The sequence below is a fragment of the Erwinia sp. STN24 genome, assembly GCF_041320675.1.
Taxonomy (GTDB): Bacteria; Pseudomonadota; Gammaproteobacteria; order Enterobacterales; family Enterobacteriaceae; genus Erwinia; species Erwinia aeris.
On record NZ_JBGGPM010000005.1, the window covers coordinates 115,343 to 230,685 of the forward strand.

Annotated in this window: 92 protein-coding genes and 2 pseudogenes (2 of these 94 running past the window's edge); 52 read left to right on the forward strand and 42 right to left on the reverse strand. The window is 58.0% G+C overall.

The genetic code is table 11. The features are described 5' to 3' along the window. The 4 genes from ACA373_RS17125 to ACA373_RS17140 form a co-directional block, all read right to left on the reverse strand. Window positions 1-169, reverse strand: the start of a protein-coding gene (locus ACA373_RS17125) for an MltR family transcriptional regulator (protein ID WP_253456667.1). It extends 371 nt beyond the left edge of the window; only the first 169 of its 540 coding nucleotides appear in the window; it begins with the start codon at window positions 167-169; its stop codon lies off the left edge, out of view. Between the two features lie 65 nt (window positions 170-234). Continuing rightward, window positions 235-1,383: a mannitol-1-phosphate 5-dehydrogenase gene (gene mtlD, locus ACA373_RS17130; RefSeq protein ID WP_370734866.1), complete on the reverse strand. Its 1,149-nt coding sequence runs from the start codon at window positions 1,381-1,383 to the stop codon at window positions 235-237. 87 nt (window positions 1,384-1,470) lie between these two features. Continuing rightward, the gene (locus ACA373_RS17135) at window positions 1,471-3,402 is read right to left on the reverse strand and encodes a PTS mannitol transporter subunit IICBA (protein WP_253456662.1); all 1,932 of its coding nucleotides are present in this window, start codon (window positions 3,400-3,402) and stop codon (window positions 1,471-1,473) included. A 473-nt stretch (window positions 3,403-3,875) separates the two neighbouring features. Continuing rightward, entirely contained in the window at window positions 3,876-4,586 is a 711-nt protein-coding gene (locus tag ACA373_RS17140; RefSeq protein ID WP_253456659.1) for a DUF3053 domain-containing protein, read from the reverse strand. A 647-nt stretch (window positions 4,587-5,233) separates the two neighbouring features. On the opposite strand from ACA373_RS17140, the gene ACA373_RS17145 reads away from it, so the two are divergent. After that, complete coding sequence (locus ACA373_RS17145; RefSeq protein WP_370734867.1) at window positions 5,234-6,022, forward strand: DUF4225 domain-containing protein; 789 nt, start codon at window positions 5,234-5,236, stop codon at window positions 6,020-6,022. A 3-nt stretch (window positions 6,023-6,025) separates the two neighbouring features. Here the strand turns inward: ACA373_RS17145 and ACA373_RS17150 are convergent, their stop codons facing one another. The 9 genes from ACA373_RS17150 to ACA373_RS17190 form a co-directional block, all read right to left on the reverse strand. Next, the gene (locus tag ACA373_RS17150; protein WP_253456654.1) at window positions 6,026-6,319 is read right to left on the reverse strand and encodes a hypothetical protein; all 294 of its coding nucleotides are present in this window, start codon (window positions 6,317-6,319) and stop codon (window positions 6,026-6,028) included. A gap of 370 nt (window positions 6,320-6,689) precedes the next feature. Continuing rightward, on the reverse strand, window positions 6,690-8,291 hold the full coding sequence (locus ACA373_RS17155; protein ID WP_370734868.1) for a gamma-glutamyltransferase family protein: 1,602 nt from the start codon (window positions 8,289-8,291) through the stop codon (window positions 6,690-6,692). A gap of 15 nt (window positions 8,292-8,306) precedes the next feature. Continuing rightward, the gene (locus tag ACA373_RS17160; RefSeq protein WP_370734869.1) at window positions 8,307-9,182 is read right to left on the reverse strand and encodes an ABC transporter permease; all 876 of its coding nucleotides are present in this window, start codon (window positions 9,180-9,182) and stop codon (window positions 8,307-8,309) included. A 2-nt stretch (window positions 9,183-9,184) separates the two neighbouring features. Further along, a complete protein-coding gene (locus ACA373_RS17165; protein WP_301730585.1) occupies window positions 9,185-10,126 on the reverse strand; it encodes an ABC transporter permease in 942 nt (313 codons plus the stop codon). Between the two features lie 15 nt (window positions 10,127-10,141). Continuing rightward, window positions 10,142-11,656, reverse strand: a complete 1,515-nt coding sequence (locus ACA373_RS17170) for an ABC transporter substrate-binding protein (RefSeq protein ID WP_370734870.1) — start codon at window positions 11,654-11,656, stop codon at window positions 10,142-10,144. Beyond that, window positions 11,653-12,744, reverse strand: a complete 1,092-nt coding sequence (locus ACA373_RS17175; protein ID WP_253456639.1) for an ABC transporter ATP-binding protein — start codon at window positions 12,742-12,744, stop codon at window positions 11,653-11,655. The genes ACA373_RS17170 and ACA373_RS17175 overlap by 4 nt, the downstream gene beginning before the upstream one ends. Next, complete coding sequence (locus tag ACA373_RS17180) at window positions 12,741-13,739, reverse strand: ABC transporter ATP-binding protein (protein WP_253456636.1); 999 nt, start codon at window positions 13,737-13,739, stop codon at window positions 12,741-12,743. Before ACA373_RS17180 ends, ACA373_RS17175 begins: the two co-directional genes overlap by 4 nt. Further along, window positions 13,736-14,452, reverse strand: a complete 717-nt coding sequence (locus ACA373_RS17185) for a FadR/GntR family transcriptional regulator (RefSeq protein ID WP_253456634.1) — start codon at window positions 14,450-14,452, stop codon at window positions 13,736-13,738. Before ACA373_RS17185 ends, ACA373_RS17180 begins: the two co-directional genes overlap by 4 nt. A gap of 567 nt (window positions 14,453-15,019) precedes the next feature. Further along, complete coding sequence (locus ACA373_RS17190; protein ID WP_301251539.1) at window positions 15,020-15,256, reverse strand: hypothetical protein; 237 nt, start codon at window positions 15,254-15,256, stop codon at window positions 15,020-15,022. Window positions 15,257-15,387: 131 nt separating this feature from the next. Here ACA373_RS17190 and ACA373_RS17195 point away from each other — a divergent pair, with 131 nt between their 5' ends. Both ACA373_RS17195 and ACA373_RS17200 read left to right on the forward strand, forming a co-directional pair. Then, entirely contained in the window at window positions 15,388-15,681 is a 294-nt protein-coding gene (locus tag ACA373_RS17195; RefSeq protein ID WP_125289253.1) for an HTH-type transcriptional regulator, read from the forward strand. A 166-nt stretch (window positions 15,682-15,847) separates the two neighbouring features. Beyond that, a complete protein-coding gene (locus ACA373_RS17200) occupies window positions 15,848-16,894 on the forward strand; it encodes an NAD(P)-dependent alcohol dehydrogenase (protein ID WP_369895357.1) in 1,047 nt (348 codons plus the stop codon). A gap of 70 nt (window positions 16,895-16,964) precedes the next feature. Here ACA373_RS17200 and glyS read toward each other — a convergent pair whose 3' ends face one another. The 4 genes from glyS to ACA373_RS17220 form a co-directional block, all read right to left on the reverse strand. Further along, window positions 16,965-19,034: a glycine--tRNA ligase subunit beta gene (gene glyS, locus ACA373_RS17205; RefSeq protein ID WP_253456621.1), complete on the reverse strand. Its 2,070-nt coding sequence runs from the start codon at window positions 19,032-19,034 to the stop codon at window positions 16,965-16,967. Window positions 19,035-19,043: 9 nt separating this feature from the next. Next, on the reverse strand, window positions 19,044-19,952 hold the full coding sequence (gene glyQ, locus ACA373_RS17210; protein WP_253456618.1) for a glycine--tRNA ligase subunit alpha: 909 nt from the start codon (window positions 19,950-19,952) through the stop codon (window positions 19,044-19,046). A 154-nt stretch (window positions 19,953-20,106) separates the two neighbouring features. Beyond that, window positions 20,107-20,406, reverse strand: a complete 300-nt coding sequence (locus ACA373_RS17215; RefSeq protein ID WP_253456616.1) for a helix-turn-helix domain-containing protein — start codon at window positions 20,404-20,406, stop codon at window positions 20,107-20,109. Beyond that, window positions 20,406-20,753 carry a type II toxin-antitoxin system RelE/ParE family toxin gene (locus ACA373_RS17220; protein WP_253456614.1) on the reverse strand — a complete coding sequence of 116 codons (348 nt, stop codon included), beginning with the start codon at window positions 20,751-20,753 and terminating at the stop codon, window positions 20,406-20,408. Before ACA373_RS17220 ends, ACA373_RS17215 begins: the two co-directional genes overlap by 1 nt. Window positions 20,754-20,999: 246 nt before the next feature. On the opposite strand from ACA373_RS17220, the gene ACA373_RS17225 reads away from it, so the two are divergent. Next, entirely contained in the window at window positions 21,000-21,995 is a 996-nt protein-coding gene (locus ACA373_RS17225; protein ID WP_370734871.1) for an acyltransferase, read from the forward strand. Here the strand turns inward: ACA373_RS17225 and malT are convergent. Then, window positions 21,992-24,742 carry an HTH-type transcriptional regulator MalT gene (malT, locus tag ACA373_RS17230; protein WP_370734872.1) on the reverse strand — a complete coding sequence of 917 codons (2,751 nt, stop codon included), beginning with the start codon at window positions 24,740-24,742 and terminating at the stop codon, window positions 21,992-21,994. The genes ACA373_RS17225 and malT overlap by 4 nt on opposite strands. Window positions 24,743-25,040: 298 nt before the next feature. Between malT and malP the strand changes: the two genes are divergently transcribed. Next, window positions 25,041-27,431, forward strand: coding sequence for a maltodextrin phosphorylase (gene malP / locus ACA373_RS17235; RefSeq protein WP_370734873.1), 2,391 nt, complete (start codon window positions 25,041-25,043; stop codon window positions 27,429-27,431). Between the two features lie 9 nt (window positions 27,432-27,440). Beyond that, on the forward strand, window positions 27,441-29,516 hold the full coding sequence (gene malQ, locus ACA373_RS17240; RefSeq protein WP_370734874.1) for a 4-alpha-glucanotransferase: 2,076 nt from the start codon (window positions 27,441-27,443) through the stop codon (window positions 29,514-29,516). A 64-nt stretch (window positions 29,517-29,580) separates the two neighbouring features. On the opposite strand, the gene ACA373_RS17245 is transcribed toward malQ, so the two are convergent. From ACA373_RS17245 to malE, 5 genes are all read right to left on the reverse strand, one after another. Then, on the reverse strand, window positions 29,581-29,994 hold the full coding sequence (locus ACA373_RS17245) for a type II toxin-antitoxin system HigA family antitoxin (protein ID WP_253456603.1): 414 nt from the start codon (window positions 29,992-29,994) through the stop codon (window positions 29,581-29,583). After that, entirely contained in the window at window positions 29,991-30,302 is a 312-nt protein-coding gene (locus ACA373_RS17250; protein ID WP_301251611.1) for a type II toxin-antitoxin system HigB family toxin, read from the reverse strand. Before ACA373_RS17250 ends, ACA373_RS17245 begins: the two co-directional genes overlap by 4 nt. A 261-nt stretch (window positions 30,303-30,563) precedes the next feature. After that, window positions 30,564-31,454, reverse strand: coding sequence for a maltose ABC transporter permease MalG (gene malG, locus ACA373_RS17255; RefSeq protein ID WP_253456600.1), 891 nt, complete (start codon window positions 31,452-31,454; stop codon window positions 30,564-30,566). A 9-nt stretch (window positions 31,455-31,463) separates the two neighbouring features. Next, window positions 31,464-33,008 carry a maltose ABC transporter permease MalF gene (malF, locus tag ACA373_RS17260; protein WP_370734875.1) on the reverse strand — a complete coding sequence of 515 codons (1,545 nt, stop codon included), beginning with the start codon at window positions 33,006-33,008 and terminating at the stop codon, window positions 31,464-31,466. Window positions 33,009-33,063: 55 nt separating this feature from the next. Next, window positions 33,064-34,260, reverse strand: a complete 1,197-nt coding sequence (gene malE / locus ACA373_RS17265; RefSeq protein ID WP_253456596.1) for a maltose/maltodextrin ABC transporter substrate-binding protein MalE — start codon at window positions 34,258-34,260, stop codon at window positions 33,064-33,066. Between the two features lie 365 nt (window positions 34,261-34,625). Here malE and malK point away from each other — a divergent pair, with 365 nt between their 5' ends. From malK to malM, 3 genes are read left to right on the forward strand one after another with little or no spacing between them, the layout of a single operon-like run. Then, window positions 34,626-35,735, forward strand: coding sequence for a maltose/maltodextrin ABC transporter ATP-binding protein MalK (gene malK / locus ACA373_RS17270; RefSeq protein ID WP_253456594.1), 1,110 nt, complete (start codon window positions 34,626-34,628; stop codon window positions 35,733-35,735). A gap of 23 nt (window positions 35,736-35,758) precedes the next feature. Continuing rightward, complete coding sequence (locus ACA373_RS17275) at window positions 35,759-37,054, forward strand: maltoporin (protein WP_370734876.1); 1,296 nt, start codon at window positions 35,759-35,761, stop codon at window positions 37,052-37,054. 19 nt (window positions 37,055-37,073) lie between these two features. Then, window positions 37,074-37,955, forward strand: a complete 882-nt coding sequence (malM, locus tag ACA373_RS17280; protein WP_370734877.1) for a maltose operon protein MalM — start codon at window positions 37,074-37,076, stop codon at window positions 37,953-37,955. Window positions 37,956-37,995: 40 nt separating this feature from the next. On the opposite strand, the gene ACA373_RS17285 is transcribed toward malM, so the two are convergent. Together ACA373_RS17285 and ACA373_RS17290 are read right to left on the reverse strand one after the other, a co-directional pair. After that, entirely contained in the window at window positions 37,996-38,916 is a 921-nt protein-coding gene (locus tag ACA373_RS17285; protein WP_370734878.1) for a GlxA family transcriptional regulator, read from the reverse strand. Window positions 38,917-38,942: 26 nt separating this feature from the next. Further along, the gene (locus ACA373_RS17290) at window positions 38,943-39,485 is read right to left on the reverse strand and encodes an isochorismatase family protein (RefSeq protein WP_370734879.1); all 543 of its coding nucleotides are present in this window, start codon (window positions 39,483-39,485) and stop codon (window positions 38,943-38,945) included. A 241-nt stretch (window positions 39,486-39,726) separates the two neighbouring features. Between ACA373_RS17290 and ACA373_RS17295 the strand changes: the two genes are divergently transcribed. Next, on the forward strand, window positions 39,727-39,969 hold the full coding sequence (locus tag ACA373_RS17295) for a type II toxin-antitoxin system Phd/YefM family antitoxin (protein ID WP_253456587.1): 243 nt from the start codon (window positions 39,727-39,729) through the stop codon (window positions 39,967-39,969). 5 nt (window positions 39,970-39,974) lie between these two features. Then, on the forward strand, window positions 39,975-40,262 hold the full coding sequence (locus tag ACA373_RS17300) for a type II toxin-antitoxin system RelE/ParE family toxin (RefSeq protein WP_369895367.1): 288 nt from the start codon (window positions 39,975-39,977) through the stop codon (window positions 40,260-40,262). A 102-nt stretch (window positions 40,263-40,364) separates the two neighbouring features. Here the strand turns inward: ACA373_RS17300 and ACA373_RS17305 are convergent, their stop codons facing one another. The 3 genes from ACA373_RS17305 to ACA373_RS17315 all read right to left on the reverse strand — a co-directional run bounded on the left by ACA373_RS17305 (window position 40,365) and on the right by ACA373_RS17315 (window position 43,615). Beyond that, window positions 40,365-41,354, reverse strand: coding sequence for an aldo/keto reductase (locus ACA373_RS17305; protein ID WP_253456583.1), 990 nt, complete (start codon window positions 41,352-41,354; stop codon window positions 40,365-40,367). A gap of 47 nt (window positions 41,355-41,401) precedes the next feature. Further along, entirely contained in the window at window positions 41,402-42,253 is an 852-nt protein-coding gene (locus ACA373_RS17310) for an aldo/keto reductase (protein ID WP_301730592.1), read from the reverse strand. Window positions 42,254-42,412: 159 nt separating this feature from the next. Then, the gene (locus ACA373_RS17315; RefSeq protein WP_301730593.1) at window positions 42,413-43,615 is read right to left on the reverse strand and encodes a multidrug effflux MFS transporter; all 1,203 of its coding nucleotides are present in this window, start codon (window positions 43,613-43,615) and stop codon (window positions 42,413-42,415) included. A 165-nt stretch (window positions 43,616-43,780) separates the two neighbouring features. On the opposite strand from ACA373_RS17315, the pseudogene ACA373_RS17320 reads away from it, so the two are divergent. From ACA373_RS17320 to ACA373_RS17350, 7 genes and pseudogenes are all read left to right on the forward strand, one after another. After that, window positions 43,781-43,942, forward strand: a pseudogene (locus ACA373_RS17320) (LysR family transcriptional regulator); the annotation flags it as partial. A 680-nt stretch (window positions 43,943-44,622) separates the two neighbouring features. After that, complete coding sequence (locus tag ACA373_RS17325) at window positions 44,623-44,904, forward strand: hypothetical protein (RefSeq protein ID WP_253456568.1); 282 nt, start codon at window positions 44,623-44,625, stop codon at window positions 44,902-44,904. Window positions 44,905-45,108: 204 nt separating this feature from the next. After that, window positions 45,109-52,818 (forward strand): BapA/Bap/LapF family large adhesin, encoded by a 7,710-nt coding sequence (locus tag ACA373_RS17330; protein WP_370734880.1) that lies wholly within the window; start codon window positions 45,109-45,111, stop codon window positions 52,816-52,818. Between the two features lie 59 nt (window positions 52,819-52,877). Further along, window positions 52,878-54,320 carry a TolC family outer membrane protein gene (locus ACA373_RS17335; RefSeq protein ID WP_370734881.1) on the forward strand — a complete coding sequence of 481 codons (1,443 nt, stop codon included), beginning with the start codon at window positions 52,878-52,880 and terminating at the stop codon, window positions 54,318-54,320. Beyond that, entirely contained in the window at window positions 54,298-56,472 is a 2,175-nt protein-coding gene (locus ACA373_RS17340) for a type I secretion system permease/ATPase (protein WP_370734882.1), read from the forward strand. The genes ACA373_RS17335 and ACA373_RS17340 overlap by 23 nt, the downstream gene beginning before the upstream one ends. Beyond that, entirely contained in the window at window positions 56,469-57,635 is a 1,167-nt protein-coding gene (locus ACA373_RS17345) for an HlyD family efflux transporter periplasmic adaptor subunit (protein WP_253456558.1), read from the forward strand. The genes ACA373_RS17340 and ACA373_RS17345 overlap by 4 nt, the downstream gene beginning before the upstream one ends. 135 nt (window positions 57,636-57,770) lie before the next feature. Beyond that, a complete protein-coding gene (locus tag ACA373_RS17350) occupies window positions 57,771-58,289 on the forward strand; it encodes an RcnB family protein (RefSeq protein WP_369895374.1) in 519 nt (172 codons plus the stop codon). A gap of 60 nt (window positions 58,290-58,349) precedes the next feature. Here the strand turns inward: ACA373_RS17350 and ACA373_RS17355 are convergent, their stop codons facing one another. Continuing rightward, the gene (locus ACA373_RS17355) at window positions 58,350-58,964 is read right to left on the reverse strand and encodes a hypothetical protein (protein ID WP_253456554.1); all 615 of its coding nucleotides are present in this window, start codon (window positions 58,962-58,964) and stop codon (window positions 58,350-58,352) included. Window positions 58,965-59,099: 135 nt separating this feature from the next. Beyond that, window positions 59,100-59,690, reverse strand: a complete 591-nt coding sequence (locus tag ACA373_RS17360; RefSeq protein WP_253456552.1) for an HD domain-containing protein — start codon at window positions 59,688-59,690, stop codon at window positions 59,100-59,102. Between the two features lie 66 nt (window positions 59,691-59,756). On the opposite strand from ACA373_RS17360, the gene ACA373_RS17365 reads away from it, so the two are divergent. The 20 genes from ACA373_RS17365 to ACA373_RS17460 all read left to right on the forward strand — a co-directional run bounded on the left by ACA373_RS17365 (window position 59,757) and on the right by ACA373_RS17460 (window position 85,637). Beyond that, window positions 59,757-60,215, forward strand: coding sequence for a MarR family winged helix-turn-helix transcriptional regulator (locus ACA373_RS17365; RefSeq protein WP_301251517.1), 459 nt, complete (start codon window positions 59,757-59,759; stop codon window positions 60,213-60,215). 101 nt (window positions 60,216-60,316) lie between these two features. Further along, a complete protein-coding gene (locus ACA373_RS17370) occupies window positions 60,317-60,745 on the forward strand; it encodes an organic hydroperoxide resistance protein (protein ID WP_125289275.1) in 429 nt (142 codons plus the stop codon). A gap of 267 nt (window positions 60,746-61,012) precedes the next feature. Then, window positions 61,013-62,710 (forward strand): kdo(2)-lipid A phosphoethanolamine 7''-transferase, encoded by a 1,698-nt coding sequence (gene eptB / locus ACA373_RS17375; protein WP_253456550.1) that lies wholly within the window; start codon window positions 61,013-61,015, stop codon window positions 62,708-62,710. A 199-nt stretch (window positions 62,711-62,909) separates the two neighbouring features. Beyond that, on the forward strand, window positions 62,910-63,239 hold the full coding sequence (locus ACA373_RS17380; protein ID WP_301251515.1) for an SMR family transporter: 330 nt from the start codon (window positions 62,910-62,912) through the stop codon (window positions 63,237-63,239). 613 nt (window positions 63,240-63,852) lie between these two features. Further along, window positions 63,853-65,463 carry a dipeptide ABC transporter periplasmic-binding protein DppA gene (dppA, locus tag ACA373_RS17385; protein ID WP_301730598.1) on the forward strand — a complete coding sequence of 537 codons (1,611 nt, stop codon included), beginning with the start codon at window positions 63,853-63,855 and terminating at the stop codon, window positions 65,461-65,463. 189 nt (window positions 65,464-65,652) lie between these two features. Beyond that, the gene (gene dppB / locus ACA373_RS17390) at window positions 65,653-66,672 is read left to right on the forward strand and encodes a dipeptide ABC transporter permease DppB (protein ID WP_253456545.1); all 1,020 of its coding nucleotides are present in this window, start codon (window positions 65,653-65,655) and stop codon (window positions 66,670-66,672) included. Window positions 66,673-66,682: 10 nt separating this feature from the next. Continuing rightward, window positions 66,683-67,585, forward strand: a complete 903-nt coding sequence (gene dppC, locus ACA373_RS17395; protein WP_253456542.1) for a dipeptide ABC transporter permease DppC — start codon at window positions 66,683-66,685, stop codon at window positions 67,583-67,585. 9 nt (window positions 67,586-67,594) lie between these two features. Further along, the gene (gene dppD, locus ACA373_RS17400) at window positions 67,595-68,584 is read left to right on the forward strand and encodes a dipeptide ABC transporter ATP-binding protein (protein WP_125289282.1); all 990 of its coding nucleotides are present in this window, start codon (window positions 67,595-67,597) and stop codon (window positions 68,582-68,584) included. Beyond that, entirely contained in the window at window positions 68,571-69,596 is a 1,026-nt protein-coding gene (gene dppF / locus ACA373_RS17405; RefSeq protein WP_253456536.1) for a dipeptide ABC transporter ATP-binding subunit DppF, read from the forward strand. The genes dppD and dppF overlap by 14 nt, the downstream gene beginning before the upstream one ends. A gap of 551 nt (window positions 69,597-70,147) precedes the next feature. Continuing rightward, window positions 70,148-70,408 (forward strand): hypothetical protein, encoded by a 261-nt coding sequence (locus tag ACA373_RS17410; protein ID WP_253456533.1) that lies wholly within the window; start codon window positions 70,148-70,150, stop codon window positions 70,406-70,408. Between the two features lie 384 nt (window positions 70,409-70,792). After that, window positions 70,793-71,635, forward strand: coding sequence for an RNase A-like domain-containing protein (locus tag ACA373_RS17415; RefSeq protein ID WP_253456530.1), 843 nt, complete (start codon window positions 70,793-70,795; stop codon window positions 71,633-71,635). 3 nt (window positions 71,636-71,638) lie between these two features. Continuing rightward, entirely contained in the window at window positions 71,639-71,923 is a 285-nt protein-coding gene (locus tag ACA373_RS17420; protein WP_253456527.1) for a contact-dependent growth inhibition system immunity protein, read from the forward strand. 718 nt (window positions 71,924-72,641) lie between these two features. Then, complete coding sequence (bcsO, locus tag ACA373_RS17425) at window positions 72,642-73,364, forward strand: cellulose biosynthesis protein BcsO (protein WP_370734883.1); 723 nt, start codon at window positions 72,642-72,644, stop codon at window positions 73,362-73,364. After that, window positions 73,355-74,152, forward strand: a complete 798-nt coding sequence (bcsQ, locus tag ACA373_RS17430) for a cellulose biosynthesis protein BcsQ (RefSeq protein WP_253456521.1) — start codon at window positions 73,355-73,357, stop codon at window positions 74,150-74,152. The genes bcsO and bcsQ (ACA373_RS17430) overlap by 10 nt, the downstream gene beginning before the upstream one ends. Before the next feature lie 76 nt (window positions 74,153-74,228). Then, entirely contained in the window at window positions 74,229-76,325 is a 2,097-nt protein-coding gene (gene bcsA / locus ACA373_RS17435) for a UDP-forming cellulose synthase catalytic subunit (protein WP_370734884.1), read from the forward strand. After that, window positions 76,322-78,664, forward strand: coding sequence for a cellulose biosynthesis cyclic di-GMP-binding regulatory protein BcsB (bcsB, locus tag ACA373_RS17440; protein ID WP_370734885.1), 2,343 nt, complete (start codon window positions 76,322-76,324; stop codon window positions 78,662-78,664). Before bcsA (ACA373_RS17435) ends, bcsB (ACA373_RS17440) begins: the two co-directional genes overlap by 4 nt. A gap of 2 nt (window positions 78,665-78,666) precedes the next feature. After that, the gene (locus tag ACA373_RS17445) at window positions 78,667-82,416 is read left to right on the forward strand and encodes a cellulose synthase subunit BcsC-related outer membrane protein (RefSeq protein WP_370734922.1); all 3,750 of its coding nucleotides are present in this window, start codon (window positions 78,667-78,669) and stop codon (window positions 82,414-82,416) included. After that, the gene (gene bcsD, locus ACA373_RS17450) at window positions 82,416-82,880 is read left to right on the forward strand and encodes a cellulose biosynthesis protein BcsD (RefSeq protein ID WP_253456512.1); all 465 of its coding nucleotides are present in this window, start codon (window positions 82,416-82,418) and stop codon (window positions 82,878-82,880) included. Before ACA373_RS17445 ends, bcsD begins: the two co-directional genes overlap by 1 nt. Window positions 82,881-82,891: 11 nt before the next feature. Beyond that, the gene (locus ACA373_RS17455) at window positions 82,892-83,890 is read left to right on the forward strand and encodes a glycosyl hydrolase family 8 (RefSeq protein ID WP_301251504.1); all 999 of its coding nucleotides are present in this window, start codon (window positions 82,892-82,894) and stop codon (window positions 83,888-83,890) included. 244 nt (window positions 83,891-84,134) lie between these two features. Further along, complete coding sequence (locus ACA373_RS17460; protein ID WP_370734886.1) at window positions 84,135-85,637, forward strand: DUF2235 domain-containing protein; 1,503 nt, start codon at window positions 84,135-84,137, stop codon at window positions 85,635-85,637. Window positions 85,638-85,669: 32 nt separating this feature from the next. Here the strand turns inward: ACA373_RS17460 and bcsG are convergent, their stop codons facing one another. Genes bcsG through bcsE form a run of 3 tightly spaced genes read right to left on the reverse strand, consistent with a single transcriptional unit; the run spans window position 85,670 to window position 89,033 of the window. Next, the gene (bcsG, locus tag ACA373_RS17465) at window positions 85,670-87,322 is read right to left on the reverse strand and encodes a cellulose biosynthesis protein BcsG (RefSeq protein ID WP_253456503.1); all 1,653 of its coding nucleotides are present in this window, start codon (window positions 87,320-87,322) and stop codon (window positions 85,670-85,672) included. After that, the gene (gene bcsF / locus ACA373_RS17470; RefSeq protein WP_253456500.1) at window positions 87,319-87,504 is read right to left on the reverse strand and encodes a cellulose biosynthesis protein BcsF; all 186 of its coding nucleotides are present in this window, start codon (window positions 87,502-87,504) and stop codon (window positions 87,319-87,321) included. The genes bcsG and bcsF overlap by 4 nt, the downstream gene beginning before the upstream one ends. Continuing rightward, window positions 87,501-89,033 (reverse strand): cellulose biosynthesis protein BcsE, encoded by a 1,533-nt coding sequence (bcsE, locus tag ACA373_RS17475; protein WP_370734887.1) that lies wholly within the window; start codon window positions 89,031-89,033, stop codon window positions 87,501-87,503. Before bcsE ends, bcsF begins: the two co-directional genes overlap by 4 nt. A gap of 176 nt (window positions 89,034-89,209) precedes the next feature. Here bcsE and bcsR point away from each other — a divergent pair, with 176 nt between their 5' ends. The 8 genes from bcsR to ACA373_RS17515 all read left to right on the forward strand — a co-directional run bounded on the left by bcsR (window position 89,210) and on the right by ACA373_RS17515 (window position 101,481). After that, window positions 89,210-89,404, forward strand: a complete 195-nt coding sequence (bcsR, locus tag ACA373_RS17480; protein ID WP_370734888.1) for a cellulose biosynthesis protein BcsR — start codon at window positions 89,210-89,212, stop codon at window positions 89,402-89,404. Then, window positions 89,404-90,132 carry a cellulose biosynthesis protein BcsQ gene (gene bcsQ / locus ACA373_RS17485; protein ID WP_253456491.1) on the forward strand — a complete coding sequence of 243 codons (729 nt, stop codon included), beginning with the start codon at window positions 89,404-89,406 and terminating at the stop codon, window positions 90,130-90,132. The genes bcsR and bcsQ (ACA373_RS17485) overlap by 1 nt, the downstream gene beginning before the upstream one ends. Further along, a complete protein-coding gene (gene bcsA, locus ACA373_RS17490; protein WP_370734889.1) occupies window positions 90,129-92,723 on the forward strand; it encodes a UDP-forming cellulose synthase catalytic subunit in 2,595 nt (864 codons plus the stop codon). Before bcsQ (ACA373_RS17485) ends, bcsA (ACA373_RS17490) begins: the two co-directional genes overlap by 4 nt. Window positions 92,724-92,744: 21 nt before the next feature. Further along, entirely contained in the window at window positions 92,745-95,057 is a 2,313-nt protein-coding gene (gene bcsB, locus ACA373_RS17495; protein ID WP_370734890.1) for a cellulose biosynthesis cyclic di-GMP-binding regulatory protein BcsB, read from the forward strand. Further along, window positions 95,057-98,521: a cellulose synthase complex outer membrane protein BcsC gene (gene bcsC / locus ACA373_RS17500; protein ID WP_301251497.1), complete on the forward strand. Its 3,465-nt coding sequence runs from the start codon at window positions 95,057-95,059 to the stop codon at window positions 98,519-98,521. Before bcsB (ACA373_RS17495) ends, bcsC begins: the two co-directional genes overlap by 1 nt. 153 nt (window positions 98,522-98,674) lie before the next feature. Beyond that, entirely contained in the window at window positions 98,675-100,660 is a 1,986-nt protein-coding gene (gene hmsP, locus ACA373_RS17505; RefSeq protein WP_253456478.1) for a biofilm formation regulator HmsP, read from the forward strand. Between the two features lie 141 nt (window positions 100,661-100,801). Then, window positions 100,802-101,056: a type II toxin-antitoxin system prevent-host-death family antitoxin gene (locus ACA373_RS17510; RefSeq protein ID WP_253456475.1), complete on the forward strand. Its 255-nt coding sequence runs from the start codon at window positions 100,802-100,804 to the stop codon at window positions 101,054-101,056. After that, on the forward strand, window positions 101,053-101,481 hold the full coding sequence (locus tag ACA373_RS17515; protein WP_301730610.1) for a type II toxin-antitoxin system VapC family toxin: 429 nt from the start codon (window positions 101,053-101,055) through the stop codon (window positions 101,479-101,481). Before ACA373_RS17510 ends, ACA373_RS17515 begins: the two co-directional genes overlap by 4 nt. 155 nt (window positions 101,482-101,636) lie before the next feature. On the opposite strand, the gene ACA373_RS17520 is transcribed toward ACA373_RS17515, so the two are convergent. Both ACA373_RS17520 and ACA373_RS17525 read right to left on the reverse strand, forming a co-directional pair. Then, a complete protein-coding gene (locus tag ACA373_RS17520) occupies window positions 101,637-101,951 on the reverse strand; it encodes an addiction module antidote protein (protein WP_253461162.1) in 315 nt (104 codons plus the stop codon). Further along, window positions 101,944-102,291, reverse strand: a complete 348-nt coding sequence (locus ACA373_RS17525; RefSeq protein WP_301251494.1) for a type II toxin-antitoxin system RelE/ParE family toxin — start codon at window positions 102,289-102,291, stop codon at window positions 101,944-101,946. The genes ACA373_RS17520 and ACA373_RS17525 overlap by 8 nt, the downstream gene beginning before the upstream one ends. 370 nt (window positions 102,292-102,661) lie before the next feature. On the opposite strand from ACA373_RS17525, the gene ACA373_RS17530 reads away from it, so the two are divergent. Together ACA373_RS17530 and ACA373_RS17535 are read left to right on the forward strand one after the other, a co-directional pair. After that, a complete protein-coding gene (locus tag ACA373_RS17530) occupies window positions 102,662-103,948 on the forward strand; it encodes a dicarboxylate/amino acid:cation symporter (RefSeq protein WP_253456466.1) in 1,287 nt (428 codons plus the stop codon). Window positions 103,949-104,175: 227 nt separating this feature from the next. Further along, window positions 104,176-105,675: a pitrilysin family protein gene (locus ACA373_RS17535; protein ID WP_253456463.1), complete on the forward strand. Its 1,500-nt coding sequence runs from the start codon at window positions 104,176-104,178 to the stop codon at window positions 105,673-105,675. 243 nt (window positions 105,676-105,918) lie between these two features. Here the strand turns inward: ACA373_RS17535 and ACA373_RS17540 are convergent, their stop codons facing one another. The 5 genes and pseudogenes from ACA373_RS17540 to ACA373_RS17560 form a co-directional block, all read right to left on the reverse strand. Beyond that, entirely contained in the window at window positions 105,919-106,794 is an 876-nt protein-coding gene (locus ACA373_RS17540) for an alpha/beta hydrolase (RefSeq protein WP_253456460.1), read from the reverse strand. Window positions 106,795-107,457: 663 nt separating this feature from the next. Further along, window positions 107,458-107,739, reverse strand: coding sequence for a hypothetical protein (locus ACA373_RS17545; RefSeq protein ID WP_370734891.1), 282 nt, complete (start codon window positions 107,737-107,739; stop codon window positions 107,458-107,460). Window positions 107,740-107,891: 152 nt separating this feature from the next. Further along, a pseudogene (locus tag ACA373_RS17550) lies at window positions 107,892-108,143 on the reverse strand (DUF2778 domain-containing protein); the annotation flags it as partial. 61 nt (window positions 108,144-108,204) lie between these two features. Beyond that, window positions 108,205-109,140 carry a sugar kinase gene (locus ACA373_RS17555; protein WP_370734892.1) on the reverse strand — a complete coding sequence of 312 codons (936 nt, stop codon included), beginning with the start codon at window positions 109,138-109,140 and terminating at the stop codon, window positions 108,205-108,207. Beyond that, on the reverse strand, window positions 109,137-109,370 hold the full coding sequence (locus ACA373_RS17560) for a hypothetical protein (protein ID WP_301730614.1): 234 nt from the start codon (window positions 109,368-109,370) through the stop codon (window positions 109,137-109,139). Before ACA373_RS17560 ends, ACA373_RS17555 begins: the two co-directional genes overlap by 4 nt. Here ACA373_RS17560 and pdeH point away from each other — a divergent pair. Together pdeH and ACA373_RS17570 are read left to right on the forward strand one after the other, a co-directional pair. Next, the gene (pdeH, locus tag ACA373_RS17565; RefSeq protein WP_125289307.1) at window positions 109,347-110,120 is read left to right on the forward strand and encodes a cyclic-guanylate-specific phosphodiesterase; all 774 of its coding nucleotides are present in this window, start codon (window positions 109,347-109,349) and stop codon (window positions 110,118-110,120) included. The genes ACA373_RS17560 and pdeH overlap by 24 nt on opposite strands. 60 nt (window positions 110,121-110,180) lie before the next feature. Beyond that, complete coding sequence (locus tag ACA373_RS17570; protein WP_370734893.1) at window positions 110,181-112,244, forward strand: AsmA family protein; 2,064 nt, start codon at window positions 110,181-110,183, stop codon at window positions 112,242-112,244. Between the two features lie 72 nt (window positions 112,245-112,316). Here ACA373_RS17570 and ACA373_RS17575 read toward each other — a convergent pair whose 3' ends face one another. Both ACA373_RS17575 and ACA373_RS17580 read right to left on the reverse strand, forming a co-directional pair. Then, entirely contained in the window at window positions 112,317-113,645 is a 1,329-nt protein-coding gene (locus tag ACA373_RS17575) for an MFS transporter (protein WP_370734894.1), read from the reverse strand. A 57-nt stretch (window positions 113,646-113,702) separates the two neighbouring features. Further along, the gene (locus ACA373_RS17580; protein WP_301730615.1) at window positions 113,703-113,906 is read right to left on the reverse strand and encodes a hypothetical protein; all 204 of its coding nucleotides are present in this window, start codon (window positions 113,904-113,906) and stop codon (window positions 113,703-113,705) included. Window positions 113,907-114,087: 181 nt separating this feature from the next. On the opposite strand from ACA373_RS17580, the gene ACA373_RS17585 reads away from it, so the two are divergent. Further along, window positions 114,088-115,188: an efflux RND transporter periplasmic adaptor subunit gene (locus ACA373_RS17585; protein WP_370734895.1), complete on the forward strand. Its 1,101-nt coding sequence runs from the start codon at window positions 114,088-114,090 to the stop codon at window positions 115,186-115,188. An 8-nt stretch (window positions 115,189-115,196) separates the two neighbouring features. After that, a protein-coding gene (locus ACA373_RS17590) for an efflux RND transporter permease subunit (RefSeq protein WP_370734896.1) crosses the window boundary here: on the forward strand, window positions 115,197-115,343 show its 5' end (the start). It continues 2,961 nt past the right edge of the window; only the first 147 of its 3,108 coding nucleotides appear in the window; the start codon lies at window positions 115,197-115,199; the stop codon falls past the right edge of the window.

A 115,343-nucleotide genomic window follows, 5' to 3' on the forward strand; every position in this document is an offset into this window, starting at 1 on the left:
TTACGGCATAGTCATCCTTGCGGAACACCTGTACCACCAACAGATCGATCGCTTCGCCCAGCAGCTCGACGGCCGCCGCGAAAAAGCTTTTGACCGTGCGGCCGGCGTTCAGGCGTTCCAGCACCCGATTTTCAAAAGCCTGGGGTTTTTCCATCAGAGCCTGCATCATTTTATCCGTAAAACCGTACTCAACGTGGCGGGAAAAGCCGGGCCGCCTACTGGCCCGGCCTGCCGTTACGCCATCTCGTTCCAGGCCGCGACCGCCGCCTTCACCACTTCGCTTTCGGCCTCCAGGCCGGAAACCTGCGCCAGCGTGGCCTGCACGCCCTGACGGTTAATCAGCTCGGCCAGCTCCTGCGCCTGCGGATCCTGATCGCTGCGGTAGTGCAGGGCGGCGGCGATACCTTTCACCAGATTGTCGTGCGGCAGCTGATACTCCAGCGTGCCCAGCGTCGGCTTGATCAGGCGATCGCCCGCGCTCAGCTTGCGCAGCGGCTGACGTCCCACTCGCTCCACATCATCCTGCAAATAAGGATTCTCGAAACGGCCTAAAATTTTCTGGATATAGGCGGCATGTTTCGCCGCTTCAAAGCCGTAGCGCTTAATCAGTACCGCGCCGCTCTCTTCCATCGCGCCCTGAACGATGGCGCGCACCTTCTTGTCCAGAATGGCATCGCGAATGGTTGCGTGGCCTGCCAGCTGGCCCAGATAGGCGGTAATCGCATGGCCGGTATTCAGCGTGAAAAGCTTACGCTCGACAAATGCCATCAGGTTATCGGTCAGCTCCATGCCTGCAATGGCAGGCGGTTCGCCTTTAAACTGGGTTTTATCGACGATCCATTCGCTGAAGGTTTCTACCGTGACTTCCAGCGGATCGGTGGTGCCGGCGGCGGACGGTGGGACGATACGATCCACGGCCGAGTCGACAAAGCCGACGTTCGCTTCCACCCAGGCGTGATGCTGTTCCGGCAGCGCTTTCAGCACGTGGTCTTTCAGCTGGCTGGTGCCGCGCACCATATTTTCACAGGCGATAATATTCAGCGGGCGCGCGTTGCCGCTTTCATGACGCTGCACCAGCCCTTTGGCGACGCCGCCCGCGATGCGTTCCAGAATTTGCGGGCCGACCGCCGTGGTCAGCAGATCCACTTCCGCAATCAGCGGAATAATCTCGTCGCTGGCGCTGTTGACCGCGTTGACGCCCTTAACGATTTCTACCTGCGCCTGCTCGCCTACCACGTGCACCGGGTATTCGTGACGGGCGTTCAGCGCATCCAGCACCACCTGGTTAACGTCGGCAAAAGTGAGCTGTACGCCCGCGTCTGCCAGCAGCTTGCCGATAAAACCACGACCGATATTACCGGCGCCAAAATGAAGAGCTTTCATAATTTTTCCCATATTAATGAAAGGCCGGACAGGCCCGACCCGAAAAAGAGCCGGGCATGCCCGGCCCTGGGGTAATATCCGGTGCGCTTACGCTGACGGCTTGCCTGACAGCAGATCCAGCACTTCCTGCACGTCATTGGTCGTCGCCAGGCGGGCGATGACGCTGTCGTCATCCAGCGCGTTGGTCAGGCTGGTAATCACCTGAATATGCTCATTATTACGGGCCGCGATGCCGATAACCAGCTTAGCGATATCCTCTTCGTCCTCGCCGAAGCGCACGCCCTGCGGATACTGGCAGAACACGATGCCCGTTTTCAGCACGCGATCTTTCGCTTCGATGGTGCCGTGCGGCACGGCGATGGATTCGCCCAGATAGGTTGGCGTGAGCTTCTCGCGATCCAGCATCGCATCGACATATTCCGGCTCCACGTAGCCGCCCTTCACCAGCTGCTCGCCCGCAAAGCGGATCGCCTGCTCTTTATCGGTAGCGTGATTGCCGAGGAAGATGTTGCCTGCGCCCAATTTGAAAAGATGCTGCTCGCCGTCGTCGTAGCTGTCGCTCAGCGCGGCGGTCACTTTTTCACGGTGGCCCTCGCTGCGGTTTGCCTGCACCAGACGCGAAGTCAGGTCGGTATACAGGCCGCTGTCCAGGAAGTTGGTCAGCGAGATATGCTGCGCGTGCGGTGCCTGACGTATCGCGCGCTCGGTCAGATCGCGGTGGGTAATCACCAGATCCACATCGCCCGGCAGGTTGTTGATAGCGGTATTGGTCACGGAAATATTGCTCAGTCCGGCATCGTTAACCTTTTTACGCAGCACGCCTGCGCCCATGGCGCTGGAGCCCATACCGGCATCGCAGGCAACAATGATTTTACGCACGTGGCTCAGGTCGCCGTTCATGGCATCGGTGGCCGTGGCGGTGGACACGGTCTGGCCTTTGGACTGCGCCTTCATTTCAGTGACGCGACGCGCTGCCGCTTCAATATCATCCTCTTCCTTCACCTTGCTGGTTTTCAGCAGGATAGCGGAAACCACGAAAGAGACGGCAAAAGCCGCTACGATCGCAGCAATGTTCGCAAAGTACGCGCCTTTTGGCGTCATCGCCAGCACCGCCAGGATAGAACCCGGAGAGGCCGGAGAAACCAGGCCGCCGTTCAGCAGCGTCAGCGTAAAGACGCCGGTCATGCCGCCCAGGATTACGGCGATAATCAGGCGCGGGTTCATCAGCACATAAGGGAAGTAGATTTCGTGGATACCGCCCAGGAAGTGGATGATAGCCGCGCCGCCAGCGGACTGTTTAGCATTGCCGCGACCGAAGAACATATAGGCCATCAGCACGCCCATGCCGGGGCCTGGGTTAGCTTCAATCAGGAAGAAGATAGATTTGCCGGCTTCGCTGGCCTGCTGAATGCCCAGCGGCGAGAAGATGCCGTGGTTGATAGCATTGTTCAGGAACAGGATTTTCGCTGGTTCAACAAAGATGGAAGTCAGCGGCAGCAGGTTATTCTGCACCATCAGATTCACGCCAGCGGCGAGAATATGCGACAGGCCTTGCACCAGCGGGCCGATAGCCAGGAAGGCCAGGATCGCCAGCAGCATCCCGATAATACCGGCAGAGAAGTTGTTGACCAGCATCTCGAAGCCGCTTTTGATTTTGCCGTCAACGATGCGGTCGAACTTCTTGATCGCCCAGCCGCCCAGCGGCCCGGCAATCATGGAGCCGAGGAACATCGGCATATCCGCGCCGACGATCACGCCCATGGTGGTGATGGCACCTACTACGCCGCCGCGATCGCCGCCGACCAGGCGTCCGCCCGTGTAGCCAATCAGCAGCGGCAGCAGGTAAGTGATCATTGGGCCAACCAGCTTGGCCATGGTTTCGTTTGGCAGCCAGCCGGTTGGAATAAACAGCGCCGTGATAATACCCCAGGCGATAAAGGCGCCGATGTTTGGCATTACCATATTGCTCAGAAAGCGACCAAAGTTCTGCACTTTAATCTTGATATCTGATGAGGACATACAAGCACACCCCTTATTGGTACGCGCCGACAAGAGAGCGCGCTGATTTTTGTTTAAAACGTTGCCCTGTGCAGGCGGACTCTAGCACGCGTCCGCAGCGCTGCGTAGCCACCGGGTAAAGTGTGATCTCTATCACCACATAGCACGGTGAACAGGGGGTTTTTACGTGAAGCCGATCACATAAAGGACAAAAAACAGGCTGATGCTGTTTATTAAATGGGCTTGCCTGGGAGTGTTATGTGATTGATATCACACTTTGTTTTCGGGACTTTATGCCTGATACGTGATGTGGTTCACAATTTATTTACAGCGGCTGGGCAACCGCTAATATTGTCTGTGGCTGAAAAGATTTGATGAGCCGAAATGGTCTGTGGCTGATACGGGCTGTTGAGCCGAAATGGTCTGTGGCTGAGAAGGGCTGTTGAGCGGAAGAAGAGGCGGGCCGTTTAAAGCGAGCGGCCCGCAGCAAAATGTTACTGGCCCTGCAGCGCGATTTGCGCCTGACCAAGCGCATGCGCATTGGCAGAAATATTGCTCATCAGCGTGTTGTACTGGGTCGCCTGTTGCTGGGTCGGGAACTGTATGGTCTGACCGTTAAAGGTCACCTGCGAACCCTGCTGCTGCAGGAAATCGCCCGTCTGCACCGCGTCCTGGCTTAGCTTCTGTAATGCAGGCAGCAGCGGCAGCAGCGTATCGGCTGGCTGCGTGACGACCTTGTTATAAAGGTTGTCATACACCGTTTTCAGCTCCGCTGGCTGTTTCAGCCCGGCTTTGCTGCTGTCGGCCTGCGTTTTCGCCGTCTGGATCTGTTGTGCCAGCACCTCCAGCGAACCGCTGGCCTGACGCAGAGAATCGCGACGGGTCAGGTAGTCCTGCGGCGCACGGATAGCAGACAATTCATCCACTACCGGCTTCAGACCGTTATCCACCGCGCGGTTAACCTGCTGGGAGAAGCCATAAACAATAGCGTAGTCGCTGGCGTAATTACCGACACGCTGTTTCTGATCTTCACTAAGGGCGGGCAAATGTTCGCCGCTGCGCATCGCCGTATTTTGCAGAAAATCGATAAAGGCTTTGCGCTGATCCGCTTCTTTATCGCCACAACCCGTTAGCTGAAACACCAGCATCAGCGCCATAAAAGGCGCCAGCAGACGCGTCCAGCCGCGAATGGTTCCTGTCGTCATCGGAAGTAACTCCTGTAATAGAAATGCTACAAGCAAAAGGCGACCTGTGTCGCCTCTGAAGAATAGTTCAACTCGACTGACGAGGATACGGAAATCGGTTGCTTATACGTGAAGAAAATTTAATTTTCGGTTGGAAAGCACTCAGATTTCTGCCTGTGCGGTCGCTTTTCCACAGGTTGTGTAGCCTTGTCGCTTATGTCTTCTTACATGCGGGAAGGCCAGCCTGATTTTGCCTGACTTCATGAAGAGGACGGGCTGCCTTTTTCACAAATTTTGTGGGGTTCGCGCCAGCAATGTTGGGCCTGGATTACGGCATCCGAATAAATCCATAGCCTGTGTATCTCTCTTTTCTCTGCTCGAGCTGCCGGGCGTTTCTGGGCCCCGAAAAAATAATCCTGTGATCCTGTATAGCCTTTCATATGCCAAATATAACGCTCCCAGCAGCGTTATTCCTCCTATACCGGTTTGTTGATCTTTCCTGTAATCGCTAATTTGTAAACGGCATAGGCACAGAAATCCTACCTGCCAGCGGGAATAGACCCGTTTTATGCAGAAGCAAATTTTCAGCTTCTGGTTAAGCGCCGTAGCTTTGTGCCTGACATTACCGCTGTGGTATACATTTCTGGCACTGATAACAAGGAATCGTTATGGATAACTATCTGGATAAGAATCGCTTTAAAAAAGTTTACCGCATACAGGCAATGGGTAAGGCGGATGCGCTCAGAGACATGGCCAGACAGGCTGGAATACGGCATATCAAAAGCCTGATATTGCGCGAAAATTTTAATCGTGAAATGGGCAGTTTTATAGAAGAACAGCTGAAATCGATTAACAGAGCCAGTAGTGAACGAGAATGCAAGTTCTTCCTGGATAATCTGCATCAGGAAAAAGCGTTTATTAGTGAGCAGAGCCTTTCTCTTAATATTAAAAAGGCCAGGGTTGTGGTGTCAGCAGAGCTGACCAATACTCTCGGAATATGGGGGTATTTTATTAACGGTGTGGGTGTGATTATAGGGACCGGACAAATAGTGGCCGGAGCAGGTATAGTGGTGACTTCTATACTCACCGGTAATGTAATAGGTGTTATTGCAGGAGCAACTATAGTTTTGCATGGAGCAAATAATGTATACGAAAGTTTTCAAAATATAAAAATTAATCAGAATGATACACAAGGATTCTTGCGTAGTGGTTATGTGAAAACTGCCAAATTCCTCGGTTTCAGCGCGACTACAGGCCGTGTAGCATATAGTGTGGCTGACATATCTCTTTCAGGATATGGTTTAGCAAGAATGATTCTTAAACCAGATTCCTGGCGACTTTACCGTTATCTGCCATCAGATTTTATCAGAAATGTAAAAGTTGTTGGAGCGCCTTCATTAGCTTTGGAGGCGCTGGGAGATAACATTACTCTTAAAAGCATTTACGACCAACGCTAAGAATTATATTAACTTATAATAAATTATCTTGGCTCCCAATTTTACGGGGGCCATAAAATAAAAAACCACAAGGACAATAAAGTAAACAAAAAGGTAAGAGTAAAAGCTACCATTATCAGACCTGATAAACTCAACAACACCAATAGCTGTAATAATAAAGACCATGAGTAAGACAACTTTAAAAACTCTGAGCAGGCGCCTTAAGGTTTCATGTATTGTCCAGCCCTCACCTTCTGACATACGTTCAACGTAAATCCTTTCCTTTTCGCTAAGTTTGCTTAAATCCACATTATCCATCGCACCTTTCCTTTATTTGCAAATCCATTATGAGCAATTTTAACCCGAATCTATTATGCAATATAGTATTTTGTGGGCTGGAAAACCTTCGGGAGGCATATTATAGCCACCCGAAAGATTTTAAGAGAAAAGCAGAATTATGAACGGGCCGCTTTCTGAAAAAGGTGATCTACATGGCCTTTGCTTTTTCGCATTTAGCTACCAGCTTTTCGAAAAAAGGCGGCCAGTTCCGGCACCAGGATGACTGGATCATTTCTGGCACTGATATATCCCGCCTGTACGCCGATCTGCTGCTTGCCCATCTGCCGGCCATGCCGGTTGCAGTACGGGCAATCCGAAACTGTGGCTGCTCAAAGGCAGAGCATAAGCCTCAAAATACCAGCGCCTGGCCGTCCTTGCGGCTTTCGGTGGCGGCTATCCAGAATCCCTGCGGATCGCGAACTATCGCCTGCGCGCCGCCGAAGCTGTAGGTCTGCAGCGGATCTTCCACCACGATGTGATGGCCCATCGCTCGTAAGGCGGCAATGACGTTGCGATCTAACGCCGGTTCGACAATCACTTCCCGGCCCGTCACCACGCGCCAGCGCGGCGCGTCAATGGCCGCCTGAGGATTCTGCTTATGCAGCATAATGCGCAGCGCCATTTGTAAATGCCCCTGCGCCTGCATCGGGCCGCCCATTACGCCAAACGACATCAGCGGCTGGCCGTCGCCGTCAAGCGCGAAGGCAGGGATGATGGTATGGAAAGCGCGCTTGCCGGCCGCCACCACGTTGGGATGCGTTTCCTCCAGCACAAAGCCTGCGCCGCGATTTTGCAGGCTGATGCCGGTATCGGGCACCACGACACCGGAGCCGAAGCCCATATAATTTGACTGAATAAACGACACCATCATGCCGTTAGCATCGGCGGTAGAAAGGTAAACCGTTCCGCTCTGCTTCGGCGCGCCAAAGGTAAAATCGCCGGCCTGATGGGGATCGATCAGCGCGGCGCGTTCCCGCAGATAGTCGTCGCTCAGCAGCAGTTCAGCAGGAAACTCCATATGCTCTTCGTCGGCGATATAACGTTCCAGATCCACCAGCGCCAGCTTCATCGCTTCAATAGAGAGATGCAGCCACTGCGCCGAATCCGGCTCGTAACGCTCAATATCCCACTGTTCCAGAATGCCCAACGCCATCAGCGTGGCGATGCCCTGACCGTTCGGTGGCAGCTCCTGCACCGAACCGCCGGCAAAAGGGCGGGAAAGCATCGTCACCCAGTCGGCGCGGTGGTTGTGCAAATCTTCCAGCGTCAGCGCCGCGCCGTGCTCTTTGGCGAAAGCGGCGATTTTTTCCGCCAGCTCGCCGCGGTAGAAAGCTTCGCCGTTGGTGGCGGCGATTTTCTCCAGGGTTTCCGCCTGGCGAGGATTGCGGAACAGCTCGCCGACGCGCGGCGGACGGCCTTCGGGCGCAAAGCAGGCGCTAAAGCCTGGCTGATCGCGCAGCTTCTGGTAGCCGCGTTCCCACAGGTGCCCTATCAGCGGCGACACCGGAAAGCCGTTACGCGCATAGTCGATGGCCGGCTGGGCCAGCGTGGTTAACGGCAGCGTACCGAAACGCTCCGCCAGCTCAACCCAGGCGGACACCGCGCCCGGCACGGTTACCGAATCCCAGCCAATCTCCGGCATCGCCTGCAAATGGGCGAAGGTTTCGCGTGACCAGGCGGCGGGTGCGCGGCCTGAAGCATTCAGCGCATGAAGTTGGTTGCCGTCCCAGACGATAGCAAAGGCATCGCTGCCAATGCCGTTGCCGGTCGGCTCCACCACGGTCAGGGCGATAGCTGTCGCAATCGCCGCGTCCACCGCATTACCGCCCAGCTGGAGCATTTTGATCCCGGCCTGTGCCGCCAGCGGCTGCGAGGCGGCGACGGCGTTGCGGCCCATCATCGGCACGCGATAAGACGGATAGCCCACGTTAAAATCACTGATTCCACTCATAGCGGTTCCTTAAAGTTAATCGTTGCGCGGATCGAGCGCGTCGCGCAGTCCGTCGCCCAGCAGATTAAAACCCTGCACAATCAGAAAAATGGCAAGGCCGGGAAAAATCGACATCCACGGTGCCTGTTCAAGAAAGCCTTTGGCGGTGTTGAGCATCGCGCCCCAGGAAGGATTGGGCGGCTGCTGGCCCAGGCCCAGAAACGACAGGCTCGCCTCGGTAATAATGGCGGAAGCGACGGCCAGCGTAGCCTGCACCAGGATCGGCGACAGCACGTTGGGCAGCACATAGCGCAGCACGATCCAGCGATCGGGCAGGCCGATAGCGCGCGCGCCGTCGATATACTCTTCGTTACGGATAGCAATCACCTGGCCACGCGTCAGGCGGGCGAAGATGGGCATGGCCGACAGGCCGATAGCGATCATCGCATTACCCAGGCTGGGGCCAAGAAAAGCGCCCAGCGCAATCGCCAGGATCAGGAAAGGACAGGCCAGCAGCGCTTCGATAAAGCGTGAAATCACGCCGTCCCACAGGCCCTGTCGGTAACCGGCAATCAGCCCCAGCGGGACGCCAATCAGAATGGCGATCGCCACGGAAATACAGCCTGCCAGCAGCGAAGTGCGCGCTCCCCAAATCATCCGCGACAGAATATCGCGCCCCAGTTCATCGGTGCCGAGCCAGTGCATAGCGGAAGGCGCTTTGCGCACGGCCAGGAAATCGGCTTTGATCGGATCGAAAGGGGCCAGCCAGGGCGCGAGAAGCGCCATCGCCACAAACAGCGCCACAATCACCGCGCCGATCATCGCGCTTTTATTGCCGAGAAATTTTTTCAGCACCCGATTAGTGGGCTTGCGCAGGGTCGCCGCGCCGCCAGCCGTCAGAACTTCACTCATGGTCAGCCTCGCATTTTCGGGTTAATCAGCACGTAAAGCACATCGGCCAGCAGGTTCAGCAGCAGAAAGCCAATAGCCACCACCAGCACCACGCCCTGCACCACGGCATAATCGCGGTTAAACACCGCATCGACGATCATCTTGCCGAAGCCGGGCAGGGTAAAAACCTGTTCGGTCAGCACCGCGCCGCCCAGCAGTTCGCCAAACAACAGGGTGGTCAGCGTGATCACCGGCACCAGCGCGTTGCGGAAAGCGTGCTTCAGGATCACCTTTTTCGGCAGCAGCCCTTTGGCTCTGGCGGTGCGGATATAATCCGCCTTCAGCACGGCAATCATCGAGGCGCGCGTATGGCGCATCAGCGTCGCGGCCAGGCCCGTTCCCAGCACCAGCGCGGGCAGCAGCAGCGTTTTCACATTTTGCGACACGCTCTCGCTCAGGCTGACGTAGCCGGAAGCGGGCAGCCACTGAAGATGCACGGAAAAGAGCAGGATCAGCAGAATGCCCAGCCAGAAATGCGGCACGGAGATACCGGAAAGCGCCACGAAATTGGTGGCGTGATCGACCCAGCTGTTTTTCCGCACCGCCGCGACGATGCCCATGCTGATGCCAACCAGCAGCGCCACTAGCATCGCCAGCAGCGACAGTTCCAGCGTCACCGGCAGCTTGCTGCTAATCAGCGCGGTCACCGGTTCCTGAGTACGAATAGAAGTGCCGAGATCGCCCTTCAGCGCGTTGCCCAGCCAGTAAAAGTACTGCGAAGGCAGTGGATCGTTCAGGTGATAATGCTCTCTTAGCTGCGCAATTACCGCCGGGTCACGCTCTTCGCCCGCCATCGCGAGGATCGGATCGCCCGGCAGCAGCTTTTGCAGCGAAAAGACCATTATGCTCACCAGAAACAGCGTCGGGATCGCCAGCAGCACGCGTTTACAGATCAGTTCCAGCATGGTCGCTCCTGCGCCTTACGGCGTCATCGTTACGCCAGCCAGGCGCACCAGCCCGTCCGGCCAGGCCTTAAAGCCCTGGAGTTTTTTGGTCATGCCAAAAATACGCGGTTCAAAATAGAGGTAAGCGATCGGCATATCGCTTTGTAGCTGCTGCACCACCTTGTTATACAACGCCTGACGGGCGGCTATATCGTTGGTCTGGCGGGCTTCGGTCAGCCAGCTATCCACCTGTGGATTGCCGTAGCGGCCATCGTTCAGGGTGCCTTTGCTGTTGATAAACGCGAAGATGCTGCCGTCAGGATCGGGACGGCCTGACCAGCCGGAAAGGCTGAGCTGAAAGTCGCCGCGCTGCTGGCGATCCAGCAAGGTAGCAAACTCGCTCATTTGCAGGTTCACGTTAAAGCCCGCCTCGCTGACCATCGCCTGGATCACCTGGCCTACCTGCTGCGAGGTGGGATTGTTGGTGACCAGCAGCGTTACGTTGAGCGGCGTTTTCACGCCGGCGGCGGCAAGCAGCGCTTTGGCTTTTTCCACGTCGCGCGCGGGAACGGGCAGCTTAACGTGGTAAGGGCTGACGGGGGAGAAAGCCTGATTAGCCGGCGTGTACTGGCCTTCAAACGCCACCTGATTCAGCGCGTCGCGATCGATAGCCAGCGAAAAAGCCTCACGCACGCGGGCATCTTTTGCAAACGGGCTGTCCGGCGCGGTTTTGCCATTAGCGATATTAAACGTGATGCCCTGATAGCCCAGTCCGGTGACTTTGACCAGGCTCAGGCGGCTGTCGGCGGTAACGGTTTTGACATCGCTGGCGGCAATGCCTTCGGTCAGATCGAGATCGCCGGAACGCAGATTAGCCAGGCGCACCGAGGCATCGGGAATGGGCAAAAAAACCACCTTATCAAAATGATAGGCCGACTTATTCCAGTAGTGGTCAAAGCGTTTCAGGACGATGCGATCCTGCTGCACCCGGCTGGCAAACTGATAAGGGCCGGAACAGACCGGATGCATGGCAAAATCAGGCTTTACGGCGGCTTTCGGCGCCAGCATTGTGCCAGCGCGATCGGTCAGCTGGCTGAGCAGCGCCGCGTCGGCATTTTTCAGATGCAGAATAACCTGAGAAGGCGAAGCCACCTCCACCGACTCAACGGAAGAAAGCTCGCTTTTACGCAGCGAGCCGGGCAGCGTCATGGCACGATCGAGATTGAATTTTACCGCAGCAGCATCAAACTTTTCGCCGTCCTGAAAAGTCACGTCCTGGCGCAGGTTCATGGTTAACGTTTTGCCGTCCTCGCTCCATTTCCAGTCGGTCGCGAGGCCCGGTACCACCTGTAGCTTTTCATCAATATCCACCAGACGATCGCAGAGCGCGGCAAAGACAAAGCGGCCATAGTAGGTGCGGGCAAGGTGCGGGTCGAGCATATCCGGATCGGCGCCCAGGCCGATCCGCAGCGTGCTTTCCGCCTGCGCCGGTAAACTGCCCAGCAGCAGCAGGCCACTAAGGGCGGCGAGTGAAGTATGGCGTAGATTCATGGCGTTATCTCTCCCAAAGAGGTTAAAGCGCGGTGTTTTACCGCCCGATCGAATAGCGCGCGACGGCGCAGAAAAGCGTCTGAAGGCGGCGTAACGGTAATCACGCTGCGGTCACGATTGATCTCCTGCCAGCGGTGGCAGGCCACCTGGCGGCCACCGGCAATGACCTGCTGAATGGGTTCCAGCACGCGGCATTCGTCGCTGACGTAAGGGCAGCGCGTATGAAAACGACAGCCCTTTGGCGGCGCGGCGGGATTGGGCAAGTCGCCCTGCAAAACGGGAATTTGGCGAGCGGCGCCCGGCTGCAACCGGGGAGCCGAAGCGATCAGCGCCTGGGTATAGGGATGCAGCGGCGCATCGAAAATTTCCTCTACCGTCGCCAGCTCTACAATCTGTCCCAGATACATCACCGCGACGCGATCGCTCATATGGCGGATCACGCCCAGCCCGTGCGCCACCACGATCATGGTCAGGCCAAACTGTTGCTTCAGGCTTTCCAGCAGATTCACTACCTGTGCCTGTACCGACACGTCCAGCGCGGAAACCGGCTCATCGCCCAGCAGCAGCTTCGGGCCGGAAGCCAGCGCGCGGGCAATACCGATACGCTGGCGCTGGCCGCCGGAAAACTCATGCGGATAGCGCCGTGCCCAGACGGCGGGAAGGCCAACCGTTTGCAGCAGTTCGGCGACTTTTTCCTGCCGTTGGCTGCCGGATAGCGACTCGTGCAGCCATAAGGGTTCGCCGACGATATGTTCCACGGTCATGCGCGGGTTAAGCGAGGCGAAGGGATCCTGAAAAATAATCTGTAGTTCACGACGCAGCTGATTCAGACGTGCGCCGCTGGCTTTGGTGATCTCTTCGCCCTGATAAAAAACCTGCCCCTGAGAAGGGGCCAGCAGCCGCAGCAGCAGCCGACCCAGCGTCGATTTGCCACTGCCTGATTCCCCGACAATAGCCAGCGTTTCGCCCGGCATCACCTGCAACGAAATGCGATCGACAGCCGTGACGTGAGGGTTGCGCTTAAATAGCCGCGTCGGGCCAGGAAAGGTTTTTGTTAAATCGCTACATTCAAGGATGGGTAAGGTCATGCGCATTCTCCAGACGTCACGTGCTCTTCCAGCGGGGCGCGAAAACAGGCGACCTGATGGCGGACGCCGATAGCTTGCAGGGCGGGTTTATGCTGGTGGCAGCGTTTTTCGGCAAACGGACAGCGGGTGGCGAAGCGGCAGCCCTGGGGCATCTGTTCCGGCAGCGGCACGGCGCCAGGAATGGTGGCCAGCGTAGTGGTGCGGGTAGCGGCGCCGGGAATGGAACCCATCAGGCCAATCGTGTAGGGATGCTGCGGATCGCGGAAAATTTCCGCGACGTCGCCGGTTTCGACCACCTGTCCGGCATACATCACCGCCACGCGCTGCGCCACTTCGGCAACCACGCCCAGGTCATGCGTAATCATCAGCACCGCCGTGCCGGTTTCCTTCTGCAAGCTGTTAAGCAGCGCCAGGATCTGCGCCTGGATGGTAACGTCCAGCGCGGTGGTAGGCTCGTCGGCAATCAACAGCTTTGGCCGGTTGATGAGCGCCATCGCGATCATCACGCGCTGGCGCATCCCGCCGGAAAGCTGGTGTGGATAGGCTTTCAGCCGCATTTCCGCCGCCGGGATCTGCACCTTTTCTAATATTGCCAGCGCTACGGCCATCGCTTCACGGCGGTTTACCGCATGATGACGCATCACGGCTTCGCTCAGCTGATCGCCCAGCGTGAAAGCGGGATTGAGCGAGGTCATCGGCTCCTGAAAAATCATCGCCAGCTCGTTGCCGCGCAGATCGGCATAGTCGCGTGCGTTCAGGGTTTGTAGCGGCCGATTGAGAAAAGTGATTTCGCCCTGAACGATCTCCGCGCTGTCGGGCAGCAGGCCCATCAGCGCCAGCGAGGTGATGCTTTTACCGCAGCCGGATTCGCCGACCAGCGCCAGCGTTTCGCCAGCTTCGACCTGAAGCGAAATATCGTCCAGCACGCTGACGGGACTGCCTTTAAAACGAACGTTGAGCTGGCGCAGAGCCAGCACCGGCGTTGTGGCCTTCATGGCAGCTCCTCTTTATCACCGCTGAGCGCTTCGATGAGCGCCTGTTGCAGCGCCAGTAAATGTTCACGCATGGCCGCGGCGGCCTCCTGCGGCTGCCGCTCCGCGATATGTTGCACCAGCCGCTGATGATGGTCGTCGTAGCTGTGCAGCCGATCCGTCGTTCGCGCCAGCACGCGCAGGTGTTGCCAGCCCGGATCCCGGCGAACCGCGTCGACCGCGTCGAACAACCCCAGCATCAGACGGTTGCCTGCGGCTTCGGCGATAGCCCGGTGAAACGCGCTGTCCCACAGTTCGTGCCGATCGCTGTCGTCCGGGGCGATGCTCTGCATCCTCTCCATCAGCCGCTGCATCAGCGCAACCTGCTCGCCGCTGGCCCGCAGGGCGGCCAGACGAGCCAGCCCCGGCTCCAGCTGAATACGGGCCTCCATCACTTCCAGCAGATTTGAGCGCTGCGGCAAATCGTGCAGCGCCAGCGGCTGAACCGGCGCGGCCGGGCCGACAAACGTGCCTTTGCCCTGCTTGCGCCAGATGCGGCCTTCTTCTTCCAGCACGTCCAGCGCCCGGCGGATCTCACGACGGCCCACGCAAAACCGTTCGGCCAGCTCCCGTTCAGTAGGTAGCGGGTTAGCCGGTTGGGCTTCCTGCTGCTGGATCAGCTGGCGCAGCTTTTCCAGCGCGGAATGGGAACTGGTGGAATTTGTTGTATCAGTCATGATTGGTTCGCTTCTTCAGCCCCTGAAATAGTGCGACGGCAGCGGTAATCGAACGGCCAGCCACGGAGATAACAGAGGCAAAAAGCGAACCAATATTGAATTGGTACGGCAGAGCGGCGCGGTTATTTACGTAAGCGTTTGAATTTAAATATTATAAATTTTACCTGTTCAGCCGGGTGGGAAACGGCAGGCAATAAGATGCCGCTTTTTGGTGCAGATGTGGGCAGACATAAAGCGCCACCGGCGTGCAGATTAATGGCGGGGCATAGCAAATTGACCAGATAGCTTTTTCCGTAGCGGTAAAGGAGAGGCGCCAAATAATCAATCTGCCGGATTGTTAGTAATGGCATTTTTAATAATTAATCGGCCAGATTGTTATTAACAGGATTTTTAGCGCCGCCGAATAATCCATCTGTCGGATTGTTATTAATAGAATTTTTAGCGGCGCGGAATACTCACTCTGCCAGATTGTGAATAATCAAACGCTTAACCGGGCCGAATGTGGCGCAGAAACGCTCTGTTCTACGCCAGCGGCAAAGAGCAAAACCGCCACGCTGACGGCTACGCTTAATCTGCCCTAATGCGCCGCTTTATTTTTTCTGTCAGCAGCAAAGTTATCCATGTGTTAGGAATTTTCTGATAACTACCGTTCTGCTTACTCTCTGTCCAGTTTCCTGTAATCGTTACCACCTCAGGCCCCGTATGGCGTAGCCTGAAGCCGTCTGTCGGGATGTAAAGATTTTTGGCGTTCAGGTTTAAAAAATAGTCAAAAATTTGAGCGCAAAAGTTTGAGTTTGCGCCCATACTAAAAATCCTGGCGTTAACCTGCGCTGTCTCGATGAGCTCCTCAGGCTGTTGTTCGCCAGCATTCGGGATCTGGGCCTCAGATCCTCCCTCTGGTTGTTCACATTCGTGATTTTTATGAGGAGTGCTCTATGGAAGTTAAAGACCCAATGGGTGAGTTGTTGTCCAGCCTTGAGCACATTGTGCTTACGCGTGAAGTTATCCAGGCCGCTCCCGCATTAAAGGGTGAAGTGTTAATGCCCGAACCAAAACGCATACGGGAAATTACCGGCATGGAAGTTGATGAGTTTGCCCTGGCAATGGGCGTTAGTGTTTCCTCGGTTAAGAGCTGGGAAGCGAAGCGCAGTAAACCTTCGCGCAGTGCTCAAAAATTAATGCTGTTGATCCAATCAAATCCTTGTCTCAGCCGTGAGCTGCTGGGATAGTAAAAAACGGTCTTTTGCTGTGCCAGTAATTGAAAAACCCGCCCGCTGGCGGGTTTTGTGTTTTAAGCGAGGCGTCCGGCGCTCATATTCTCTTTTACAATTCCGGCTTGCCCCGGCCCGCGCATTTCTCTACTCTACGCGGCTTTGCCCAACAGGGGACAGCCACATGCAGGTTAAAGGCCTGGCAGCAAAATCTGCCACTACTTCTCTTGAACCATTCGAATTTCAACGCCGCGAACTGCAAGCCGGCGATGTGCATATTGATATCCACTACTGCGGCGTTTGCCACTCCGATCTGCATATGGCGCGCAACGAATGGGGCGTCAGCACGTTTCCGCTGGTGCCCGGCCATGAAATTGTAGGCCGCGTGATTGCTACCGGCAGCGACGTTAGCACCTTCAAAGCGGGCGACCTGGTCGGTGTCGGCGTGATGGTCGACTCCTGCGGCCACTGCTCGCAGTGCAGTCAGGGCGAAGAGCAATATTGCGAAGCGGGCTTTACCGCTACCTATAACGGCGAAGAGAAAACGATCGGTGGTAAAACCTTCGGCGGCTATTCCGACAGCATCGTCGTAGACAGCAAGTTCGTGGTTAACGTGCCGGAAAACCTGACGCTGAGCGCGGTCGCGCCGCTGCTGTGCGCGGGCGTAACCACCTGGTCGCCGCTTAAACACTGGAATATTCAGCCCGGCCAGCGCGTGGGCGTTATTGGCCTGGGCGGTTTAGGGCATATGGCCGTCAAGCTGGCCAGCGCGCTGGGCGCGGAAGTGGTGCTGTTTACCACTTCGCCGGCCAAAGGCGAAGATGCGCTGCGCCTGGGTGCCAGCAGCGTGGTGGTGTCTAAAGATGCAGAGCAGATTGCGGCGCAGGCCAACAGCCTCGACTTTATTCTGGACTGCGTGGCCGCACCGCACGATCTCGATCCTTATCTCAACGCGCTGAAAACCAACGGTCATCTGGTGCTGGTCGGCATCCCGGATGCGCCGCACAAGTCGCCAAACGTGACGCCGGTCGTCTTTAAGCGTCTGAGCATTTCCGGCACCTCTATCGGCAGCATTGCGGAAACGCAGCAGATGCTGGATTTCTGCGGCGAGCACAACATTGTGTCAGACGTGGAAGTTATCCGTCTGGAAGACGTAGAAATGGCGTTTGAGCGGATGCTGAAAGGCGACGTGAAGTACCGCTTTGTGATTGATATGAAAGCGAAAGGCTAAAAAAAACCCGCCGTTATGGCGGGTTTGTTACCGTCAGCTTTAAACCCCTTCCCTCAGGTGGGAGGAGGATTTACTGCAGCAGAGAAATATCCGCAACTTCCAGGAACAGCTGGCGGAGTTTGGTCAGCAGGGTTAAACGGTTGATGCGCACTTCACGATCTTCCGCGTTCACCATGACTTTCTCAAAGAAGTTATCCACGGCGGCGCGCAGCTGCGCCAGCTCGATCAGCGCATCCTGATAGCGGCCTTCCGCGAAGTAAGGCGCCAGCTTGCTGCTTAAGGCAGACACGTAGGTCGCCAGCTGGATCTCTTCGTTCTCTTTCAGCAGCGAGGCCTGCACGCTGTCGTTCAGCGTTTCGCTGGATTTCGCCAGAATGTTGGAGACACGCTTGTTAGCCGCCGCCAGCGCAGCCGCCTCTTCCAGGGTGCGGAAGTGGGACACGGCTTTCATACGCGCGTTGAAATCCGCCGGACGAGTAGGGCGACGAGCCAGCACGGCCTGGATGGTGTCGATGCTGTGGCCTTCTTCCTGATACCAGGTGCGGAAGCGACCCAGCATAAAGTCGATCACGTCATCGACCACTTTCGCGTTGCTCAGCTTGCTGCCATACAGGCGCACCGCTTCTTCGGTCAGCGTTTGCAGATCCAGCGGCAGATTCTTCTCGACGATAATACGCAGCACGCCCAGCGCGGCACGACGCAGCGCGAACGGATCTTTATCGCCTTTTGGATGCTGGCCGATGCCGAAAATACCCGCCAGCGTGTCCATCTTGTCGGCAATCGCCAGCGCGCAGGCGACCGGGTTGGACGGCAGTTCATCACCGGCAAAGCGCGGCTGATACTGCTCGTTCAGCGCCACGGCAACGTCTTCCGCTTCGCCATCATGACGGGCGTAGTGCATGCCCATCACGCCCTGCGTGTCGGTGAACTCGAACACCATATTGGTCATCAGGTCGCATTTGGACAGCAGACCGGCGCGGGTCGCATGATTGACGTCAGCGCCAGTCTGTGCGGCAATCCAGCCAGCCAGCGCCTGAATGCGGTCGGTTTTATCGCGCAGCGTGCCCAGCTCTTTCTGGAACAGAACGGTTTCCAGACGCGGCAGATTGTCTTCCAGACGCTGTTTGCGATCGGTATTAAAGAAGAATTCCGCATCGGCCAGACGAGGACGCACCACTTTTTCATTACCGGCGATAATCTGCGACGGATCTTTCGACTCGATGTTGGTCACAAAGATAAAGTGCGGCAGCAGCTTGCCCGCATCGTCGTAAACCGGGAAATACTTCTGGTCGCCTTTCATGGTGTAAACCAGCGCTTCGGCCGGCACCGCGAGGAACTTCTCTTCGAATTTTGCCGTCAGCACTACCGGCCACTCTACCAGCGAGGCGACCTCTTCCAGCAGGCTGTCGCTCAGATCGGCATGGCCGCCAATCTCTTTCGCTGCGGCTTCGGCATCGGCTTTGATCTGCGCTTTACGCGCCTCGAAGTCGGCCTGCACCTTGCCGCGCTCCAGCAGGATCTGCGGGTATTGATCGGCATTATCGAGAGTGAATTCCGGCTCGCCCATAAAGCGGTGGCCGCGAATAGTGCGGGCGGAGTCGATACCCAGAATGGTGGCCGGAATGCTCTCTTCGCCCAGCAGCAGCGTCACGGTGTGTACCGGACGCACAAACTGCACGTCGGAATCGCCCCAGCGCATCAGTTTAGGAATAGGCAGCTTCGCCAGCGAGGTGGCAACCATCGCAGGCAGCAGCGACTGCGCGCTTTCGCCTTTCATATGGGCGCGATACAGCAGCCATTCGCCTTTGTCGGTGCTCAGACGCTCGGCCTGATCGACGGTGATACCGCAGCCGCGCGCCCAGCCTTCCGCCGCTTTGGTGGCGACGCCGTTGGCATCAAAAGCCGCGGCGATGGCCGGGCCGCGCTTTTCCACTTCGCGATCGGGCTGCGCAGCGCTTAAGTCTGCGACCTTCAGCGCCAGACGACGAGGCGCGGCATACCAGTTTACTTCGCCGTGCGTCAGGCCGGCGGCATCCAGTTCGGCGGTAAAATTCGCGGCAAAGGCTTCGGCAAGATTGCGCAGCGCCTTCGGTGGCAGCTCTTCGGTGCCGATCTCCACCAGAAATGTTTTTTCAGTCATGGCTGCCTCTTATTTTTTATTGCACATCGGGAAGCCCAGCGCCTCGCGAGACGCATAGTAAGCTTCAGCCACGGCTTTGGTCAGGGTGCGGATGCGCAGAATATAGCGCTGGCGCTCGGTCACGGAGATAGCTTTACGCGCGTCCAGCAGGTTAAAGGTATGACCTGCCTTCAGGATGCGTTCGTAGGCCGGCAGCGGTAGCGGTTTTTCCAGCTCCAGCAGGCTTTTTGCTTCTTTTTCGTACTGCTCGAAGCAGGTAAAGAGGAAGTCGACGTCGGCATACTCAAAGTTATAGGTAGACTGCTCCACCTCGTTCTGATGGAACACGTCGCCGTAGGTGGTTTTCCCCAGCGGGCCGTCGCTCCAGACCAGATCGTAAACGCTGTCCACGCCCTGGATATACATCGCCAGACGCTCCAGGCCATAGGTGATTTCGCCGGTCACCGGCTTGCACTCCAGGCCGCCGACCTGCTGGAAGTAGGTGAACTGCGTCACTTCCATGCCGTTCAGCCAGACTTCCCAGCCCAGGCCCCACGCGCCCAGCGTTGGGTTTTCCCAGTTATCTTCCACGAAGCGGATATCGTGGACAGTCGGATCCATACCCAGCTCTTTCAGCGAGCCGAGGTAGAGTTCCTGAATATTGTCCGGTGACGGCTTGATGATCACCTGGAACTGATAATAGTGCTGTAAGCGGTTCGGGTTTTCGCCGTAGCGGCCGTCGGTAGGACGGCGGGAAGGCTGCACGTAGGCCGCGGCAATCGGCTCCGGCCCCAGCGCGCGCAGACAGGTCATCGGGTGAGAGGTGCCCGCGCCGACTTCCATATCCAGCGGCTGCACGATGGTGCAACCCTGGCGTGCCCAGTAATCCTGTAAGGTCAGGATCAGACCCTGAAATGTCTTGGTATCAAACTTTTGCATGTTGTTTTCGCACGCGAGACGGTTTTAAAAGTGGGCGTCAGTATACCCTTTGACCGTCGGTTAGTCAGCCCGATGTTGGCCGAAGAGGCGCGGATGCCGCCGCAAAGCCTCTTTGGCTGTTCTCTGTTCCGTCTGCGTGCCTGCCTGAAAACACTTATAGCGGGTAAGCAACTCGCTTACCCGACGGGAGTTTGACATCAATAGAAAGTTCTCCGCCCAGCGCGGCCACGTAGCGTTTAAGCGTGGACAGGCGCGGATCGTTATCAACACGCTCCATACGGGCGACGGCGGGTTGTTTAACGCCAAGCGTTGCGGCGAGTTCAGTTTGTGAAATTTGCAGCTCTTCACGCATCTGCGCCAGCGTGATTTCGCGCACCATTTCTTCGGCCCGCTCCTCGATTTTAGCGCGGCGTGCGGGGCTTACTTCGTTCATCAGTTCGTCTAACGTTGCCATTACCGGGCCTCCAGTTTCGCCAGATGAGCTTTGTACTCAGCCTCAGCGAGAGTGATATATTTTTTATAGAACCTACGGTCGCCTGTTTTGTCGCCAGCACAAAGGAAAATAGCCTGACGAACAGGATCAAAAGCAAATAACGCCCTTATCGGCCTGGCTTTGAATGACAGACGTAGCTCCTTCATATTCGGATAGATTGAGTCATTCAGGGTATCGACCAATGGCCGTCCAGTATGGGGGCCTTCTTTTCTCAACACGAGAAACGCCGCTAAGATTTCGTCCTGCAAATCTTCGGGTTGCGCAAAAAACCAGGCATCAAACCGTTTTGTTGTTATGATTTTCCACATGATCGTCCCTGATCTGTAATTATAACGTTTAAGTTATAATCAAATTTATAATGAATTCATTATAATTTCAAGAGAGGTAAAGGTTGCAGGACGACGGGCTGGTGTTAAAAAAGCTAACCAATTAAAAAAACATCATGGCGTGGAAAGATGCAGGCCTGCTCCTGTCTGATATTCCCCTGGCGCAGGTTGTTGAAAACTTGCCGCCTGGCTACCCTCTGATACGCATTGGTGCCAGCAGAGGAAAACATGAAGGACAAGATAGCCTGGATAGATAACCTGCGGGCGGTGGCCTGCCTGATGGTGATTATGATCCACACCACCACCTGGTACGTGACCAACGCGCCAAAAGTAGGCGAACATACGTGGGATCTCTCCAATCTGCTGAACTCCGCTTCCAGAGTCTGCGTGCCGCTCTTTTTTATGATTTCCGGCTTTCTGTTCTTTGGCGAGCGCAGCGCGCAGGGCCGTCATTTTCTGCGCATCGTGCTCTGCCTGGCGTTTTACAGCGCGGTGGCGCTGGCCTATATCACGTGGCTGACGCCTATCAGCCAGGGGATTTCCATCCAGCTGCTTTTGCAGAAGCCGGTGTTCTATCACCTGTGGTTTTTCTTCGCGATTATCGCTATCTACCTGCTTTCGCCCCTTATTCAGGTCAAAAACGTGCGGGCGGGCTATCTGGCGGCGGTGACGCTGGTGCTGGCGGTGCTGGCGAATCCCAACACGGTGGATCAGTCGGTCGGGCATTTTCACTGGCTGCCGCTTAATCTTTATATCAACGGCGACAGCTTCTACTACGTGCTCTACGCGCTGTTTGGCCGCGCTATCGGCACGATGAATACCGGCGGACGCGCCGTCAGCTGGCTGGCCGGCACGGTTTTTATCGCCTGCGTGGCGGTTATCGCGCTGGGCACTAAAAAGCAGATGGCGATTAACGGCGCCTTTGCCGATACCTGGTATCTCTACTGCGGCCCGGCGGTCTTTATCGCGGCGGTCAGCCTGCTGGTGCTGTTTAAAAACGTGCTGAACGCGCGAATTTTACCGATCTTAGGCGTTATTTCCCGTAATTCCCTGCCAATTTATGGTTTCCACGCGCTGTTTATCCACTTTATGCGGACGCATCATCTTGATCATACCGATCGGCCGCTGCTGGATATCCCGCTGGTGTTTACGCTGACGCTGCTGGGCAGTTTGCTGCTGGCGCTGGCGCTGAGAAAACTGGATAAGCGGCATTTTGTCAGTTAAGGCTGACAGGTCACCGCCGTATCCGGGGTGCCGTAGCCCATCACTTCCAGCAGCTGTCGGGCGTGCTGTACCGCATCCTGACGGTGCGCAATGCCCATCTTCTGATAAAGATTGCGGATATGAGTTTTGATAGTCGTCGCCGCGACGTCCAGCTCTCCCGCGATCTGCTCGTTGCTGTAGCCCGAATAGATCAGCCCCAGCACCTGCCATTCCCGCTGGGTTAACGGGCTGGTGCGGATCAGCTCCGGCACTTGCGGATGGCTCAGCAGTTTACTGACAAAGCTTTCGTCAAAATGGGCAAACTTATGCCGATGGTGCTGATTAAGTTCACGCAGGATCTGCTGCGCCCTGCGTTGTTCCAGCTCCGGCAGCAGGTTCAGCTGCAGCAGCTGCCGGAGCTGCTGCGCCATCATTTCGCCTTCAATCACGAAATGGCTGATAAAACCGGTGCGGTTTGCCAGGCTCAGCGCTTCGATCAGCACGCGCTGCGCGTCGCTTTTCCTGCCCGTTCGCCAGTATAAGAGGTTGCTTAACAGTAGGTTACGGTTTAAATCGCTGGTGAGGCGCAGCTGGCGCGCGTTGCTGTTCAGCTCGTCCAGCACCACCTCCGCCTCGCTGAACTGCTCCAGCAGGATCTGTACGCGCGCAATCGAGCGCCACTGGCCCTGCTGAAAATGATTATCCGCGCCGCCCGGTTTACCGGCCTGCTGGAGCCAGCGCTGCGCGGCGGTTTTATTGCCGGTCAGCTGCCAGTAAATCACCCGGCTTTTATCGGTATTGGTCACCCAGTCGCTATGATACTGGCCGGTTTTGATCAGGTTCTCGCAGCGCTGCAAATAGTGCTGCGCGTTATCAAGCTGACCACGAGCCAGCGCGCATTTCGCCAGCATCGCCAGACACTGAAGCTGCTGCGGCTGGAAATTGCTTAATACTTCCAGTCCCTGGCGAGCAGCCTGTTCGGCGTCGTCCAGCCTTGACCACGACCACAGCACCTGAGAGCGCAGGCGCAGCAGGAATTCGTGCATCGGCAGCTGTTCAAGGTGCTGTTCATGCACCAGCTCAAAGGCGCGATCCTGCATCTCGAAGGCGGCCTGTAAAAATCCCTGCGCAATTAAAATTTCACTTTGCTGGAGCAAGGCCCAAAGCGCGTAATGGTACACCTGAAAGCGTCTGGCTATCTGTTCGGTCTGCTGCATCAGCGGCAGCGCGCGCGCCAGATCGCCTTTGCAGTGCTGGATTTCGCCGGTGACCGAGGTCGCCACTATGCGGCTGTAATAGCTGTTATGCGGCAAAAAGCGCAGCGCTTCCGTCGCCAGCCGGGCGGCTTCTTCCTCACGACCATCGTTGATCGCCACCTGAGCGCGTAGGGCGTTAAATTCAGCGGCAAGCTCCTGCGTCATGGAGATATTCCTGCGCTGCATCTCGCTTTCCGCACGGGAAAGCAGCGCGTCGACTTCAACATAGCGGTGCTGGCTTTGGATCAGCCAGGCCTGGAGCAGCACCAGCTTAGGATTGACGATCAGCTGGTCATAGCGCAGGGCGTTCAGGCACTCTTCCAGCAGGGCCAGCTCGCTTTGGTTAAACAGCGCCCACGCGTGCTGTAGCAGGATATCGCGCAGCAGCCCGGTATCTTCCGCGCTCAGCGCGTGATGGATAGCTTCGGCCGGAAAACCCTGCGCCAGCCAGCCTTGTGCAGCGGCGCGATGGATTTCCGGCAGCTCTGCGGCCAGCTCCCACTGGCAGCGCTGCCGCAAAAAAGAGGCGAACAGCGGATGGAAGTTAAACCACTCGCCGGTGCCGTCCATGCGGTGAAGAAACAGACCCTGGCTTTCCAGATTTTCCAGCCGCTGCTGCCCGTTATCGCTGCCGGTCAGACGGACGATCAGCGCGTCGTTCATCGAGCGCAACAAAGAGCAGCGCAGCAGAAAATCGCGGGTGGGCGTATCGACCCGATCCAACACCTCCTCGACCAGATATTGCGATAAATGGCTGGCGTTCAGGCCGGTCAGCTTGCGCGCGGAATGCTGGGTAGACTGTAAAGCCGGCGTAGAGGACTGGCTGGCCGACAGCGCAATCAGCTGTAGCGCCGTGGCCCAACCGGCAACGTTGTCGCAAAAGCGATTGCTGTCCGCCTGTTCAATGGGCTCTTTCAGGCGGCAGTCAAAAAACTGCTGGGTTTCGCTGTGGGTAAAGGCCAGTTCGGAGACGATAAGCTCCAGCAGCTGGCCGCGCACGCGTAAATTGGCGATGCCCAGCGGCGGCAAGGTGCGCGACAGGATCACCAGCGAGAAATTATCGGGCTGATGGCGCAGAAAAAAGCGCATCCCTTCATGAATATCCGCATTGGTAATCAGATGATAGTCATCGATTACCAGCATCACCGGCTGCTGCCAGTCGGCAAGCTCGACGAACAGCTGGGCGAACAGCGCGTTCAGGCTGGCGTACTGGTGCTTTTGACTTAAGGCTTCGCTCTTCACGCAGTGGCCGCCGGTGGCCTGCTGCACCGCCGCAATCAAATAACTGGCAAAACGTTCCGACTTATTGTCGCTTTCATCCAGCGAATACCAGCCCAGCGCGTTTTTTCCTGCCGCCCAGTGCGCCATCAGCGTTGTTTTGCCGTAGCCGGCCGGGCTGGTAACCAGCGTCAGACGATAGTCCGGGACGACAGCCAGCCGGGCCAGTAAACGTTCGCGTACCACCGTATCTTGCAGCCGCATCGGGCGGCTCAGTTTTGAAGGGATAAGCATAATTTTGGATTCTTATAGGAAGCGTCAGCGGGGCGGCTAATTATTTCAAAGCCCGTAATTAATCATTTTTTCTAAAGTCCGCCTCCAATCCGTTGATTGCAAGCAGGATAAGCTTTTATGTTGCATTTAGTCGTACTTCGTCACATTTTTTTAATCACGCTTTTCGCTGTGCTATTCGCCTTAGTCGCGCCTTCCCCTACGCCCTGCTGCTCCTCCCTTTCTAATCGCCGTTGGGAGGATGATCCGCACGCTGCAAATCGGCAGCATGAGGGAAATTCAGGGATTATGAGGACAGGTCATGCAGGCAACATTCAGTAAAACCACGTTTATGGCGGCGCTGACGCGCCAGTGCGCGCCGTATCAGCCGCAGGCGATGACGCAGCACCAGTGGTGGCAGGCGGTCAGCGCCGCGCTGGCCGAACAGCTGCTCGCCAGCCCGCCAACGCCGCCGTCAGGGCAGCAGCGGCACGTTAACTATATCTCGATGGAATTTTTGATCGGCCGCCTGACCGCCAATAATCTGATCAATCTTGGCTGGCTGGATGATGTCAGCGAAGTGCTGAAAAAACAGGGCGTTAACCTGACCGACGTGCTGGAGCAGGAAGTCGATCCGGCGCTGGGCAACGGCGGACTGGGGCGCCTGGCGGCCTGCTTTCTGGACTCGATGGCAACCGTGGGCCAGCCTGCGGTGGGCTATGGTCTTAATTATCAGTACGGGCTGTTCCGGCAGTCCTTTTACGACGGCGCACAGCAGGAAGCGCCGGACAGCTGGCACCGCGAAACCTACCCCTGGTTTCGGCGCAACGGCTCGCTTGCCGTGAGCGTCGGCTTCGGCGGCAAGCTCAGCAAAGACGCGCAGGGCCGGGAGCAGTGGCAGCCCGCTTTTTCGCTGATGGGCGAGGCGAGCGATCTGCCGGTGGTCGGCTATCAAAACGGCATCACCCAGCCGCTGCGCCTGTGGCAGGCCGTCGCGATGCAGCCTTTCGATCTGGGCCTGTTTAACGACGGCAAATATCTGGAGGCGGAGCGGCAGGGCGTAGAGGCGGAAAAGCTGACGAAAGTCCTCTATCCGAACGATAACCACCAGGCGGGCAAGCGGCTGCGTCTGATGCAGCAATATTTTCAGTGCGCCTGTTCGGTAGCGGATATCCTGCGTCGTCACCATGTGGCGGGTCGAAAAATCGCAGATCTGCCGCAGTACGAGGTGATCCAGCTGAACGATACTCATCCGACCATCGCCATCCCGGAGCTGCTGCGCATTTTGCTGGATGAGCACCAGCTCGACTGGGATGCGGCCTGGTCCATCGTCAGCCGCACCTTTGCCTATACCAACCACACGCTGATGCCGGAAGCGCTGGAATGCTGGGATGAAAGGCTGGTGCGCAGCCTGCTGCCGCGTCATTTTTCGCTGATTAAGCAGATCAATGCGCGCTTTAAAACGCTGGTGCAGCAGCGCTGGCCGGACGATGCCGACGTCTGGGACCGGGTGGCTATCCACCATAACCGCCAGGTGCGGATGGCGAACCTTTGCGTGGTCAGCGGCTTTGCGGTCAACGGCGTCGCCGCGCTGCATTCCGAGCTGGTGGTCAAAGATCTGTTTCCGCATTATCACCAGCTGTGGCCGGAGAAATTTCATAACGTCACCAACGGCATCACGCCGCGTCGCTGGCTCAGGCAGTGTAATCCTGCGCTCTCCGCGCTGATCGACAGCAAACTGAACGCCGAATGGGTGACGGATCTGGATGCGTTAAAAGGGCTGGAGGCTTTTGCCGACGACCAAAACTTCCACCAGCGCTATCGGCAAATCAAGCAGGAAAACAAACACAGGCTGGCGGCCTGGGTGCAGCATACGATGGGGATTACGCTCAACCCGGCGGCGATCTTCGATGTGCAGATCAAGCGCCTGCACGAGTACAAGCGCCAGCACCTGAATTTGCTGCATATCCTCTCGCTTTACCGCCAGCTGCGTGATAATCCGCAGCTGGACATGGTGCCGCGCGTGTTCCTGTTCGGTGCCAAGGCCGCGCCGGGCTACTATCTGGCCAAAAATATTATCTACGCCATCAACAAGGTAGCGGAAAAAATCAACAACGATCCGCTGGTCGGCGATCGCCTGAAAGTCGTGTTTATTCCTGACTATAAAGTGTCGGTGGCGGAGCTGATGATCCCGGCGGCCGATGTGTCAGAGCAAATCTCCACCGCCGGCAAAGAGGCCTCCGGCACCGGCAATATGAAGCTGGCGCTGAACGGCGCTATCACCGTCGGCACGCTTGATGGTGCCAATGTGGAAATTGCTGAACAGGTCGGCAGCGGGCATATCTTTATTTTCGGTCATACCGTCGATGAGGTAAAAGCGCTGCTGCGCAAAGGCTATAACCCGCTGAGCGTGCGTAAAAAGGATAAGCATCTTAATAAGCTGCTGACCGAACTGGAAAACGGCTTCTTCAGCGACGGTGACAAAGAGGCGTTCAGGCCAATGCTGGATAGCCTGCTTGCAGGCGGCGATCCTTATTTAGTGCTGGCGGATTTCGCGGAATACTGCGCCGCACAGCGGCAGGTTGAAGCGCTGTACCGCGACACGCAGCAGTGGACGCGCAGCACCATCCTGAACACCGCCAGAGTCGGCATGTTCAGTTCGGATCGCGCCATCCGTGACTATCAGCAGCGCATTTGGCAGGCGAAACGCTAAGGAGCGCAGATGGAAAAGAAGATGCTGGAGCAGGCGGCGACGGAGGCGGGTATCGCTTCCGGTTTTATTAACGCCCACGGGAAAACCCAGACCATCTCGGCAGCAACCCGGCGCGAGCTGCTGCAGGCGATGGGCTGGCGCGCGGGACGGCAGCTGCCGCTAAGACCGGTGCCAACGGTAAAGGTTTTTACCAGCGGCGAACGCTTTGCGCTTTCCGTAGAGGGCGAAGGCGAATACCACTGGCACTTTTGCCCGGAAGAGGGCGCGAGCCTGACGGGCAGAGTCCACGGCAGCATGACGCTGGCCCTGCCGGAAAACCTTGCCACGGGCTATCACCTGCTGACGCTGAGCCGTCCCGGCCAGCGCTGGGAATGCCGGATCATCGTGGCGCCCAGGCGCTGCCACGAGCCGGAGGCGCTGCTGGCCGGTAAAAAGCTGTGGGGCGCCTGCGTGCAGCTTTACACCTTGCGTTCTGAGCGCAACTGGGGCATCGGCGATTTTGGCGACCTGGCCGTGATGATCGATAACATTGCTGCGCGGGGCGGTGCCTTTGTGGGTCTGAACCCTATCCACGCGCTTTTTCCCGGCAACCCGGAAGCGGCCAGCCCTTACAGCCCTTCGTCCCGCCGCTGGCTGAACGTTATCTATATCGACGTCAGCGCGGTGGCTGACTTTCGCCTGAGCGAAGCCGCACAGCGCTGGTGGCATTCTGCGGCTACGCAGCAGGCGTTACAGGCGGCGCGGGCTGCGGAGTGGGTGGATTACGCGCAGGTTATGGCGCTGAAGCTGGCGGGACTGCGGCTGGCCTGGCAGCATTTTCTCGGCCGTGACCCGCAGGAAGCTGAACGGCAGGCCTTTACCCGCTTTACCGAACAGGGCGGAGAAAGCCTCTGGTTTCAGGCCGCCTTTGATGCGTTATATCAACACTTTCAGGCGGAAAGCGGCGAGGCGCGGGGCTGGGATCGCTGGCCGGAAGCGTACCGCAACGCGCGGGGGCCAGAGGTCAGAGCCTTTTGCCAACAGCATGCGCAGGAGGTGGCGTTTTACCTCTGGCTGCAATGGCTGGCCGAAACGCAGCTGGCGCAGTGCTATCAAACCAGCCGGAAAATGCCGACGGGGTTATATCGCGATCTGGCAGTCGGCGTGGTGGCCGACGGCGCGGAAACCTGGAGCGATGGCGATCTCTACTGCCTGAAGGCTTCCGTAGGCGCGCCGCCGGATATTCTGGGGCCAAAAGGACAGAACTGGGATTTACGACCGATGGATCCCCGCACGATGATCGACCGTGCCTACCAGCCTTTTATCGACCTGTTGCGATCGAACATGATCCACTGCGGCGCTTTGCGGATCGATCATGTCATGGCGCTGCTGCGCCTGTGGTGGATCCCGGCAGGCGAAACGGCGGATAAAGGCGCCTATGTCCACTATCCGGTTGACGATTTGCTGGCGGTGCTGGCGCTGGAAAGCCAGCGGCATCGCTGCATGGTGATCGGCGAGGATTTGGGAACGGTGCCGGTAGAAATCGTCACTAAGCTGCGGGAAAGAGGCGTTTATTCCTACAAGGTGCTGTGGTTTGAGCGGGATGCGCAGAACGGCTTTCGCGCGCCGCAGTCCTGGCCGCTCCAGGCGATGGCTACCCTGACGACGCACGATTTACCGACGCTGCGCGGCTACTGGCAAAGCGACGATCTGACGCTGGGCGAAAAGCTGGGCCTCTACCCGGATAAAATGGTGCTACAGGGGCTTTGTGCCGATCGGCAAAGGGCGCGCCAGAGCCTGCTCGCCAGCCTGGAGCATTATGGCTGTCTTCCGCAGGGAAGCGTCAGCGCGGGCGCCACGCTGACGCCTGCCATCCGCCGGGGCCTGCAACGCTATGTGGCCGACAGCGCCAGCGCGCTGCTGGGTCTGCAGCCGGAAGACTGGCTGGATATGGCGACGCCGGTCAATATTCCCGGCACCAGCAGCGAATATCCCAACTGGCGGCGCAAGCTCAGCCATACGCTGGAGGCGATGTTTGCCGACCCGGAGGTGAATGCGTTAATCAGGGATGTCGATCGGCGGCGGCGTAAGGTATCGGTGGATTAAAAAAGCGGCCTGAGGGCCGCTTTGCCGTGTCATCATGGCCGCAGAAACTGTTTTACTGTCGGATTTATTCATTAAAAGCTTCAAACGGTAATTTAAACCGCGCCGCCAGACGCGCCTTGTGCTTATCGGTGAGCGCGCGCTCACCGCGCAGAATACGACTCACGTAAGAGCGTTGGCCGATTTCTTCCACAAAGGAGGATTGCGTCAGCTTGTGCTGATCCATCAACACCCGCAGTAAGGCAACGCCGCGAGGCAGCCTTGCAATGCGTGCATTGAACTCAGCGAATTCAGGCGCGTTATCTTCATAGCGGGCGACTTTATCAGCCAGCATATCCACTAATGGGCTATCAGGATCGTGTTCGATAAGATACTCCACCAGTTCAAGCGCCTGCTCGTAATCTTTTTTGCTGGTGCTGCCGCCTAAAAAAGGGACAATTTTAACCAGGTCATTGGTTGCCTGAATGGCTTCGGTAATCATTCTTTACTCTCCCGATACTTCTTAACCAGCTTGTCGTAGTCAGCATGGGTAACGATATGCTTGATAAAAATCTTGCCCCGCTCAAAGTCTGCAAAAAACAGCATCCTCAGGTTATTGCCGCCGACATCAATCACCCACCATTTGTTCCTGTATTTCATTCGGTCGAGGCTGGGAAACTGTGCCTTTAACGCATCCGGATTGGCAAAAACACCGCTTTTTAAAACCAGCCAGGTCGCATCCAATGCGGCTGCATCGTTTGGGAATTTTTCTGCCGCTTCCCTGAACGGCTCCCTTGAAATAACGTGCATGCTTCCCTCAGCCACGTTCCAACGTGGAAACATGATAGCGCAACCTTGTGATGTTTCCAATATGGAAACATCACAAGGTTGTGGTGGATAAAGCAGGTCCTTACACAACGGCAGAAGGCGCAGCGGTAATAAACATCGGCAAAAATGAGGAAAGGTATATTGAGCAATAACGGTACAGGTACCGCTATTTTCAGTGCTAATCCTGTAGCAGCGTGCAATAACGCATAACTTCCGGGCAGCCTGGCGCTACCCGGAACTGCCTTATCCTTTCACCCCGCCAGCGGTCAGGCCGCCCACCAGCCAGCGCTGAGCAATCAGGAACACGGCGGTGATAGGGATAGCGGAAAGAATGGCCGCCGCCGCAAAATCGCCCCACAGATAGTTTTGCGGGTTCAGATATTGCTGCATTCCCACCGCCAGCGTATAGCTGTTGACGTCACGCAGCAGCAGGGAAGCCACCGGCACCTCGGTAATAGCGGCAATAAACGACAGGATAAACACCACCGCCAGGATCGGCACCGAAAGCGGCAGCAGCACCAGCCGGAACGCCTGCCACGGCGTGGCGCCATCCAGCGCCGCCGCCTCTTCCAGAGAGTTATCGATAGACTCGAAATAGCCTTTGATCGTCCAGACATGCAGCGCGATGCCGCCCATATAGGCGAAGATCACCCCGCCGTGCGTATTCAGCCCCAGAAAGGGAATATAGAGGCCCAGACGATCGAACAGGGCGTAGAGCGCCACCAGCGACAGCACGGCCGGAAACATCTGGAAAATCAGCATCCCTTTCAGCAGCGGGCTTTTGCCGCGAAACTTCATGCGCGCAAAGGCATAGGCGCAGGTCGTGGAGAGCGCGACGATGCCGACGGCGGTAATCAGGGCGATTTTCACAGAGTTCCACAGCCACAGCATCACCGGAAACGGCGGCGGCGTCACCGTGCCGTTCTCGTTGGTGACCGCTATCCCCAGCGCCAGCTTCCAGTGGTCCCACGAAATGGTGTCGGGGATCAGGCTGCCGGTCGCAAAATTGCCGGGCCGCAGCGAAATGGCGAACACCATCAGCAGCGGGAACAGGATCAGGGCGATAAAGCCCAGCAGGAAAAGGTGCGTCGCCAGCAGCCTGAGGCGCTGCGACTTCGGTTTTACCATCGCCATAATGCTTCCTTAATCAAATTTCATGCGGGAGGCTTTCAGGTTGATCACCGCCAGCACGCCCACCAGCAGGAAAATCAGCGTAGCGATGGCGGCGGCCAGGCCAAAATCCTGTCCGCCGCCGCCCTCAAAGGCGATACGCCAGGTGTAGCTGACCAGCAAATCGGTGTGCCCGGCCGGCGTGGTGGTGCCAATCCGGTCGGGGCCGCCGTTGGTCAGCAGCTGAACCAGCACAAAGTTATTAAAATTAAAGGCAAAGCTGGCGATCATCAGCGGTGTCAGCGGGTTGATCAGCAGAGGCAGCGTAATCAGGAAAAAGTTCTGGATCGGCGAAGCGCCATCCATTGCCGAGGCCTCATAAAGATCATCAGGAATGGCCTTCAGCAGCCCCATGCATAAAATCATCATATAGGGATAGCCGAGCCAGGTATTAACGATAATCAGCATGGTTTTGGCGGTCAGGGGATCGCTGAACCACGCGGGCTTGATGCCGAACAGATTGCCCAGCAGCAGGTTGATTTCGCCAAAGCTTTGATTGAATAACCCTTTGAAAATCAAAATAGAAATAAAAGCGGGTACCGCGTAAGGCAGGATCAGCAGCATGCGATAAACCGCCTTGCCTTTCAGCTGATCCCACTGCACCACGCACGCCAGCACCATGCCGACCGCCGTGGTCAGCAGCACCGTCAGCAGCGAGAACAGCACCGTCCAGAGAAAGATCGACAGAAAGGGCTTCTGGATACCGGCATCCTGAAACACGCGCAGGAAGTTTTTCCAGCCGATGCCGACGGTAAAGCCCGGACTGAGGACGTCCGCATCCGCCGACTGGTAAAAGCCCGTGCTCATATCAGGAGAGTAAACTTTCCCGTTCTGGATATTGGTCAGCTGTTTGCCGTCCTCTCCCAGCTGATAAAGCGGCCGGGTGCCGGAAAACTGCCGTAGCGAACTCATCCGCAGCAGCGTGCCGTCGGGCAGTCTGGCGGCCAGCTGGCCCAGCGCCTGACGATTTTGCGTAATGACCCGCAGCCCGGCTTTGTTGCCGGTCGGTGCGGCCTGCGGGGTCATCGTCAGCGTTTGCGGCGCGGAAGGCGTAAAGGCAAAGGGCGCAGAAACCAGCACGTCGCCGTTATCGGGCGAGGTCAGCGTCAGCCGCCATTTGTCGTCCACCGGCCAGAGAGCGAAATCCCAGGCTTTATCGGCGCGGAACTGCTGTTGCAGCAGCACGCCCTGCGCGCGCTCAAAGGTAAGCTGATGCAGGCTGCTGTAGTTGGTAAAAGCGATGGTAATGGTGCATGCCAGTGGGAACAGCACGAACAGCGCCATTCCGGCCAGGCCGGGATAAATATAACGCCAGCTGTAAGCGCGGCGGTTGCCGTAGATAAACAGCCCCAGGCCGGAAAGCACCAGCGTCAGCATGGCAAAAAGGTATTCTCCCCGTGCGTACATCAGCACGATCAAATAGCCTGCCAGCAGGGCAAAGAAGATAAGGGTAAACCAGCCGGGCACGCGGCTTAGCGGCGATCTTCTGTCAGAGCGGCGAATGTGAGCCAGAGACATGGAGCTATCCTTTTCGACGCGGGGCCGCCAGCGGCCGCCCCTTGTTCAGCAGTGGCTATCGGGTGATGCGGGTTTCAACGTCTTTCAGCGCCTGCGGCACGGTCTGACGGCCGTTGACGGCGTTAATAATCGCGCTGCGTTCGGCGTACCAGAAGCCGCTCATTTGCGGGATGTTCGGCATGATTTCGCCGTTTTTCGCGTTAGCCATGGTGGCGGCGATACGCGGATCCTGCTCCAGCTTCGCCTGGTAGGATTTCAGCGCGACGGCGCCCAGCGGCTTATCTTTGTTGACCATCGCCAGGCCGTCATCGGTGATCAGGTAGTTTTCCAGAAACTCTTTCGCCAGCTCTTTGTTCGGGCTGGCGGCGTTGATGCCGGCGGTCAGCACGCCGACAAACGGTCGGGAAGGCTTGCCGTGGAAGGTCGGTAGCGGGGCGACGCCGTAGTTGATTTTGCTTTTATCCAGGTTGGCCCAGGCCCAGGGGCCGTCGATGGTCAGCGCCGTCTGGCCCTTGTTAAAGGCCGCTTCGGCAATCGAATAGTCGGTATCCGGGCTGATATGCTTGTTTTTGACTAAATCGACGATGAACTGCAGGCCGGCCTGCGAGCCGGTATTGTTCACGCCGGTGTTTTTGATGTCGTATTTGCCGTCGACATATTTATAGGCGTAGCCGCCGTCGGCCGCGATAACCGGCCAGGTGAAATAGGGTTCCTGAAGGTTCCACATAATGGCGCTTTTGCCTTTGGCGCGCAGGGTCTTATCCAGCGCCGGGATCTCTTCCCAGGTTTTGGGCGCTTCCTTCACCAAATCTTTGTTATAAATCAGCGATAGCGACTCTACCGCGATAGGGTAGCCGATCTGCTTGCCGTTAAAGGTCACGGCATCCCAGGTAAACGGAAACAGCTTATCCTTAAAAGCCTGGTCCGGGCTGACTTCCGCCACCAGACCGGACTGCGCGTAGCCGCCGAAACGGTCGTGCGCCCAAAAAATAATGTCGGGGCCGTCGCCCGTCGCGGCCACCTGCGGATACTTCTCTTCCAGCTTGTCAGGATGCTCAACCGTCACCTTGATGCCCGTATCCTGTTCAAACTTTTTCCCCACTTCCGCCAGGCCGTTGTAGCCCTTGTCGCCGTTGATCCAGATCACCAGCTTTCCCTCTTCGATTTTGGCGAAGGCGGCGGAAGAGAGCGCCAGCGTAGCCAGCGCTGACAGGGCGGCGGTGTGCTTAACAATGTTCTTGATACTGAGCATGATCGAGTCCTTATAGCGGTAAGCCCCAGGTTTCTTCACGTTGCAGACAGCGAAGAGCGTACCGGTCAGTGTGCAATCAAGCGGTAGCGGCTTCATCCTCCCCCGCTCTACGCCCCCACCGCCCAAACTGTGACTCCGCCTGCACGGCTGTCGTTAATGAGGCCTTATGCCGCCCATCAGAGGTTGTTTTTTGCAATGCAGATCACGTATTTCCCCTTTCGCCACCGGCGCTGAGCGTGGGTCTTCGCTTTTTATCCTCCTGGCCTCTCCGCCAGCAAAAACCGCGCGACGGCTGATTACTCCTGCCAGGCGGCGCGTCATGCTGCGGCGTAATCGGTTTACTGACGGATGAAGAGGAAGAGAGGATGGCGAACGTTTCCCTTAGCGGCGTATATAAAGTCTTTGGCGAAACCGCAATTTCCAGCGATATCAATCTGGAGATTGAACAGGGCGAGTTTGTGGTGTTCGTCGGGCCATCCGGCTGCGGGAAATCGACTCTGCTGCGCATGATTGCCGGGCTGGAGGAAATTACGTCCGGCGAGCTAAAAATCGGTGGGAAGCGGATGAACGAGGTGCCGCCCGCCGAGCGCGGCATCGGCATGGTGTTTCAGTCCTACGCCCTCTATCCGCATCTGACGGTGGCCGAAAATATGTCGTTTGGCCTGAAGCTGGCACGAACGAAAAAAGAGGAAACCGAGCGGCGGGTTAATCAGGTGTCGGAAATCCTCCAGCTCGCGCCGTTGCTGGATCGTCGTCCCAAAGCGCTCTCCGGCGGGCAGCGGCAGCGCGTCGCGATTGGCCGCACGCTGGTGGCGGAACCCACGGTGTTCCTGCTGGATGAACCGCTTTCCAATCTGGACGCCGCGCTGCGCGTGCAGATGCGCATTGAAATCTCCCGCCTGCACAAGCGGCTGAAGCGCACGATGATTTACGTCACTCACGATCAGGTTGAAGCGATGACGCTGGCCGACAAAATCGTGGTGCTGAACGCCGGACGCATTGTGCAGGTCGGCCGTCCGCTGGCGCTCTATCACTATCCCGCCAACCGTTTCGTCGCCGGTTTTATCGGCTCGCCCAGGATGAACTTTCTGCCGGTGAAAATCCTTGCCGCCGAGCCGGAACGCGTGCAGGTCGAACTGCCCAACGGGCAGGCGGTCTGGCTGGAAGTCGAAGGCAACGGCGTCGTGCCGGGCAGCAACCTGTCGCTTGGCATCCGGCCCGAGCATCTTCTGCCGGGTGAGAACGCAGAGGTAAAGCTCACGGGCGAAGTGCAGGTCGTCGAGCAGCTGGGCAATGAAACGCAGATCCATATTCAGATCCCGGCCATCCGTCAGAACCTGGTCTCCCGCCAGAATGACGTAGTGCTGGTAGAAGAAGGTACCACTTTCGCCATTGGTTTGCCGCCGCACCGCTGTCATCTGTTCCGTGAAGACGGGACGGCCTGCCGTCGGTTACATCCCGAGCCTGGCGTTTAAGCAACAGTCCCCTACAGGAGAAGATGATGATAACAATACGTAATTCCTCTCTGGCGCTGGCCGTGGCCGGCGCGCTTTCCACCCAGGCGATGGCGGTAGATTTTACCGGCTATGCCCGTTCCGGCATTGGCTGGTCCGGCAGCGGCGGCGAGCAGCAGTGTTTTAAGGCCACCGGCGCGGAAAGCAAATATCGCCTCGGCAACGAATGCGAAACCTACGCGGAGCTGAAACTGGGTCAGGAAGTGTGGAAAGAAGGGGATAAAAATTTCTATTTTGATACTAACGTCGCCTATTCCGTATCGCAGCAGAACGACTGGGAATCGACCGATCCGGCCTTCCGCGAAGCCAACGTTAAGGGCAAAAACCTGATTGAATGGCTGCCTGGCGCCACGATGTGGGCCGGTAAGCGCTTCTACCAGCGCCACGACGTGCATATGATCGACTTCTACTACTGGGATATCTCCGGGCCGGGTGCCGGTCTGGAAGATATCGACGTCGGCTTCGGCAAGCTCTCTTTTGCCGCCACGCGCAACACCGAAAGCGGCGGCTCCTTTGGCTATATCGCCGATCAACGCGACGAACTGCCTACCTCGAATGACGTCTTCGACGTGCGCCTGGCCGGGCTGCAAACCAACCCCGGCGGCGTGTTAGAACTGGGCGTGGATTACGGCCGCGCCAACGCGCGCGACGGCTATTCGCTGGCCGATGACGCCACCAAAGACGGCTGGCTGCTGACGGCGGAACATACGCAGAGCATCTATAACGGCTACAACAAGCTGGTGCTGCAATACGCCGCCGACGCCATGACGGCGGAAAGTACCGGCACGGCTAACGGCCATTCGACCGGCGCCGCCATCAACAATAACGGCAGCATGGTGCGCGTACTCGACCACGGCGCGCTGGATTTCAACGACAAATGGGGTCTGATGTACGTAGCGATGTATCAGGATACCGATCGCGATAACAATAACGGCACGACCTGGTATACCGTGGGCGTGCGGCCAATGTATAAATGGACGCCGATCATGAGCACGCTGCTGGAAGCGGGCTATGACAACGTGAAATCCCAGCGTACCGGCGACCGCAACGGCCAGTACAAAGTAACGCTGGCGCAGCAGTGGCAGGCTGGCGACAGCATCTGGTCACGTCCGGCCATCCGCGTCTTTGCCACCTACGCCAACTGGGATGAAAAATGGGGCTACGACACCGACAGCGGCGTCGATAACGGCCTGGCGATGAACGACACCACCGCGCGCACCTTCAGCCGTGGCAACGACGACGAAGTGACTTTCGGTGCGCAGATGGAAGTCTGGTGGTAATGCAAACAAGGAAACTCTGATGAAAAAGACGCTGCTCTCTCTTTGTCTGTCGCTCAGCCTGATCGCTGGCGCGCAGGCGGCTCAGCAGGATGCCTCCGCCGCCCCGAAAATTTCTGCCCAAACCTTGCGTAGCCTCGCCTGGAAGCCGCTGGTGCCGCCCGTCACGCAGGATGTGACGCTCGGCAGCACCGCAACGAAGATTAATCAGGGCGAAATTCAGGGCGCCGCTGCGGCCTTCTCACTGCCTGCCGATCGCGGCTCGCTGGAGATCGTTTTGACCAGCCTGGTGACGGGCAAAACGGTATATGCGCCAAACGTGCTGGTGCTTGACGAACAGATGCGGCCAGCAGCGTTTTATCCTGCCAGCTATTTTCCTTATCAAAAGCCGGGCCTGGTCTCCAGCGACAGGCTGGAGGGCACGCTGAAGCTGACCCCGGCGCTGGGCCAGAAACAGATTTACCTGCTGGTTTACACCACGCAACAAAATCTTCAGTCGACCACGCAAATGGTCAATCCTGCCAAAGCCTATGCGGCGGGCGTGGGCAATGCGGTGCCGGATATCCCCGATCCCATCGCCACGCACACTCCAACGGGCAAGATCAGCCTGAAGGTCACCGCCGAGCAGAAAGCCGGTAACGTTATGATCGGCCAGCTGTTCCCATCTTCCGAGCCTGCGCCTGCCGCGCCGGCGGTTATCGGTCATTCTGCACGGGCGGAGCCTGCTCCGGCAGCGAAACCGGCGGAACCGATGCTGGCCGAGTCGGATCGCTACTTTAACGAGGCGATTAAAAAGGCCGTGAAGGCCGGAGACGTGGATAAAGCGTTGAAACTGTTGAACGAGGCCGAACGGCTGGGTTCCACAACGGCCCGCCAGACCTTTATCGACAGCGTAAAGCATTAAAAACAGCGCGTCGGCACAGGATTATCGCCGACGCTCTTTTTTATTCCTGCCAGCGCTGAAGCGCCCGCCTGAGCTGCCGTGAAGAAGAAAATCCTGCCGCCAGCGCCGCTTTTTCCGTGCCTTCGCCCTGCTGTAATCGCTGTCGGGCCAGCGCCAGCCTCAGCTGTTCATGATAATCCCGTACGCTAATCCCCAAATGCTGCCTGAACAGGCGCGTCAGATGACGGGCGCTGACGTGCACGCGCCCGGCGATCTCCTCCAGCGACCAGTCCCGCTCCGGCCGGGCAATCAGCAAATCCTGCGTACGATGAATGGCCGGATTGAGATGGTTGCGATAGCGCAGCCAGGGTGAAAGCTGCGGATCGTCACCCGAACGGCGGAACCAAATCACCATTTCCCGCGCCACCGCCAGCGCCGTCTGCGGGCCGCACAGGCGATGGATAAGATGCAGCGCCAGATCGATACCTGCGGTGATGCCTGCGCTGGTGCAAATGCCGCGATCTTCCACAAAAATGCGGTTTTCTTTGATGATAGCGGTAGGTTCAGCGCTTTTCAGCCGATGGATGACTTCGTGATGGGTCGTGCAATGTATGCCGCGCAACAGGCCGCTGCGCGCCGCCAGAATGGCGCCGGAACAGATACAAACCAGCGTAATTTGCCTGGCATGAATGGCTGGTTGCAGGCGCATCAGCCAGTGCTGCGCGGCAATAGCCTGCGGCGTATCGAAAGCGACGCTGGAATCCGCCACGCCCGGCACCACCAGCAGGCTGCCGACAGGCAGGCTTTCCGGCAGCGGTGCCAGCTGGCCTATGGTCATGCCGGTCGAGGTCGGCACGCTCTCCTGCGGGCCGATATAGCGCAGGCTAAAGGCATCGCCGGCCAGCTGCAGCGTCTCCGCCGGGCCGGTGATATCCAGCGTCATCACGCCGGGCAGCGTTAAAAACCAGACCGGGACCGCCATACTTTTTCTCCAGTGCAGCTGACGCGTTACGCCAGCGCCCGCAAACATTCTTCCACGGTAGCGACAGCGGCAAAACGGTTGATCAGCACGCTTTCGGTGCGGTGCCGCAGATCCGCGATGCTGAGCGTAATGCCCTGATGCGTAATCGGGAAAGTCAGGGTCGCCTCGGTAACGAAGGTAACTTTATAGCCCAAATCGGATGCGACGCGGGCAGTGGTTTCGCAGCACTGCTCGGTACGCAGGCCGCTGATAATTAAATGTTTAACCTGATGTTGACGCAGCCAGTCTGCCAGCCCGGAATCGGTCAGCGCGTTATGCACTGCTTTCTGCACGGTAGCGACGGCGTGATGCTGCAAAAAAGGCAGGCGCTTCACCAGGCCGGACGCCAGCGAAAACGGGCCGTCTGGCTCAACGTGGAACACATCCACCACCGGGATTTCCCTGGCCTGGCAGCCTGCAATCAGCTCGCCGAGCTTTTGCTCAAAGGCGGGCGTTTCCGGCGTTTCGCGGTAGCCACGATGATAGAAAGATTCCTGCGCGTCAATCACTAACAGTACGGTAGCGGTCATTTTGGGACTCCGTTGAGTAGGGCTGAGACGTCAATAATGACGAGGAATGACGCCGCGCAGAAGGCCATAAACGGACAGGATCGCGTGGGGGAAGGACAACACTATATCGGCTCAACGCAAAACGAAAAAAGTTTGCCTGAGACTGCCTCCTGCAAGCGCAACATGATGATAAAAAGACTTGTTAACAGGTCTTAAGTCGCTCTACAATAAGACTGCTTAACAGGTCTTTCAGGAAGGTAATATGGCTAGCATTATTCTCAGTGATACAAGCGCAAGCGTCAGCGAACTGAAAAAGAACCCTATGGCTACGGTAGAAGCCGGTGCCGGCCTTCCGGTAGCCATTCTTAACCGTAATCAGCCGGCGTTCTATTGTATTCCGGCGCAGCTTTACGAACAGATGCTTGAAATTATTGACGATCGGGAACTGGCCGCCCTGGTTAAGGCAAGGGAAAGCCAACCTTTACTCGATCTGGATTTGGACTGACCGCCATGAGCTATACGGTAAAAATCAGGGAAGAGGCGCTGAAGGAATGGAATGGGCTGGACAGCAGCGTGCGTGAGCAATTTAAAAACAAGCTCAAAAAGCTGCGCGAAAACCCACACATACCTTCAGCAAAATTATCCGGAATGCCAGACTGCTATAAAATTCAACTCAGGGGCTCCGGTTTTCGCCTTGTTTACCAGGTGCTGGATAATGTACTCATTATTGCCGTGGTAGCAGTAGGTAAACGAGAACGCAGCCAGGCCTATAAACTGGCGAGCGAAAGATTGCGTTAATCAACGGAGAATGGCTTAGCCTGCTCCTTAACGGCGGGAAGCCCGCAGGGCAGGAAAATCGCCGAAAAGAAAAGGCTTACGGTGCCCCGCAAGCCTTGACCGTTAGCGCCCGACGCGCGCCTGTAGCGCAGCCGGATAACGTTCGCCGACGATTTTTATCGTCTCCAGCGCCTGATTGATTTTATGCAGATCGCTTTGATCGAGCTGGATCGCGACCGAGGCCAGGTTTTCCTCCAGACGATGTAGCTTAGTGGTGCCGGGAATCGGTGCTATCCACGGTTTTTGCGCCAGGAGCCAGGCCAGAGCAATTTGCGCGGAAGTGGCATTTTTCTCTGCGGCCAGCTGCGCCAGTAAAGTAACCAGCTTTTCATTGGCTTCCAGCGCCTCGGCGGCAAAACGCGGCACCTTGCTGCGGAAGTCATCTTCGCCGAAAGCGGTGCCCGCTTTGATCGCGCCCGTAAGGAACCCTTTGCCTAACGGGCTGAAGGGCACAAAGCCGATGCCCAGCTCTTCCAGCACCGGTAGAATTTCCTGCTCCGGCTCGCGCCACCACATCGAATATTCACTTTGCAACGCGGCTACCGGCTGGATCGCGTGTGCACGACGAACGGTTTTTGCGCCCGCTTCAGACAGGCCAAAGTGTTTTACTTTGCCTTCGGCAATCAGATCCTTCACCGTTCCCGCCACATCTTCAATCGGCACCTCAGGATCGACGCGGTGCTGATAAAGCAGATCGATCACGTCGGTTTTCAGGCGGCGCAGCGATCCTTCAACTGCCTCGCGAATATGCTCCGGGCGGCTGTTTAAGATCTGCTGCTTATTGTCTTCACCAAAGGTAAAACCGAACTTAGTGGCAATGACCACGCGATCGCGGAAAGGCTTCAGCGCTTCTCCCACCACTTCTTCATTTAAATAAGGCCCGTAGACTTCGGCCGTATCAAAAAAAGTCACGCCGCGCTCGACGGCGGCGCGGATTAATTCCACGGCCTGTTTCGTCCCGGTTGCCGGGCCATAACCGAAGCTTAACCCCATACAGCCCAGTCCCAGCGCCGACACTTCCAGCCCGGATTGACCAAGAATACGTTTTTGCATTGTTGAACCCCTTGCGATTGAACAGAGAGCCTGATTAGCGAACGGCATCAGACGTCGAGTTTGCGTTTAGTGAGCCACTCCACCATGGCCGGATCGCGATGCGAGAAGAAGGCGCTGGTGGCCGTATCCAGCGCGGCGATTTGCATCATTTCCGCGTCGGTCAGCGTAAAGTCGAGAATATTGATGTTTTCTGCCATCCGCTCTTTACGGACGGATTTCGCCAGCGACACGATGCCGCGTTGGAAAAGCCAGCGTAAAACCACCTGGCCCACGCTTTTGCCCTGTTTTTCACCGATAGCGCTCAGAACCGGATGCTGGAACAGGCCGTTCCTGCCTTCGGCAAAAGGCGCCCAGGCTTCCGGCTGGATGCCACGGCTCTGCATCCACGGTGCCGCGTGCAGCTGTTGGTTAAACGGATTCACCTCCACCTGATTCACGGCAGGCGGCACAGTGTTGAAAGCCATCAGATCGGCCAGCCGATCCGGCTGGAAATTACTGACGCCAATCGCGCGGATTTTGCCAGACTGATGCAGCTCTTCCATCGCGCGCCACGCGCCGTGTACGTCGCCATAGGGCTGGTGGATCAGGTAGAGATCGACATAGTCCAGCTGTAGGCGGTTCAGCGAGCGCTCGAACTGCGCTTTTGCCCCCTCGTAGCTGGCGTCCTGTAACCATAATTTAGTGGTGATAAACAGCTCGTCGCGCGCAATGCCGCTCTGCTTCAGCGCGTTACCGACCTGGGTTTCATTCTGATAAGACGCGGCGGTGTCTATTAAGCGGTAGCCGGTTGCCAGAGCATCGATAACCGCGCGTTCGCATTCTGCCGCATCCGTCATCTGAAAAACGCCAAAGCCCAGCAGGGGCATGGCAATTCCGTTGTTTAGCGTGACTGTTTGCATGACGTTGCCTTTTGTTTACGAGTCCAAAAAGCATACGGCAGAAAGATTTATTCGATTAGAGGGGATAATGCGCAAGAGCTTATTAGCCATGCTCATAACTGAAGCCAGCGGCGGCAGGCTTGTAGCGAGTGCTGACCTATCCTGTCGGCAGCTGACCGGCTAATTCCCCGGCCGCGTGGTCAGCGCTATCATCGCGCTGGCGACCGTAAAGAGCGCGATAATCCAGGCCATGGTCCAGGGCGTGCCGTCACTGAACCCTGCCAGCAACAGGGAAGAGACGATGCCGCTGCCGTACTGTAGCGAACCAACCAATGCCGAGGCGGAACCGGCCATATGCGGCACGCTATCCAGCGCGGCGGCCGTCGACGTGGCGGCGACAATGCCGTTCATGGCGAAAAAAATAAAAATCGGCAGCGCAATCAGTACGGCACCGCCGATAGCCAGTTTTGCAGCCAGCGCCAGCACCAGGGTGGCGACGGCCGCAACGACCACGGCGAATTTCAGCAGGGTTTCAAGCGGATAGCGATGCACCAGGCGCCGGTTAACCAGGCTGACGCTCATCACGCCAACAATATTCAGCGCAAACAGCCAGCCGTAATACTGCGGGTCGATGCCGAAATAAGTAATGTAGACAAAAGGCGAGCCGGTAATAAACGCGTAGGCGGCCACGTAATAGAAGGTTACGCAGAGCGTATAGCGCATAAACTGGCTGTTTTTCAGCAGCAGAGCATAGTTATGAAAGGCGCTGGTTAAAGACGCCCTGACGCGTTTCTCTGCGGGCAGCGTTTCCGGCAGCCAGGCTAACAGTATCAGCATTAGCACGCCAATCACGGCCAGCAGCCAGAAAATAGCATGCCAGGAGGCGACCTTAATCATTTGTCCGCCCAGCAGCGGGCCGATAATCGGCGCAATCGCCATAATAACCATCAGCGTAGAGAGCATCTGTGCTGCGCGGGTACGGCTGTACAGATCGCGGATCATCGCGCGCGCCAGCATCGGGCCGGTACAGGCACCCAAAGCCTGAAATACGCGCCAGAAAACAATCTGCGTCAGGGTCGTGGAAAGCGCGCAGCCCGCCGAGCCGATAATAAACAGCGCCATGCCGATAAACAGCGGTAGCCGACGGCCAAAATGGTCGCTCAACGGCCCCCAAATCAGCTGGGCCAGGCAAAAGCCAATCAAAAAACCGGTAATGGTTAATTCCACATTGCCCTGTAATTCTTTTGCCATTATGGGCATGGCGGGCAGATAGATATCGGTGGATAACGAGGTAAAGGCCATTAATGCGCTAAGAATAGCGACAAAAAGAAAGCCGGAGGTTTTGCGAGTCGCCATCAGCGCGCCAGCCTGAGAAGGAGTCATAAATGATTATCTGAAGGAAAGGTCTTCCTATCTTACTGAAATAACCGCGACTGATAATGGCTTATCGAAAAACGACAATATGAGCGGTGCTCATTAATGTTTATCTGCTAAGAAACAAAGCGCTACCGGTTTGTCTGATAAAGGAGGAGAAAGCCGCCATGAGAGCCGCATATCCAGGCCGGCAGATTGACGGAAGTCCTGACCGATTACGCCACCGTCACTAAACCCGTATCCATTCTGTACCCCGATCGGCGTTACCTTTCACCTAAAGTCCGGGTATTTATAGACTGGTTCGCCGAAGTCTTTGCAAAGCAATACCCGCTTTAAAAAGAATATAAGTTATTAATAATTAATACGATTTTAAATGGATGTAGGGGGAGGGAACCTGTCATACCGGTTCCGCGCCCGACACACTGGCTGGACAACAGGCTGACGCCCGGACAATCGTGACGGTCAGCAAGGATTTACAGCAGTATTTATCCTCCTTATTGTTGTTTATTGACCTACAGACAGCAAAATCTTTACGCACCAGGATAAACCCAATTTTATAGGTAACCCTTTGATTTAGTTTATATAAAAATAACTCAGGTTCGTTCCTGATTGTTTTTATCAGAATTAAATTCTGAATTTGTCAGGAAGTTAAAATAATCCGTTAAGTAAAAAACGGCGTCACGACAGGGAGAATTCTGGGATGTTGTTATACAGATGTTATTATTAACGGCTTGTGAACAAACTGATTAGGCTTTTATGCTGCTTTTATTTTATTGTATAGATGTATCTGTTTATCTTTATCATTCTTAACAAAGCGCTTAAATTATTAATTTAAACATGTAATATTAATGCAATAAGATTTCCGTAAGCGTCTTATATCGGAGGCACCGTTGGGGAAAATTATTGCAGGCTACTACATTGGACAATACGTCCAGTTTGATCTGAGCCATCGTAGAATTTCCAATTTCGATAAGAGAAACCACAGCGCTATCAAAGAATATCGGCTGCGGGAGACCATGCTGCGTCTGCTTCTTTTCCTGTTACAGAACGCCAACGACAATGCCGTACTGTTCAAAGATATTCTCTATCACGTTTGGGATCGTCATGGACTGCAATCTTCCAATCAACGGCTGTGGCAGGTGATGCAGCTGTTGCAGTTTCGTCTGCTTTCACTGCATGTACCTCATGATTTTATTACCTTTTGCCAGATGACGGGCGGTAAAGGCGTTTACCTTAAAGGCGATATGATCAGGCCGTATTATTTTCAGAAAAAAACAAGCGCAGCCGACGCTGTTTAATGCACGGTCGTGATAACAAAAAATGATTAAATACGGCAGAATATTATTGATTCTGATTTAATTTTTTAAGATTACTTTTGACGCTTATCTTTTTAATAAAAAGACGCCTGTCCCTGAACAGGCCGTAATGATTTGTTTTTTCCAACCGGGGTAGTGATTTTCGGAAAGCTATTCATATATTTTAAATATATTATCGGTGAAAAAATGAACCTACAATTAATCATCAAAGATGTCAGCGGTAAAGTCATTGCCAGACACAACTTAATTCCACAACAGCCTCTTTCTCTGACGCCGCCTGCAAACGCCTCTACTTTTGAAGTGCACAGTAATGATGGCAACCTTCCCGCGCAAATTAAAGCCACCAAAAGCAATAGCGGTCTTAAGCTGACATGGGCAGACGAAGCCACCGGCGAAAATTATGAGGTATTGCTGGATAATTACGCGCCGGACGTGCCGCCAGCCGTGACCGCCTCCGATCCGGACGGCGTCGTGTATGCCTTTGACTATGACCCGGCTTCTGCCGTGTATGAGCTCACCGATACTTCCGCTGAACTTCTGACCGTGGGGGACAATAGCGTCATGCTGGCTGCGGGAGGGGGGATTGGTGCAGCTGCGCTGCTGATCGGCATCGGCGTCTCGAATCATTCCAGCGGCGGCGGCTCTTCATCCGACGATGATGCCGCGTCCACGGTCAGCCCATCCATCGTTTTAACCGACGCCAGCGGCAATATCCTCAACAGCGGCGATACCATCAGCGACAGCACGCTTACGTTAAGCGGAGAAGGCATGGCGCCGGGATCCACCGTCGTAATCAGCGATGGAGGAGCCGTCATTGGCGAAACCACCGTGGATGAAAACGGGCGCTGGAGCTTTACGCCGAACGAGGCGCTGGCGGATGGCGGTCACACTATCGTTGTGGATGGCACAGATATAAACGGCAACGGCGTCAGCGACAGCGTGGACGTAGTGGTGGACGCTCAGAGCAATACCGAAACCGAAAACGGTGGCGAAGATGGCTTAATCGATCCGGAAAATATCCTGGACGAGGATATCCCCGCGCCTGAAGGCATAGTGCCTGTCGTAGTGATTGCTGATGACAGCGGCAACATTATCAACAGCGGCGAGGCGACCCGCGACAGCACGCCGATGTTCAGCGGCAGCAATTATCAGCCGGGCGGCACGGTGACGATCGCTAACGGTGATGCGCTGCTGGGCGAAACGGTAGTCGAGGCAAACGGCAGCTGGACGTTTACGCCGGAAGCGTTACCGGAAGGTGCCTACACTATCACGGTTATTGGCCCCGATATAAACGGCGTCAGCAGTAGCAACAGTGTTGATTTGGTGATTGATGTCACTGCGCCGGAAGGGGTGGATACTGCCGGCGTAGTGATTACGGATGAAGCGGGCAACGCCATCGATCCGGGCAGCGCGTCCTCAGATCCTACGCCAACCTTCAGCGGCGACGGCGCGGAGCCGGGCGCGACCGTCATCATCAGCGACGGTGATGTGGCGCTCGGCGAAACCACGGTAAACGAAGACGGCAGCTGGTCGTACACGCCGGACGAGCCGCTGGCGGAGGGCGATCACGATATTTCCTTCGAAATAATCGACGAGGCGGGCAACGGCAGCGGCCCTTCTGACTCTGTCGACTATACCGTTGATACCACCGCGCCGGACGTGCCGGACGCCTCAGCCGTTGTTATCACCGATCCCGACGGCACCGCCATCGATCCGTCCGGCGCCACATCCGCCACCACGCCGACCTTCAGCGGCGACGGCGCGGAGCCGGGCAGCACGGTGGTGGTCAGCGACGGTGGCGAGGTCGTTGGCGAAACCACGGTAAACGAAGACGGCAGCTGGTCGTACACGCCGGACGAGCCGCTGGCGGAGGGCGATCACGATATCTCCTTCGAAATAATCGACGAGGCGGGCAACGGCAGCGGCCCTTCTGACTCTGTCGGCTACACCGTTGATACCACCGCGCCGGACGTTCCGGATGCCTCAGCCGTTGTTATCACCGATCCCGACGGCAACGCCATCGATCCGTCCGGCGCCACATCCGCCACCACGCCGACCTTCAGCGGCAGCGCCGAACCGGGCGCGACCGTGGTGGTCAGCGACGGTGATGTGGCGCTCGGCGAAACCACGGTAAACGAAGACGGCAGCTGGTCGTACACGCCGGACGAGCCGCTGGCGGAGGGCGACCACAGCTTCTCGTTTGAAGCGGTGGACGAGGCGGGCAATACCAGCGGCGCGTCAGCGCCGATTGACTACATCGTCGATATTACTGCGCCGGAAAGCATTGATACCTCGCTCATTATCATCACCAATCCCGCCGGCATCGCCATCGATCCGTCCGGCGCTACCAGCGTCACCACGCCGACCTTCAGCGGCGACGGCGCGGAGCCGGGTGCGACCGTGGTGGTCAGCGATGGCGACGAGATCATTGGCGAGACGGTTGTGGAGGAAGACGGCAGCTGGTCGTACACGCCGGACGAGCCGCTGGCGGAGGGCGAACACAGCTTCTCGTTTGAAGCGGTGGACGAGGCGGGCAATACCAGCGGCGCGTCAGCGCCGATTGACTACATCGTCGATATTACTGCGCCGGAAAGCATTGATACCTCGCTCGTTATCATTACCAATCCCGCCGGCATCGCCATCGATCCGTCCGGCGCTACCAGCGTCACCACGCCGACCTTCAACGGCGACATTGCGGAGCCGGGCTGCACGGTGGTGGTCAGCGACGGTGGCGAGGTCGTTGGCAAAACCACGGTAAACGAAGATGGCAGCTGGTCACTCACGCCGGACCAGCCGCTGGCGGAGGGCGATCACAGCTTCTCATTTGAAGTGGTGGACGGGGCGGGCAATACCAGCGGCGCGTCAGCGCCGATTGACTACACCGTCGATACCACCGCGCCGGAAGGTATTGAAACACCGGCCGTCATCATCACCAATCCCGACGGTACAGCCATCGATTCGGCCAGCGCCACATCCGCCACCACGCCAACCTTCAGCGGCAACGCCGAACCGGGCGCGACCGTAATAATCAGCGACGGCGATACGGCGCTCGGTGAAACCACGGTAAGCGAAGGCGGCAGCTGGTCGTTCACGCCGGACCAACCGCTGGCGGAAGGCGATCACGATATTTCCTTTGAGGTAATCGACGAGGCGGGCAATACCAGCGGCGCATCAGCGGCGATTGACTACACCGTCGACACCATCGCGCCGGAAGGCATCGATCCCGCCTCCATCGTGATTACGGATGAAGCCGGTATCGTCGTAGACCGCACAGAGACGCTGACCGACAGCAAAGCCACCTTCAGCGGCAGCGCGGAGCCGGGCGCAACCGTCACGCTTTACGACAAAGGTGAAAAAGTGGGAGAGGCGACCGTAGCCGAAGACGGCAGCTGGCAGTTTACCGATGAAGACGGATTATACGATGGCAGCCACGAGCTGACGTTTACGGTGACGGATGAAGCGGGCAACAGCAGCGCGCCGTCCGCCACGCTCAACCTGGATGTGCAGGCCGTTATCCTGACGGCGATGGATAATATCAGCACCAACGCAGCGGTTGGCTTTACCTATCCGGTCAGCGTAGAGGACGATCTGGGCACCTTAATCAGCGACAGCGGCCTGATTGCGATTAATAACACCATTGTCAGCGATGCGATCGTGGTGGCGGACGGCACCTTTATCGATCTTAACGTAACGGCTACCTCGTCCGCCTTCCTGAACGTTGCCAGCAACTCCACGCTGATCCTGCAAAAGTACCACTCTGCCACCGGCGAATGGGTAGATGTTTCGCAGGGAGGCAGCAGCAATCTGTTCGGCCTGTTTGGCTCAGGAGCCAATACTGCCACGCTGACGCTGTCCGGTCTGACCGCCGGAACCTATCAGCTGGTTTATACCACGGCGGGCATTAACATTGGCGCCAGCTTCGATCTCGAAGCGCGGGAGACGGTTTATACCCTGGCCGAAGAGGCCACCACCACCGATTACACCACGGCGGCAGGCAACGTAATGAGCGATGCGGACGGGATCTACGGCCCAGACACGATCCCGCACGGCGCCTCGACCCTGGTTTCTTCCGTCAGCGTTACCAATAGCGATGGCAACGTGACTAAAGTGACGCTGGGCGCCATCACCAAAACTACGCTGGTCGGCCAGTACGGCATGCTGATGATCGGCGGCGACGGCAGCTATGAATATATCCCTGCCGTCTCGATGAACAGTATCGGCAAGGTCGAAGTCTTTACCTATACCCTGACCGACTCCGCCACCGGCAAGACCTCTTCAGCGCAGCTCTATATCCAGATCGGCAGCACCAACGATGCGCTGACGCTCAGCTGGGATGCTACCGATCCCAGCGCCGACGCCGTCACGGATATTGCTTCCGCCAATGCTGCCGACGCCAGCGTAGCCGTAAGCTGGCGCACCACCGAAGCCAGCGATACGGATGTGGTGCTGACAACGGGCGGCACGGTGAACTATACCAGCGCCTTTACGCTGGTCTCCGCCGACGATCGGGTGTCCGGCACGCTGACGCTGAAAACCGAGCAGGGGCTGTTCGGCAACGATTTTGCCACCGAGAAAAACATCGCTTATGAACTTCAGCAGCTGGGCAGCGACGGCAGCTGGACAACGGTAACGACCGATAATCTTGTGGTGCCGGCGGGCGATCACAACGGCGAGGTGCTGCTGACGCTGGATATATCGACGCTGGTTGAGGAGGCCGGTACCTGGCGCCTCGCCATCGTCACCACGGGCGCGGACAACGACGTGATACTGGATATGGCTGTCTCCGTAACCAGCACCACGGACTATGAGATCACCGCCAGCCAGGCCGCTTCAGGCAACCTGCTGACCGACGAGGGCATCGACGGCGCCATCGACAAGCTCAGCTCCATTTATACCCGGCTTTACGCCAAAGCGGGCGACGGCAGTGCCGATACCGACGTCGACAGCAGCTACGTTGCCGTAACCGAAAGCGGCATCACCCTGGTCGGCGAATATGGCACGCTGCTGCTCTATAGCGACGGCACCTATCTCTATACGCCGGATGCCACCACGCTGCCGTCAGGCTCTCAGGATATCTTTACCTACGCGCTGCAAGGGGTGAACGGCAAGGTGGTTACGGCCACGCTTACCGTCAACCTGGGCGTGGAGGTTGACGGCAGCAATGGCGGCGCGCTGGTATTCCAGGGCACGGAGGCGAATGACGTTTTCGCGGTTTACGATACGGATTTTGCGCAGATGGACGGCGCGGACGGCAGCGATACCCTGGCCTGGTACGGCAAGGCCGAACTGGTGCTGAGCGATGTCGCCGCCAGAGTCAGCAATATCGAAACCCTGGCGCTCGCGGCAGAAAGCAGCGGCAGCGTGGTGGTCACTGCTCAGGACGTGGTCGATATCACCAACGACGTGAATACGCTCACCGTTACCGGCGCAGCGGGCGACACCGTTACGCTGGTGGGAAGCTGGATCAACAGCGGCACCACGGTGATAAACAGCGTTTTGTACACGCATTACACAGGCACGACCGGGGCGGGCGTCGCTGTCGATCTCAACGTGCAGCAGTCGGTTGCGCTTTCGGCGGCGAGCTACCAGGACAGCTCGTCAGGCAGTGAATATGACGTGGTCGCCGCAGAAGCGATTACGGGCACGGACGGCAACGATCTTTTTAACGTTGACGGCAGCGACTTCGCCAGTATCGATGGCGGCGCCGGGCTGGATACGCTGGTCTGGCGCGCCAGCACGCTGACGGTCAGTGAGATCGCGGACAAAGTCAGCAATATTGAAGAGATCGAGCTGGCCGCCGACGCGGGCAATTTGCTGATTTCCGCGCAAAACGTGGCGGATATTACCGATGACGACAACACGCTTTACGTGAAAGGCGAGGCTGGCGATACGCTGACGCTGGGCGGCAGCTGGCAGTGGATCGGCAGCGAGGTGCTTAACAACGCCAGCTACGACCGCTACGTCAGCACCGCGGCCGACGGGCAAAGCGTTACCCTGCTGGTCGACAGCGAAATAGCCTTCAGCGCTACGGAAACCGCAGCGGAAAACAATGCCGCCGACGTCACCGGCCAGGTGACACTGCTCAGCGACAGCGTGGCGCAGACGGTTACCGTGGAGGAGGAAAGCAACAGTTTTATCAGCGACAGCTTCGTCATCGCCAGCAGTAGCGACCAACAGGCGATCGGCTTCAGCGTCTCCGGCGCCTCGATCGATGCCGATAACAGCGTGTCGGCCACGTGGTCATTGCAGCGCTACAACGGGCAGACCTTCGCCTGGGAAACCGTCACCGGCGGCTCACAGGCGCTGACCAGCAGCAGCGCGCTGAACGTGACGCTTTCTGACCAGCCGGTCGGCACTTATCGTCTGACCATCGACACCACGCAGAGCGGCCACACCAGCCTGCTGTTGCTCACGGTTTATGACGAACTGGCGATCGAGGTGGCGGTCAATATCGTCAGCACCACCGACTATCAGGTTACCGCCGATGCCAGCAGCGCCGGATCCGTCTTTACCAGCGATAACGGCCTGATAGTGAAATCTATTGCGGCAGGCATCGTCACCGGCGCGGCCAGCTACACGCTGGTAGCGGCGGCGGGTACGACGATCGTTGGCGAATATGGCTCGCTGACCATTCACAGCGACGGCAGCTACACCTATACGCTGGCCAGCGGCTCGACGATCCCGCTTGCCAGCAGCGAAGATGCCTTTACGTATCTGCTGAGCGACGGCACCACGCAAACGCTGACGGTGACGCCGGGCGTGGCGGTGGATGGCCTGGGCGGCGGCGCGCTGACCTTCGCGGGCACGGTCGGCGACGACAGCTTTGCGATTTACGACACGCAGCTGACCGTGCTGGACGGCAAGGCCGGTCACGATACGCTGGTCTGGCGCGGCGAGGGCGAGCTGCGGCTGAGCGATCTTGCCGGTAAGGTCAGCAATATCGAGGCGATAGATCTTCAGGATAACGGTGCGGCGGCGGTGCTGACGCTGAACGTTGATGATATCGCCAGCGTCACCGGCGACGGCAACGCGCTTTACGTACGCGGCGGCAGCGAGGATTCGCTTTCTCTGGCGGGCGAGTGGCTGGTCAGCGGCGTGGAAACGCTGAATAACATCGTTTATACGCTTTACACCAGCGCCACGCTCAATGGCACGGCTATTAAGCTTTACGTACAGGAAGGCATAACCTTTAACGAAGTAACCGCCGGGATTGAAGGCTCGTTGAGCGCCGAAGAAATGCAGGATCTGACGCTCGTCTCCGTCAGCCAGAATGGCGAAACCGCCGTGGTCGACGGCGAGGCCGCGAGTCTGCAAGGCTACTGGGGTACGCTGGCTATCGACGGCGCGGGCCACTACCGCTACGTGCCGGATGAGGCGGCCGCGCAAAGCGGCCATACCGATACCTTCACCTACACCTTATCGGACGGCAGCAGCGCGTCGCTGAGCGTCAGCTTAGGGGTGACGGTGGACGGCAGCGCGGGCGGCGCGCTCACCTTTAGCGGCTCCGGCGGCAGCGATATATTCCAGCTTTACGATACCGACTTCACCTCGATAAACGGCGCGGACGGCAGCGATACCCTGGCCTGGCACGGCAGCGGCTCGCTGGATCTGAGCGCTATCTCCGCCCGAGTCAGCAATATCGAAGCCGTAGATATGCTGGACGACAGCGTTAACGACAGCCTGACCGTCAGCGCGGAAAGCCTGTTCAATATCACCGACGACAATAACACGCTCTACGTCAGGGGCGCGGAAGGCGATACGGTGACGCTAAACGGCAGCTGGACGCAATCGACGGCCCTGCTGGCGGACGGCATCAGCTACGAGCACTACACCAGCACGGCCGCCGACGGCTCGCTGGTGCAGCTCTATATCGAAGACGATATCGTTATTGGCTGAGCAAGCGCCGGGCGACGCGCCTGCCGCCCGGCCTGGCCAGGGATTTTCAGGATGAAGCTATGGAAAGACGTTTTACCGCCTTTTGCTGCCTGCTGGCGCTGCCTTGTGTCAGCCTTGCGCAGCCGTCGCCGCCGAAAGAAGCGCCTGATGGATTCTGGGGGCTTTTTTCCGGCGCGCCGGACACCCTGCCTGAGGCCGCCGCAGACCAGACCGATATGCTGCCGACGGGCGACGGCAAAACGCTGCCCGTCGACTGGCACGCCGCGATCCTGCTGGCGGTGCAGCACCATCCGGCCATCAGCAGCAGCATCGCCTCGCTGGAGTCGGCGGGCTTTAGCATCGATAACGCCAGCGCGGGCTACCTTCCCGCGATTAAAGCGGGGGTTACCTCGGGCCGACAGCAGGACGAAGGCAGCGGGCAAATCGCCACGCTGGGGCTGTCGCAAATGCTTTATGACTTTGGCAAAACCGGCGGCGCGGTGGATCGGGCAACGGCCGGTTATCTGCGACAGCAGGCCGCTTTGCTGGCGCAGGTCGATAGCGTGATTGAGCAAACGGCGCTGGCGCTGAACGAGGTCTGTCGCTATACGCAGCAGCTTGATAACGCACGCAAACAGGTCAGGGCGCTGCAGGATATTTTACGGCTTACGCAGCTGCGCGCGACGGCGGGCGCCAGCACGCGCGTCGATCCCGTACAGGCGCAGGCACGCGTTGAAGCGGCCGAGGCGCAGCAGCAGGAGAGCGAGATCAAACTTCGCCAGGCGAAGTACCACCTTCAGGCGCTGCTGGGCCAGCCGATCGCGGACAGGCCGCTCGCCACGCCGCTGGATCTACAACCGCTGATCCGCAAACTGGGCACCACGCTCGATCTGAACAGAAACCCCACCATCCTTATCGCACAGGCCGACGCCGCCATCGCCAGCGCCGACCTGCGCAGCAGCAAAGCGCAGCATTATCCCACGCTGTCGCTGGAAGCCAGCAGCAACAAATATATCGGCGATATCGCCCGCTATCAGAGCCGTAGCCAGTATCAAAACGTCTATCTCTCCCTGAACAGCACCCTCTATCAGGGCGGCGCGCTGGCGGCGCAGGAAAACGCCAGCGCGCGCGCGCTGGCCGCGGCCAGAGAAACCATCAGCAGCCAGAAGCTGGAGCTGACCGACCGACAACGCAGCGCGTTTCAGAGCATGGTTGGTCTGCAAAACAACATCAGCATCCTCGCCCGGCGGCTGCGCACCATTACCGAAACGCGGTCGCTTTACCGCGAGCAATATCTGGCACTGGGCAACAGGAACGTGCTTGATTTGCTCAACGCCGAACAGGAAATCAGCCGCGCGGAGCTGGATCTTATCAACGCCCGCCGCGACCTTTGGGCCGCCGAAGTAACTTATCTTGCGCTGGCCGGTATGGCCAGAGACGCCTTCAGCATCAATATGCCGGCCGTCCAGGCGCAGCGGCAAACAGTGAAAAATGAGCCTTATGAACAACCCTTTCTCAGATAACGACGCCACCGGCCATACTGAAAAAAGCCGCTACCTGCCGTGGCTGGAAGCCCTGCTGCTGATCGCCAGGCATTATCGCCTTGAGGCTTCGCCAGAGCGGGTAAAAGGCGAGGCGGAGTGGCAGCTGCGACAGCTGCCGCAGGACAAGCTGATTGAAAACATGGCGCGCCAGCTCGGCCTGCTGGTGCTGTTTGACGACTTCCATCCCGACTGGCTGGACGCCTGGCGGCTGCCGCTGGTGGTGGATTTCGGCGCGCGCGGCGTCGGCGTGGTTACGTCGCTGAGCGCCCAAGGCCAGGCGAGCGTGATGCTGACCGGCGAAAAACAGCTGCAAAGCGTGCTCAGCGTGGACGAGCTGGGCCGCTATGCGCAGCGCGTGCTGCTTGCCCGCCCTGAAACCGCCGTGCCCGACGCCAGAGTCGACGACTATATTCAGCCTTACCGCGCCAGCTGGCTGTGGCAGACGCTGCTGCGGGAGTGGCCGAGCTGGATCAACATCATGTTCGCCTCGCTGATGATCAACGTGCTGGGCCTGGCGGCGATGCTGTTTACCATGCAGGTGTACGACCGCATTATTCCTTCGCAGTCCGTGCCGTCGCTGTGGGTACTGTTTGGCGGCGTCATGATTGCGCTGACTTTTATCTTTATCCTGCGCATGGCCCGCACTTATATTTCCGACTGGGCCGGCAAGCGCGCCGATTTGCGTATTTCCGACAAGGTCTTCGGCCACGCCTTGCGCATCCGTAGCGACGCGCGGCCAAAATCAACCGGATCTTTTATCGCGCAGATCCGCGAGCTGGAACAGCTGCGCGAGCTGATCGCCTCCACCACTATCTCCGCCGTGGCCGATCTGCCGTTTCTGATCCTCTTTCTGATCGTGCTCTGGCTGCTGGGCGGCTGGCTGGTGCTGGTGCCGCTGGTGGCGATCCCGCTGATTGTGCTGCCGGGACTGCTGGCGCAGCGGCCGCTGGCGAAGCTTTCCAGAGCCACCATGCGCGAGTCGGCCCTGCGTAACGCCATGCTGGTGGAGTCGGTGCAGGGCGCAGACGATATCAAGCTGCTGCGCGGCGAGCCTTACTTTCAGAACCAGTGGAACCACCTGAACGAAACGATCGGCAAGGCGACGGTCAGGCAGCGTTTTATCAGCGGGCTGCTGGCCAGCTGGACCAGCGAGGTACAGACGCTGGCCTATGTCAGCGTGGTGCTGGTGGGGGCGTTGCTGGCGATGGACGGCGATATCTCCACCGGCGTGCTGATTGGCTGCTCGATGCTGGCCTCGCGCATGATGGCGCCGCTGGGCCAGCTGGCGATGATTTTTAGCCGCTGGCAGCAGGCGAAAGTCGCCCGAGAAGGGCTGGCAAGCCTGCTAAACAGCGAGGTAGACCAGCCCGAGCGCGGGGCGCAGGTGCATCGCGCAAAACTGTACGGCGACTACAGCCTGGACGGTATTGTCTATCGCTACAGCCCTGAAGCCGCCCAGGCGGCGCTGGCGCTCGATAAGCTGACCATCAAGCCCGGCGAAAAAATCGCTCTGCTGGGCCGCAACGGATCTGGCAAATCCACGCTGCTGCAAATGCTGGCCGGGCTGCTGCGGCCTACGCAGGGCGCGCTGCTGCTGGATGGCGTCCGGCTCGACACGCTCGATCCGCTGGATGTCCGGCGCGACGTCAGCCTGGTCAGCCAGTCCTCGTCGCTGTTTTTCGGCACCATCCGTCAGAATTTGCGCCTGGGAATGCCGCTGGCTACGGAGGAGGAGATGCAGGAAGCGCTGGCTATCGCTGGCGCTATGACCTTTATCCGCCAGCTGCCGGAAGGCCTGGACTATCTGCTTCACGAGGGCGGCAAAGGCTTGTCCGGCGGGCAGCGCCAGCTGCTGCTGCTGGCCCGCGCACTGTTGCGCCAGCCCGCCGTGCTGCTGCTGGATGAGCCGACGGCCTGGCTGGACGACGCCGCCGAAAGCCGCCTGATCGAAAAGCTTAAGGCCTGGTCGGGCGAGAAAACGCTGATTATCGCCACGCACCGACCGGCAGTGATGCAGCTGGTGGATCGTATTTTGCTGTTGGATAACGGCAAAATCGTGCGTGACGGGACGAAGGAGCAGCTGCTGGTTAAACCGGCCGCGCCGCGCCGCAAAACGGAGGCGTCATCATGAGCGGACGCTTCAGAGGGCGCAAAAAAACGGCCGCGCGCGGCAGCGCGCTAATCGTCTGGTCGCTGCTGACGATGCTGCTGCTGTTTTTTCTCTGGGCCAGCCTGTTTGAACTGGATGAGGTCACGGTCGGCGTCGGCAAAGTCATCCCCAGCAGCCACGCGCAGATCGTGCAGTCGCTGGAAGGCGGCATTCTGCAAACGCTGAAAGTGCGTGAAGGCGACGTGGTGGAGGCGGGCCAGGTGTTGGCGTTGCTGGATCCCACGCAGCTGGATTCCGGGCTACAGGAGAGCACGGCAAGAATGCGGGCGGCGCTGGCGACGGCGGCCCGTTTACAGGCGGAAACGGCGGGCAGCGAGCTGAATTTTCCGCCCGAGGTGCTGGAGGACGGCGATCTGGTGGCGGCCGAGACGGCGCTGTATCGCTCGCGCAGGGAGAACCTGGACAAAACGCTGAGCGGCCTGCGTGAAGCTCTGACGTTGATCAACCGCGAGCTTAAGCTGACCGCTTCGCTGGTGGCGCAGGGCGCGGCCAGCGACGTGGAAGTGCTGCGGCTGAAAAGACAGGCTAACGATCTGCAAAGCAAGCTGAACGACGCGCAAAATCAGTACATCGTGCACGCGCGGGAGGACCTGGCGAAAGCCAATGCCGAGGCCGCTTCGCAGCGATCGGTCATCATCGGACGCGCCGATGCGCTGAAGCGCACGACGATAGTCGCGCCGGTCAGGGGTATCGTCAAAGCGATCGAGGTCAACACGGTGGGCGGCGTGATCCCGCAGCGCGGCAACCTGATGGAGCTGGTGCCGCTGGATGAACAGCTGCTGATTGAAGCGCAGATTTCGCCGCGCGACGTGGCTTTTATCACGCCGGGCCAGCGCGCCGTGGTCAAGCTGACCGCCTATGATTTTAATATCTATGGCGGCCTTGAGGGGAAAGTGGCTTCCATATCGCCGGATACCCTCCAGGACGAGGTGCATCGGGACAACTACTACTATCGCGTCTATGTGCGTACCGAAAAAGATTATCTGCTTAATAAAAAAGGGAAAAAATTCCCGGTGCATCCGGGGATGATCGCGATGGCGGAAATCCATACCGGCAGCAAAACCATTATGGCTTACCTGTTGAAACCGCTGAACCGGGCGAAAGAGGCGCTACGCGAAAGATAACGCTGGGCGAAAAGGGCAGACCACGCTTTTTCCTGCTTCCCTTGCCTGAAAAGAAACGATAATGTGCGCGTGACGAAGTGGCGCTTCCTCGCTGACCGGTGCCACCTGATAATTTCATTTTCAGCGGAGAAACTCATGAGTAAGTCGACGTCCATTCTCTTTTCTGCTTTTTTACTGGCTGCCACGCCGTTAGTGTCTACGGCTTTTGCAGAAGATGTTCAGACGCAGCAGGATCCTGCCGCCGCCGCGCCAGCCACGGATGCCCCAGCTGCGAATACGCCAGCCACGGATGCGCCAGCTACGGATGCGCCAGCTACGGATGCCCCATCCGCCGCGCCGATCGCGCCGGAAGCACAAACGCCTTCTCAGGCGCAGACGCCTTCAGGCGAAACGGCCGCGCCGCAGCGCGATCCGGCCCATCCTTATGAAATTCAGTACTTTTTTGCCGATTTCCAGCGTTTCACTATCGGCAGCGTGGTGCCTGACCGCTACCGCACTAAAAAATATGAAATTGTGGACTGGAAAACCCGCAACCTGCCTGCGCCTGAGCAGGGCACCAGCTGGACCTATATGGGCGGCAACTACGTGCAGATTTCTAAAGAAGATGGCCGCATCCTGAAAGTGGAATCCGGCGACATTTTTTACAAGCAATAAGCTATAAAAAAGCCCGGCGTTAAACGTCGGGCTTTACGAGTATTGGCGAGGCGGCGTTTTTTATTCCGCCTTTGCCCGATCGCCATACAGATACCCCAGCGAAGCCAGCAGGCACAGGCTATAGCCCAGCAGTTCGCAGCCTTCCTCCGCCATGTTTTTCACCGTATGGTTATAGCCATCCAGCATCAGGTGCTGCCACAGGTCGCGCATACCGAACAGGCGAGCAAACACCAGAATGGTCAGCAAACCCGCGCACAACATGCCCCAGGCAGGATGACGCAGCAGATCGGCCAGGCCTTTCACGGCGCGCTTTGGCTGAAGCACGGCAATAACGACGCACGCGGCGGCAGTGGCCAACGCGAACCACACCCAGCTGCCGTGTGACAGCTCGTCGAACAGGAAATCCAGCTCGCGGATCAGCATACAGGTGAAGAAGCCGCCGATTAATATCAGCGTCGGCCTGATGGCAGGCTGTCGATATGCGCCATGAAAATAGAGCAGCGCGATAGCCAGCAGCATCAGTTCCTGAGCGATTTCAGTAAATGAGGTTTCGTGTACGCCATCGTTCATCCAGCGAACATCGATAAAAACCATTCCCATCATGGCGGCCAGAAACAGCGCGCAGCCAATAAAAGCCAACGCCTTGCGGCGGATAAAAAGTAAATCAGATTGCATAACGCCCCTTATTTTTTCGAGGCGATTATAGGCACTGAGTTGACGCAGGCTTACCAATTAATGCCGCCGGCCTGCGGCAGCGGCGCCGATTTGAGTTAATTAATGCAGAAAAGCGCCGAAAATCCCGGTTAAGGATTAATTCGGCAGCTGATATCTTTGCTGCTGGCGGGTGAACCAGGCAAGCGGCACGTAATAGGGCGCCTGCGTCAGCTGCTCAATGCCGCTTTCGATAATAGTGGAAGCCTGCCGCCACAGCGCTTCATTTCCGTCTTTCAGCAAGGCGATCTGCACGCGTTTTTCTGTCAGATAAACGCGGGCAAAATGCGGATCGTAATGAATAATCGAGCGGGTGTTATCAATGATATCGGCCAGCTTGATGGTCTGGGCGTCGCCCGAGGCCTGTGCCGTATGGCGAAAATGGGCCACTTTACGCGCTGCGCGATTTTTTGCGTCGGGCTGCTTGCTGTCGGTCAGCATCGCCACCAGCGAGGCGACCTCCGCGCCAAAATGGCTCTCGATATCCGCCAGCGTGTTGGACGTATCCTCGACCGTGTCGTGCAGCCATGCGGCGGCCAGCATGATTTCGTTATCGGTTACGCTGCGCACCAGCTCCACTACCGCAGCCGGATGTACGATATAAGGCTCATCGGTATATTTGCGACGCTGACCCGTGTCAGCATGAGCCTTGCTGGCGTAGCGTCGGGCCTTTTCTTCCAGTGAATACATCGGTTTTCTCCCCTGAACATTAAGATTCGCTTGCAATTATATAGCGCACTATTTATATTTTTTGCCATGATCACAGATAAAGATGACAAAAAAGCGGAAGCCTCGCCACTGTTGCTTGATCAACAGCTTTGCTTCGCGCTCTATTCCACCAACCTGGCGCTGCACAAGCTTTACCGCCAGCTGCTGGCACCGCTCGATATCACCTATCCGCAATATCTGGTGATGCTGGTGCTGTGGGAGCGCGATGACGTGACGGTTTCCGAAATCGGCGAACGGCTGTTTCTGGACTCCGCCACGCTGACGCCGCTGCTGAAAAGGCTGGAGGCGGCGGGTCTGTTGGATCGTCAGCGCTCGCGCAAAGACGAGCGCCAGGTCGTGGTAACGCTGACCGAACAGGGTCGCGAGCTGCGCCATAAAGCGGTCGATTTACCTCAGGCCGTCAGCTGCGCCGCCGCCTGTGATGCGGAAAAAATGCGCGTGCTGAAAGCCGAACTGGAAAGCCTGCGCGACAGCCTCAACGGCTAGACCGTAGTCTCGCTCCGGAAAGTCTATACTGATTACAGACGCCTCATTAAGTCGCTCGCGATTTAATAGCGCATATAAAACCCAATGAAAGGAGTTGCCTGATGTCTTTAGAAAAAGTCGTTTACCGTGCCAAAGCAAAAGCCACCGGTGGTCGTGACGGTCGTGCTACCTCTTCAGACGGCGTGCTGGACGTAAAGCTGGGCGTACCGAAAGAAATGGGCGGCGCGGGCGGCGAAGCCACCAACCCTGAACAGCTGTTTGCCGCTGGCTACTCGGCCTGCTTCCTGGGCGCGATGAAGTTTGTCGCCAACCGCGACAAAATCACTATGCCAAAAGAAGCCTTTATCGAAGGGGAAGTGGGCATCGGGCCGCTGCCGACCGGTTTTGGTATCGAAGCTAAATTGAATATCCATCTGGAAGGAATGGACGCGGCGGAAGCGAAAAAGCTGGTGGACGCGGCCCATATCGTCTGCCCTTACTCTAACGCAACCCGCGACAATATCGACGTAACGCTGAATATCATCAACTGATAACGGCGCTGGCCGGAGCCGCTATGGCGCTCCGGCTGTCTGTAACCCTGCGACCCGCCGCGTTTCTCTGCTTATTCCCGCGATTGAACTGATAAATCCCCGATAATGTGGTTAACTACGCCGCTTGCGCGTGGAGGTGAATTTTTTCCCTTCAGAATCGTCCGGGAAAAGTTTCTCAGGGTGATAATCGACCCTATAACCGAACTCTGGCGAAACGGTATGGTCTGATTAGCGTTTACTCTAAAGCTACGCCGGGATAAAGGTTGCATGAATTACATTAAAACACTGACGCAGCAAAAGCTCTCGTTTTTGCTAGCGTTTTACATCGGTATCTTTCTGAATATTCCCGTTTTTTATCGTCGTTTCGATCCCTTTCTGGCCCACTTCAGCGTGGCGGAATGGCTTTCCGCCGTGGCGGAAGTCGTTGCCATCGTTCTGCTGACCTTTTTCCTGATGCGGCTGCTGTCGCTGGGCGGCAAAATTTTCTGGCGCGTGACCGCTACCGCGCTGGTGCTGATTTCGGTAGCCGCCAGCTACTACATGAGTTTCTTTAACGTGGTGATCGGCTACGGCATCGTCGCGTCGGTGATGACCACGGATACCGATTTGTCGAAAGAGGTGATTGGCTACCATTTTGTGCTGTGGATGGTGCTGGTCAGCGCGCTGCCGCTGCTGCTGATCTGGCGCAACTCGCTGCGCCTGACGCTGATTGAGCAGCTGAAAACGCCGGGACAGCGCCTGAAGCCGCTGGGCGTGCTGCTGCTGGCCGTGGCGCTGGTCTGGCTGCCTATCCGCTATTTCGACAAGCAGCAGAACATCAACGAGAAGCTGACCAATGTCGATCTGCCGAGCTATGGCGGCGTGGTGGCGCACTCTTATCTGCCTTCCAACTGGCTGTCGGCGCTGGGGCTGTTTGCCTACACCAGCTACGACGAGACGATGGACGGTAAAGACCTGTTCGATCCGGCAAAGCAGTTTACCTATAACGCACCGGCCGGGCTGGACGACACCTATGTGGTATTCGTGATTGGCGAAACCACCCGCTGGGATCATATGGGCCTGCTGGGCTATAACCGCGATACCACGCCAAAGCTTTCCCACGAGAAAAACCTGGTGGCGTTCCGGGGGGAATCCTGCGACACCGCAACCAAGCTTTCGCTGCGCTGTATGTTCGTGCGTGAAGGCGGCACCGATGAAGGGCCAGGCCGCACGCTGAAAGAACAGAACGTTTTTGCGGTGATGAAGTCGCTGGGCTTTAGCTCGGAGCTTTTCGCTATGCAAAGTGAAGTCTGGTTCTATAACAATACCGATGCGGATAACTTCGCGTTCCGCGAGCAGATTGGTTCGGAAAAGCAGAACCAGGGCAAGTCGGTGGACGATATGCTGCTGGTGCCGGAGTTGAAAAAGTCGCTCGATCGCCATCCTGAAGGCAAGCATCTGGTGGTGCTGCATACCAAAGGCTCGCACTACCTTTACTCGCAGCGCTATCCGCGCGAGTTTGCCCGTTATCAGCCTGAATGTATGGGCGTGGACGATAAATGCAGCAAAGCGATGCTGATCAACGCCTTTGATAACTCGGTACTTTATACGGATACGGTGCTGGAAAGCGTGTTCGATCAGCTGCGCGATAAGAAAGCGATTGTCTTCTACGCGGCCGACCACGGCGAATCGATCAGCGATAACATGCACCTGCACGGCACGCCGCGTCATATGGCGCCGCCGGAGCAGTTCCGCGTGCCGATGATCGTGTGGGCTTCCGATAAGTATCTGGCAGACCCGGCTAACCAGAGCCGCTTTGAACGCCTGCAGGCGCAGCAGCGCGTGGGCGCGACGCATCGTCACGTTGAGCTGTTCGACTCGGTGCTGGGCTGCCTGGGCTACACCTCTCCGGATGGCGGCATCAAAGAGGCGAACGACTGGTGTGCGGATCCGACAAAGCGTAAAGCTTCTGGCGGCAAAATCTGACGCGCCGCGTCACACCCCAGCCCCCGGAGCCGTAGCGGCCGGGGGTTTTTTATTGCCTGCCGTTAAGGCCGTATTAAGGTTGGCGCAGAGAGTCATGCGTGGGATCAAAAAAACCGGGGCAGATTCTTGCAAGATAAGCCGCGGAAGCGCTGTGCGCTTCTTCCTCTAACTGAACGGGTAACCCAGGAGAACGGTCATAATGATGTATCTCATTTTATTTATCGCCATTGTGGCGGAAGTGATTGGTACCACCTTGCTGAAAACGTCGGAAGGTTTTACGCGGCTGTGGCCAACTCTGGGTACCGTATTTTGCTACGGCATCGCTTTTTACTGTCTGTCCCTGACGCTGCAGCATCTGCCGACCGGCATCGCCTATGCCATTTGGTCGGGCGTGGGTATCGTGTTGATCTCGCTGGTCGCCTGGCTGTGGCACGGCCAGCGGCTGGATCTGCCCGCGCTAATCGGCATGGCATTTATCATCGTCGGCGTGGTTATTATCAACACGCTTTCCCGCGCCGTTTCGCACTGATTATCCGTTATCGGCGGCCCTGAAGCGCCGCCGACACCGGCAGCCGATCGTGCTGTGGTGTAAAAATACCCGTCTCGCTTTATGCCCTTACTATCCGTAAAAAAGCCTTTCCCGCCCGCTACCGCCGCGTTAATTCGCGCTGCGCTGTACATGACCAAAAAAACGCGTTATTGGCCGTTTTTTATCCTGCCGTTGCAGAATTTTTGCCTGGAATGGCAGGTATAAGCAAAGCGTATTGTTAAAAAAATGGGATACAGGCGACTATTTTCAAGGGTTTTTTTGCAACGCGTTTCACTGGCTGCTGATTTTCTGGCGCTATTTTAAGCGGCATTAAAAGTTAACGGCGCATTATATGCGCTGGAAAAGGTCGCTTTTGGTTATTTTTTATATTTGTCTGTCGCCTCTCATCCTCTGTGTAAATAGCCAACGGCCGTATTGACGTTTTCTGCAACTGTTGACAAATTGATCGCTCAGAAGAGAAAGGATAAGGATTTGTCTGATGGCATCAGCCTCGCCGCGTCTTCTACCCAAACCTTCTGATACGTACGGGCCACTATAAAAAAATACAGGCCTGACGAACTGCCTAATACAACATCACAACTGGAGCAGAAGCATGCGTAATTCCCTGGCTAAAAACAGGATGCTGAAGGTCGGTTTGAGCCTGGTCGCCCTGACCGTGGCCGCCAGCGTCCAGGCCAAAACCCTCGTTTATTGTTCCGAAGGATCGCCTGAAGGCTTTAACCCACAGCTTTTCACTTCCGGCACCACTTACGATGCCAGCTCCGTACCGATCTATAACCGCCTGGTGGAGTTCAAAGTCGGCACCACCGAGCTACAGCCCGGCCTGGCGGAAAAGTGGGACGTGAGCGAAGACGGCAAAACCTATACTTTCCACCTGCGTAAAGGCGTGAAGTGGCAAACCACTAAAGATTTCAAACCTACGCGTGACTTTAATGCCGACGACGTGGTGTTCTCCTTCGAGCGTCAGCTGGATAAAAACAACAAGTATCATGGCGTTTCCGGCGGCAGCTACGAATACTTTGAAGGCATGGACATGCCGAAGCTCATCAGCAAAATTGAGAAGGTGGACGACCACACGGTACGCTTTGTGCTGACCCGTGCGGAAGCGCCGTTCATGGCCGATCTGGGGATGGATTTCGCGTCTATTCTCTCTGCGGAATATGCCGACAAGATGCTGCAAGCGGGCACGCCGGAAAAAGTCGATTTGAATCCGGTCGGCACCGGCCCGTTCCAGCTGCTGCAATATCAGAAAGATTCCCGCATTCTCTATAAAGCCTTTGACCAGTTCTGGGGCACCAAACCGAAAATCGATCGCCTGGTCTTCTCCATCACGCCGGATGCCTCGGTGCGCTACGCCAAGTTGCAGAAGGGCGAGTGCCAGATCATGCCTTATCCGAATCCGGCCGATCTCGCGCGGATGAAGGAAGACAAGAATATCAACCTGATGCAGATGCCGGGCCTGAACGTCGGCTATCTCTCCTATAACACCGAGAAAAAGCCGCTGGATAACGTCAAGGTTCGCCAGGCGCTGACCATGGCGGTGAACAAGAAAGCGATTATCGACGCGGTTTACCAGGGCGCGGGCCAGGCGGCGAAAAACCTGATCCCGCCGACCATGTGGAGCTACAACGACGCGGTGCAGGATGACGCCTACGATCCGGCCAAAGCCAAAGCACTGCTGAAGGAAGCGGGCATGGCGGACGGCTTCGCTATCGATCTGTGGGCGATGCCGGTACAGCGTCCTTATAACCCGAACGCTCGCCGTATGGCAGAGATGATCCAGGCCGACTGGGCGAAAATTGGCGTGAAGGCCAAAATCGTCACCTACGAGTGGGGCGAATACCTGAAACGCGCGAAAGCTGGCGAGCACCAGACCGTGATGATGGGCTGGACGGGCGACAATGGCGACCCGGATAACTTCTTCGCCACGCTGTTCAGCTGCACCGCGGCGAAGGATGGCTCTAACTACTCTCGCTGGTGCTACAAGCCATTCGAGGATCTGATCCAGCCTGCGCGCGGTGAAGCCGACCACAACAAGCGTATCGAGTACTACAAGCAGGCTCAGGTCATGATGCACGACCAGGCGCCTGCGCTGATTATCGCTCACTCCACCGTGTTTGAGCCGGTCAGCAAAAAAGTCTCCGGCTACGTGGTCGATCCGTTAGGTAAGCATCACTTCGAAAACGTCGATATCCAGGAGTAAAGAGAGCGGCCGGTTCGCCGGCTGCTTTACCCATCCCTGTGGGTCGTGTTCGACGGCCCGTCGCAAGGCTTAAGTCAATCTGGTCAAGGCGCCGTTAACGGCGTCGCGGACGGGCTGCCCGACCGTAAGATGTGAGCAATTATAATCCCCCAGGCTACGGTCTGCGGGAACTTAAAGAGAATCCGGATTATGCTGCAGTTCATACTCCGACGTCTGGGGCTTGTTATCCCGACGTTTATTGGTATCACCCTGTTAACCTTTGCTTTTGTCCATATGATCCCAGGCGATCCGGTACTGATTATGGCGGGCGAGCGCGGCATGTCCGCCGAACGTCACGCCCAGCTGCTGGCGCAGATGGGGCTGGATAAGCCGCTGTGGCAACAGTATGCCTCCTACGTCTGGGGCGTGCTGCACGGCGATCTGGGCATCTCCCTGAAAAGCCGTATTCCTGTCTGGCAGGAGTTCGTGCCGCGCTTTAAGGCGACGCTGGAGCTGGGCATCTGCGCGATGATTTTTGCCGTCGCGGTAGGTATCCCGGTCGGCGTGCTGGCTGCGGTAAAGCGCGGCTCCATTTTCGATCACACCGCCGTCGGCATCTCGCTGACCGGCTACTCCATGCCGATTTTCTGGTGGGGCATGATGCTGATCATGCTGGTTTCGGTGCAGCTCAACCTGACGCCCGTCGCTGGACGTATCGGCGACACGGTGTTTCTGGACGACAGCCAGCCGCTGACCGGTTTTATGCTGATCGATACCCTGTTCTGGGGCGAAGAGGGCGACTTTAAAGACGCCGTGATGCATATGATCCTGCCCGCTATCGTGCTCGGTACTATCCCACTGGCGGTGATTGTGCGTATGACGCGCTCGGCCATGCTGGAAGTGTTGGGTGAGGACTATATCCGCACCGCGCGCGCTAAAGGGCTGACGCGGATGCGCGTGATCGTGGTGCACGCGCTGCGTAACGCGATGCTGCCGGTGGTCACGGTTATCGGTCTCCAGGTTGGCACCATGCTGGCCGGCGCGATCCTGACCGAAACGATTTTCTCCTGGCCCGGCCTGGGCCGCTGGCTGATCGATGCCCTCCAGCGTCGCGACTACCCGGTAGTGCAGGGCGGCGTGCTGATGGTGGCCATCCTGATCATTCTGGTCAACCTGCTGGTTGACGTGCTTTACGGCGTGGTTAACCCGCGCATTCGCCACAAGAAATAGGGGGCTTCGTATGTCTTTAGTCGATCCGGGCAGCGTGCCCGCCGCACCCAAGCCGATGACCCCTTTACAGGAGTTCTGGCACTACTTTAAGCGTAACAAAGGCGCCGTTGTCGGTCTGGCTTACGTGGTCATCGTGTTTTTTATCGCTATTTTCGCCAATTTTATCGCGCCGCATGCGCCGGCCGAGCAGTTCCGCGACGCGCTGCTGCATCCGCCGGTCTGGCAGGAAGGCGGCAGCTGGCACTATATCCTTGGTACCGACGATGTCGGTCGCGACGTGTTGTCGCGTCTGATGTACGGCGCGCGCCTGTCGCTGCTGGTCGGCTGCCTGGTGGTGGTGCTGTCGCTGATCCTGGGCGTGATTTTCGGGCTGATCGCCGGCTACGTCGGCGGCACCACCGACGCCGTCATTATGCGGCTGGTCGATATCATGCTGGCGCTGCCGAGCCTGCTGCTGGCGCTGGTGCTGGTGGCGATTTTCGGGCCGTCGATCGTCAACGCCTCTATCGCGCTGACCTTTGTGGCGCTGCCGCACTATATCCGCCTGACGCGCGCGGCGGTGCTGGTCGAGGTCAGCCGCGACTACGTCACCGCTTCCAACGTGGCGGGCGCGGGCGCTATTCGGCAGATGTTCGTCAATATCCTGCCCAACTGTCTGGCGCCGCTGATCGTGCAGGCTTCGCTGGGCTTCTCCAACGCCATCCTTGATATGGCCGCGCTGGGTTTTCTGGGAATGGGGGCGCAACCGCCGACGCCGGAGTGGGGCACCATGCTCTCCGACGTGTTGCAGTATGCGCAGAGCGCCTGGTGGGTCGTGACCTTCCCGGGGTTGGCGATCCTGCTGACCGTGCTGGCGTTTAACCTGATGGGCGATGGCTTACGCGATGCCCTTGACCCGAAACTCAAGCAGTAAGAGGCAGCGATGGCGTTATTAACTGTAGACAAACTGTCGGTGCATTTCGGCGACGAAAAAGCGCCGTTCCGTGCGGTAGACCGCATCAGCTATCAGGTTGAGCAGGGCCAGGTGGTCGGCATCGTCGGCGAATCCGGCTCCGGCAAATCGGTAAGTTCGCTGGCGATTATGGGGCTGATCGATTTCCCCGGCAAAGTAATGGCCGACAACCTGCTTTTTAACCAGCGCGATCTGAGGCGCATTTCTGAAAAAGAGCGCCGTCAGCTGGTGGGATCGGAAGTGGCGATGATTTTCCAGGATCCGATGACCAGCCTGAACCCCTGCTACACCGTGGGCTACCAGATTATGGAAGCGATCAAGGTGCATCAGGGCGGCAACAAAAGCACGCGTCGTCAGCGGGCTATCGATCTGCTGAACCAGGTCGGCATTCCCGATCCGGCCTCGCGGCTGGACGTGTATCCGCATCAGCTTTCCGGCGGGATGAGCCAGCGCGTGATGATCGCCATGGCTATCGCCTGTCGGCCAAAGCTGCTGATTGCCGATGAGCCGACCACGGCGCTGGACGTGACTATCCAGGCGCAGATCATCGAGCTGCTGCTGGATCTTCAGCGGCAGGAAAACATGGCGCTGATCCTGATCACGCACGATCTGGCGCTGGTAGCCGAAGCGGCCCAGCACATCATCGTGATGTATGCGGGCCAGGTGGTGGAAACCGGTAAGGCGGTCGATATCTTTAAGGCGCCGCGCCATCCGTACACCCAGGCGCTGCTGCGCGCGCTGCCGGAGTTTGCGGCCGACAAGGCGCGGCTGGCCTCGCTGCCGGGCGTGGTGCCGGGCAAGTACGATCGGCCAAACGGCTGTCTGCTGAACCCGCGCTGCCCGTACGCCACCGATCGCTGTCGGATTGAAGAACCTGAACTCCGTGATATTCCGGGACGCCAGTCCAAATGTCATTACCCTCTGGATGATGCCGGGAGACCAACCTATGAAGCCATCTGATTCCACCCTGCTGATGCAGGCGATCGACCTGAAAAAGCACTACCCGGTGAAGAAAGGACTGTTTGGTCAGGAGCGCCTGGTGAAGGCGCTGGACGGCGTCTCGTTTAACCTGGAGCGCGGCAAAACGCTGGCGGTGGTAGGCGAGTCGGGCTGCGGCAAATCGACGCTGGGCCGCCTGCTGACCATGATCGAAACGCCAACGGAAGGGCAGCTGTTTTATCAGGGCCAGGATCTGTTAAAGCATGACCCGGCGGCGCAAAAGCTGCGCCGGCAAAAGATCCAGATTGTGTTTCAGAACCCCTACGGCTCGCTGAACCCGCGCAAAAAGGTCAGTCAGATCCTGGAAGAACCGTTGCTGATTAACACCAGCCTGAGCAAGGCAGAGCGCCGCGAAAAAACGCTGGCGATGATGGCGAAAGTGGGGCTGAAAACGGAGCATTACGATCGCTATCCGCATATGTTTTCCGGCGGTCAGCGTCAGCGTATCGCCATCGCGCGCGGGCTGATGCTCGATCCCGACGTGCTGATCGCCGACGAGCCGGTTTCCGCGCTCGACGTGTCGGTACGCGCGCAGGTGCTGAACCTGATGATGGATTTGCAGCAGGAGCTGGGCCTCTCGTACGTTTTTATTTCGCACGATCTGTCGGTGGTCGAACATATCGCGGACGAGGTGATGGTGATGTATCTGGGACGCTGCGTGGAGCGGGGCAGCAAAGAGGCGATTTTTGCCAATCCGCGCCATCCGTACACCCAGGCGCTGCTTTCCGCCACGCCGCGCCTGAACCCGGACGAGCGCCGCGAGCGTATCAAGCTGACCGGCGAGCTGCCAAGCCCGCTGAATCCGCCGCCGGGCTGCGCGTTTAACGCACGCTGCCGCCGTCGCTTTGCGCCCTGTCCGCAGATCCAGCCGCAGCTGAAACAGTATGGCGAGCAGCAGATCGCCTGCTTCGCTGTCGATCAGGATGAGGGACAGCCGGTGCCGGGCGGCCAGCAGGCGGTGGCGCAGCCTTAAGCTTACCGACCAAAGGCCGCCAGGGTAAAACTGGCGGCCTTTTATGTTACAGCGGCGCGGCTTTTCGGTGCCGTCTGCTTCCGGACGTTGTCTCAGAAAACGGCTGCGTTTTCTGCCACTGGCTTTCATTTTTATGGGCTACTTCTCAATAAATTAAAAGAAAGAAGGTATATTTTTGACACCAAATATCCTGAAGTTGAAAAGTACGGACATATAGCACTTGTCGGGCTGCGTTATAATTATAAAGGCAAAGAAATTAAGCACGCCGATAGTTGGAAAGACCGGAAAAAAGCATCAGGAAATCACAATGGCCAAATGAATTTATAAACAAATTACCGGTGAATTGTATCTCGATGGAAAATTAATCGAAAGAGGTTATTCCGGCATACTGACAAACAAAAATAACCCTGATCGGGAGCAGGTTCGCGGTATGGGGCCAATCCCGCGAGGAACGTGGAAAATCGGCAGTGCCGGAACGAGCAAAGCCCCGCTAATCATTACCCTGTATACCCGGCAGCAAATGTGCCGCACGTGGTCATTATGCTGAAGAGATGCTCTTATCTGCTATAACTAAAGAAGGCGTTAAAGGTATTGAACGGGATAAAAAAACGGTCGAAGTGCTTAACATCTCTCCCGTTTCCGAGGCTCTGGCACGTCAGTTTTCTCGAAAAGACGCGAAAAATGGTAATAGTCTCTCGCTCAAAGATTACTACGGTATTTACCACGAAAATGGTGTCATGAATTTAACGGTGAAATACACCTCGTCAATGCTAAAGGTGCAAAAAATGCCTATATTTCCTCCAGCTTGTTAAATAATGACGGATGTTACGTCCGATTTAATGGGTATTTAATATTCTCCCGTGGATTTTTAATGTCATTGTATCTGACAAGGTGTCTACAGGCCGCTGTTGAGCTGCGGCCATAGCTTTACGGTAAATAGCTTCTGTTAGTGAATAAGCTACAATTAGAACGTTTCTTACATCAGCATAGGATTGGACTAAAATATTGGAAAACGTCTGGTGATATGTCGATATTTATAATTTATCAACAGCGGATTTACCAGAAGAAATAATATATCAGGGTTATGCAAAAGCGGGCTTTTTTCTTAAAAGATAAAATCAGTGGCGGGATTAGCTTTCTCACTGTTGCTCAGAGCCTTACTATTTGCTCTGCAAATTATCGGACAAGGAAACGTTATGGAAAACGGTTTCAGTATTGCGATGACGCCGGTTCAGCTTGCCGCAGTAATGGAAGATGAAACGGCAACGGGTGACTCAATCAGTAACCGCATCTGGGGCGGAGTGGGCTTTCTCGGAAGTATTCTTGAACTGGCGAGCGCGACAGCCCTCTGTTTGGTGCCAGAGCCAACCGGTTTAACTAAAGCAGGCTGCATCATTGTTGGCGCACATAGCCTCGATGGTATTAGTTCATCAGCCTACCAGATCTATACCGGCAAACAGACCGCATCAATGACCGCTCGCGTTACGGCGGGTATTGCCAGTGAACTCGGAGCTTCAAATGAAACGGCTAAGCAGATTGGTATAGCTGTTGATATGGTGATACCGTTTGCTGTGGCAGGATCTGCGCGCGTAGCCTCGGTCAAAATGGGGCAGATCCGGTTGATGGAACACGAAGCGCAAAAGGGACTAAAAGGAGGTGGACACACTATTAAGAAACATGTTGGCAAAACAGAGTCGGATATGAGGGATAAAATTCAGCGCGGTCTGCAATCAGGCACGCTTTCCCCTGTTACTGGCAGTGTGAGTTCGTTTTATGATTTGAAAACGGCTGAAAAGGCATTAAGTAAAGCGATTAAAGCTAACCGGGGAAGGATCAGAGCGTGGGCCAGAAGTACTCCTGCTGACCGAAAGGATTTATACCTCGAACTGCGATATGCGCACAGTAGCTCGGTTGGTACTGTTATTAAAGTACAAACGGGAAAGTTAGCTGAAACAAATAAATTCGAATTGGTCATTTATAAAGAGCAATATAATAATCGCCCTTACTATATTCTGACTGCTTACCCAATCCTGGATTAATTTATGAAAAGATACGAATCGATTCGTCTCTTCTTCCGGATTTTTTTTAATCCGGATTGGGGGGACACCAGCCAAGAAATCGTGAACTCCTATGTTGATCATCTGGATGGGGCTGATGATAATCTCGCTGAGGAAATTGACGATTTTTTAGAGCGCTATCCGGACAATAAATCAGCCAACCCGGCTCTGGAAGAAATATGTGGGACAAGTATGGCTTTTTTGCGCCCTTCGCCCGTAGAATTTTTGAGATGGCTTTCAGCCTCCCTGAAGCAAAAACGTGACGGGTAGAGATGCGGCCCGCCGTCTGGCGGGCACTATCATGACCAGACTCCTCACAGACACCGCGCATTAGCGTGGCTTGCTTCACAGCCACCATCATCTTACGCAAAACGGTTTCCGGTTCTGCTGATTGAGTTAACTCCAGCTCATCGTGCCGCAGCGTGCAGACTCCTTACAACGGCGTTGGATTGCGTCTGTCCCTTACTCTACCGTTGCTGCGGCCTGGCAAACTTCTGACATAGTAGCCCCGTATGAATCAATCAGGTTTTTTCCACTTGCCGTTCGCCTGGTGCCCTGTGCAAACGATTAGCAAAAACGAGCGATGGTGGCAGATTTGACTTAGCGTAAGTATTTTATCGCCACTGACAGATAAAGGCCTGTGAGCACGTAATAACGTCAAACGTCAGAGGCAATAAAGTGCTTTATGTCAAATTAACCGCCGTCTGACGAATGTTTGGCTTACGCGCCGCGTAAAAAGCGGCGCGCTTTATGCCGTCTCTGTCCGCGATTAAAGCAGCATGCCATTGACTTAATGTAAGACAATTATTTAATTAAGCCAAATAATAACTGACCTGATTGATAGCCTGCGTAATTATTATTGCGCCGCAAGCGGTTAATATAATTACAGGCCAACAGCTTTTTTTATCAGCGGTAAGAATAATCTGATGTAGTTAAAAATTGTATGATATATTGCCGCCAGTTTTCTTATTATCCCGCGATCGTTCCCATGAAAAGCTATGACGACCTGCAGCGTTTTAAAGAAAAAACGCTAACAAACCATATCGAATTCAAAGATATGTCTGAACAGACACGGAATGCCGACCAGACCAACTGGGCCATCATCAGGCAGCTGATGAACGAGGGTGCAGAGCCAGCGCTGGGGAACGGTCAGCGTACGGATGTTGCCGCACCGCAGCCTGCCGCCGCCGATCTCTTTAGCCAGCCCGCGCCGGTGAAAATCCCGGCGCAAGCTTCAGCGCCGCTTTCCTCCCGCGTGGCCGCGTTTGTGGCGGCTAAACCGGCGGCGCAGAGTGGATCGCTGCTGGAGAGCATTTCCGCTTCGCTGAAGCCTGCGGCCCAGCCTGGGTTGGCTTCGCTGCCGGAAGCCGCTCGCGTGCAGGAAACGGCTTCGCTGGCGGAAGCGGTTCGTCCGCAGGGATCCGCTTTGCCGTCGGAAACTATCGGCGCGCGGATGCCGGAAACCGCTCGCGCATCGTCGCCGATAGCCCCATGTCTGCCAGGCGCTTCGCTGCTGGATGCGGTGCGCGCCCAGCCTGTGCCGTCAGACATCGCCCGCCCGGCGTCCTCGTCCGTCCCGCCAGAAGCTGGTCAGGCAGCGCGTTTTAAGCCGCTGTTCAGCGTTTCCGGCGTCCGCGCGGCGGAAGAAAAAGCCTTACCGAAAGAGACTCTGCTACAACCCCTGCTGGAGAAAATCGCCCTATGCCGTTAGTTTGTGTTTGTTCTCCAAAGGGCGGCGTAGGGAAAACCACCCTGGCCGCCAACCTGGCCTATACGCTGGCACGCGGCGGCAGCAAGGTGCTGGCGATCGATTTCGACGTGCAGAACGCCCTGCGCCTGCACTTTGGCGTGCCGCTCTCCGACGGGCGCGGTTTCGTGGCCAGGTCGGCGGAATCGCCGGACTGGAGCCAGGCGATCCTGACCACCGGCGGCAATATTTTCGTGCTGCCGTACGGCGACGTGTCGGAAGCGCAGCGCATTGAATTTGAAAGCAATCTGGCCAACGATGCCCACTTTCTCGCCCGTGGACTGCAAACGGTGCTCAACTATCCCGGCCTGATTATCGTGGCGGATTTTCCGCCCGGCCCCGGCCCGGCCCTGAAGGCGATGACCGATCTGGCCGATTTACACCTGGTGGTGATGCTGGCGGATACCGCTTCGCTGTCGCTGCTGCCGCAAATCGAAAACGAAAAGATGATCGGCGGCGCGCTCAATCACAAAGCCGGCCATTTCTTCGTGCTTAACCAGAGCGACAGCCGCCGCAATATTAGCCGCGACGTGACGGCCTTTATGCAGCAGCGGCTGGGCGACAGGCTGCTTGGCGTGGTTAACCGCGACGAAAGCGTGGCGGAAGCGAACGCGTCACAGCAGTCGATATTCGATTTCAGCCAGGTTTCCGCAGCCGCTTTCGATATTGAGCTGGTCGGCAAAAGGGTTGCCGCGCTGCTGGATATTAAAGTCGGCGACGGCGAGCTGCAGGCGCCGCTGACCTCGCGCTAAACCGCCCGTAAAGATAGCTTCCATGCCGGGGCGCTGCTGCGCTCCGCAAGTTCTCGTTTTGTTTTCAGGATGACTTATGAAAAAAGTCCTGTATTACCTGCAGCTGCTGATATTATTTCCGCTGGCCGCAGTGATTGTTATCACGCCGATGGACAGCCAGAAACAATATATTTTCGGCCTGATCGCCATCGCCCTTCTTTTCGTGCTGGGCCTCAGCAAAAGCCGTAAAATTACCATGGTAATGGTGTTTCTTTCGGCCTTGATGTCAACGCGCTATATATACTGGCGCGCGACGGAGACCCTGGCTTTTAATTCCGAAATCGAAGCTATATTGGGCGTCGGCTTATTTATTGCCGAGGTATATGTCTGGGTAATTTTGCTTTTAGGCTATCTGCAAACGTCATGGCCGTTAAAAAGAACCATTGAGCCGATGCCGGATGATATCAGCCTGTGGCCGACCGTCGATATTTACGTGCCGAGCTATAACGAAAGCCTGGACGTGGTGCGTGATACCGTGCTGGCCGCGCAGTGCATCGATTACCCTCGCGACAAGCTCAAAATTTATCTGCTGGACGACGGCAAGCGCAGCGAGTTCGCGGTTTTCGCCGCCGATGTCGGCGTGGGCTACATCACGCGCGATGACAACCGCCACGCCAAGGCGGGCAATCTGAATCACGCGATGACCATCACCAAAGGCGAGCTGATTACCGTTTTTGACTGCGACCACGTGGCGACCCGAACGTTCCTGCAGGCCACCGTCGCGCCTTTCCTGAAAGATCCCCAGCTGGCGCTGCTGCAAACGCCGCACTATTTCTATTCGCCGGATCCCTTCGAGCGTAACCTGAAGGCCGCGCGTGAAATCCCGAACGAAGGCGCGCTGTTCTATGGCCCGGTTCAGCAGGGCAACGATAACTGGAACGCGACCTTCTTTTGCGGCTCCTGTGCGGTTATCCGCCGCAGCGCGCTGGAAGAGATCGGCGGCTTCGCCACCGAAACCGTGACCGAAGATGCGCATACCGCCCTGAAAATGCAGCGTCGCGGCTGGAAATCCGCTTTCCTGGCGCTGCCGCTGGCCGCCGGTCTGGCGACCGAACGTCTGGGCCTGCATATTATTCAGCGTACCCGCTGGGCGCGCGGCATGACGCAGATTTTCCGCGTCGATAATCCGCTGCTGGGGCGCGGTCTGAAGTGGCAGCAGCGTCTGTGCTACCTGAACGCCATGCTGCACTTCCAGTTTGGCCTGCCGCGCGTGATCTTTCTGACCGCGCCGCTGGCTTACCTGCTGTTTGACCTGAATATTATTCACTCTTCCGCCAGCCTGATTTTCGCCTACGTGCTGCCGCATCTGGTGATGTCGCTGTACGTCAACTCCAGGATGAACGGGCGTTTCCGCGCCACCTTCTGGGGCGAGATCTACGAAACGGTGATGGCTTTCCATCTGGTTATCCCCACGCTGCTGACCATGATTTCGCCGAAGCACGGCAAATTCAACGTCACCGACAAAGGCGGCCTGCTGAATACCGGCTTTTTCGACTTTAACATCGTGCGTCCGCACGTAATCTGCGCCGCCCTGCTGCTGGCGGGCGTGGTCAGCGGCGTCGTGCGCGCCGCAGCGCATAACTATTTTGGCGTCGATCCTTACGTTATCGCGCTTAACGTCGGCTGGGCGCTGTTCAGCCTGATTATTCTGATGGCCGCGATTGCCGTGGCGCGTGAAACCAAACAGACGCGCAAAACCATTCGTATCGACGTCGATATTCCGGTGATCATGCATTACGCCAGCGGCATTTCGTCGCGCTCCACCACGGTGAACCTTTCTATGGGCGGCGTGCAGGTCACGGCGCCGGACAGCCGTCATGAAACGGACGATATCGAGGCGATCGATTTGATGCTGCACTCTGGCGCGATCTCGCTTCCTGTCAGCACGATTGGCGCAGACGACGGCGTGATCCGCCTGCAATTTGCTGAAATCCCGCTGTCGCGCCGTCGTGAGCTGGTGCGCGTGGTGCTCGCTCGCGCCGATGCGTGGATCAAGCCGGAAGGGCCGAAGGACAAGCCGCTGCGTTCGCTGTTGACCATCGTCCGCACCGTCTTCGAACTGTTCTGGCTCACCTGGAAAGACCGGCGCGCCAAACGTCAGGCACTCAAGGCCAATGAGGATAGCGCGGCATGAAAAAGCTTTTAGCCATCCTTTGTCTTGGCGTAATGACGCTGGGACAGGCGTATGCCGCCGACAGCGTGACGCAGGACAGCAGCGCGCTGTCGCAGATCCCGCCGCCGGCTGGAACCGGAGCGGCAGAAGATCTGCCGCCGCTGCCGCCCATCGCCGATAACGCCGCGCCGGTGGCATTACTGAACCAGCCGCTGACCAGCACCATCTCCGTGGCGCAGATGGGCCAGGCCAACGGCATTCTGCTGACCGGCAGCCAGCTGCAGTCCGGCATTGTCTTTACGCTGCCCGCTGATGAGGTGATCACTAATGCGCGGCTGAATCTGTCGCTCAGGGTCTCCAAAGCGCTGGCGGCGCGCAACGCTTCCATGCAGCTGATGCTGAACGGTCAGCCGCTGGGCACGCTGCCGCTGAGCGCTTCCGACAGCGCCAGCGAAGAGTATCAGCTGGATATTCCGGCCGCGATGGTGGTGTCCAGCAACAACCTGAGCTTTAAGATCAACGACGCGGATCGGCTGCTGTGCGAGCGCGATAACGATCGCTATCAGGTGACTATTCTGCCTGCCACCACGCTGGCGCTTGAAGGGCAGCAGCTGAATATCGGCAATAAATTGCGCAATTTCCCACGCCCGTTTATTGATGCGCAGCGCATGACGCCCGCCAGCATCGCGATGGTGTTTGGCGCGGCCGTCACGCCGGGCAAAGTCAGCGCGGCGGCGACCGTCTCCTCCTGGCTGGGGATCCAGACCGACTATCGCGGCGTCAACTTCCCGGTACTGCGTAACGATATGCCGGAGAAAAACGGCATTGTCTTCGCGAAGCCAGGCGAAACCATCGCAGGCTTAACCGTGCCGCAGGTGAACGGGCCGACGTTGCAGATGGTCGATAACCCGATTAACCCGGTTTACAAGCTGATGCTGGTGATCGGCAATAATGATGACGATCTGCGTCAGGCCGCGTGGCGACTGACCCAGCCGCTGAGCGTCGACAGCGACTCGCTGGCGGTCGGCCGCCAGGCTATTCCCGCGAGCAAGGCCTATGACGCGCCGCGCTGGATCAACACCGATCGGCCGGTGCGCCTGAGCGAGCTGTTGCGTAAGGATCAAAGCCTGACCACTACCGGCATCTGGCACGATGCCCTGAAGGTAAACTTCCGCGCCGCGCCTGATTTATTTCTGTGGGATGGCGAAACGGTGCCGGTGCAGCTGAACTATCGTTTCCCGTCGGAAAGCTGGATTGATGAAGATAACTCCTTCCTCAACGTCAGTCTGAACGGCACTTTCCTGCGCAATCTGACCGTAAATAAAGTCGGGCTGCTGGAAAACATCTGGCACCGGCTGGGCGGCGACGCGCGTCAGGAGAAATACACCCTGAAGTTCAACCCTTATCTGATTTACGGCGACAACCAGCTCCAGCTCTATTTCAACATCAAGCCGAAGGCCAGCGCGCCGTGCAGCGTACTGACCAATAACAACATCAAAAGCCGCATCGAGGATGACGCCTGGATCGATTTGAGCCATACGCGCCACTTCACTCTGCTGCCGAATCTTTCCTATTTTGTCGGCGCCGCTTTTCCGTTTACGCGCTTTGCTGACTATTCGCAAACCGTGCTGCTGCTGCCTGCCTCGCCCAGCGATGCGGAGATCGGCGCGCTGCTGGATATGGCGGGACGTGCCGGTAGCGCTACCGGCGTGGCGCTGAGCGGCAACCGCGTGCTGTTCGGCGTGCCCGCCGGCAAGCCTGACTGGCTGCGCAACAGCGACGTGCTGGCGTTCTCCACGCTGGCGCAAAGCGACTTCAACCAGGCGCTGCTGCGGCATTCGCCGTTTGAAGTAAACGGCCACACCCTGGGCGTGAAAGAGCCGACGCTGCTGGATAACCTGCGCGGCTGGCTGGCCGGCGACTGGAGTCGCCAGGCGGTGGATGCGGATCGCTATTTCTCTTCTAACGAAGACTGGCGCGGTTTTATCAGCTATCGCTCGCCGTGGAGCCCTTCACACGTGGTGGTGGCGACCGTAGCGACCGACGATGCGCAGCTGGCGAGCCTGCATAATGACCTGAAATTGCAGCGCATTAACGCCGGGATCCGGGGCGATACCGCGATAATCACCGGCGAAAACGGCATCCGCAGTTTCCGCGTCGGCGCGCAGTTCCCGAGCGGGGAAATGCCGTGGTACATGATGGTGGTGTGGTATGCCAGCCAGCACGCGGTCGTGCTGGCGCTGATAGCGCTGCTGCTCTCCACCATAGTGGGATTGAGCACCTTTATTTTGCTGAAGCGGCACGCCTGGAAACGGCTGAATCCGCAGCACGAGCGGCAGACGCCGGGCGAGAAAAAATGACTATGACGATCAAAACGCTTATCGCGCTGGGCCTGCCGTGCATTACGCTGGCGGCGGGCGCGGCTTCCACCGGCGCTAATCCGGCCCTGCAGGCGCTGTTCGACCAGGCTAACTACTGGCATCAGAAGGCGCATGACGAGCTGGCGCGTGACGCGCTGAATAAGGTGCTGATGGTGGACGGCAATAACGTCCAGGCTCTGTATCTGATGGCGCTGTGGGCACAGCAGAGCGGCGATAAAACAACGGCGTCCGCCTTCCGCGAGCGGCTCAGCAAAGCGTCGCCAGAGGATACACGGCTGAGCGAGCTGGATAACGCCCGTCAGCTTCAGTCCATCCCTGCGGCGCAGCTGGCGCTGGCGCGTCAGCAGGCCCGCAGCGGCAATATCGCCGCCTCGCTGCAAACCTGGCGCAACACCTTCAGCGGCAACGAGCCGCCGGCCAGCGTGGCCGCCGAATATTATCTGACGATGGCGGGCGACCGCACGCTGCTGCCGCAGGCGGTTGACGCGCTGCGCCAGTTTGCCGCCGCCCATCCGCAGGATACCGGTGCCAGGCTGGCGCTGGGCAAGGCGCTGACCTACGACGCCGCCACCCGACGCGAAGGCATGGAGACGTTAAGCGGCATGGCAGAGGGCAATGACGATGCCGATCGCTCGCTGCGCCAGGCGATGCTGTGGCTGGCCGCGAAGCCGGAAGACGCGCCGCTCTACCAGGCGTGGCAGCAGCGCCATCCGCAGGACAGCGCGGTAATGGACTATTTCCGTAAAAACGCGGGCGGTGCGGAAAAAGGCGAAGGCTTTACCGCGCTGAACAGCGGCGACGTGTCCGGCGCGCAGAACGCCTTCGATCATGTCTTGCAGGCCAATCCCGAAGACGCCGACGCGCTGGCGGGGCTGGGCTATGTGGCGCAGCGCAGCGGCAACTATGCGGCGGCCGCCGACTACCTCGAACGCGCGGCGAAGCAGGGCGGCGATAACGGTCAGCAGCGCCAGCAGCAGGCTGCCGATGCCCGTTTCTACGGCCAGCTGGCCGCCGCGCAGCAGGCGCTGAAGACGGGCGACGTCGCGCAGGCGCTGAGCCTGAGCGAGCCGCTGAGCCAGGCGGAAGGCGAAAAAGGCATGGCGGCGAAGCTGTTCCGCGCGGACGTGCAGCGCCGCAACAATCAGTTGGACGCCGCCGAACAAACCTATCGCGCCATTCTGCAAAGCGATGCGGATAACCGTCCGGCGAAGGAAGGCCTGTTTTACGTGCTGCGCCAGCAGAACCGGGGCAGCGAGGCCAACGCGCTGCTCGCCGCGCTGCCGGAAAGCGTGCGGGCCAGCGTCGCGCCGCGTCCCGGTGTTACCAGCGATCCGCTGCGCCGCGAAGCCAAACAGGCGGCGCAGTCCGGCCATCCTCAGCGGGCTATTGCGCTGCTGTCCGCCGGGATGCAGCGTTTTCCGAACGATGCCTGGCTGCGGCTTGACCTGGCTCGCCTTTATCAGCAGCAGGGCGACACCGCGCAGGCGGCTGGCGTGATGCAGCCCGCTTTCCGCGCCAGCGCCGGCAGCAGTGAAATCTATGCCGCCGCGCTGTTCGCCAGCGAAAGCGGTGCCTGGCAGCAGGCGCAGTCGCTGCTGGCGCGCGTTCATCAGCAGAACGGCGACATGCGTGAACTTTCTCGCCGCGTGAACTTCAATCTGCAAATGGCGGTCGCGCAGCAGTATCTGGCGCAGGGATCGACGGCCGCAGCGGCCAACACGCTGCGGGCGCTGACGGTGAATCCGCCAACCAACCCGGCGGATGCGGGCAGCCTGGCGAAAGGGCTGGCCGACGCGGGCGATCTCAATGCGGCCGTCGCCGTGGTGCGCGGCAATATGCAGCGCGGCGTGCAGGGCAACGCGGGCGATTACGCGCTTCAGGTCGCGGTGCTGAACCAGGCCGGACTGAGCGGCGAAGCGCAAAGCTTCCTGAGCAGCCCGACGCTTCAGGCTAACAGTACGCCAGACCAGCTGGCCGGTATCCAGAACGGCTATCTGATCAACGAAGCCGACCGTCTGCGCACTCAGGGCAAATATGCGGCGGCCTACGACAAGCTGATCGGCGCGCTGCAGCGCGATCCGCAGAACAGCGATCTGATGTTTGCGATGGGCCGCCTTTATCAGTCCGGCAAAATGAACAAAGAAGCGGGCGTGGTTTATGACTACCTGATGACCCGCGACACGCCAACGCAGGATGCGCGCGTGGGCGCTATCGACGTGGCGCTGGCGACGCACGACCTGGCGAAAGCCAAAGCGCTGATGGCGGGATTACAGGGCGAACAGACGCCGGAGCGCCTGCTGTTGATGGCGCGCGTGGCCGAAGCCGACGGCGACCACCAGCAGGCGCTGGCTTATCTGCGCAGCGCGCGCGGCGGGATGATTGGTTTGCAGGGCGGCCCGACGCCGGTGATTGGTGGCATGGCGCTGGCGGATAACCCGTTTGTGGATCGCACCACGCTGATAGCGCGCAAATCGCCTTCCGCCTACGGCGGCGTAATGCCGTGGCAGCAGGCGCCGACGGGTAATGGCGCCGACACCGAAGCAGCCTCGCAGCAGGCGCGAACGCTGCACCAGATCGATACCATGATAGACGGCTTACAGGAACGTACCGGCAGCTGGGCGCAGGGCGGTGTGCAGGTCAGAGGACGCGACGGCGAAACGGGCCTGAGCAAGCTGACCGAGGCCAAAGCGCCGCTGAGCTGGTCAAGCGTGCCTTACGGCGATACGCGCTTCAACTTTACGCTGACGCCGGTGACGCTGAACGCGGGCAGCGCGTCGGGCACGTCGCTCGCTCGCGTCGGCACCCAGGCGCTGGAGCAGGGCCGCATCGCCCAGGCGAATAACAGCGCGCCTTCGGCCGTGCTGCTCAACTCGCCAGGATCGCAGACCGCCTCCGGTGTAGAGGTCAACCTGGGCCTGACCAATGACAACTTTAAGATCGACCTGGGATCGACGCCGCTGGGCCAGGATCTCAGCACGCTGGTGGGCGGCATCCAGTGGTCGCCGAAGCTCACCGACTATCTGACGCTGATCCTGACCGGCGAACGGCGCGCCGTCACCGACAGCCTGCTCTCTTATGTCGGCACCGAAGACAAGCTGAGCGGTAAAAAATGGGGCGCCGTCACCAAAAACGGCGGCAACGCGCTGCTGAGCTATGACAACGGCGACGCCGGTTTTTATGTTGGCGCAGGCGGCTACAGCTATATCGGTGAGAACGTTGCCAGCAACCAGAGCCTGAACGGCACGGCCGGCGCCTACGTACGTCCTTATCACGACGGTAACAGCGAGCTGAAAACCGGCATCAGCATGAGCTGGATGGATTTCTCAAAGAACCTCAGCTACTACAGCTACGGCCAGGGCGGCTACTTCAGCCCGCAGGATTTCGTGGCCGTGTCGTTCCCGGTGGACTGGAGCAAAAACTACGACGATCTGAAGGTGAAAGTGGGCGGTTCCGTGGGCTATCAGTCTTACTCCCAGGATCGCAGCGCCTACTTCCCGACCGATCCGGGCAAACAGGCAGAGCTGCAAAGCTACTATGACGCCGGTTACGCCACCGAGGCTTACTACGCGGGCGGCAGTAAAAACGGCATTGGCTATAATCTTCATGCGGGCGCGGATTATAAGGTCAGCAAGGACGTCACCGTTGGCGGTCAGCTGGGTTACGACACCTTTGGTGACTACAACGAGAGCACGGCTCAACTTTACTTCCGCTACAGGCTCGGAGACAAATAATGAGTGAATTTCAGGAACGTACCCTGAACTACTACCGCCAGCAGCAGTATCAGCCCGGCTGGTTCGATCTGCTGAGCCTGATGATTAACGGCATGCTGAACAACGCGGGCGAGCAGGAAAGCCACGCGTTTTTACGGCAGATGGGCGACAGCCTGGCCGGTCGTTATCCGCTGGGCGCGGCGCGCACCGTTGGCGAGCTGGAACAGCAGATCAATCTGGCGCTGGCGCGCTTTAACTGGGGTTTTGTCGACGTGCAGCCGCATGAAACCGCGATGCTGATCCACCATATGGCCCTGCCGTCGGCAGGCGGTCAGATGGATGACCGACAGTGGCGGCAGGCGCTGGGCGCGGTGCTGAGCGGCCTCTACGCCCGCTGGCTGGGCGAGCAGGGCGGCAGCCCGACCGTTTCGCTGACCTGCCTCGATACCGGCAGCACGACTGCTACTTTTCGCTATCAGCTGTAAGGAATCTATCCATGACTCTGCTCAGGGCGAGCGTATTGATGATTGTAATGGTGCTGGGCTGTATGCAGGCCAGCGCCGCCGACGGCTGGAGCACCTTTAAAAGCCGCTTTTTAACCAGTGAAGGCCGTATTCAGGATACCGGCAACAAAAATATCAGCCACACCGAAGGCCAGGGCTACGGCATGCTGCTGGCGGTCGCCAATAACGATCGTGAAAGCTTCGCTAACCTGTGGAACTGGACGCAAAAGCACCTGAAAAACCCGCAAAATGGGCTGTTCTACTGGAAATACGTGCCTGACGCGACCGATCCCGTAGCGGATAAGAACAGCGCCTCCGACGGCGATGTGCTGATCGCCTGGGCGTTGCTGCAAGCGGGCCAGAAATGGCAGAACAACGCCTGGCTGCAGGCGTCCGATGCTATTCAGCGCGCCATTGTCGCCAAAGAAGTGATTACCTACGCGGGCCACACCGTGATGCTGCCGGGCGATCGGGGGTTTAATAAAACCAGCTACGTGGTGCTGAATCCTTCTTATTTCCTGTTCCCGGCCTGGCGGGATTTTGCCGCGCGCAGCCATCTTAAGGTGTGGACGAACCTGATCGACAGCGGGATGGATCTGCTGCCGAAAATGCGTTTCGGCGACGCCGCGCTGCCAACCGACTGGGTAGCGCTGAACGCTGACGGCAGCGTCGCGCCCGGCATTGGCTGGCCGCCGCGCTTCTCTTACGATGCTATCCGCGTGCCGCTTTATCTCTACTGGTACGATGCGCAGAGCCTGCAGCTGGTGCCTTTCCAGCATTTCTGGACGGGCTTCGCGCGTGATAAAACGCCCGCGTGGATCGACGTCAGCAACGGTAATAAGGCGCCTTACAATATGGCTGGCGGCCTGCTGGCGGTGCGTGATTTAACCCTGAATCAGACCGGCTACCTCAGCGACCAGCTGACGGAGGATCAGGATTATTACTCTGCCAGCCTGCAGCTGCTGGCCTGGCTGGCTTATAAGAGCCAGTAATATCCTTTCCGTGACGATTGACCTTCCGCAACGGCCTGTCTGTTGCGGAAGGTTTCCCGTCAGCCGTCGTGCGCGTTCTCTTCGGCGATACAAGACCACCTCCTTCCCCGCCTGAAATAATTAACAATTTGAATACCCTACTAATTTTTACCGCGTGCCCGGCAAAATTGGCGACGGTAAACCCCTTGTATTGATCCGGCTATAGCGGCTTACTGGCCGCCCCTGAAACTGACCGGATACCCAGATGAGCCTGCTACTGCGCGCCTCTGCGGACGACCAGAGCGCACAGCAGCAAGCCGTCGTCACTCTCACCCTCGGCATCTTTTTTGACGGCACGGGCAATAACGCGCTGAACGCCCGCAGCAGTCTGGAGACGGGCGGCCCTGCGCCGGAGGACAGCGAAGCGCTGGCGGCCTGGCGGCAGGCCGCAAAGCAGACGCTGGGCTTTCGCGATAGCGCCCTCGGCAGCCATATTGGTCACTACACCAACATCCATCGGCTGCATTCGCTGTACGCTACCGACCTTGCGGGTGGGCAGAGCCAGCAGCGTCTTTATATCGACGGCATCGGCACGGAAGCGGGCGCGGCGGACAGGGCGCTGAATATGGCGTTCGGCACGGGCAGCCGGGGCATCGTGGCGAAAACCAACAAAGCCGTTGCCGCGCTGGTTGAGGCGCTGCGCAATTACGCTATCCGCCAGCCGAACCTGGTTATCAACGAGCTGCAATTCGATCTTTTCGGCTTCAGCCGGGGCGCCGCCGCCGCGCGCCATTTTGCCAACCGCGTGTTTAATGGCGACAGCGCCCTTATTGAAGCGATCGAAAGAGGGCTGGAGGGCGTGGAATATCGCGGTTCGCCAGCCGGGAAAACCCGTTTTCTGGGCCTCTTTGATACGGTAGCCGCCGTGGCGACGCTGGCGAACGGTCTGAACCCTAACAGCGCGGACAGCGGCGACGTCAATCTGGCGCTGCGGCCCGGCGTGGCGGAGAAAGTCTTTCATCTTACCGCGCAGCACGAATGCCGCTTTAACTTCGCGCTGAACAGCGTGCGGCCTGCCTGGCCTGAGGTGGCGCTGCCGGGCGCCCATTCGGATATCGGCGGCGGCTATCACGCTGTCGAACAGGAAAGCTGTTTTCTGACCCGCCCGCAGTTTGAAACCGTGCCGCTCTCTACCCCGGACGAAGAGACCAGGGTCTACCGCGCCGCCAGCAAAGCGCTGGAGGCCCTGCGCGGCTATCCGGCGATTGCGCCTTACGTTGATAACGGCGAGGTAGAAATACGCAGCTGGTTTGACGACAGGATGCCCGCCGATCGCTACGGAATGCTGCAAAAACGCAGCGGCGCGGCGGCGGTACTGCGGCGCACCGTGCGCAACGACTGGGCGAAAGTGGCGCTGAGGGTGATGATGGAGGCGGCCCGGGCGGCGGGCGTGGTATTTATCGCGATTGATGAAGCCGACCAGGCGCTGGCGCTACCGGATAAGCTGCTGCCGCTGTGTGACAAAGCGCTGGCGCTGAGCCATGCCGCTCGCCACGGGCGGGAAGCGGTCGGCTTCAGCGAGGAGGAAATCGCTTTACTGGCGGCAGACTATCTGCACTGTTCGGCCAACTGGAACGAGGTGCAAACCGATGCTGACGGCAACATTATTCATGCCGTCAGGCCGGTTGAGCAGGGGGCTTTCGTTAATCGTCCCGATAACCGCTGGCGGCGCACGGTGTACGATCTTAACGGCAAAAAAATGACCTGAGCAAAAAGGGGCATCGGCCGATGCCCCTTCCGCTATTGCGGATAGGCCACCCAGTCGCCGCCGTTCAGCCGGATCCACGGCTTGCCCTGATACATCATCACCACCGCGTTGTCGTTTTCCGACACCACCTGCGTTTGCGGCAGGTTTTCGGTCAGCACCGACATATTGACGTTGGCGGCGTTGAACACCTGGCCGTCCACCACGCGGGAAACCAGATCGGAGAGCGCCAGCAGGCTGGTCGGCGCCTCCACGGTCATCGGCTGCGCCTGGTGCGGCGCTTTCATCCCGGCAAACTTAATGCCGACGGGCACGTGCGTGATGTTCGGGCTGGGAATATCGCGCAGGCCGGACATCTGCATTTTATCGCCCTCCAGCGCCGCGCCGTGCTCCGGCACGATCATCACCATTACCCGACGACCCGATTTATCCAGATTGGTCAGGAAGGTATCAAGCTGATCGAACAGCAGCTTAGCGCGCGGCTGCCAGGCGGCGGTTTTGGTGCTGCCCAGCTCGCGGGTGCCGTCGTGCAGTGGGATCAGGTTATAGAAGGTGGCGGTGCGGGCGTCCGCGCTCTTCTGCCGTTCATCCAGCCAGCGCTGCATCAGTTCGCCGTCGTTAAAGACCGGCGTGCTGTCGAACGAGGTCCAGGACGCGCTGATACCGGCCTGCGACATCAGCGGCGCCTGCAGATCGCCATCGTCGCGCAGCTCCTGCAAATAGTTACCGAACACGCCGGTATGATCCATCATCAGCTGCTCTTTAAAGCCCAGCTTTGCCAGGTTATCGAACAGATAGCAGCGGCGATCGGTCGGCTTATAAAGATCGCTGTGCGAGGTCTGGCCGCAGCTGGCGCGCAGCAGACGGATCCCCGCCGGGCCGCTGTAGCCGGTGGCGGAGTTATAGTTGTTCAGCACGATATCGAAATGCTTCCACAGCGGATGATCGCGTAGCTGAGCCACTTCCGCATCGGACCACGAGAGCGAGCAGATGTTGACGATCAGAATATCGAACGGCGCTGAATCGGCAGGCAACGTGTCGGGAAAAGTCGTTACGCGCTGTTTTTCGCTGGCGTAAAACTTATTCAGATAGGCGGTCAGGTTGGCGCTGGTCGGCGGCGCCGACTGATCCATCGCGTTGGCGTTGGCCGCGGCTTTGTTCGGCTGCGCCGCGGTATTCAGCGCCACCGGCGGCGTCGCCTCTTTGGTCGGCAACAGCGCGAAGGAAGGCCCGGCCATATTGACCACGTTGATCCACAGCAGCATCAGCGACACCAGCACCGACACGCGCACCCACTGGGAGACAAACAGATAGATCACCAGCATCACGAACCCGGCGCCAATCATCTGCCAGTTAACGAAACGGTTAACCAGATCCAGCAGATAGGCGCCGGAGAAACCGGCCAGCTGGCTGCCTTCGCTGAGAATACTTTGCGGGCCGGGCAGCCAGGTATCGTGCCAGAACAGGCCCAGGCCGATGGGAACGGAGATCCAGTTGCGCCAGCGGTGCAGCCGCTCGTTGGGCAGCGGCAGCAGCAGCCATGCCAGAAATACCAGGTTGGTCAGGGCGTGGAAATTCAGATAACCAAACCACAGCAGCGCGAATTTGATCAGGAAATAGAAATTCCAGCCGCCGAGACCGCGCCAGTGCAGCAGGAGCGTCGGCTTTCGGGTCTTTGGTTGACTCATGTCTTATCCGATTTTGAAGAGTTACGCCGCCAGAGGCCTTCGTACTTCAGCGCGCGAGGCGGCGTGACCCGCAGCACCAGTCCCCGCCACTGCCTGGGCAGCCAGCGGGCGTAAAAGGGTTTCAGTAACAGCAGCAGCAGCACCGCCAGGATCAGGATTTGCACTCCATCCATTAACGTCATGTCGTGGTGTCCTGGCCAAGGGTGATATTGTGCGGCTGACGGCGCGCCTGCGGAGCGGTCACGGCCGACGCCGACGGCGCGGCGACAGGCGCGGGCGCATCCCGCCAGGCGGTCGGCACCTTGCTGGTCAGCTGGCGGACTTCCGACAGGATCTGCAAGTCTTCATGCCAGACCAGCCGGTTGGTAAAAATCTCGTCGTGCGGCAGATGAAAAATAAATTTCAGTGCGGTATTCAAATCGCTGAAGCGGCAGGAGGAGAGAAACAGATAGAGCCGGTCGTCCAGCAGGGTAACCAGATCGCCGTAGCGACGCGGCTTACACAGCGTCAGCGCCTGCTCCGGCTTCAGCTCCGGCACGGGACGCAGCGCCACCAGCAGCCCTTTGCTGTTTTCCGGCAGCAGCGTATTGTTCACCAGCAGCGTCACCGATTGGCAAAAGTCCGCCAGCGGCAGATAGCCACGCGCCTGCAAAGGCTGCATCGACTTCATCAGCGCGCTGAGATCGCCCGGCACGTGGCGGTTATAGGATTGTCCCTGAATGCCTTCCAGCATGGTCAGAAAGCGCGACATGGTGGCGTTGATCGGCACGATGCTGTTGACGCCGCAGGCCAGCAGCAGCCGCTCGTCGCTGTAGCGCAGCGACGCCCGCATTTCCCGCACCACAATTTTCAACCCGCTGCCACGCGTGCGGCGCAGGCTATGGATCTGTTCCGCCAGCGCCGGGATCTGGTCGTTGTGCTGTAGGCTGAAAATCACCGTTGCCGCGCTGGCCTGCTGCGCGCGGTTGTGCAGTTCCGCATTGCTGTCAAACAGCGTCCACTGGCTCGACAGCGGCGGCGCGCCTTCCAGTACTGTTTTCTCCGCCAGATAGAGCGCTTCGTCGTTCAGCGTCAGCGGCGTGCTTTGCTCTGCCTCCAACAGTCTGAACTGGTCCATATTCAGATCCAGACGTAATGCGCGATCGGCCAGCATTCCGCCGCTATTGGCCCACCAGTTGATGCGGTAATCCCAGCAGTCCTGCTGCCAGTCCAGCTGCGCCAGGCCATCGACATGACGATAAAGACTTTGCAGCCGGGTGCGCAGCGCGTTGATTACTGAACCAAAGCTAATGATTAGCAGCGTGATGGGTTTAGCGTTAAGAAAGTGTTGTATCTTTTTTGTCCACAGCCGCAGCTCGTCCTGACTTAACTTTTCCCACAGGGAAGCGGGGGCAAAAAACAGGACCAGACGAGGTTTTTCTGACAACACGCGAGCCAGATCGTCGGTAAAAGCGTGCAGCGCCCGACGGGTCTCCGGCAGAGAGAAAAGCGGGATGGCCGCAGGCCCGCCGACGGGCGCGGGCGAAAGCAGCGTATCCGGCGCCAGGCCTGACGCTATCAGCGTAACGGTATGCTGCGCGGCGATACACTGACGGGCCAGACAACGGGCGTCTTCCTGACGGTTGGCCGTCAGCCAGTAACATCCCGACGGCTGCATCAGCATCAACTCATCTCTGACCTGTTCAAATCCTAACGTAAATGGAGGTGTCATAAGATATTTCGCAACCCGGCTTGTTCTACGGCTAGAGTGTAGTCCAGTTAAAAAATGAAGTAGCATCATTGTATTCTGGCTAATATACATTACAACTTATAGCAAACCGACCTGCACCCGACCTAAGAATTTTCTTGCTCGGGGGGAATTTTTTGCTGCCTTCTGGGGCTATCTCTATGAGTCAACAGTCTGACAAAACGCGGCCGCTGGCGCGTGGAATCCAGGACGATATTGCGCAACTGGAACGCGCTTTTTCGCTACAGAACTGGCGCTATATCGATATCGATCGCCAGGAAAGGCTGGCCGGGATCCTGGACCGCTGGCCGCTGCTGGCCGAGCTGGCCGATCCTACGTCGTCCGGAGAGCAGTAATGGCGGTGATTGCGCTACAGAGCGTCAGAGGCGGCGCCGGGGCGACCTCGTTGACCGCTGCTTTTGCCTGGGCGCTCAATCAGCTGGGCGAACAGGTCATTACCGTCGATTTATCGGCCGATAATCTGCTGCGGATGCACTTTAATATGCCGGTGGGGCAGTCGCGCGGCTGGCTGCGGGCGGCCATGGACGGGCAGCCGTGGCAGCAGAGCGCGCTGCGCTACGCGCCGGGGCTGGATTTTGTGCCTGCGGGGCGGCTTAACGACGATGAACGGATGGATTTTATTCGCCATCCGGAAAAATACGCCCACGCCTGGCTGACGCAAATCGACGCGTTAAGAAAGCTCTACCCCTGGATCCTGCTCGACGTGCCCTCTGGCGATACGCCCTGGACGCGAGCCATGGTGGCGCTGGCCGACCATATCCTTAGCGTGGTGACGCCGGACGCTAACTGTCATATTCGTTTGTTTCAGCAAACTTTCCCCACCAACACGCTGTTTCTGCTCAATCAGTTTTCCCCGGTCAGCAAGGCGCAGCAGGATCTGCATCAGCTTTGGGTCAACAGCCTGAACAACTTTATTCCTTTAACCCTGCATCGTGATGAAGCGGTGGCGGAAGCGCTGATGAGCAAGCAGCCGCTGGGCGAATACCGGCCACACAGCCTGGCAGCGGAAGGCATGATGACCTTCGCCAGCTGGGCGCTGATTAATCTGCAGGCGCGCGCATGAGGCCGCTGCACTGGCTGTTGATGCCCGCCGCAACGGCGGCGCTGCACGAACGCTATGCGGGCTATCGCCAACACGGCGCGTCGGCGGCAACCGCCGCGCTCCAGTGCTTCTGGGTCACGCTCGGCTGGGCCTTCCTCCGTTTTGAAACGCCAGCCTGGCAGCAGGTTCAGGCGCAGCGTCGCCGCCTTTATCCGCATATTTCGCCGGAAAGGCCGCATCCTGCGGATATTTTACGCTATCTGCTGCAAACGCTGTGGCTGCTGCTGGTGGTTCCTTTTAACGGCGTCTCGCTCAGCGAGCGTGCAGGCCGCTATACCCTGAGAACGCCGCGCCAGCGCTTCTATAACTGGCTGGACAAGCTGCCGGAAAAAGCGGCCGCGCGCGACATGGAAAAGCGGGTTGAACGCCAGCTGCGTCGCGTGCCGCCAACGCTGCGTAAAGCGCTGTTCGGCGTGGCGATTGCGATCGCTACGGCGCTGGCGCTGCTTTGCATCTCGCAGCCGTTCGATCTCTTTACGCAGTTTATCTTTGTCGCGCTGCTGTGGGGCGTGGCGATGGTGGTACGGCGCATCCCTGGCCGCCTGTCGACCATGATGCTGATCGTGCTGTCGCTGACGATTTCCTGCCGCTATCTGTGGTGGCGCTACACCTCGACGCTGAACTGGGACGATCCGCTGAGCCTGACCTTCGGCGTGCTGCTGATCGCGGCGGAAACCTATGCCTGGGTGGTGCTGATCCTCGGCTATTTTCAGACCCTGTGGCCGCTTAATCGTCCGCCGGTTTCCATGCCGGAAGATATCAGCAGCTGGCCGACGGTGGATCTGCTGGTGCCGACCTATAACGAGCCGCTGAGCGTGGTAAAGCCCACGCTGTACGCCGCGCTGGGGATCGACTGGCCTAAAGACAAGCTCAATATTTACGTGCTGGATGACGGCAATCGCGAGGAGTTCCGCGCCTTTGCGGAGAAAATCGGCGTGCACTACGTGGCGCGTCCAACGCATGAACATGCCAAAGCGGGCAATATCAACCACGCACTGCGTACCCATTGCCGCAGCGAGTTCGTGTCGATTTTTGACTGCGACCACGTGCCGACGCGCTCGTTCCTGCAAATGACGCTGGGCTGGTTTGTGAAAGACCCCAAACTGGCGATGCTGCAAACGCCGCACCACTTTTTTTCGCCCGATCCTTTTGAACGCAACCTGGGCCGCTTCCGCCGGACGCCGAACGAAGGCACGCTGTTCTACGGGCTGGTGCAGGACGGCAACGACGTGTGGGACGCCGCGTTTTTCTGCGGCTCCTGCGCGGTGATCCGACGTACCGCGCTGGATGAAATCGGCGGCATCGCGGTGGATACCGTGACCGAGGATGCGCATACCTCGCTGCGCCTGCACCGCAAAGGCTACACCTCCGCCTATATTCGTATTCCGCAGGCGGCCGGGCTGGCGACAGAAAGCCTGTCTGCCCATATCGGGCAGCGCATCCGCTGGGCGCGCGGCATGGTGCAGATTTTCCGACTGGATAATCCGCTGACGGGCAAAGGGCTGAAGCTGGTGCAGCGGCTCTGCTACGCCAACGCCATGCTGCACTTCCTTTCCGGCATTCCCCGGCTGATCTTCCTGCTCGCGCCGCTGGCTTTTCTGCTTTTTCACGCCTACATCATTTTTGCCCCCGCGCTGGCTATCGCCATTTTCGTGCTGCCGCATATGCTGCACACCAGCCTGACCAACTCGCGTATTCAGGGCCGCTGGCGACACTCGTTCTGGAGCGAGGTCTACGAAACGGTGCTGGCCTGGTATATCGCGCGGCCGACCACGGTGGCGCTGTTCAATCCGCATAAGGGCAAATTCAACGTGACGGCCAAGGGCGGCCTGGTGGAAGAGCAGCATCTCGACTGGGTGATCACCCGGCCCTATATGCTGCTGGTGCTGATTAACGTCGCCGGTCTGATAGCTGCCGTCTGGCGGCTGAACTATGGCCCGCCCACGGAAATCCTGACGGTGCTCGTCAGCGTGATCTGGGTGATTTACAACATGATTATCCTGGGCGGCGCGGTGGCGGTTTCCGTCGAGGCGCGCCAGCTGCGTGAAGCGCACAGGGTAGAGATCGCCATGCCGGCGGCGCTGGCTCGTGAAGATGGCCATATGCTGCCGTGCACGCTGCGCGACTACTCCGACGGCGGCGTCGGCCTGGAGCTGCGCGAGGAAAACCAGCTGAAGGAACATGAAAAGGTCTGGCTGCTGCTGCGGCGAGGCCAGCAGGAATTCAGTTTTCCCTGTGTGGTGCAGCGTACCTTTGGCCGCCGTGCCGGGATCCGCCTGCATGAGCTGACTACCGGGCAGCACGTGGAATTTATCCAGTGCACCTTCGCCCGCGCCGATACCTGGGCGCTGTGGCAGGACAGTTTTCCTGAAGACAAACCGATGCAGAGCTTCGCTGACATTATGGTGCTGGGCTTTAAAGGCTATCTGCGCCTGGCGGAGTACGGCCCGCAGCCGCTGCGCGGGCTGTTTGCCGGGCTGACGCGTCTGACCAGCTGGCTGGCTTCCTTTTTCCCGAGGGGCCCAGGGCGACCCGATACCACGATCCACTGACGCAAAGTTGATGATGAAACGATGACGAGAAAACTACGCTGGTTCACTGCTGTTCTGATGGGCGTTATGCCGCTGACCTGGGCGGCGCCCGACTCTGCGCCGCTGCCGATGACCGCTACGGACGCGCCTGCCGCAGCCGATCCTGCCGCGCCGGTCGCTGTCGATCCCGCCGCGCCGGTACGCGACGTGACGCGCACTTTTGCCCAGATCGCGCCGCCGCCGGGCGTTTTCACGCTGACCGGCACCCGAACCCAGGGGCAGATTGAATTCGGCGTGCGCAGCGACGAGCTGGTGACCAAAGCGCTGCTGACGCTCAGCTATCGCCCTTCGCCTGCGCTGCTGCCTGTGGTTTCGCATCTTAAGGTCTATCTGAACGATGAAATGGTCGGACTGGTGCCGATCGCGCAGGATCAGGCAGGCAAAACCAGCCAGATCCAGCTGCCGCTGGATCCGCGTTTTATCAGCGACTTTAACCGCGTCCGGCTGGAGCTGGTCGGCCACTACGCCAATATGTGCGAAAACCCCGCTAACAGCGCCGTCTGGCTGGATATCGGCAAGGAAAGCTCGCTGGCGCTGACACTGCAAAAGCTGCCGCTGCAGGACGATCTCTCGCATTTCCCGGAGCCGTTTTTTGATTCGCGCGATAACCGTCCGCTGATCCTGCCGATGGTCTTTGCCGGCGCGCCGGGCCTGGGGCAGCAAAAAGCCGCCGCCGTGCTGGCTTCCTGGTTCGGCACCAAAGCGGACTGGCGCGGGCAGTCGTTTCCGGTGCTCTATAACCAGCTGCCGGAGCAGCAGCACGCGGTGGTGTTTGCCACCAACGACCAGCGGCCGGACTTTTTAAAAACGCTGCCGCCGGTGGATAAGCCGACCATCGCCATCGTCAATCAGCCGCAAAATCCCTGGGAGAAAATGCTGCTGGTGATGGGACGCGACGATAACGATCTGCTGAAGGCGGTGCAGGGGATTGCGCAGGGCGAGGTGCTGCTGCGCGGGCAAAGCGCAACGGTGGACGAGGTGAAAGAGCTGATGCCCCGCAAGCCGTATGACGCGCCGAACTGGGTGCGCACCGACAGGCCGACCACCTTTGGCGAGCTGCAACAGTATGCCAACCAGCTACAGAGCGACGGCCTACAGCCGAATCCCATTGCGCTGACGCTGAAACTGCCGCCGGATCTCTTCCTGGTGCGCGCGCGCGGCATCGATATGAATATCACCTATCGCTACACCACGCCGATGCAGGAAGACGGCTCCCGGCTGGCGGTTAACCTGAACAACCAGTTCGTGCAGGATTATCCGCTGTCGGGCAAGCACGACAACGGCAGACAGCTGCTGCGCATCCCGCTGGTGCAGGGTCTGACCGACAGCAGCACCCAGTTGACCATTCCGGCGCTGCGCCTGGGCGTGGTAAACCAGCTGCGCTTCGACTTCGATTACGCCAGCCTCTTTTACGGCGGTACCTATAACAGCGCCACGAAAGAGAGCCGCTGCGCCACCGTTACCCCGGTGTCCAATCACGTGGTGATTGATGATAACTCCACTATCGATTTCTCCGGCTACCGCCACTATATACAGATGCCGTCGCTGCGTGCCTTCGCCAACGCGGGTTTCCCTTTCAGCCGCAATGCCGACCTGGCACAAACGCTGGTGCTGGTTAACGCGCGGCCAGAGGCGGACAAGGTCAGCGCGCTGCTGAACGCGCTGGGCAATATTTCTGCGCAGACCGGCTATCCGGCGCTGAAAGTGAAAATGACCGACGACTGGAGCAAGGCGCAAGAGCAGGATGACGATCTGCTGATGATTGGCGAAATCCCGCAGACGTTGAAGGACGACAGCAAAATCAACCTGCTGGTGGATGCGGCGAAAAGCTGGGTCAACAAGCCTAATCGCCAGAACGACTTTTCCACGCGGCCTTTGTCGACTGACGACATGTACGCGGAAAGCCAGACGACCATCAGCTCCAGCGGGCCGATGGCGGCGATCGTCAGCTTTAAATCGCCTTTCAACGACCAGCGAAGCGTGGTGGCGCTGCTGGCGGACAGTCCTCGCGCCTGGCAGCTGCTGAACGGCGCGCTGATCGACAGCGGTAAACGCGCGGCGATTTTCGGCTCGGCCTCGGTGATCCGGGAATCCGGCGTGAACAGCCTGCGCGTGGGCGACACCTGGTATATCGGCCATCTGCCGTGGTGGGAGCGCGTCTGGAACGCGCTGGCCACGCATCCGATTATGCTGGCCGCGTTTGCCGCCGTGGTGGTGATCCTGTTCGCGCTGCTGCTGTGGCGTTTAATGCGCAGCATCAGCCGCCGTCGCTTAGGCGATGAGGACGATCTGTAATGAACCCGCACTGGCTGGCACCCGCGCTGCTGCTGCCGCTGAGCGGCATGGCGGCCGAGACGGCGCAAGTTTCGCCCGTTGACTGGCTGCTACAGCAGGTGCGCGTCGGCGAAGCGACCAACAAGTTCGATCTGGTCAGCCAGTCGCTTTATCGGCTGGAAAAGATTGCGCCGGACAATCCGCAGGTACTGGCGGCGCAGATCCGTCAGGATTTGCGCTCGGGCCAGCAGGATCGGGCGCGGGAAAGGCTGACGCGACTGAAAACAATCGCCCCCGACGCGGTAGCCACTCGCCAGGCCGAAGCGAGCCTGTTGCTGGTTGCCGAAGAAGGACGGCAGCAGCTGCAGCAGGCCAGACTGCTGGCGGCTTCCGGCCATCTTCCCGAGGCGCGAGCGGCCTGGGACAAGCTGTTCCACGGCGTGTTTCCTTCCAGCGATCTCGCGCTGGAATACTGGCGGCTGGTGGCTCGCCTGCCCGAGCAGCAGCCGCTGGCCTTAACGCAGCTGGAGGCGCTGGATCGGGACGCGCCGGGCAACGTCAATGTCAAAATGGCGATTGCGCAGATGCAGCTTGGCGACAACCGCGCGGCCGCGATTAAGCAGCTACAGGAGGTCGCCAATGAACCGGCGGGAAGGACGCAGGCCGCCGAGCTGTGGCTGAACGATATCAGGTCGCAGCCGGTCACCTCGCAGACCGTGGCGCAGCTGCAAACCTATCTGCGCACCTTTACCAGCGATAAACCGCAGGCGGACGGCCAGCTTGAGCTGGCGCGGCAGGAGCAAATGCTGGCGGATCCCGCCTATCAACAGCGGCTGCGCGGACTGGCCCTGATCGATAAAGGCGAAAGCACGGCGGCGATCCCGGCGCTGCGGGCGGCGCTACAGGCCAGCCCCAACGATCCCGATCTGCTGGGCGCGATGGGTCAGGCGCTGTCGCGCGCTAACAAACGTGAAGAAGCGGACGGCTATTTTCAGCGCGCCGTGGCGGCAGATGCGCAGGGCACGGACATCGGTAAGTGGCAAAGCCTGCTGCAATCCAACCGCTACTGGCTGGCGATTGCCGCAGGCGACAAAGCGCTGGCGGCAGGCGACGTTCGCGGCGCGACGCGGAGCTATCAGCAGGCGCAAGCTCTGGACAACACCGACGGCTACGCGCTGATTGGCCTGGGCGATGTGGCGGTGGCGCAGAAAAATGCCGACGCCGCCGAGGCGCTTTTCCGCCGCGCGCGCCAGCTTGATCCGGACAACGCCACGGCGACGCAGCGGCTGGTCACGCTCTATCAACAGCAGTCGCCGGAAAAGGCGCTGGCCTTTATCAACGGCCTGCCTGCGGCGCAGAAGCGCTCGCTTGGCGCGACGCTCGCCAGCCTGCGCAGCAGCACGCTGAGTGCGGAAGGCGATAAACAGGCGGCGGCCGGGCGCTGGGCAGAGGCGGCGGAACAGTATCGCCAGGCGCAGCAGGGCGCACCGGATGATATCTGGCTGAACTATCGGCTGGCGGGCGCGCTGCGTCAGGCGGGCCAGCCTCAGGCGGCGGATCGGCAGATGGCGGCAATGGCGCAGCGCCAGCCCGGCGTGCCGACGCAGGCCTATGCTTACGCGCTCTATCTTTCCGGCAGCGATCGCGCAGAGGAGGCGATGCGGCAGCTTCAGGCTTTGCCCGCCGCAAAATGGGACGCGAACATTAAGGCGCTGAACGATCGGCTGGAAACGGACAGGGTTATTGCCCGCGCCGAAGAGCTGCGCGCCAACGGCCAGGAAAGCCAGGCCGTTGCCCTGCTGGGCCAGCTGCCGCCTTCCAGCCGCATTGCGCTGACCGAGGCGGACTGGGCGCTGGCGCGCGGCGATGCGCAGCAGGCGCTGACGCGCTATCGCGACGTCGGCGAGAAAGAGCCGCAGAATAACGACGCGCGGCTGGGCGAAATCGAAGCGCTGGTGGCGTTAGGGGATCTGCCCGCCGCCAAACAGCAGTTGCAGGCTTTACCGTCGGCCGTAGCGGAAGCCAGCGTCAATACCGGACGGCGGGTGGCGAACGCGGCGCAAAGCGTCGGCGATACCGCCCGCGCCGCCACGCTGTATGGCCTGCTCAAGCCAAAGGCGGCGCAGGAGATGCCTTCACAAAGCAGCGCGCTGGTGTTTCGCGATGCGGCAAGGCTGGAAGCGGCGCAGAACGATCCTGCCGCCGCGCAGTATGATTATCGTCAGGCGATGGTCGCCAGCGGCATCGCTACGACGGCGCCGCAAAGCACCGAAGACTATACGCGGCTGACGCGCAATAACGAGCAGGATGACTGGCTGAAGCGCGGCATCCGCAGCGAAGCGGCCGATCTGGCGCGCCAGCAGGACACCACGCTGACGCTGGCGGAGGATTACGCCAGAAATAAAGGCACCGGCGGCGTATCCGATTTCACCGCGCACACCACTATGGCGCAGGCGGAAACGCCGTTCGGCCAGGGCAAAGGCTGGCTGCGGCTGGATAATGTGGATATTTCAGCGGGCACCTTCTCGCCCAACAGCCTCGGCAATATTGATGAAAATTTCGGCACCTGCGCCAACGCTGACGCAACCTGCAACCGGGATTTCCGCCAGCATCAGAACGGCACCAGCGTTGGCGTCGGCTACAACAGCGACAAATGGTCGGCGGATATCGGCACCACGCCGCTGGGCTTTGAGGTAACCAACTGGGTTGGCGGCTTCACCTGGAACACCAGCCTGAGCGATCTTGGCGTGTCGCTCACCGCCTCCCGCCGTCCCATTTCCAGCTCGCTGCTGGCCTACGCGGGCGCGCGCGATCCCAATACCGCCAGCGGCAAAACCTGGGGCGGCGTGGTCGCCACCGGCGGCGCGGTGGGCCTGAGCTACGACAAAGGCGGCGCGCACGGCGTCTGGGCCGATATCAGCGCCCATCAGATCACCGGTGAAAACGTTAAGGACAACGCCCGTGAACGGCTGATGGTCGGCTACTACTATAAGCTGCTCAACGAGGACAACCGACGGGCGACTATTGGCCTGAACGGCATGTTATGGCACTACACCCGCGACTTAAGCGACTATTCGCTCGGCCAGGGCGGCTACTACAGCCCGCAAACCTATAACTCGCTGTCGGTGCCGCTCAATTACCGTCAGCGCACGGAAAACTGGTCGTTCGACGTGGGCGGTTCGGTTTCCTGGTCCCACTCCCGCACCCACGCGCAGTCGCGCTATCCGTTAAGTTTCGGCGCGCTGACCAGCGATAATCCGCAGGGCACCAGCAGCAGTAGCAGTGGCTTTGGCTATACGCTGCAGGCGGCGGTAGAGCGTCGGTTAAGCGCGCACTGGACGCTGGGCCTGGGAATGGATATTCAGCAGGCGGAGGACTATACGCCCAGCCACGGCATGATTTATCTGCGCTATTCCATGGCGGGTTGGGAAGGCGATCTCGATATGCCGTCGCAGCCGCTGACGCCTTATGCGGACTTTAAATAGCGATCTGTGTTGTCCGAGCGCCGATTTCCTGTCGGAAAACACCTAATCGACCCCTGGCTGCAAGGGATAACTTAACAAGCGCCTGTCATAGGATATACTCAGGGCTGTTTTTGCCGCCCGCTTTGGCGGCAGTCAGCTTTGCGGAGAACAGGCTTGCGCGTTAGTCGTTCGTTAACGATAAAACAGATGGCGACGGTATCCGGCGTCGCGGTGGTCACCATCCTGATTTTTATCGTCATTCAACTTTTCCATTTTGTGCAGCAGCGCAGGATTGACTATGCCCAGCAGATGGAAAACGTCGCGCATACCGTGCGCCAGCCGCTGTCGCAGTCGGTGCTGAAGGCGGATATCGGCCAGGCTGAACGTATTCTTAATTCCCTTAAGCCCGCCGGTATTCTGGCGCGCGCCGAAGTCGTGTTGCCCAACGGGCTACAGACGCTGCACACCGATTTTGAACCGACGAAGCCGGTGCCGAAGCTTATCGCCACTATTTTTGAACTGCCGGTGCAAATCACGGTGCCGCTCTATTCGGTGGGGCCTTCCAACCCCAAGCCGCTGGCGCTGCTGGTGTTGCAGGCGGACTCCTGGCGCGTTTATCAGTTTATCCTCAGCGCGCTCTCCACCATGGTGACGACCTACCTGCTGCTGGCGCTGATCCTGTCGGTCGCTATCAGCTGGTGCATTAATAAACTGATCGTCAGGCCGCTGCGCAGGATCGCCGCCGAGCTGCACGATCTGCCGCCGCAGGAGGCGATCGGCCATCAGCTGGCGCTGCCCGCCCGCCATCGCGACGACGAGCTGGGCATGCTGATCCGCAGTTATAACCACAATCAGCAAGTTATCGAGACGGTGCACGATGAGATGCGTCGTTTGACTACGCGCGTTGCGCTGACCAATCTGCCCAATCAGACGCTGTTCCTGGCGCTGCTTGAGCAGCACATCAACGCAATAGCGGATAAAGACGGCTTCACGCTGATGGTGCTGCGCATCGAGACGCTACAGGAAGCGAACGGCGTGGTGGCGGACGAGCAGCGCGACGCGCTGACGCTGACGCTGCTGGATAAAATTCGCAACTGCATCGACGGGCAGACGCTGACCGGCCAGCTGTCGGACAGCGATTTTGTGCTGCTGATGAAACGCGCTACGCCTGTCCGCGCTATGCGCATGGCCCGGCTGCTGCTGCTGCGCCTGACCCAGCCTGTTATGCTGCATGAGATGCAGATCCGGCCCAGCCTCAGCATCGGTATGGCGACGCGGGAAGACGCTCATCTGAGCGCGACGGAGCTGCTGAGCCGGGCGGCGTCGGCCATGATGTCGGCTCGCCTTGAAGGGAAAAATCAGATCCTCTTTTTCGATGCCACCATGACCGAACGGGCGCATAAGCGGCTGACGCAGGAGCACGATATTTTGCAGGGGCTGAGCGACGGGCAGTTCGCGCTGTTCCTGCAGCCGCAGATTGATATGCGCAGCGGCCAGCCGGTCGGCGCAGAGGTGCTGCTGCGTATGCGTCAGCCGGACGGCAGCTGGAGCCTGCCGGAAGACCTGATCGTCAGCGCGGAAGAATCCGGCGTGATCCACGCGCTGGGCCGCTGGGTATTTGAAGAGGCTTGTCGCGTGCTGGCTGGCTGGCAAAAACGCGGCATCACGCTGCCGCTCAGCGTGAATATTTCCGCCGTGCAGCTGCGCGAACCGGACAGGGTGGCGCATCTGCAAACGCTGATCCAACAGTATCAGATTGCGCCAGGCAGCCTGATGCTGGAGCTTACCGAAACGGCACAGGTCGGTGAACCAGCGTTGGCGCTGCGGCTGCTTAACGATTTGCAGCAGGCGGGCGTCGCTGTCGCGCTGGACGATTTTGGCATGGGCTACGCCAATTTAAACTGGCTAAGTCAGTTTAAGTCGCTGCCGGTCAGCAAGCTGAAGATGGATCGCAGCTTCGTCAGCCCGCTGCCGGAAGAGAACGCCATGGTGCGTATCGTGGCGGCTATCGCAGAGATCATGCAGCTGGAAGTGATTGCCGAAGGCGTGGAAACCGTTGAGCAGCGCGACTGGCTGCTGGCGCGCGGCATTCATATCGGGCAGGGCTATCTCTACGCTGGCGCGTTGCCCATCGCGGAGTTCGAGCGCCTCTATTTTTAAGGGCGGGCTTTTGTGACTGAAAGAAACAACCGGCACGCCTTTGATCCCGGCCTGGCGGAAGCAAAAGTCGATGGTTGAAATATTGCACGCCAGGCGTAAAATGTAGTTACGTTTCTACATCATCCGCCGATGGGAGGCAATATGTCTGTCACCACAATGTCCAGCCGGGCGTTCAATCAGGCCGTTTCGGCCGCCAGACGGGCCGCAGAAGCCGGGCCGGTTTACATTACGGATCGCGGTAAGCCTGCCCACGTACTGCTGACTTTTGAAGACTATAAAAGATTGACCGGCTCAAGCCGTAATATTCAGGATGCGCTTGCCATGCCTGAGGCGGCGGAGATGGACTTCGAGCCAGAACGTGAAAATATCGTATTCAGGGACGTGGATTTCTCATGAGATATTTGCTTGATACCAATGTGGTTTCTGAGCTTCGTAAGGCACGGACGCCAAAAATAGATCCTGCGGTGGCGTGTTGGACTGACACTGTCGATGCAGGAGATATGTTTATCTCGGCTATTACCGTGATGGAAATTGAAAAGGGCATTCTTAATCTTGCCCGTAAAGATCCTCGCCAGGAAAAGATATTGCGCGGCTGGTTTACACGCCTGGTGATGCCGGAATTTAAAGATCGTATTTTGCCTTTTGACACGGCAGCCGCCGTTTATTGCGCGGGGCTACATATACCCGACCGACGTCCTGCCAATGATGCCATGATTGCCGCTATCGCTTACTGCCACAATATGACGCTCGTCACCCGTAACGTTAAAGACTTTGCCGGGCTGGGCGTGATGCTGCTTAACCCCTGGTGCTGGCAAAAATAGTCACTCAGGTTTTAACAAAGCCCTCACGTACTTTTATGCCGGTATTCACTGCTGAATGATCTCGGCATAGGCTGAGTCAGTTTAAATCGTTACCGATCGCGGAGTTCGAGCGCCTCTATTTTTAAGGGCCGCAGGTTGCTCAATCTGTTGCGGGACTAGCTGAGCCTGACGCCCGCAGCGCGGGTGATTGCTGTCAGCGTGGTCAGGGTCGGGTTTCCGGTTGCCGACAGCGTTTTGTAAAGCTGCTGGCGAGAAAGCCCTGATCTTTTCGCGATCTCGCTAATCCCTCCGCGAGCTTCTACCACGCGGCGTAACGCCGTTAAAAAGGCAGCGATACCGCCATCCTCATAAATATTTTCCAGCGCAATTTGTAGGTAGGTTTCGGCGTAAGTCGGATCGGCTTTCAGCTCTGCAATCGTTGCGGCATCATGATCGACCGTAGGCGGAAAGTTTTTAGCTGTTTTATGAATGGTTGTCACAATCTTTCCTCGCATTGTAATCGTGTAAATAAGAAATGGCTTTAGCGATATCAGCAGGTTGGCTGTTTTTATCGCCACCGTAAAAAAGAAGAATGACGGTTTTTCCTTCTATAGCGTAATAAACACGATAACCCGGCCCGTGGTTAATGCGCATTTCCCAAACCCCATCGCGCACGAATTTATGGTCACCAAAATTCCCGGCAGCGGCGCGATCGATCTGATTATCGATCCTGGCGGCCGCTTCCCGCTGTTTTTTACGTAGCGTCGTCATCCATGTTGCAAAAGGAACATTGCCTTTCCTGTCCTGATAACGACTAATCTTGTATGCCATCTCCCGGCATCCTCCACGCTTTCCCTTGTGTGTTAATTGTCTTTTATATAAGACAGGTGAGCAAGGTGTTTAATAAAATTTCTTGCCCTGAATGGCGTATCCGTAGGGTTCACTATCTTCGTTGCAGCAGCGTTAAGGAACGACTGAATGGATACATTATTATTACATGCACAGTGTTTTTTTTGAGAAAACCGCCTGCCCGAAACCCCATTTCACCGCTGCTGAAGTGATTCAGCTCTTAAAATCACGCCTCCGTTCGCGCAATGTTTATCAGATTATATCAATCCAGTTAACGCAGTGTTATTTTTGGCCTGTTGTCAAAATAACCATAGCCACGTCACCCGCCATCCAGGCCGTTAACGGATATTTTATGAAAACTTCCCTGTTTAAAAGCCTTTATTTTCAAGTGCTAACCGCCATCGCCGTCGGCGTACTGCTGGGGCATTTTTATCCGGAGCTGGGCGCGCAGATGAAGCCGCTGGGCGACGCTTTCGTTAAGCTGATCAAGATGATTATCGCGCCGGTGATTTTCTGTACCGTGGTGACAGGGATCGCCGGGATGGAAAGCATGAAAGCCGTCGGCCGTACGGGTGCGGTCGCGCTGCTTTATTTTGAAGTGGTCAGCACCATCGCGCTGATTATCGGCCTGATCGTGGTGAACGTGCTGCAACCGGGCGCAGGGATGAACGTCGATCCCGCCACGCTGGATGCCAAAGCCGTCGCCGTTTATGCGCAGCAGGCGGAACAGCAGGGCATCGTGGCCTTTTTACTGGATATTATCCCCGGCAGCGTTATCGGCGCTTTCGCCAGCGGCAATATTCTGCAGGTGCTGCTGTTCGCCATTCTGTTTGGTTTTGCGCTGCACCGCATGGGCGACAAAGGCACGCTGGTCTTTAACTTTATCGACAGCTTCTCGAAGGTTATTTTTGGCATTATCAATATGATTATGCGCCTTGCGCCGATCGGTGCCTTCGGGGCAATGGCCTTTACTATCGGTAAATATGGCGTGGGATCGCTGGTGCAGCTCGGCCAGCTGATTATCTGTTTCTATATTACCTGCGTGCTGTTTGTGGTGATCGTGCTGGGCCTGATCGCACGGGTTACCGGCTTCAACATCTTTAAGTTTATCGCCTATATCAAAGAAGAACTGCTGATCGTGCTGGGTACCTCCTCTTCCGAATCTGCGCTGCCGCGGATGCTGGATAAGATGGAAAAGCTGGGCTGCAAAAAATCGGTGGTGGGCCTGGTGATCCCAACGGGCTACTCCTTTAACCTGGACGGCACCTCAATTTACCTGACGATGGCCGCCGTGTTTATCGCTCAGGCGACCAACGCGCATATGGATATTGTCCACCAAATCACGCTGCTGGTGGTGCTGCTGCTCTCTTCAAAAGGCGCGGCTGGCGTGACGGGCAGCGGCTTTATCGTGCTGGCCGCCACGCTTTCCGCCGTCGGTCATCTGCCGGTCGCGGGCCTGGCGCTGATTCTGGGCATCGACCGCTTTATGTCTGAAGCGCGCGCGCTGACCAACCTTATCGGCAACGGCGTGGCAACGGTGGTGGTCGCGAAGTGGGTTGACCAGCTGGATGAAAAACAGCTGAAAGCGACGCTTAACGCACCGAAAAAGTCGAAAAAACTGTCGGAAACCCGCCTGTAAGCAGTTAATAACATAAATATCCCGCCGAAATGCCCGACGTGACTTGCCCTCACGTCGGGCATTTGCATAATAACCCCCATTGTTTGACTATTTTTCACTTTGCGGTGGGACATCCCCGCCGTCGCGTGGTCTAAGAAGCTATTCGTCGGCTTCCCTGAGTTATCCTTTCCACCGATAGCCGTAGGCCACCAGCGATTTTATTGGTTTGTGATTGAGTAGGGGTTCACATGCAGGGCACCACAATTCGTCTTTTAGTGGGTGGGATAGCGCTGGCCTTCGCCAGCAGTTCGGTGCAGGCTGAAACTCTTCAACCCGATCCCGCCTGGCAGCAGGGAAAACTGGAGAACGGTTTTCGTTGGCAGGTGCTGACCACGCCGCAGCGTCCCAGCGACCGCGTGGAAGTCCGCCTGATGGTTGATGCCGGGTCGCTGGTGGAAAGCACCCAGCAGGCAGGCTACAGTCATCTGCTGCCGCGCCTGGCGCTGGTGCATAACGCCAGGCTGGACACCGCGCAGCAGCGCTCGCTGTGGCAGCAAAGCATGAATCCGGATCGCCCTCAGCCGCCTGCAGTGACCTCGTATGACTTCACGCTTTATTCGCTTAGCCTGCCTAACAACCGCCCTGAAGTGCTGAAAGAAGCGATGAACTGGCTGGCGGCTACGGTCAGCGATATGACGGTCAACGAGCAGACCGTTAATACCGCGCTGAACGCCGACGATCCTATCGCTACCTGGCCTGCCGACCCGCAGGATCCCTGGTGGCGCTACCGGCTGAAAGGCTCCGCGCTGTTAGGCCACGATCCCGCTTCGCCGGTCAGCACGCCGGTGGATATGGCAAAGCTGAACGCTTTCTACAAACAATGGTATACGCCGGACGCCATGACGCTGTTCGTGGTCGGCAACGTGGAAAGCCGTGGCCTGGTGGAACAGATTAACCGCACTTTTGCGCCGCTACAGGGCAAACGTGAGACGCCCGCGCCGGTGCCGACGCTCTCTTCCCTGCCGCAGGAGCCTGTCAATCTGGTCAACGCTAAACTGAACCAGGATCGCCTGTCGCTGGTGTGGGATAACCCATGGCAGCCGATCCGCGATTCGCAAAATCTGCAGCGCTACTGGCAGAGCGATCTGGCGCGCGAGGCGCTTTTCTGGCACGTACAGCGCGTACTGAGCGACAATAAAGCGCAGAAAGTGCAGGTCGGCTTTGACTGTCGGGTACTTTATCAGCGCGCTCAGTGCGGGATTAATCTGGACGCGGACAACAACACGCTGGCCCCTAATCTGAACCTGATCGCGCATGAGATGGCGAATATTCGCGATAACGGTCTGCCGCAGGAAGAGTTCGACGCGCTGATGGCGCAGAAAACCGTCGAGCTGAACAAGCTGTTTGCGACCTACGCGCGCACCAATACGGACGTGCTGATGAGCCAGCGCCTGCGCTCGCAGCAGAATGCGGTGGTGGATATCGCCCCTGAGCAGTACCAGAAGCTGCGGCAGAAGTTCCTGTCAGAGCTGACGCTGCAGATGATGAACCAGGAGCTGCGCCAACAGCTTTCGCAGCCGCTGACCATGCTGCTGATGCAGCCGCAGGGCGAGGCGGAAACCAACGTGCAGGCGCTTTACGACGGCTGGCAGAAAATTATGCAGCCTGCGCCTGCCGCTGAAGCCGCTCCGTCAGCGGTGGACGAGACCCGGCCTGAAGTGTCGGATATCCCCGCCACGCAGAATTAATCGACCCGGGGCGCCGTTCTTTTTTCGTCCTGCGGCTCAGCTCAATCGGCCGCAGGCGATTTCAGTCAGGCTGCGGCCAGATTAGAACTCGTCGCAGGCGCTTTCATCCAGGCTGCGGCCAGATTAGCACTCGTCGCAGGCGCTTTCAGTCAGGCTGCATAAGCCTGATTGGCAATCCCGGCGCAGTCGCTTAATTAAGGCTGCGTAGCGTAGACCAGATTCGCTCTTATCCGCGGTCGCGCGCTACCACTTGCGCGCGCGCAGCCACTCATTCACCAGCATCGGCCAGCTGGCAAGCGGCAGATCCGCCACGTTGCGGATGCCGAAGCCGTGACCGCCTTTCTCATAGAAATGCAGTTCGCTGGGCACGCCGTGCTCACGCAGCGCGCTGAACATCACCATACTGTTATTAATCGGCACCGATTCGTCATTAACGGCATGGATCAGCAGCGTTTGCGGCGTTTGCGCCGTTACGCGGGTTTCCAGAGAGTAGGCTTCGATTTCGCGCTGGGTCGGGCAGTCGCCCAGCAATTGCTGCCGTGAACCGGCGTGCGCCAGTCCTTCACGCATACTGATCACCGGATAGAGCAGCACCAGCGCATCGGGCCTGGCGGCCAGTGAATCGGCGATATCCTGCACAGGATAAAGCTTTTCGTCAAAGCGCGTGCCGACGCTGGCCGCGACATAGCCTCCGGCTGAAAAACCCATCATCACTATCCGTTTGCCGTTCAGGCCGCGCGCTGCGCGATGGCGCAAGACGCGCACGGCGCGCTGGGCGTCTGCTAACGGCGCTTCGGCCGCTTCATGGTGGCCGTCCTGCGGAAAACGGTAGGTCATCACCGCCAGCGTATAGCCCATAGAGGTAAAGAACATCGCCAGCGCGCTGCCCTCTCTGTCGATCATAATGCGCTCGAAACCACCGCCTGGCGCAACCAGCAGCGTTACGCCGTTGGAGGTTTCGGGATACCAGAACGCCAGCTCCGGGCAACGCACGCCCGAAGCAGCACGATCGAAAGGCTCATATTCTTTAGCCATATCCACAATCTGTGGGCTAACGCGTGAATCGCTGGCGCCTGGCGCATCGCCGTGGGGCCAGATAGTGATAATGTCGGCTTTCATAAACGCTCCCGCTCCGCCTTATTGGTCATACAGGCGAAGCTAAAAATTCAAATACCTTATGGTAATAAATTCAGCATCACCGATTTTGGGCTAAGCCGTCCACTATTCAGCGCTTAATTTCATCTATTTCAGAATTTATCCAGGAAGTTTAGCAGGTATTCTGGTCGCGATAAGACAGCAGAAATAAGTAGTATTAAATGCTGGAAGTTTGTTTTTTATTGAGAGGAAATAATTACCGTTAAGTTTTTAAAAGCTACCTGGCATCGCTTTCTGGATAATCCACTTTTTATTTGGCTTAGGTAAGATGGAAAATTTAGGGTAAATATCATTAAATTTGCCCGTTAGGCGCAAACAGCTGCTGTGTAATTTGTTAGTTTGGTGCTTGCTGCCTGTTACCTGTTGCTGTTGCTGTTGCTGTTGCTGTTGCTGTTGCTGTTGCTGTTGCTGTTGCTGTTGCTGTTGCTGTTGCTGTTGCCTGTTACCCGTTTGCTTCTTTGCTTCTTTGCTGCCTGTTGCCTCAGCGCGTTAAAGGGAGCTACAGCACCCGATTCCCAGAGGTTAATTTCGTTCTTATGCAGGCGTGAATATAACGCTAAAGTTTAGCGAGCGAAATTGAAATAATAGGGTGTAGCTTTTTCCCCGGCGGATGCTGGCTGTGATCGGTTAAAGCTCACGTTTTACTATAATATAGCCGTTAAACTTCACGGAGCATTCGTCGTTATCGATCAGAAGTGACGCTAAAGTGATGTTGTGTTTATTGTTATGATTAATATAATCATACTGGACAATAATATTCTGCGCATTGCTCTGCAGAAAAATTGCCTTGTATTTTTCAATCGGGGTAAAGTGTTCGCTTTCTGAATTATAGCTTTTCCTGGCCAGAAGCTCTGCCAGCTCAGGCGTCACTTTATTCGCACTGACGAGGGTCAGTTTAGTTTGCTGCAAAAGAATATCGCTCTCCTTGATACCTGAATCCTCAATCAGGGTATCGGATCATACTGATCCCATTGCTCCTGTTTATATCAAGGCAGGCTGGCGCCCGCAAACCCATGTGTAAAGATAAATAACGCTGTTAGAGACTATTTCTCATTGTACGATTAGCTCCTGATCCCTGCTGTCCGCAATTTTTTGCCGATTATAAGTGAGACAATACAGCCTGTGGATGCAGTTCCTTTGCCATTATCACCCTGAATAAGAAACCCATCCCTGTGACACATGCTGTTCCCCGGCAAGGGGGTGAGGCGTAAAACATATTTTCCTGCAGAACGATGTACGGCTTCAGGACGTTCAATGTGATATCTGCCGCGTGGCAGCGGCCCTTTATACTTAAGGCATTCAAGCGCGATATCGTTCCTGCATCCGGCCTGTTAAATCCGCCGCGCCGCGTTTTGCGGCGCGGGGGAACAGGCGTCAGGCAAGTACATCAGGCATGGCGGAGAGCGGGATAATCGCGCCGCGATGCTGGATCACCGTGCTGGCCGTCAAATGGCCTCTTCTTGCTGCCTCTGCCGCGTCGCCGCCGTTCAGGCGTACCGCCAGATAGCCGGCGCTAAACGAGTCACCGGCTGCGGTGGTGTCCACAATACGGCTGGCGGGAAGCGCCTGCGCAGGCACTTCCACAATCGGTTCGCCGGCTACGGAAACCAGACAGGCTTCTGCCCCGCGCTTGATAACGACCTCTGACACCCCGGCTTCATGCGTTCTGGCAATGACGCCTTCCACGCCGGTTTCGCCCCACAGCAAATGCTCGTCGTCCAGCGTCAGGAAGGCGATGTCGGTCACGGCCAGCATTGACCGGTAAGCGGCCTGCGCCTCTGCAACGGAAGCCCACAGCCGGGGACGATAATTGTTGTCGAAAATAACCTTGCCGCCGTTGCTGCGGCAGCGCGCCAGCAGCGTTATCAGCTTTTCGCGACCCGCTGGCGTCAGGATGGCCAGGCTGATGCCGCTCAGATAGAGATAGTCGAACTGCGCCAGCTGCTGACAAATTTCCTCGGCGCGCGGGCCTTCCAGCCAGAAGCGCGCGGCCGCATCATTGCGCCAGTAATAGAAAGTCCGCTCGCCGTGGGCGTCGGTTTCTATCACGTAAAGGCCGGGCAGTTTGTTCTCCATGCGCTGGACAAGCCCGGTCTGCACTTTTTCCTGTTGCCAGGCCGCCAGCATATCGCTACTGAACGTATCCGTGCCCAGCGCGGTGACGTAATGGACGGCCAGCTGGCTGGTCTGACGGGCAAGATAGACCGCCGTATTCAGCGTATCGCCGCCAAAACCGCGGCACAGGCCCTGTTCTTTTTGGGACAGCTCAATCATACATTCGCCGATAACGGCGATATTTTTCCTGGTCATGATATTCCGCTCGCTACGTTTTTTTGCCCCAGTTTCGCCGTGCTGACCGCCGCAGTCAATATTTTAAAACGCTGTTTTATTTTTTTAGCGCAGGCCTCACGAGCCCCTTTAGCCGCAAAGAACGCGATAAAGTTATCCAGGCGAATGCCGATACTGATTGCAGAAGCCCCACCCATTACGGCCTCAAAAATAACAAGGATCTTAATATGGTGCTGAAGAACATCAGACACCGGCTTCCTCCCTCAACTGTCGTGAAACAGCAACAGCAGGAGCGTCTTTACTGGCGAGAATGCCAGCGCACCTACACGTTTCAGCCGATCTACCGGGTAACCGGCAGCCTGATGGCAATTGAGCTGCTCACTGCGGTGTTTCATCCTTCCGCGCCGGGCCAGAGAGTATCGCCGGAGTCCTATTTTGCCGCGCTTGACGCTACGGAGCGGATGCTGATTGTTCGCGAGCAGCTGGAACTGCTGGAGAAGTGGAAAACAAAATTTATCGAAGGCGGCATGGTGGCCTCGGTCAATATTGACGGCCCGACGCTACAGGCCGTCCAGCACAATCCGCTGGTTCGCCAGCTTATCGCGCGCTGTCCGTGGGTGCGTTTTGAACTGGTGGAACATCAGGTGCTGCCGCAGGAAGCGCTGGTCGCACAGATCCCGGAGCTGGGGCCGCTGTGGCTGGACGATTTCGGTTCGGGCATGGCGAATTTTTCTGCGCTATCGGAGCTGAAATATGACTATATCAAGCTGGCACGTGAGCTGTTTATCCTGCTGAGAAAATCGGAAGAGGGCCGCAGCCTGTTCAATATGCTGCTGGCGCTGATCAACCGCTACTGCAAAGGCGTGATTGTAGAAGGCGTCGAGACGCTGGAGGAGTGGCATCAGGTAAAGAACTCGTTCGCCTGCGCGGCGCAGGGCTATTATTTCGCGCACCCTATGCCGTTTGATCGGCTGGAAACGCTGCCGCTAAAGCTGGCGTAATACCGTTTTCTCTCTGCTCGTCTATCTTTACAGGAGACGAAGCGAACAAGGAGATAAACAGTGTCGCGCACAGGAAAAGTAATTAGCTGGATTGTCGGGATTTTTTTGTTGCTGGTTGTGGTGGTAGTGGTAGTTATCGCGACATTTAACTGGAACCGCCTGAAGCCAACTATCAACCAGAAAGTCTCCACAGAGCTGAATCGTCCTTTCGCCATCCGCGGCGATCTGGGCGTTGCCTGGGAGCGTAATCGCGACGAGCCGGGCTGGCGCAGCTGGGTGCCGTGGCCGCACGTGCACGCGCAGGATATCCTGCTGGGCAACCCGCCTGCTATTGACGATATTACGATGGTGCATTTGCAGCGCGTGGACGCAACGCTCTCTCCGCTGGCGCTGCTGCATAAAGAAATCTTTATCCCGTGGATCAAGCTGGAGCAGCCCGATGCGCGTCTGATCCAGACGGCGAAGGGCAAAAATAACTGGACGTTTGACCTGGCCGCCAGCGACAGCGCCTCGTCCGATGCGCAGCCTTCCGCGTGGACTTTCCGCATGGACAACATCCTGTTCGATCAGGCAAAAATCGCTTACCGTGACGCCATCAACAAGGCGGACGTGCAGGTGACGGTCAATCCATTGGGCAAGCCCGTTCCCTACGCCCAGATTGCAGGCGGCAAGGATGAAGCGGGTCAGAAGGGCGCATCAGACTTTGTTTTCGGCTGGAAAGCGGCCGGGACCTATAACGATGAGAAGCTAACCGGCGACGGTAAACTCGGCGGCATGCTCTCGCTGCGCAGCAAAACTAATCCTTTCCCTGTTCAGGCCGATGTGCATAACGGCACCACGCGCGTGCAGGTGGCGGGCAGCCTGCAGGATCCAATGAACCTGGGCGGGCTGAATATCCGCCTGCGCTTCTCCGGCGATACGCTGGCGAACCTGTATGGCCTGACCGGCGTGCTGCTGCCGGATACGCCTCCTTATGAAACCGACGGCCATCTGATTGCCCGTTTTCAACAGAAAGGCGGCCCGGTCTTTCATTACAACGATTTTAACGGCCATATCGGCGACAGCGATATTCACGGCTCGCTGACCTACAGCCAGGTGAAGCCGCGCCCTAAACTGGAAGGCTCGCTGGAATCACGCCAGCTGCGCATGGCCGATCTGGGGCCGCTGATCGGCGTTAAATCCGGTAAGGGCAGTGATAAAACCGAGCAGGCGAAGGCGAAAAGAGGCGAGGCACCTAATCAGCCTGCGGATCGGGTGCTGCCGCACGACAGATTCGATACCAAAAACTGGGACGTAATGGACGCCGACGTGAAGTTTAGCGGCAAGCGTATCGAACACAGCGATTCCCTGCCCATCAGCGATCTCTATACGCATCTGGTGCTGAAAAACGGCAATCTGCTGCTGGATCCACTGCGTTTCGGCGTGGCGGGCGGCAGCCTTAATTCAACCATCCGCATGGAAGGCGACCGTTCGCCGATGCGGGCGCGCGCCGATCTTCACGCGCGTAATCTGAAGCTGAAGCAGCTGTTTTCCAGCGTAGAGTCGATGCAAAGCAGCATGGGACAGATCAACGGTGACGCCACGCTGAGCGGTACGGGCAACTCCGTTGCCGATATTCTGGCGACCAGCGACGGCAGCGTAAAACTGTTGATGAATGACGGCGTGATCAGCCGTGGCCTGATGGAAATCGTCGGTCTTAACGTAGGTAACTATGTGGTTGGCAAGCTGTTCGGCGATGACGAAGTGCGTATCAATTGCGCGGCGGCCGATCTGAACGTGGCGAACGGGGTGGCCTCGACCAAACTCTTTGTCTTCGATACGGAGAACGCGGTGATCAATATCACCGGCACCACGAACTTTGCTAACGAACGGCTGGATCTCTCGATTAATCCAGAGAGTAAAGGAATGCGTATCGTCACGCTGCGTTCACCGCTTTACGTCAAGGGCACCTTTAAAAATCCCGACGCGGGCGTAAAAGCCGGGCCGCTGATTGCCCGTGGCGCTGCGGCCGTGGCTTTGGGGGCGGTAGTGGCGCCTGCCGCCGCGCTGCTGGCGCTGATTTCGCCCAGCGATAACGAGCAGAACCAGTGCGTTAACGTCCTGCAGCAGATGAAAAAGAAATAAAAAAAGCCCGGCGATTGCGCCGGGCTTTTTTTTGCCAAACTGCCGAGGGCCGGTTCAGCATCACGAGCCGGATTAGTCGAACAGCGACTCGTGGCGGGTTTCCCGGCTGGCGAGCAGCGCGAACAGCGTCAGACAGGCCATCGCCGCCAGGTAGAGTCCCACGTAGAACAGGCCATAGTTGTGTGCCAGCCAGGTCGCGATATAAGGCGCGACCGAAGCGCCCAGAATCGACGACAGGTTGTAAGAGAACGACGCGCCCGTGTAACGCACCTCGGTCGGAAACAGCTCCGGCAGCAGCGCGCCCATCGGGCCGAAGGTCAGCCCCATCACGCTTAAGCCGCACAGCAGAAAAGCCATCACCATCCACTGGCTGCCGGAACCCAGCATCGAAGGGAAAACCAGCGCAAAGGCGATAATCATCAGCGTAATCACAATCATCGTCTTGCGGCGGCCAAAACGGTCGGCCAGCAGGCCCGCAATCGGCACCATTACGCCAAAGCCGATCACCGCCAGCATCAGCATCCACAGCATGGTATTACGCGGGAAGCCTAAGCCGTTTGGCGCCGGCGTGGTGCCATAGGTCATGGAATAGACGGTCATGATATAGAACAGCGTATAGGTCGCCAGCATGATAAAGGTGCCCAGAATGGTCGCCTTCATATGCTTCGACAGCAGCGTGCCGATAGGGATTTTGACCTGCTTTTTCTCTTTTTTAACTTTAGCGAAAACCGGCGACTCATTGAGCGAAACGCGCACGTACAGCCCGATCAGCACCAGCACCGCAGAGAGAATAAAAGGCACGCGCCAGCCCCACTGCATAAACTGCTCATCGGTTAACAGCCACGAGAGCAGCAGGAAAGTGCCGTTAGCGAAAAAGAAACCGATGGGCGCGCCAAGCTGCGGAAAGGAGCCGTACAGCGCACGTTTTTTCGCCGGGGCGTTTTCGGTCGCCAGCAGCGCCGCGCCGCCCCATTCGCCGCCCAGCCCCAGGCCCTGTCCAAAACGCGCCAGCGCCAGCAGCAGCGGCGCGAAGACGCCGATAGTTTCGTAGCCCGGCAGCAGGCCGATAACCACGGTGGAAATGCCCATCGTCAGCAGCGACGCGACCAGCGTGACTTTACGGCCCGCGCGGTCGCCGAAGTGACCAAAAAGCGCGGAGCCGATGGGGCGCGCAATAAAGGCGATGGCGAACGTTGCCAGCGACTGTAGCGTTGCGACGGTGGCATCGCCCTGCGGGAAGAAAATATGCGGGAAAACGATTACCGCCGCGGTGGCGTAAATATAGAAATCGAAAAATTCGATAGCGGTGCCGACCAGCGAAGCGATCACCACTTTGCCGCGTGAATTGACGGGCTGGGTGTCCTGTTCGGCGTCGAGCGATGGTGCGATGGAGGCTTGCATAATTGTTTCTTATTTTTAATACGTGAAAAGGAATCTTACGCACTGGATCCCGTTCGTTCAATGGTGGCCAGCCGGGGTGCAGGCGCGGAAAAGAGGATCGTGCGTAAGATAGCGTCGGCGCTGGCTGATAGCCGGGCGAAACGCCCTTTTCATGGCAAGATCCACCAGCAAAGATGCGATAAAAAGTATCTCTTCAGGTAAAAATGCCTGCGCCAGCCCGCTTTTTGCGCATCCGGCGGCATTTTCGGCTGAGGGCGGCATTCAGGGTACGCGCCGTCGGGCGGTTACGAAGCATGTCGGCGCCGGTTAAATCAACCTTAAATCAACCCCGCTTTTCTGCCGTCATTCGGCTTTTTCCTGATCGAAAACAGCTCGTCAGACGGCCTGGTCAATAAACTTCCTGACACTTTTCCCCGCTGAATTTCTGGAAGGTTTTGCCCGGATGCCACTGACTCCCACCCGCGCGCTGACGCGCCTTTTACCGCTGCTGCTGTTTACCTTTACGGTCACCGCTGCGCCGCCGTCTGCCGTGACTGTGACCACGCTTACCCGCGAAAAAATTGCCCATCCTCGCCGCTACCTGGGGCGCGTTGAGGCGTTCCGGCAGGTTGACGTGATGGCGAGAACCGAAGGCGTTATCGTCAAACGCTATTTCAAAAACGGTGAAAATATCCGCGAAGGGCAGCCGCTGTTTGATCTCGATCCGGCAGAGCATCACGCCGCGCTGGCGCGCAGCCAGGCACAGGTCAATCAGGCAGCGGCGCAGGCCCGGCAAGCACAGCTACACCTTGCGCGCCTGCAGCGGCTGGGCGTGGGGACGGCGGTCAGTCAGTCCGAGCTGGATAACGCCCTGGCCGAGCGCGACAGGGCGCGCGCCGCGCGGAAAGAGGCCGAAGCGCTTTTACAGACCCAGCGGCTGAACGTGGCTTTCACCCGCATCGCCGCGCCGATTAGCGGACGCGCAGGCCACAGCGCTATTCACGAAGGCGCATTGGTTAATCCTGCCCGCGGCGCGCTGGTCAGGCTGAAGCAGCTCGATCCCGTGCACGTGGTGATAGCCATCAACGAGCGCGACTATCTGGCCGACTGGCAGAAAACGCTGAAGGGCGATATGCAGCAGGCGAATGAGGCGATAACGGCCCGCATTCAGCTGGCCAATGGCGCTGCTTACCCTTACAGCGGCCGTTTCTTTGCGCTGGATAATCATATTGATAACCAAACCGGCACCGTGGCCGTAAGCCTGGCCTTCGCCAATCCGCAACACCTGCTGCTGCCGGGCGGCATGGTGGAGGTGCAGCTTCAGCCGCCGGCGCAGGAACGGCTGTTGCTGCCCGCGCCGGCGCTACAGCAGGACAGCGGCGGCTACTTCGTGTTTCGGGTGGATCGGCAGCAGCACGTAGAGCAAGTCCCTGTTGAAGTCGGCGCGCAGATTGGACAGCGCTATATCATCACCGCCGGCCTTGCCGCAGGCGATCGGGTTATCGTTGCGGGCACGCAGCGCGTCAGGCCGGGTATGCAGGTCGCCGCCAGCGAAGCGTTATAAGGAAGCCTATGCTGAACTTTTTTATCAGGCGGCCTAAATTCGCCATGGTGATTGCGCTGATTATCACGCTGACCGGCGCGATGGCATTGCAAGCGATCCCGGTTGAACAGTTTCCGCAGATCACGCCGCCCGTGATTAGCGTGTCGGCGATCTAT

Excerpts from the sequence above, each read along its gene's own strand:
- mtlD (WP_370734866.1), bottom strand. The coding sequence starts at position 1,383 with ATGAAAGCTCTTCATTTTGGCGCCGGTAATATCGGTCGTGGTTTTATC.
- ACA373_RS17135 (WP_253456662.1), bottom strand. The coding sequence starts at position 3,402 with ATGTCCTCATCAGATATCAAGATTAAAGTGCAGAACTTTGGTCGCTTT.
- ACA373_RS17140 (WP_253456659.1), bottom strand. The coding sequence starts at position 4,586 with ATGACGACAGGAACCATTCGCGGCTGGACGCGTCTGCTGGCGCCTTTT.
- ACA373_RS17145 (WP_370734867.1), top strand. The coding sequence starts at position 5,234 with ATGGATAACTATCTGGATAAGAATCGCTTTAAAAAAGTTTACCGCATA.
- ACA373_RS17150 (WP_253456654.1), bottom strand. The coding sequence starts at position 6,319 with ATGGATAATGTGGATTTAAGCAAACTTAGCGAAAAGGAAAGGATTTAC.
- ACA373_RS17155 (WP_370734868.1), bottom strand. The coding sequence starts at position 8,291 with ATGAGTGGAATCAGTGATTTTAACGTGGGCTATCCGTCTTATCGCGTG.
- ACA373_RS17160 (WP_370734869.1), bottom strand. The coding sequence starts at position 9,182 with ATGAGTGAAGTTCTGACGGCTGGCGGCGCGGCGACCCTGCGCAAGCCC.
- ACA373_RS17165 (WP_301730585.1), bottom strand. The coding sequence starts at position 10,126 with ATGCTGGAACTGATCTGTAAACGCGTGCTGCTGGCGATCCCGACGCTG.
- ACA373_RS17170 (WP_370734870.1), bottom strand. The coding sequence starts at position 11,656 with ATGAATCTACGCCATACTTCACTCGCCGCCCTTAGTGGCCTGCTGCTG.
- ACA373_RS17175 (WP_253456639.1), bottom strand. The coding sequence starts at position 12,744 with ATGACCTTACCCATCCTTGAATGTAGCGATTTAACAAAAACCTTTCCT.
- ACA373_RS17180 (WP_253456636.1), bottom strand. The coding sequence starts at position 13,739 with ATGAAGGCCACAACGCCGGTGCTGGCTCTGCGCCAGCTCAACGTTCGT.
- ACA373_RS17185 (WP_253456634.1), bottom strand. The coding sequence starts at position 14,452 with ATGACTGATACAACAAATTCCACCAGTTCCCATTCCGCGCTGGAAAAG.
- ACA373_RS17190 (WP_301251539.1), bottom strand. The coding sequence starts at position 15,256 with ATGGGCGCAAACTCAAACTTTTGCGCTCAAATTTTTGACTATTTTTTA.
- ACA373_RS17195 (WP_125289253.1), top strand. The coding sequence starts at position 15,388 with ATGGAAGTTAAAGACCCAATGGGTGAGTTGTTGTCCAGCCTTGAGCAC.
- ACA373_RS17200 (WP_369895357.1), top strand. The coding sequence starts at position 15,848 with ATGCAGGTTAAAGGCCTGGCAGCAAAATCTGCCACTACTTCTCTTGAA.
- glyS (WP_253456621.1), bottom strand. The coding sequence starts at position 19,034 with ATGACTGAAAAAACATTTCTGGTGGAGATCGGCACCGAAGAGCTGCCA.
- glyQ (WP_253456618.1), bottom strand. The coding sequence starts at position 19,952 with ATGCAAAAGTTTGATACCAAGACATTTCAGGGTCTGATCCTGACCTTA.
- ACA373_RS17215 (WP_253456616.1), bottom strand. The coding sequence starts at position 20,406 with ATGGCAACGTTAGACGAACTGATGAACGAAGTAAGCCCCGCACGCCGC.
- ACA373_RS17220 (WP_253456614.1), bottom strand. The coding sequence starts at position 20,753 with ATGTGGAAAATCATAACAACAAAACGGTTTGATGCCTGGTTTTTTGCG.
- ACA373_RS17225 (WP_370734871.1), top strand. The coding sequence starts at position 21,000 with ATGAAGGACAAGATAGCCTGGATAGATAACCTGCGGGCGGTGGCCTGC.
- malT (WP_370734872.1), bottom strand. The coding sequence starts at position 24,742 with ATGCTTATCCCTTCAAAACTGAGCCGCCCGATGCGGCTGCAAGATACG.
- malP (WP_370734873.1), top strand. The coding sequence starts at position 25,041 with ATGCAGGCAACATTCAGTAAAACCACGTTTATGGCGGCGCTGACGCGC.
- malQ (WP_370734874.1), top strand. The coding sequence starts at position 27,441 with ATGGAAAAGAAGATGCTGGAGCAGGCGGCGACGGAGGCGGGTATCGCT.
- ACA373_RS17245 (WP_253456603.1), bottom strand. The coding sequence starts at position 29,994 with ATGATTACCGAAGCCATTCAGGCAACCAATGACCTGGTTAAAATTGTC.
- ACA373_RS17250 (WP_301251611.1), bottom strand. The coding sequence starts at position 30,302 with ATGCACGTTATTTCAAGGGAGCCGTTCAGGGAAGCGGCAGAAAAATTC.
- malG (WP_253456600.1), bottom strand. The coding sequence starts at position 31,454 with ATGGCGATGGTAAAACCGAAGTCGCAGCGCCTCAGGCTGCTGGCGACG.
- malF (WP_370734875.1), bottom strand. The coding sequence starts at position 33,008 with ATGTCTCTGGCTCACATTCGCCGCTCTGACAGAAGATCGCCGCTAAGC.
- malE (WP_253456596.1), bottom strand. The coding sequence starts at position 34,260 with ATGCTCAGTATCAAGAACATTGTTAAGCACACCGCCGCCCTGTCAGCG.
- malK (WP_253456594.1), top strand. The coding sequence starts at position 34,626 with ATGGCGAACGTTTCCCTTAGCGGCGTATATAAAGTCTTTGGCGAAACC.
- ACA373_RS17275 (WP_370734876.1), top strand. The coding sequence starts at position 35,759 with ATGATGATAACAATACGTAATTCCTCTCTGGCGCTGGCCGTGGCCGGC.
- malM (WP_370734877.1), top strand. The coding sequence starts at position 37,074 with ATGAAAAAGACGCTGCTCTCTCTTTGTCTGTCGCTCAGCCTGATCGCT.
- ACA373_RS17285 (WP_370734878.1), bottom strand. The coding sequence starts at position 38,916 with ATGGCGGTCCCGGTCTGGTTTTTAACGCTGCCCGGCGTGATGACGCTG.
- ACA373_RS17290 (WP_370734879.1), bottom strand. The coding sequence starts at position 39,485 with ATGACCGCTACCGTACTGTTAGTGATTGACGCGCAGGAATCTTTCTAT.
- ACA373_RS17295 (WP_253456587.1), top strand. The coding sequence starts at position 39,727 with ATGGCTAGCATTATTCTCAGTGATACAAGCGCAAGCGTCAGCGAACTG.
- ACA373_RS17300 (WP_369895367.1), top strand. The coding sequence starts at position 39,975 with ATGAGCTATACGGTAAAAATCAGGGAAGAGGCGCTGAAGGAATGGAAT.
- ACA373_RS17305 (WP_253456583.1), bottom strand. The coding sequence starts at position 41,354 with ATGCAAAAACGTATTCTTGGTCAATCCGGGCTGGAAGTGTCGGCGCTG.
- ACA373_RS17310 (WP_301730592.1), bottom strand. The coding sequence starts at position 42,253 with ATGCAAACAGTCACGCTAAACAACGGAATTGCCATGCCCCTGCTGGGC.
- ACA373_RS17315 (WP_301730593.1), bottom strand. The coding sequence starts at position 43,615 with ATGACTCCTTCTCAGGCTGGCGCGCTGATGGCGACTCGCAAAACCTCC.
- ACA373_RS17325 (WP_253456568.1), top strand. The coding sequence starts at position 44,623 with ATGCTGCGTCTGCTTCTTTTCCTGTTACAGAACGCCAACGACAATGCC.
- ACA373_RS17330 (WP_370734880.1), top strand. The coding sequence starts at position 45,109 with ATGAACCTACAATTAATCATCAAAGATGTCAGCGGTAAAGTCATTGCC.
- ACA373_RS17335 (WP_370734881.1), top strand. The coding sequence starts at position 52,878 with ATGGAAAGACGTTTTACCGCCTTTTGCTGCCTGCTGGCGCTGCCTTGT.
- ACA373_RS17340 (WP_370734882.1), top strand. The coding sequence starts at position 54,298 with ATGAACAACCCTTTCTCAGATAACGACGCCACCGGCCATACTGAAAAA.
- ACA373_RS17345 (WP_253456558.1), top strand. The coding sequence starts at position 56,469 with ATGAGCGGACGCTTCAGAGGGCGCAAAAAAACGGCCGCGCGCGGCAGC.
- ACA373_RS17350 (WP_369895374.1), top strand. The coding sequence starts at position 57,771 with ATGAGTAAGTCGACGTCCATTCTCTTTTCTGCTTTTTTACTGGCTGCC.
- ACA373_RS17355 (WP_253456554.1), bottom strand. The coding sequence starts at position 58,964 with ATGCAATCTGATTTACTTTTTATCCGCCGCAAGGCGTTGGCTTTTATT.
- ACA373_RS17360 (WP_253456552.1), bottom strand. The coding sequence starts at position 59,690 with ATGTATTCACTGGAAGAAAAGGCCCGACGCTACGCCAGCAAGGCTCAT.
- ACA373_RS17365 (WP_301251517.1), top strand. The coding sequence starts at position 59,757 with ATGATCACAGATAAAGATGACAAAAAAGCGGAAGCCTCGCCACTGTTG.
- ACA373_RS17370 (WP_125289275.1), top strand. The coding sequence starts at position 60,317 with ATGTCTTTAGAAAAAGTCGTTTACCGTGCCAAAGCAAAAGCCACCGGT.
- eptB (WP_253456550.1), top strand. The coding sequence starts at position 61,013 with ATGAATTACATTAAAACACTGACGCAGCAAAAGCTCTCGTTTTTGCTA.
- ACA373_RS17380 (WP_301251515.1), top strand. The coding sequence starts at position 62,910 with ATGATGTATCTCATTTTATTTATCGCCATTGTGGCGGAAGTGATTGGT.
- dppA (WP_301730598.1), top strand. The coding sequence starts at position 63,853 with ATGCGTAATTCCCTGGCTAAAAACAGGATGCTGAAGGTCGGTTTGAGC.
- dppB (WP_253456545.1), top strand. The coding sequence starts at position 65,653 with ATGCTGCAGTTCATACTCCGACGTCTGGGGCTTGTTATCCCGACGTTT.
- dppC (WP_253456542.1), top strand. The coding sequence starts at position 66,683 with ATGTCTTTAGTCGATCCGGGCAGCGTGCCCGCCGCACCCAAGCCGATG.
- dppD (WP_125289282.1), top strand. The coding sequence starts at position 67,595 with ATGGCGTTATTAACTGTAGACAAACTGTCGGTGCATTTCGGCGACGAA.
- dppF (WP_253456536.1), top strand. The coding sequence starts at position 68,571 with ATGAAGCCATCTGATTCCACCCTGCTGATGCAGGCGATCGACCTGAAA.
- ACA373_RS17410 (WP_253456533.1), top strand. The coding sequence starts at position 70,148 with ATGCTCTTATCTGCTATAACTAAAGAAGGCGTTAAAGGTATTGAACGG.
- ACA373_RS17415 (WP_253456530.1), top strand. The coding sequence starts at position 70,793 with ATGGAAAACGGTTTCAGTATTGCGATGACGCCGGTTCAGCTTGCCGCA.
- ACA373_RS17420 (WP_253456527.1), top strand. The coding sequence starts at position 71,639 with ATGAAAAGATACGAATCGATTCGTCTCTTCTTCCGGATTTTTTTTAAT.
- bcsO (WP_370734883.1), top strand. The coding sequence starts at position 72,642 with ATGAAAAGCTATGACGACCTGCAGCGTTTTAAAGAAAAAACGCTAACA.
- bcsQ (WP_253456521.1), top strand. The coding sequence starts at position 73,355 with ATGCCGTTAGTTTGTGTTTGTTCTCCAAAGGGCGGCGTAGGGAAAACC.
- bcsA (WP_370734884.1), top strand. The coding sequence starts at position 74,229 with ATGAAAAAAGTCCTGTATTACCTGCAGCTGCTGATATTATTTCCGCTG.
- bcsB (WP_370734885.1), top strand. The coding sequence starts at position 76,322 with ATGAAAAAGCTTTTAGCCATCCTTTGTCTTGGCGTAATGACGCTGGGA.
- ACA373_RS17445 (WP_370734922.1), top strand. The coding sequence starts at position 78,667 with ATGACGATCAAAACGCTTATCGCGCTGGGCCTGCCGTGCATTACGCTG.
- bcsD (WP_253456512.1), top strand. The coding sequence starts at position 82,416 with ATGAGTGAATTTCAGGAACGTACCCTGAACTACTACCGCCAGCAGCAG.
- ACA373_RS17455 (WP_301251504.1), top strand. The coding sequence starts at position 82,892 with ATGACTCTGCTCAGGGCGAGCGTATTGATGATTGTAATGGTGCTGGGC.
- ACA373_RS17460 (WP_370734886.1), top strand. The coding sequence starts at position 84,135 with ATGAGCCTGCTACTGCGCGCCTCTGCGGACGACCAGAGCGCACAGCAG.
- bcsG (WP_253456503.1), bottom strand. The coding sequence starts at position 87,322 with ATGAGTCAACCAAAGACCCGAAAGCCGACGCTCCTGCTGCACTGGCGC.
- bcsF (WP_253456500.1), bottom strand. The coding sequence starts at position 87,504 with ATGACGTTAATGGATGGAGTGCAAATCCTGATCCTGGCGGTGCTGCTG.
- bcsE (WP_370734887.1), bottom strand. The coding sequence starts at position 89,033 with ATGACACCTCCATTTACGTTAGGATTTGAACAGGTCAGAGATGAGTTG.
- bcsR (WP_370734888.1), top strand. The coding sequence starts at position 89,210 with ATGAGTCAACAGTCTGACAAAACGCGGCCGCTGGCGCGTGGAATCCAG.
- bcsQ (WP_253456491.1), top strand. The coding sequence starts at position 89,404 with ATGGCGGTGATTGCGCTACAGAGCGTCAGAGGCGGCGCCGGGGCGACC.
- bcsA (WP_370734889.1), top strand. The coding sequence starts at position 90,129 with ATGAGGCCGCTGCACTGGCTGTTGATGCCCGCCGCAACGGCGGCGCTG.
- bcsB (WP_370734890.1), top strand. The coding sequence starts at position 92,745 with ATGACGAGAAAACTACGCTGGTTCACTGCTGTTCTGATGGGCGTTATG.
- bcsC (WP_301251497.1), top strand. The coding sequence starts at position 95,057 with ATGAACCCGCACTGGCTGGCACCCGCGCTGCTGCTGCCGCTGAGCGGC.
- ACA373_RS17510 (WP_253456475.1), top strand. The coding sequence starts at position 100,802 with ATGTCTGTCACCACAATGTCCAGCCGGGCGTTCAATCAGGCCGTTTCG.
- ACA373_RS17515 (WP_301730610.1), top strand. The coding sequence starts at position 101,053 with ATGAGATATTTGCTTGATACCAATGTGGTTTCTGAGCTTCGTAAGGCA.
- ACA373_RS17525 (WP_301251494.1), bottom strand. The coding sequence starts at position 102,291 with ATGGCATACAAGATTAGTCGTTATCAGGACAGGAAAGGCAATGTTCCT.
- ACA373_RS17530 (WP_253456466.1), top strand. The coding sequence starts at position 102,662 with ATGAAAACTTCCCTGTTTAAAAGCCTTTATTTTCAAGTGCTAACCGCC.
- ACA373_RS17535 (WP_253456463.1), top strand. The coding sequence starts at position 104,176 with ATGCAGGGCACCACAATTCGTCTTTTAGTGGGTGGGATAGCGCTGGCC.
- ACA373_RS17540 (WP_253456460.1), bottom strand. The coding sequence starts at position 106,794 with ATGAAAGCCGACATTATCACTATCTGGCCCCACGGCGATGCGCCAGGC.
- ACA373_RS17555 (WP_370734892.1), bottom strand. The coding sequence starts at position 109,140 with ATGACCAGGAAAAATATCGCCGTTATCGGCGAATGTATGATTGAGCTG.
- pdeH (WP_125289307.1), top strand. The coding sequence starts at position 109,347 with ATGGTGCTGAAGAACATCAGACACCGGCTTCCTCCCTCAACTGTCGTG.
- ACA373_RS17575 (WP_370734894.1), bottom strand. The coding sequence starts at position 113,645 with ATGCAAGCCTCCATCGCACCATCGCTCGACGCCGAACAGGACACCCAG.
- ACA373_RS17580 (WP_301730615.1), bottom strand. The coding sequence starts at position 113,906 with ATGCCGCCCTCAGCCGAAAATGCCGCCGGATGCGCAAAAAGCGGGCTG.
- ACA373_RS17585 (WP_370734895.1), top strand. The coding sequence starts at position 114,088 with ATGCCACTGACTCCCACCCGCGCGCTGACGCGCCTTTTACCGCTGCTG.